102 protein-coding genes and 3 tRNA genes (1 of these 105 running past the window's edge) are annotated in these 115,343 nt (G+C 33.8%); 51 read left to right on the top strand and 54 right to left on the bottom strand.

The genetic code is table 11. The features are described from left to right. A protein-coding gene (locus ACNQGO_RS08025; RefSeq protein WP_417984938.1) for a DUF1761 domain-containing protein crosses the window boundary here: on the top strand, positions 1-29 show its 3' portion. It extends 454 nt beyond the left edge of the window; 29 of the gene's 483 nt are visible here — the last part of the coding sequence; the start codon falls outside the window, past its left edge; its stop codon occupies positions 27-29. A gap of 52 nt (positions 30-81) precedes the next feature. On the opposite strand, the gene ACNQGO_RS08020 is transcribed toward ACNQGO_RS08025, so the two are convergent. After that, positions 82-357 carry a 4a-hydroxytetrahydrobiopterin dehydratase gene (locus tag ACNQGO_RS08020; protein WP_417946639.1) on the bottom strand — a complete coding sequence of 92 codons (276 nt, stop codon included), beginning with the start codon at positions 355-357 and terminating at the stop codon, positions 82-84. A 97-nt stretch (positions 358-454) separates the two neighbouring features. Between ACNQGO_RS08020 and ACNQGO_RS08015 the strand changes: the two genes are divergently transcribed. Beyond that, positions 455-1,603, top strand: coding sequence for an 8-amino-7-oxononanoate synthase (locus ACNQGO_RS08015; protein ID WP_417984937.1), 1,149 nt, complete (start codon positions 455-457; stop codon positions 1,601-1,603). On the opposite strand, the gene ACNQGO_RS08010 is transcribed toward ACNQGO_RS08015, so the two are convergent. Then, positions 1,596-2,486, bottom strand: coding sequence for a diacylglycerol/lipid kinase family protein (locus ACNQGO_RS08010; RefSeq protein WP_417984936.1), 891 nt, complete (start codon positions 2,484-2,486; stop codon positions 1,596-1,598). The genes ACNQGO_RS08015 and ACNQGO_RS08010 overlap by 8 nt on opposite strands. A 64-nt stretch (positions 2,487-2,550) precedes the next feature. On the opposite strand from ACNQGO_RS08010, the gene ACNQGO_RS08005 reads away from it, so the two are divergent. Beyond that, complete coding sequence (locus ACNQGO_RS08005) at positions 2,551-3,516, top strand: App1 family protein (RefSeq protein ID WP_417984935.1); 966 nt, start codon at positions 2,551-2,553, stop codon at positions 3,514-3,516. Between the two features lie 165 nt (positions 3,517-3,681). Here the strand turns inward: ACNQGO_RS08005 and ACNQGO_RS08000 are convergent, their stop codons facing one another. Continuing rightward, on the bottom strand, positions 3,682-5,589 hold the full coding sequence (locus tag ACNQGO_RS08000; protein ID WP_309756159.1) for an ABC transporter ATP-binding protein: 1,908 nt from the start codon (positions 5,587-5,589) through the stop codon (positions 3,682-3,684). A gap of 84 nt (positions 5,590-5,673) precedes the next feature. On the opposite strand from ACNQGO_RS08000, the gene ACNQGO_RS07995 reads away from it, so the two are divergent. Next, positions 5,674-6,051: a DUF983 domain-containing protein gene (locus tag ACNQGO_RS07995; protein WP_417984934.1), complete on the top strand. Its 378-nt coding sequence runs from the start codon at positions 5,674-5,676 to the stop codon at positions 6,049-6,051. Between the two features lie 2 nt (positions 6,052-6,053). Here the strand turns inward: ACNQGO_RS07995 and ACNQGO_RS07990 are convergent, their stop codons facing one another. The 7 genes from ACNQGO_RS07990 to topA form a co-directional block, all read right to left on the bottom strand. Next, complete coding sequence (locus ACNQGO_RS07990; protein ID WP_417984933.1) at positions 6,054-7,106, bottom strand: NAD(P)/FAD-dependent oxidoreductase; 1,053 nt, start codon at positions 7,104-7,106, stop codon at positions 6,054-6,056. 96 nt (positions 7,107-7,202) lie between these two features. Then, a complete protein-coding gene (porN, locus tag ACNQGO_RS07985; protein ID WP_417970048.1) occupies positions 7,203-8,093 on the bottom strand; it encodes a type IX secretion system ring subunit PorN/GldN in 891 nt (296 codons plus the stop codon). A gap of 52 nt (positions 8,094-8,145) precedes the next feature. Next, on the bottom strand, positions 8,146-9,684 hold the full coding sequence (gene porM / locus ACNQGO_RS07980; protein WP_417984932.1) for a type IX secretion system motor protein PorM/GldM: 1,539 nt from the start codon (positions 9,682-9,684) through the stop codon (positions 8,146-8,148). Between the two features lie 54 nt (positions 9,685-9,738). Continuing rightward, on the bottom strand, positions 9,739-10,389 hold the full coding sequence (gene porL, locus ACNQGO_RS07975) for a type IX secretion system motor protein PorL/GldL (RefSeq protein ID WP_417948013.1): 651 nt from the start codon (positions 10,387-10,389) through the stop codon (positions 9,739-9,741). A 44-nt stretch (positions 10,390-10,433) separates the two neighbouring features. Then, on the bottom strand, positions 10,434-11,840 hold the full coding sequence (gene porK / locus ACNQGO_RS07970) for a T9SS ring complex lipoprotein PorK/GldK (RefSeq protein ID WP_417984931.1): 1,407 nt from the start codon (positions 11,838-11,840) through the stop codon (positions 10,434-10,436). Between the two features lie 260 nt (positions 11,841-12,100). Next, on the bottom strand, positions 12,101-13,252 hold the full coding sequence (locus tag ACNQGO_RS07965) for a formimidoylglutamase (protein ID WP_417984930.1): 1,152 nt from the start codon (positions 13,250-13,252) through the stop codon (positions 12,101-12,103). Positions 13,253-13,334: 82 nt separating this feature from the next. Next, positions 13,335-15,866, bottom strand: coding sequence for a type I DNA topoisomerase (gene topA / locus ACNQGO_RS07960; RefSeq protein ID WP_417984929.1), 2,532 nt, complete (start codon positions 15,864-15,866; stop codon positions 13,335-13,337). 368 nt (positions 15,867-16,234) lie between these two features. Between topA and miaB the strand changes: the two genes are divergently transcribed. The 9 genes from miaB (at position 16,235) to groL (ending at position 23,812) form a co-directional block, all read left to right on the top strand. Further along, on the top strand, positions 16,235-17,680 hold the full coding sequence (miaB, locus tag ACNQGO_RS07955) for a tRNA (N6-isopentenyl adenosine(37)-C2)-methylthiotransferase MiaB (protein WP_417984928.1): 1,446 nt from the start codon (positions 16,235-16,237) through the stop codon (positions 17,678-17,680). 58 nt (positions 17,681-17,738) lie between these two features. Next, the gene (locus tag ACNQGO_RS07950; protein ID WP_417970016.1) at positions 17,739-18,128 is read left to right on the top strand and encodes a GxxExxY protein; all 390 of its coding nucleotides are present in this window, start codon (positions 17,739-17,741) and stop codon (positions 18,126-18,128) included. 49 nt (positions 18,129-18,177) lie between these two features. After that, positions 18,178-19,437: a sigma-54 interaction domain-containing protein gene (locus ACNQGO_RS07945; protein ID WP_417970014.1), complete on the top strand. Its 1,260-nt coding sequence runs from the start codon at positions 18,178-18,180 to the stop codon at positions 19,435-19,437. A 91-nt stretch (positions 19,438-19,528) separates the two neighbouring features. Continuing rightward, the gene (locus ACNQGO_RS07940; RefSeq protein WP_417970046.1) at positions 19,529-20,032 is read left to right on the top strand and encodes an LptE family protein; all 504 of its coding nucleotides are present in this window, start codon (positions 19,529-19,531) and stop codon (positions 20,030-20,032) included. Between the two features lie 50 nt (positions 20,033-20,082). After that, positions 20,083-20,952 carry a tetratricopeptide repeat protein gene (locus tag ACNQGO_RS07935; RefSeq protein ID WP_417984927.1) on the top strand — a complete coding sequence of 290 codons (870 nt, stop codon included), beginning with the start codon at positions 20,083-20,085 and terminating at the stop codon, positions 20,950-20,952. 3 nt (positions 20,953-20,955) lie between these two features. After that, on the top strand, positions 20,956-21,300 hold the full coding sequence (gene secG, locus ACNQGO_RS07930) for a preprotein translocase subunit SecG (protein ID WP_417984926.1): 345 nt from the start codon (positions 20,956-20,958) through the stop codon (positions 21,298-21,300). A gap of 142 nt (positions 21,301-21,442) precedes the next feature. After that, a complete protein-coding gene (locus ACNQGO_RS07925) occupies positions 21,443-21,718 on the top strand; it encodes a co-chaperone GroES (RefSeq protein ID WP_007137725.1) in 276 nt (91 codons plus the stop codon). Between the two features lie 31 nt (positions 21,719-21,749). Further along, entirely contained in the window at positions 21,750-22,109 is a 360-nt protein-coding gene (locus ACNQGO_RS07920) for a four helix bundle protein (protein WP_417984925.1), read from the top strand. Positions 22,110-22,183: 74 nt separating this feature from the next. Next, positions 22,184-23,812 carry a chaperonin GroEL gene (groL, locus tag ACNQGO_RS07915; RefSeq protein WP_417984924.1) on the top strand — a complete coding sequence of 543 codons (1,629 nt, stop codon included), beginning with the start codon at positions 22,184-22,186 and terminating at the stop codon, positions 23,810-23,812. Positions 23,813-23,883: 71 nt separating this feature from the next. Here the strand turns inward: groL and ACNQGO_RS07910 are convergent, their stop codons facing one another. The 6 genes from ACNQGO_RS07910 to xrtF form a co-directional block, all read right to left on the bottom strand. Further along, the gene (locus tag ACNQGO_RS07910) at positions 23,884-24,564 is read right to left on the bottom strand and encodes a DedA family protein (RefSeq protein ID WP_309759995.1); all 681 of its coding nucleotides are present in this window, start codon (positions 24,562-24,564) and stop codon (positions 23,884-23,886) included. Between the two features lie 270 nt (positions 24,565-24,834). After that, complete coding sequence (locus ACNQGO_RS07905; RefSeq protein ID WP_417984923.1) at positions 24,835-25,176, bottom strand: heavy-metal-associated domain-containing protein; 342 nt, start codon at positions 25,174-25,176, stop codon at positions 24,835-24,837. Positions 25,177-25,193: 17 nt separating this feature from the next. Further along, positions 25,194-27,206 carry a TonB-dependent receptor plug domain-containing protein gene (locus ACNQGO_RS07900; RefSeq protein ID WP_417984922.1) on the bottom strand — a complete coding sequence of 671 codons (2,013 nt, stop codon included), beginning with the start codon at positions 27,204-27,206 and terminating at the stop codon, positions 25,194-25,196. A 72-nt stretch (positions 27,207-27,278) separates the two neighbouring features. Beyond that, positions 27,279-27,680 carry an HYC_CC_PP family protein gene (locus ACNQGO_RS07895; RefSeq protein ID WP_417984921.1) on the bottom strand — a complete coding sequence of 134 codons (402 nt, stop codon included), beginning with the start codon at positions 27,678-27,680 and terminating at the stop codon, positions 27,279-27,281. A gap of 154 nt (positions 27,681-27,834) precedes the next feature. After that, a complete protein-coding gene (locus ACNQGO_RS07890; RefSeq protein WP_417984920.1) occupies positions 27,835-28,278 on the bottom strand; it encodes an exosortase F system-associated membrane protein in 444 nt (147 codons plus the stop codon). Then, positions 28,256-28,804, bottom strand: coding sequence for an exosortase family protein XrtF (xrtF, locus tag ACNQGO_RS07885; protein WP_417984919.1), 549 nt, complete (start codon positions 28,802-28,804; stop codon positions 28,256-28,258). The genes ACNQGO_RS07890 and xrtF overlap by 23 nt, the downstream gene beginning before the upstream one ends. Positions 28,805-28,880: 76 nt before the next feature. Between xrtF and ACNQGO_RS07880 the strand changes: the two genes are divergently transcribed. The 10 genes from ACNQGO_RS07880 (at position 28,881) to rpe (ending at position 39,880) form a co-directional block, all read left to right on the top strand. Continuing rightward, positions 28,881-29,336, top strand: coding sequence for a GAF domain-containing protein (locus ACNQGO_RS07880; RefSeq protein WP_417984918.1), 456 nt, complete (start codon positions 28,881-28,883; stop codon positions 29,334-29,336). Positions 29,337-29,369: 33 nt separating this feature from the next. Further along, positions 29,370-30,338, top strand: coding sequence for an energy transducer TonB (locus ACNQGO_RS07875; RefSeq protein ID WP_417984917.1), 969 nt, complete (start codon positions 29,370-29,372; stop codon positions 30,336-30,338). Between the two features lie 134 nt (positions 30,339-30,472). Beyond that, positions 30,473-30,739 carry a 30S ribosomal protein S15 gene (rpsO, locus tag ACNQGO_RS07870; RefSeq protein ID WP_121924099.1) on the top strand — a complete coding sequence of 89 codons (267 nt, stop codon included), beginning with the start codon at positions 30,473-30,475 and terminating at the stop codon, positions 30,737-30,739. 236 nt (positions 30,740-30,975) lie between these two features. Then, a complete protein-coding gene (locus ACNQGO_RS07865) occupies positions 30,976-33,117 on the top strand; it encodes a polyribonucleotide nucleotidyltransferase (protein ID WP_417984916.1) in 2,142 nt (713 codons plus the stop codon). 140 nt (positions 33,118-33,257) lie between these two features. After that, positions 33,258-34,295 carry a Kelch repeat-containing protein gene (locus tag ACNQGO_RS07860; protein WP_417947339.1) on the top strand — a complete coding sequence of 346 codons (1,038 nt, stop codon included), beginning with the start codon at positions 33,258-33,260 and terminating at the stop codon, positions 34,293-34,295. Between the two features lie 256 nt (positions 34,296-34,551). After that, on the top strand, positions 34,552-34,947 hold the full coding sequence (locus ACNQGO_RS07855) for a hypothetical protein (RefSeq protein WP_417947340.1): 396 nt from the start codon (positions 34,552-34,554) through the stop codon (positions 34,945-34,947). 775 nt (positions 34,948-35,722) lie between these two features. After that, positions 35,723-36,274: an RNA polymerase sigma factor gene (locus ACNQGO_RS07850; RefSeq protein WP_417947341.1), complete on the top strand. Its 552-nt coding sequence runs from the start codon at positions 35,723-35,725 to the stop codon at positions 36,272-36,274. After that, entirely contained in the window at positions 36,264-37,754 is a 1,491-nt protein-coding gene (locus ACNQGO_RS07845; protein ID WP_417984915.1) for a hypothetical protein, read from the top strand. The genes ACNQGO_RS07850 and ACNQGO_RS07845 overlap by 11 nt, the downstream gene beginning before the upstream one ends. A 109-nt stretch (positions 37,755-37,863) precedes the next feature. After that, on the top strand, positions 37,864-38,727 hold the full coding sequence (locus ACNQGO_RS07840) for a sigma-70 family RNA polymerase sigma factor (protein WP_007137700.1): 864 nt from the start codon (positions 37,864-37,866) through the stop codon (positions 38,725-38,727). A 490-nt stretch (positions 38,728-39,217) separates the two neighbouring features. Next, on the top strand, positions 39,218-39,880 hold the full coding sequence (gene rpe / locus ACNQGO_RS07835) for a ribulose-phosphate 3-epimerase (RefSeq protein ID WP_417969988.1): 663 nt from the start codon (positions 39,218-39,220) through the stop codon (positions 39,878-39,880). A gap of 36 nt (positions 39,881-39,916) precedes the next feature. Here rpe and ACNQGO_RS07830 read toward each other — a convergent pair whose 3' ends face one another. The 16 genes from ACNQGO_RS07830 to mraZ all read right to left on the bottom strand — a co-directional run bounded on the left by ACNQGO_RS07830 (position 39,917) and on the right by mraZ (position 57,561). Then, positions 39,917-40,717, bottom strand: a complete 801-nt coding sequence (locus ACNQGO_RS07830) for a zinc-dependent peptidase (protein ID WP_417984914.1) — start codon at positions 40,715-40,717, stop codon at positions 39,917-39,919. A gap of 83 nt (positions 40,718-40,800) precedes the next feature. Further along, a tRNA-Arg gene (locus ACNQGO_RS07825) sits at positions 40,801-40,874 on the bottom strand. A 71-nt stretch (positions 40,875-40,945) separates the two neighbouring features. After that, entirely contained in the window at positions 40,946-41,395 is a 450-nt protein-coding gene (locus tag ACNQGO_RS07820) for a GatB/YqeY domain-containing protein (RefSeq protein ID WP_099714450.1), read from the bottom strand. 340 nt (positions 41,396-41,735) lie between these two features. Beyond that, positions 41,736-43,670 carry a cell division protein FtsZ gene (gene ftsZ, locus ACNQGO_RS07815; protein WP_417984913.1) on the bottom strand — a complete coding sequence of 645 codons (1,935 nt, stop codon included), beginning with the start codon at positions 43,668-43,670 and terminating at the stop codon, positions 41,736-41,738. A 96-nt stretch (positions 43,671-43,766) separates the two neighbouring features. Continuing rightward, positions 43,767-45,137, bottom strand: coding sequence for a cell division protein FtsA (gene ftsA, locus ACNQGO_RS07810; protein WP_309754849.1), 1,371 nt, complete (start codon positions 45,135-45,137; stop codon positions 43,767-43,769). 6 nt (positions 45,138-45,143) lie between these two features. Further along, positions 45,144-45,866, bottom strand: coding sequence for a cell division protein FtsQ/DivIB (locus ACNQGO_RS07805; protein WP_417984912.1), 723 nt, complete (start codon positions 45,864-45,866; stop codon positions 45,144-45,146). Further along, positions 45,853-47,202 (bottom strand): UDP-N-acetylmuramate--L-alanine ligase, encoded by a 1,350-nt coding sequence (gene murC, locus ACNQGO_RS07800; protein ID WP_417984911.1) that lies wholly within the window; start codon positions 47,200-47,202, stop codon positions 45,853-45,855. The genes ACNQGO_RS07805 and murC overlap by 14 nt, the downstream gene beginning before the upstream one ends. 37 nt (positions 47,203-47,239) lie before the next feature. Further along, entirely contained in the window at positions 47,240-48,328 is a 1,089-nt protein-coding gene (gene murG / locus ACNQGO_RS07795; RefSeq protein ID WP_417984910.1) for an undecaprenyldiphospho-muramoylpentapeptide beta-N-acetylglucosaminyltransferase, read from the bottom strand. 30 nt (positions 48,329-48,358) lie between these two features. Continuing rightward, entirely contained in the window at positions 48,359-49,651 is a 1,293-nt protein-coding gene (locus ACNQGO_RS07790; RefSeq protein WP_417984909.1) for an FtsW/RodA/SpoVE family cell cycle protein, read from the bottom strand. Between the two features lie 75 nt (positions 49,652-49,726). After that, the gene (gene murD, locus ACNQGO_RS07785) at positions 49,727-51,058 is read right to left on the bottom strand and encodes a UDP-N-acetylmuramoyl-L-alanine--D-glutamate ligase (RefSeq protein ID WP_417984908.1); all 1,332 of its coding nucleotides are present in this window, start codon (positions 51,056-51,058) and stop codon (positions 49,727-49,729) included. Between the two features lies 1 nt (position 51,059). Further along, the gene (mraY, locus tag ACNQGO_RS07780; protein ID WP_417943565.1) at positions 51,060-52,289 is read right to left on the bottom strand and encodes a phospho-N-acetylmuramoyl-pentapeptide-transferase; all 1,230 of its coding nucleotides are present in this window, start codon (positions 52,287-52,289) and stop codon (positions 51,060-51,062) included. Between the two features lie 101 nt (positions 52,290-52,390). After that, entirely contained in the window at positions 52,391-53,854 is a 1,464-nt protein-coding gene (locus ACNQGO_RS07775; RefSeq protein WP_417984907.1) for a UDP-N-acetylmuramoyl-L-alanyl-D-glutamate--2,6-diaminopimelate ligase, read from the bottom strand. Continuing rightward, on the bottom strand, positions 53,851-55,854 hold the full coding sequence (locus ACNQGO_RS07770; protein ID WP_417984906.1) for a penicillin-binding protein: 2,004 nt from the start codon (positions 55,852-55,854) through the stop codon (positions 53,851-53,853). The genes ACNQGO_RS07775 and ACNQGO_RS07770 overlap by 4 nt, the downstream gene beginning before the upstream one ends. Next, a complete protein-coding gene (locus tag ACNQGO_RS07765; protein ID WP_417984905.1) occupies positions 55,845-56,192 on the bottom strand; it encodes an FtsL-like putative cell division protein in 348 nt (115 codons plus the stop codon). The genes ACNQGO_RS07770 and ACNQGO_RS07765 overlap by 10 nt, the downstream gene beginning before the upstream one ends. Positions 56,193-56,204: 12 nt before the next feature. Beyond that, positions 56,205-57,113, bottom strand: a complete 909-nt coding sequence (gene rsmH / locus ACNQGO_RS07760; protein WP_417984904.1) for a 16S rRNA (cytosine(1402)-N(4))-methyltransferase RsmH — start codon at positions 57,111-57,113, stop codon at positions 56,205-56,207. Continuing rightward, positions 57,088-57,561 (bottom strand): division/cell wall cluster transcriptional repressor MraZ, encoded by a 474-nt coding sequence (mraZ, locus tag ACNQGO_RS07755; RefSeq protein WP_417969960.1) that lies wholly within the window; start codon positions 57,559-57,561, stop codon positions 57,088-57,090. Before mraZ ends, rsmH begins: the two co-directional genes overlap by 26 nt. A 380-nt stretch (positions 57,562-57,941) precedes the next feature. Between mraZ and ACNQGO_RS07750 the strand changes: the two genes are divergently transcribed. Continuing rightward, the gene (locus ACNQGO_RS07750) at positions 57,942-58,715 is read left to right on the top strand and encodes an alpha/beta fold hydrolase (RefSeq protein ID WP_309760388.1); all 774 of its coding nucleotides are present in this window, start codon (positions 57,942-57,944) and stop codon (positions 58,713-58,715) included. A gap of 34 nt (positions 58,716-58,749) precedes the next feature. Then, positions 58,750-59,370, top strand: a complete 621-nt coding sequence (gene yihA, locus ACNQGO_RS07745) for a ribosome biogenesis GTP-binding protein YihA/YsxC (RefSeq protein WP_417969958.1) — start codon at positions 58,750-58,752, stop codon at positions 59,368-59,370. 77 nt (positions 59,371-59,447) lie between these two features. On the opposite strand, the gene gldC is transcribed toward yihA, so the two are convergent. Both gldC and gldB read right to left on the bottom strand, forming a co-directional pair. Next, positions 59,448-59,783, bottom strand: coding sequence for a gliding motility protein GldC (gene gldC / locus ACNQGO_RS07740; RefSeq protein ID WP_417943556.1), 336 nt, complete (start codon positions 59,781-59,783; stop codon positions 59,448-59,450). Next, complete coding sequence (gldB, locus tag ACNQGO_RS07735) at positions 59,783-60,739, bottom strand: gliding motility lipoprotein GldB (protein WP_417984903.1); 957 nt, start codon at positions 60,737-60,739, stop codon at positions 59,783-59,785. The genes gldC and gldB overlap by 1 nt, the downstream gene beginning before the upstream one ends. Positions 60,740-60,838: 99 nt before the next feature. On the opposite strand from gldB, the gene nadE reads away from it, so the two are divergent. Beyond that, positions 60,839-61,636 (top strand): NAD(+) synthase, encoded by a 798-nt coding sequence (nadE, locus tag ACNQGO_RS07730; RefSeq protein WP_417984902.1) that lies wholly within the window; start codon positions 60,839-60,841, stop codon positions 61,634-61,636. 97 nt (positions 61,637-61,733) lie between these two features. Further along, a complete protein-coding gene (locus ACNQGO_RS07725; RefSeq protein ID WP_309758036.1) occupies positions 61,734-62,363 on the top strand; it encodes a LuxR C-terminal-related transcriptional regulator in 630 nt (209 codons plus the stop codon). On the opposite strand, the gene dnaG is transcribed toward ACNQGO_RS07725, so the two are convergent. The 5 genes from dnaG to ACNQGO_RS07700 all read right to left on the bottom strand — a co-directional run bounded on the left by dnaG (position 62,360) and on the right by ACNQGO_RS07700 (position 68,522). Beyond that, complete coding sequence (gene dnaG / locus ACNQGO_RS07720; RefSeq protein WP_417984901.1) at positions 62,360-64,345, bottom strand: DNA primase; 1,986 nt, start codon at positions 64,343-64,345, stop codon at positions 62,360-62,362. The genes ACNQGO_RS07725 and dnaG overlap by 4 nt on opposite strands. Positions 64,346-64,458: 113 nt before the next feature. Next, entirely contained in the window at positions 64,459-66,051 is a 1,593-nt protein-coding gene (locus ACNQGO_RS07715) for a hypothetical protein (protein ID WP_417984900.1), read from the bottom strand. Positions 66,052-66,085: 34 nt separating this feature from the next. Next, a complete protein-coding gene (locus ACNQGO_RS07710) occupies positions 66,086-66,850 on the bottom strand; it encodes a hypothetical protein (protein ID WP_417984899.1) in 765 nt (254 codons plus the stop codon). Next, positions 66,837-67,397, bottom strand: coding sequence for an RNA polymerase sigma factor (locus ACNQGO_RS07705; protein ID WP_417984898.1), 561 nt, complete (start codon positions 67,395-67,397; stop codon positions 66,837-66,839). The genes ACNQGO_RS07710 and ACNQGO_RS07705 overlap by 14 nt, the downstream gene beginning before the upstream one ends. Before the next feature lie 147 nt (positions 67,398-67,544). Then, positions 67,545-68,522 (bottom strand): polyprenyl synthetase family protein, encoded by a 978-nt coding sequence (locus ACNQGO_RS07700; RefSeq protein ID WP_417984897.1) that lies wholly within the window; start codon positions 68,520-68,522, stop codon positions 67,545-67,547. A 225-nt stretch (positions 68,523-68,747) separates the two neighbouring features. Between ACNQGO_RS07700 and ACNQGO_RS07695 the strand changes: the two genes are divergently transcribed. Further along, positions 68,748-69,632, top strand: a complete 885-nt coding sequence (locus ACNQGO_RS07695) for a hypothetical protein (RefSeq protein ID WP_417984896.1) — start codon at positions 68,748-68,750, stop codon at positions 69,630-69,632. Positions 69,633-69,685: 53 nt separating this feature from the next. Here the strand turns inward: ACNQGO_RS07695 and rlmN are convergent, their stop codons facing one another. After that, entirely contained in the window at positions 69,686-70,729 is a 1,044-nt protein-coding gene (gene rlmN / locus ACNQGO_RS07690) for a dual-specificity RNA methyltransferase RlmN (RefSeq protein ID WP_417984895.1), read from the bottom strand. 80 nt (positions 70,730-70,809) lie between these two features. Between rlmN and ACNQGO_RS07685 the strand changes: the two genes are divergently transcribed. Next, positions 70,810-71,451, top strand: coding sequence for an O-methyltransferase (locus ACNQGO_RS07685; RefSeq protein ID WP_417984894.1), 642 nt, complete (start codon positions 70,810-70,812; stop codon positions 71,449-71,451). A gap of 126 nt (positions 71,452-71,577) precedes the next feature. Here ACNQGO_RS07685 and ACNQGO_RS07680 read toward each other — a convergent pair whose 3' ends face one another. The 8 genes from ACNQGO_RS07680 to ACNQGO_RS07645 form a co-directional block, all read right to left on the bottom strand. Further along, the gene (locus ACNQGO_RS07680) at positions 71,578-72,147 is read right to left on the bottom strand and encodes a phosphatase PAP2 family protein (protein ID WP_417948287.1); all 570 of its coding nucleotides are present in this window, start codon (positions 72,145-72,147) and stop codon (positions 71,578-71,580) included. Beyond that, positions 72,147-72,548 carry a Sec-independent protein translocase subunit TatA/TatB gene (locus tag ACNQGO_RS07675; protein ID WP_417984943.1) on the bottom strand — a complete coding sequence of 134 codons (402 nt, stop codon included), beginning with the start codon at positions 72,546-72,548 and terminating at the stop codon, positions 72,147-72,149. Before ACNQGO_RS07675 ends, ACNQGO_RS07680 begins: the two co-directional genes overlap by 1 nt. A 107-nt stretch (positions 72,549-72,655) precedes the next feature. Further along, positions 72,656-74,899 carry a M1 family metallopeptidase gene (locus ACNQGO_RS07670; RefSeq protein WP_417984893.1) on the bottom strand — a complete coding sequence of 748 codons (2,244 nt, stop codon included), beginning with the start codon at positions 74,897-74,899 and terminating at the stop codon, positions 72,656-72,658. A 59-nt stretch (positions 74,900-74,958) separates the two neighbouring features. After that, positions 74,959-75,465: a DUF6702 family protein gene (locus ACNQGO_RS07665; RefSeq protein WP_417984892.1), complete on the bottom strand. Its 507-nt coding sequence runs from the start codon at positions 75,463-75,465 to the stop codon at positions 74,959-74,961. Positions 75,466-75,538: 73 nt separating this feature from the next. Next, positions 75,539-76,294 carry a hypothetical protein gene (locus ACNQGO_RS07660; RefSeq protein ID WP_417984891.1) on the bottom strand — a complete coding sequence of 252 codons (756 nt, stop codon included), beginning with the start codon at positions 76,292-76,294 and terminating at the stop codon, positions 75,539-75,541. Between the two features lie 11 nt (positions 76,295-76,305). Beyond that, positions 76,306-77,085: a hypothetical protein gene (locus ACNQGO_RS07655; RefSeq protein ID WP_417984890.1), complete on the bottom strand. Its 780-nt coding sequence runs from the start codon at positions 77,083-77,085 to the stop codon at positions 76,306-76,308. Then, positions 77,072-77,764 (bottom strand): hypothetical protein, encoded by a 693-nt coding sequence (locus ACNQGO_RS07650; RefSeq protein WP_417984889.1) that lies wholly within the window; start codon positions 77,762-77,764, stop codon positions 77,072-77,074. The genes ACNQGO_RS07655 and ACNQGO_RS07650 overlap by 14 nt, the downstream gene beginning before the upstream one ends. A gap of 25 nt (positions 77,765-77,789) precedes the next feature. Beyond that, complete coding sequence (locus tag ACNQGO_RS07645) at positions 77,790-78,545, bottom strand: hypothetical protein (RefSeq protein WP_417984888.1); 756 nt, start codon at positions 78,543-78,545, stop codon at positions 77,790-77,792. Between the two features lie 149 nt (positions 78,546-78,694). Between ACNQGO_RS07645 and pepE the strand changes: the two genes are divergently transcribed. Then, positions 78,695-79,402, top strand: coding sequence for a dipeptidase PepE (pepE, locus tag ACNQGO_RS07640; RefSeq protein WP_417984887.1), 708 nt, complete (start codon positions 78,695-78,697; stop codon positions 79,400-79,402). A gap of 159 nt (positions 79,403-79,561) precedes the next feature. Here the strand turns inward: pepE and ACNQGO_RS07635 are convergent. From ACNQGO_RS07635 to ACNQGO_RS07625, 3 genes are all read right to left on the bottom strand, one after another. Beyond that, positions 79,562-79,634, bottom strand: a tRNA-Gly gene (locus ACNQGO_RS07635). Between the two features lie 33 nt (positions 79,635-79,667). Continuing rightward, positions 79,668-79,740: transfer RNA gene (locus ACNQGO_RS07630), tRNA-Gly, on the bottom strand. 285 nt (positions 79,741-80,025) lie between these two features. Further along, the gene (locus ACNQGO_RS07625; protein ID WP_417984886.1) at positions 80,026-80,748 is read right to left on the bottom strand and encodes a murein L,D-transpeptidase catalytic domain family protein; all 723 of its coding nucleotides are present in this window, start codon (positions 80,746-80,748) and stop codon (positions 80,026-80,028) included. A gap of 189 nt (positions 80,749-80,937) precedes the next feature. Between ACNQGO_RS07625 and ACNQGO_RS07620 the strand changes: the two genes are divergently transcribed. The 14 genes from ACNQGO_RS07620 to ACNQGO_RS07555 all read left to right on the top strand — a co-directional run bounded on the left by ACNQGO_RS07620 (position 80,938) and on the right by ACNQGO_RS07555 (position 100,711). Continuing rightward, positions 80,938-83,334: a DUF5916 domain-containing protein gene (locus ACNQGO_RS07620; RefSeq protein WP_417984885.1), complete on the top strand. Its 2,397-nt coding sequence runs from the start codon at positions 80,938-80,940 to the stop codon at positions 83,332-83,334. 130 nt (positions 83,335-83,464) lie between these two features. After that, on the top strand, positions 83,465-85,882 hold the full coding sequence (locus ACNQGO_RS07615) for a DUF5916 domain-containing protein (RefSeq protein WP_417984884.1): 2,418 nt from the start codon (positions 83,465-83,467) through the stop codon (positions 85,880-85,882). A gap of 140 nt (positions 85,883-86,022) precedes the next feature. Beyond that, positions 86,023-87,540, top strand: coding sequence for a 2,3-bisphosphoglycerate-independent phosphoglycerate mutase (gene gpmI, locus ACNQGO_RS07610; RefSeq protein ID WP_417984883.1), 1,518 nt, complete (start codon positions 86,023-86,025; stop codon positions 87,538-87,540). Between the two features lie 348 nt (positions 87,541-87,888). Continuing rightward, on the top strand, positions 87,889-88,656 hold the full coding sequence (locus ACNQGO_RS07605) for a carbonic anhydrase (protein ID WP_417984882.1): 768 nt from the start codon (positions 87,889-87,891) through the stop codon (positions 88,654-88,656). Between the two features lie 5 nt (positions 88,657-88,661). Continuing rightward, positions 88,662-89,432: a DUF2490 domain-containing protein gene (locus ACNQGO_RS07600; protein ID WP_417984881.1), complete on the top strand. Its 771-nt coding sequence runs from the start codon at positions 88,662-88,664 to the stop codon at positions 89,430-89,432. Positions 89,433-89,744: 312 nt separating this feature from the next. Beyond that, positions 89,745-90,377, top strand: a complete 633-nt coding sequence (locus ACNQGO_RS07595) for a leucine-rich repeat domain-containing protein (RefSeq protein WP_417984880.1) — start codon at positions 89,745-89,747, stop codon at positions 90,375-90,377. A 54-nt stretch (positions 90,378-90,431) separates the two neighbouring features. Then, the gene (locus ACNQGO_RS07590) at positions 90,432-91,103 is read left to right on the top strand and encodes a TetR/AcrR family transcriptional regulator (RefSeq protein ID WP_417984879.1); all 672 of its coding nucleotides are present in this window, start codon (positions 90,432-90,434) and stop codon (positions 91,101-91,103) included. A gap of 6 nt (positions 91,104-91,109) precedes the next feature. Beyond that, on the top strand, positions 91,110-92,777 hold the full coding sequence (locus ACNQGO_RS07585; RefSeq protein ID WP_417984878.1) for a peptidase domain-containing ABC transporter: 1,668 nt from the start codon (positions 91,110-91,112) through the stop codon (positions 92,775-92,777). A 2-nt stretch (positions 92,778-92,779) separates the two neighbouring features. Next, positions 92,780-94,126, top strand: coding sequence for an HlyD family secretion protein (locus ACNQGO_RS07580; protein ID WP_417984877.1), 1,347 nt, complete (start codon positions 92,780-92,782; stop codon positions 94,124-94,126). Continuing rightward, the gene (locus tag ACNQGO_RS07575) at positions 94,126-95,514 is read left to right on the top strand and encodes a TolC family protein (RefSeq protein ID WP_417984876.1); all 1,389 of its coding nucleotides are present in this window, start codon (positions 94,126-94,128) and stop codon (positions 95,512-95,514) included. Before ACNQGO_RS07580 ends, ACNQGO_RS07575 begins: the two co-directional genes overlap by 1 nt. Positions 95,515-95,557: 43 nt before the next feature. Beyond that, positions 95,558-96,376 carry a type I methionyl aminopeptidase gene (gene map, locus ACNQGO_RS07570; protein WP_417984875.1) on the top strand — a complete coding sequence of 273 codons (819 nt, stop codon included), beginning with the start codon at positions 95,558-95,560 and terminating at the stop codon, positions 96,374-96,376. A gap of 86 nt (positions 96,377-96,462) precedes the next feature. Beyond that, on the top strand, positions 96,463-96,882 hold the full coding sequence (locus ACNQGO_RS07565) for a GxxExxY protein (RefSeq protein WP_417984874.1): 420 nt from the start codon (positions 96,463-96,465) through the stop codon (positions 96,880-96,882). Positions 96,883-96,929: 47 nt separating this feature from the next. Next, positions 96,930-97,694: a class I SAM-dependent methyltransferase gene (locus ACNQGO_RS07560; RefSeq protein WP_417984873.1), complete on the top strand. Its 765-nt coding sequence runs from the start codon at positions 96,930-96,932 to the stop codon at positions 97,692-97,694. A gap of 110 nt (positions 97,695-97,804) precedes the next feature. Continuing rightward, the gene (locus ACNQGO_RS07555) at positions 97,805-100,711 is read left to right on the top strand and encodes a DEAD/DEAH box helicase (protein WP_417984872.1); all 2,907 of its coding nucleotides are present in this window, start codon (positions 97,805-97,807) and stop codon (positions 100,709-100,711) included. Between the two features lie 53 nt (positions 100,712-100,764). On the opposite strand, the gene ACNQGO_RS07550 is transcribed toward ACNQGO_RS07555, so the two are convergent. Then, a complete protein-coding gene (locus tag ACNQGO_RS07550; protein ID WP_417984871.1) occupies positions 100,765-103,575 on the bottom strand; it encodes a M16 family metallopeptidase in 2,811 nt (936 codons plus the stop codon). 167 nt (positions 103,576-103,742) lie between these two features. On the opposite strand from ACNQGO_RS07550, the gene ACNQGO_RS07545 reads away from it, so the two are divergent. The 3 genes from ACNQGO_RS07545 (at position 103,743) to pruA (ending at position 107,390) form a co-directional block, all read left to right on the top strand. After that, positions 103,743-105,008, top strand: a complete 1,266-nt coding sequence (locus ACNQGO_RS07545) for a type IX secretion system plug protein (RefSeq protein ID WP_417984870.1) — start codon at positions 103,743-103,745, stop codon at positions 105,006-105,008. A gap of 81 nt (positions 105,009-105,089) precedes the next feature. Then, entirely contained in the window at positions 105,090-105,476 is a 387-nt protein-coding gene (apaG, locus tag ACNQGO_RS07540; RefSeq protein ID WP_417969892.1) for a Co2+/Mg2+ efflux protein ApaG, read from the top strand. Between the two features lie 285 nt (positions 105,477-105,761). Then, positions 105,762-107,390, top strand: a complete 1,629-nt coding sequence (pruA, locus tag ACNQGO_RS07535; RefSeq protein WP_417984869.1) for an L-glutamate gamma-semialdehyde dehydrogenase — start codon at positions 105,762-105,764, stop codon at positions 107,388-107,390. Positions 107,391-107,519: 129 nt separating this feature from the next. On the opposite strand, the gene ACNQGO_RS07530 is transcribed toward pruA, so the two are convergent. Further along, positions 107,520-109,922: a TonB-dependent receptor domain-containing protein gene (locus ACNQGO_RS07530; protein ID WP_417984868.1), complete on the bottom strand. Its 2,403-nt coding sequence runs from the start codon at positions 109,920-109,922 to the stop codon at positions 107,520-107,522. A 251-nt stretch (positions 109,923-110,173) separates the two neighbouring features. Between ACNQGO_RS07530 and ACNQGO_RS07525 the strand changes: the two genes are divergently transcribed. Both ACNQGO_RS07525 and ACNQGO_RS07520 read left to right on the top strand, forming a co-directional pair. Continuing rightward, positions 110,174-111,187: a sensor histidine kinase gene (locus ACNQGO_RS07525; RefSeq protein WP_417969886.1), complete on the top strand. Its 1,014-nt coding sequence runs from the start codon at positions 110,174-110,176 to the stop codon at positions 111,185-111,187. 8 nt (positions 111,188-111,195) lie between these two features. Continuing rightward, positions 111,196-111,894: a LytR/AlgR family response regulator transcription factor gene (locus ACNQGO_RS07520; RefSeq protein ID WP_417947912.1), complete on the top strand. Its 699-nt coding sequence runs from the start codon at positions 111,196-111,198 to the stop codon at positions 111,892-111,894. A 119-nt stretch (positions 111,895-112,013) separates the two neighbouring features. Here ACNQGO_RS07520 and rsmG read toward each other — a convergent pair whose 3' ends face one another. Beyond that, positions 112,014-112,643, bottom strand: a complete 630-nt coding sequence (gene rsmG / locus ACNQGO_RS07515; RefSeq protein ID WP_417947913.1) for a 16S rRNA (guanine(527)-N(7))-methyltransferase RsmG — start codon at positions 112,641-112,643, stop codon at positions 112,014-112,016. A gap of 105 nt (positions 112,644-112,748) precedes the next feature. On the opposite strand from rsmG, the gene ACNQGO_RS07510 reads away from it, so the two are divergent. Together ACNQGO_RS07510 and ACNQGO_RS07505 are read left to right on the top strand one after the other, a co-directional pair. Then, positions 112,749-113,846 (top strand): fatty acid desaturase family protein, encoded by a 1,098-nt coding sequence (locus tag ACNQGO_RS07510; protein WP_417969884.1) that lies wholly within the window; start codon positions 112,749-112,751, stop codon positions 113,844-113,846. 86 nt (positions 113,847-113,932) lie between these two features. Beyond that, positions 113,933-115,120, top strand: a complete 1,188-nt coding sequence (locus ACNQGO_RS07505) for a pyridoxal phosphate-dependent aminotransferase (RefSeq protein WP_417969882.1) — start codon at positions 113,933-113,935, stop codon at positions 115,118-115,120. The last annotated feature ends 223 nt before the right edge of the window (positions 115,121-115,343 follow it).

The raw sequence follows: 115,343 nt of genomic DNA, 5'->3' as shown, positions 1-115,343 counted from the left end.
TGGGAGGAATAATTTGCGCTTGGCAATAAACAATCCATATAAAAAAGTTCGTCTTGTACTTTAGCGAGACGAACTTTTTTATTAAATTTCTTCGATCGCTTTAGCTAAATCCAAATCCTTATCGGTAACTCCTTTTGCATCATGCGTTGTCAACGTAATGGTTACTTTATTGTACACATTAAATAATTCTGGGTGGTGGTTTCTTTTTTCTGCCATAACGCCTACTTGCACTATAAAACCTAATGCTTGCGTAAAATCTGAGAAAACAAACTTTTTCTCAATTCCATTCGCGGTAAATTCCCAACCTTTTAATCCTTTTAACTCGGGTTGAATCGTCTCTTCTGAATAGGTTTTCATGATTTACTTTTTTAATTGGTTTAAAGTTAGTTAATTTTATACTATTGCCGAATACTTTAACTTTATTAACTAATTTTGAAAAAAATTATTCTTCGATTTGAACACTGATTATTCTTTTAAAATTTATAATTCTACTGCACAACTTCCTTCAAATTGGAATGACTTAACAGTTTCTACTATTTTTTTATCCAAAAAATATTTAGAGATTCTAGAGAAGTCAGCACCAGAGAATATGATCTGCCATTTTATAGGATTGTTCAATCATGAAACTTTAGTTGGCGTAGCACTATCGCAATTTTTAGATTTAAATAAAATGGAATCTTTTGGCAATCGTGATCAGTGTATCAAAACTACAATTCGGAATTTAGTTTTTAAAAAATTTGGTTCTCGTGTTCTTGTCATTGGTAATAATATGTTGACTGGTCAAAATTCTTTTGCCATTGCTGAATCTGTCAATAAAAAAGAAGTAATGCAAACTTTAGTCAATGCAACGAAAGCATTGAAAAAAAAGTTTCAATCCGAAGGAAAAAAAGTGCATATCACCACTTATAAAGATTTTTGTAAAGAGGAAATCAAAAATTTTAACATCCCAGAATTCAAAAATGAGTATCAGTTTTCGACACAACCTAATATGGTTTTTGCAATTAATGAAAATTGGAAGTCAGAACAAGATTACATCGATTCCCTTTCAAAAAAATACCGAGATCAGTACAAAAGAACTCGAAAAAAAGCTGCTGGTATTGAAAAAAGAAAATTGCATTTGCAAGAAATAATAGCTTTAGAGGATACTATTTATGATTTGTATCTTCATGTTGCTAAAAACGCTCCTTTTAATACTTTTTTCTTGCCTAAAAACCACTTTAGAACTTTCAAAGAAATTTTTAAAGACAAATTTCTTTTTTATGGTTATTTTGTTGACGAGAAATTAATTGGTTTCAATACTTTAATAAAAAATGGGTCCGTCATGGACACTTATTTTCTGGGTTATGATGATAGTATTCAACGCGAAAAAATGTTGTATTTAAATATGCTTTATGACATGATTGCATACTCAATCAATAAAGGATATAAAGAAATTGTATTTGCTCGCACAGCACTGGAAATCAAAAGTTCTGTTGGCGCAAAACCAATTCAAATGTATGGGTATATAGGACATACCAATCCAGTAGTTAATGTTTTTATGCCGAAAATATTTCGTTATCTAGAGCCTGAAACGCCATGGCAAGAGCGCAATCCATTTAAATAACACCACTGTTTGTATTTGAAATAGCAACCTTTAATTGTTTGGGTAGAATTTCAATGTTTAAATTGGTTTCACTGCCGCAATATTCCCCATCGATTTGAAAACTAACAGGAACATTTGTTGAAACTGTTGCTTTATCTGTAGAAATTATCTCGACATCTACCGAATCTAATGGCATATTTCCTGAAATAATTTTTCCAAGTACAACCAGATCTAAATTTTTCAATATAACCAGTTCAAACTTTCCGTCATCCATAGCGCCATTTGGATTGATGGTAACACCAGTTCCATACTTTTGAGAATTTGCTATAACAATCATTCTGGCAGTACATTCGATAGTTTTAAAATCGCCTGTTATTGTTGCAGTAAAAGGATCGTCTAAATCTATCAAAGTAGTAAATGTTTGTATTGCATAACCCAGTTTACCCCGAATAGTACTATTTTCATAGTTTTTAATCATTTCTGCATTGACTCCTAAATCACTTAAATGAATGCTTTTTTTTCCGTTGATTGCAATCATGTCGATTTCCATGTAATCATTATGAAAAACGATTTCTAAATTTTCTTCTATTGTAGTTGGTAAATTTAAGTCTACAGCCAAACCATTAGCCGAACCTGCTGGTAAAATACCAATGATTACATCGTAATTTTCCATGGCCTCAGCAACCATTTTTATAGTTCCATCGCCACCAGCCACAATAATTCTTTCCGGATGGTAGGTTTCATAGAGTACTTGTATGTTCTCCAAATCTGAAGCTCCGGAAGTATTGAAAATAATAAGATTTAAATTTACATTAGCCGCAAAAAGTGTTACTGCCTCTATTAACTCTGATTTATCCACATCTCCAGAAATTGGATTTACCACCAATATGATATTCTTTTTCAAAATTTTACTTCATTTATTGGTTAAAAACAATTACTTTCATATCTATTCAAAAGTAATACATTAAATGAAACCAATTTTAAAATTATATCGCGGTTATGCTAATGAACAAGAATTAATTGTTATGGGGCATGTGTTTAAACCCACTACAATTGAAGAATATAATTTTCAGAAAAAGAATCTCAAAAATGCGACCTCAGTAATTAAAATGTTTCAAATAAAAACACAGGCAAATGCCGATGTATATTTGGATCACAATAATGTTAAAATTCACACTAAAACGCTTAACGATGGTTATTTTAAATTCTGCGTTCCATTAGATCAATATACAACTTACGGTTGGATTGATTACGAAGTGAGTATTACGTACAATAATGAGAGTATAACAACCCGAGACAGCTACATTAGGCCGCATAAAGGAAATTTAGGAATCATATCGGATATTGATGATACTTTCTTAGTTTCGCACACATTGAATCCTCTAAAAAAATTATATGTTTTATTGTTTAAAAACATCAATAAGAGAAAAATATACGAAGATGTTGTTACTCATTATCAAGCTTTAAGCACCGCAGGAAGGGAAAACAAAGAGGAATTTAATGCTTTTTTCTATGTATCTAGCAGCGAATGGAACCTGTATCGTTTTATAACAAAATTTACTGAAATTCATAAATTACCCAAGGCCGTTTTATTATTGAAAGATATTAAAACAAGTTTGACTGATTTTTTCTTGACTGGCAGAGGAAACCACAATCATAAATTTGAAAAAATAAAACACATTTTAGAGTTTTACCCTAACCTTGAATATGTATTATTGGGAGATGATTCTCAGCACGATCCTTATTTATACGAGGCAATTTGCAAAATTTTTCCAGTTACAGTTAAAGCAGTTTATATAAGACAAACTGGAACTAGCAAAAAAGAAAAAGTCATTTCGGTTTTAAATAATTTAGAAACTCTTAAGGTATCTGTATGCTATTTTAAAAATAGTAGTGAAGCCATTGCGCATTCTAAAGCGATGGGAATAATTTAATAAAATTTTTGTGTTGCCATTGTTTTTTAGCCCAGATTGAAGTGAAAATCCTTTCTAGAAAAAAACTATTTTTTACTGATTTTGTAGAGCGACCGCAGGAAGCTCCTACAATGTCTTGTAAAAAAAGATTTTTTCTAAAAAGATTGAAACGTAAAGCTGGATTGGCTACAAATTATCAATTTCTTCTTGAACAACCTCCCAATCTAACAATAGCTTGTCTAACTCCGTTTTTTTCTTGTTGTAGGCTGTGAAAAACTTAGCGTCTTCGATGTGCTTGTCATAATTAGAAGCGAGCATTTTATCGTCTTGCTGAATGTCTTTTTCTAATTGTTTGATTTGGCTCTCTACTTTGCTCAATTTATTCTGTAATGCTTTCCCCTTTTTTTGATCTTCGTAAGAAGCTTTGTTGCTCTCTTTAGGCACTGCTGCTTTTTCGGCATCTTTTTTCTCGACTTCACGCATGTTTTCCATATTGCGTTGTTCCAAGAAATAGTTAATATCGCCCAAATATTCTTTTATTTTTTGGTCTTTGAATTCGTACACTAAATTTGACATTCCTTGTAAGAAATCTCTATCGTGAGAAACCAGCAACAAAGTTCCACCAAATTTTTGTAGTGCTGCTTTTAGAACATTCTTAGATTTGATATCCAAGTGATTTGTAGGCTCATCCATCAATAAAACGTTAATGGGCTGCAACAACAACTTACACAATGCCAAACGGTTTCTTTCGCCTCCAGAAAGGACTTTTACCTTTTTCTCCACATCATCCCCACGAAATAGAAATGAACCAAGCATATCGCGCACTTTCATTCGGTTCGTATCCGCAGCGGCATCCTCCATGGTTTGCAACAAAGTGATTTCGCCATCTAAGTATTCAGCTTGATTCTGGGCAAAATATCCTAATTGAACGTTATGCCCTAACTTGATATTTCCTTTGTATTCAAATTCATCAACGATTGCTTTGATGAAAGTCGATTTTCCTTGTCCGTTTTGTCCCACGAAAGCAATTTTACTTCCACGTTCTACTAACAAGTTGATATCTTTCAAAATCGTCTTATCGCCGTAGCTTTTAGTTACGTTTTCGGCTTCAATTACCACTCTTCCGGGCTCCTTAGAAACTGGAAAAGTAATATTCATAACCGAGTTGTCATCTTCATCTACTTCAATACGTTCTACTTTATCTAATTTTTTAATTAAAGACTGGGCCATAGACGCTTTGGAAGCTTTGGCACGAAATTTCTCAATTAACTTTTCTGTTTCTTCAATTTTTTTGGCTTGATTTTTTTGTGTTGCCAACTGTTTCTCCCGAATTTCATGACGTAATTCTAAATATTGAGAATACGGTTTGTTGAAATCATATGCTTTACCAAGGGAAATTTCGATAGTTCTGTTGGTCACATTATCCAAAAACATTTTATCGTGAGAAACAATAACCACCACACCAGGATAATTACGAAGAAAACTCTCTAACCAAATGATACTTTCAATATCCAAGTGATTCGTTGGCTCATCGAGCAACAAAACATCATTTGCTTGTAATAATAATTTAGCTAATTCGATACGCATTCTCCATCCACCAGAGAAAGTCTCGGTTTGATTGTCAAATACATCCCTTTTAAAACCTAAACCCAATAAAATTTTCTCTGTATCACCTACATAATTATAACCACCTAATAATTCAAAACGATGCGTGTAATCAGATAAATCTTCGATGATTTGACTGTATTCATCACTTTCGTAATCTGTTCTTGTAACTAACAAGTGATTGATTTCTTCCAGCTTTTTCTCGACAATTTTAATCTCGGTAAAAGCTTCATACGCCTCTTCCAAAACGGTTCTTCCCTGCTCAAAATCGATATCCTGGCGCAAGAATCCCATACGAAGATCTTTCTCTTGAGAAATAACACCTGAATCAGGAGCAAAATCTTTGGCTAACATTTTTAGCATGGTCGATTTCCCAGCTCCGTTCTTTCCAACAAGACCTACGCGGTCTCCAGCACCCAAACGAAAGGTAACTTCCTCAAATAAATAGGTACCACCAAAAGAAACCGATAAATTGTGTATATTAAGCATGTATTGTTATTTTATTCCTTTTGAAATTGTAATTTTGTAACTTACTGTATAGGTATTAAAAAGGAAAAATTAAATTTTTTGCAAATGTTAAAAAAAGGATCCAAATTATATAGCATTTTAACAGGAACTTGTCCAAAATGTCAGAATGAAAGTATGTATTTGGATAAAAATCCGTTACATCTCAACAAAATATTGAAAATGCATGATAATTGTAGTCATTGTGGTTTAAAGTATCAAATTGAGCCTTCCTTTTTTTATGGCGCAATGTATGTGAGTTATGGCATAAATGTGGCAGTTGGAATAGCGGCTTTTATCATTTCATTTCTAATCTTTGGCTACAGCCTAAAAGTGGCTTTTATTACTATAATTGTCACGCTTATTCTCTTGTTCCCATTTGTTTTGCGTTGGTCTAGAAATATTTACATCAACATGTTTGTTTCCTATGACCCAAATACAAAATAACTCTATAGTTTTTCTTTGGGCAAAAATCTTTTAATGTCAATTTCAGTATTTAACGGAACTTGATATTCAATATTCTCATATAATGCTTTAGCCATTGCAGGTCCTAGCATAACGCCTCTAGTTCCTAAGCCATTCAAAATATGTACAGAATTATATTTTTGATGAGTTCCCACCAATGGTCTTCTATCTTTAACAGTAGGCCGAACACCAGCAAAATGCTGAACAATTTCAAAATCACACGTGATGATTTCTTTAATTCTATCTATTAATTCGGTTTTACCTTCCTCAGTAGGTAAATCCGTTTTATCTTTCCAATTATAAGTTGCGCCTACCTTAAAACAATTATTTCCTAATGGTAAAATAAAAACACTCGTATTAACAATTACATCTAGGTCCAAACCAGCTGCTTTTATGATAAAAAGCTCTCCTTTTGTACCATCTAAAGGCAATTGATTAAAATAAAAATTAGCATGTAAACCAAAACCTTCCGCAAAAACGATGTGTCTTGCATGAATATCTTTATACTGAATACCATCAGCATTAATCTGCAATTCATCATAATCAAAGGTTTCATTTAAAAACCAATTATTGTTTTTCAAATACGCTCTATATTCTTTCAGAAGTAAGGCTGTATCCACATAGCCCGTTTGTAAAACTTTCCCATATCCGTACGGCGAATCAATTCCAGGATATTGTTTGGCGATTAAGTCCAGAGACAAAAAAGGAGCTAATGCCTTTTTATCAGAAGCAGCAAACCAATTATTTTGTTCTTCAATCGAAAAAAATTTTCTCAAAATTGGACTTTTGAAATCAAATTTAGTTTTTAGTTTTTCTTCTAGCAAAGTATAAAAATCATTCATCAACAACAATTGCTCTTGCGCTTGCCAAACCTCACTAAATCGCTTTAAAATAACAGGATTATACAAACCTCCAGCAATTTTTGAGGAAGTCTGAGAATCATCGTCTACTACAAAAATAGACTTACCGTTACCCAATACAATTTCAGCAAAGGAAATTCCTGCTAAACCAGAACCAACAATTAAATAATCTATCATTAAAAATAATTTTTAAAATAGCTACAAAGAAAACACTTTAAACAAAAAAACTCTCACCAATACGGTGAGAGTTTTAATAATTTTATAAAACTAAAATTAATAATTCCACATATCTTGTTCGAAATTACGAATTTTCTCTTTGACTCTTTCTGACTCTAAAAGTTGATTTTGAGCATTATCTTTCATGTATTCTTCAATAGTTCTATCGCCGTATACATTCTCCTCTTTATAGATAACAGCATTGAATCGCCTAGAATTTAGAATTTGATCAAATGAAACTGGCATCGCTGAATTCTTATCATTAAATGCTTTAGCCTCATGCAATACTTCACGAGCAGCTGGGAAAAACACCCAGAACAACTCAATATAATCTTTTTCTTCGCTATTCATTGTGTAAACATCAGGAGTGACCGGACAAATACCTAATAAACGATACTTCAATTCACTTTGACGCTTATCAAAATACCAATATCCTTTGATTTTGTATTGCGTTACGTCTTGTGCAGACAAATCTTGTCTCAAGATATACTCATCAGAAATCTTGTTTCCAGCATTAATTTGCTCTCTACCTGCATCCGTAGTGTCAATACGAGTCAATGAAGTCTGAATATCTTGAGTAGACTTTTTGGTGTTAAAATAACTATCAGTATACACTTCAGTAATTTTACCATTTTTCATTGCTCTAGTAAGCACATCGTACAACGATCTTCTGTCAGAGCCAATGTTAGCAGTATCAATAGGAAAATACAACGCAAAATTAATTTTTTCACTTAAATCAATAATTTCCCATGTTGTCTTACCCATTAAAACATCTCTATCGTGAACATAACCATATGCTAACGGTTTATCGTTGTCAGAAATGAGTTGGGCTGCTGTCTTAAGTCCAATTTGGTCTGGAGTTTTTGCATTAAGCAAATTAGACTGTCCAAACGAAGCAAAACTACCCGTAATAGTGACAATTGCGATTAAAAAATTTCTTACATTCATCATGGTATCATAATAAGTTATTGAAGTAGGTAAAATATTAACGTACTTTTATTTATTGTATTTCAAAAATAACTGGAGCAGTTCTCGGTAATAAATAACTACCAGCACCTACCAATTTAGTTTTTATTTCAGAAATGGTAACTTGATCACCTCTTCCAGCTTTAGATAATGCAGCCTTACATTGTGCATTTAATCTGTTTCCTTGAACTACTACTGTAGCTTGTCCAGTAACTTTAAGATTAAATCCGATAACATTTAAGCCAACTTCAAAATCAAAATCCTCCAGTTTGGCACCAATAGTTGCTATTTCAAGATTTGATTTAGGACCTTTAACAACTCCTGTTTCACCTCTAATAGTTCCTGTAGGACCTGGAATACCTTTGATTCTAAACACTTTTTTATCGGAAGCAACCTTTCCATCAGCCATTTTACCAGAAACATTAATTACTACTTCGTTTCCACTTTGAGGACTCATACTAAATTTTCCATTTCCAACTTTTGTCAAACCTGGAGCGGATGCATTAACATCTTTATCAGCAATTCCTGCAAATGATATAGAGATTGGATTCACAACGCCTCTATACACCACATTCATTTTATCCGCAGATATAGTAGCAGAGTTCGGTCTTGGAACAACCACATATTTACCTTCAAACTTTAATGGAACTGTTTTACCATCTTCAACAAAAGTAAATTGTCCGCCTATAGTTTGTTCTCCTACACCACCAGCAGTCAAAGCTATAACAGCTTGACCATTAACAATTTTCCCTGGTCCTGAAAATGAAGTTGGTTTCGTATTTTCATCATAACGCCCCAAAACAACTTTACCTTTTACAGCTTCACCTTGAAAATAGGCATTTTTATCTAACACAACAATAGCTTGGTAATTGCTGTAAGAAGCAGCAGCTACAGCCGCCTTTCCTAAAGCGATACTGTACACATCAGACTCTGCTTTGTTGATATCATTTTGCCAAGTAGATAATTTTGCTACCGATGCAATTGCTGGAAATCCTTTGAAGTGGTAAGACAAATACTTGTCTTTTAAACCTTCAGAATTTTTCACATCCGAAACGTCAAATTTACTCTCAACTTCACTTATAATTGAAGCATACTTTTTATCAGTTCCAAGAGCAGTCTTCATGTCTGCTTTATATTGAGTAATGGCTGCTATAATTTCGTTTCCTTTTTTACCGTAACCTTCTCCAGTAAACCAATCGTCAATATTGTCACCTTTATCCATGTCTTCGTAAGGAAGTTTACCAGTTTCTGGATTCACAACAAAACCTTTACTTGCTTGCTCTTTTAAAGATGCTATATAATTAAAGAAATTATCAGTGATTACTTTAACTTTATGAGCTGTTTGAGCAGCTATTGCAAATTCTCCTTTGGCTTCTGCTGCTTTAGTATCTAAAGCCACAAGCATTTGATCATTGCTTTGTTTTGAATTTACATTTGAACTTTCAAATTTTTCATTCATTAATCCAAAACCCGAAATTACCTCTTTTGAAACATTCATTGCCAACATAGCGATAAAAACCAGATACATCAGGTTAATCATCTTCTGTCTAGGGGTTAGTTTTCCTCCTGCCATATTTTCTACTAATTAGTTTGTTAATTATTTTATAGTTCGAAACTAATTACTTGATTATCCTTTGTTATTCATTGCAGAAAGCATACCACCATATACATTGTTCAAGGAAGCGATGTTTGCAGTCATAGATTGCATTTGTTCTTTTAATTTTCCTGCGTTTTCAGCAATTTCTTTATTTGCTTCAGCATTTCTCGAAGCACTTTCTAATTGTACTTTATATAAACTATTCAAAGACTCCATTTGTGCAGCTGCCATAGATAATTCTTCGCTATATTTTTTGGTAGCTGAAATCGAATCAACTGTAGGTGAAATTGCTTTTGCAGCTCCTTCGAAATTTTTTATACTGTTTCCTAAACTTGACATTAATTCGCTATCAATTTTAGCATCTTTTAACATAGCATCTAATTTCTGAGACAACATACCTTGTGAATCTGCTGGAGTTTCCACTTTAGCTTTCTTAGTTCCATCAGATTTACCATTAGCTAGTTCAGGATAAACTAATGTCCAATCTAATTCATCATCAACTGGTTCAAAAGCAGAAAGCGCAAAAATAAAAGCCTCGGTTAACAATCCAATAGAAAGCATAACTGTTCCTGTTAGTGGACCCAATTCGAAGTGTATTATTTTAAAAAGAGCTCCAACAATAACAATTGCTGCTCCCATACCGTATGCAAAATTCATTGCTTTTTTTCCAAGTAATGCCATAATCTTAATTTTTATTAATGTAGGTTTATTATTAAAGTGGTTTATTATTTTTTCTTCTTATTGTTACCAGTAGTTTGTAATCCCATATAATCTTGTACGGTTCTAAAACCAATATAGCTTCTAGCAGAGTCAGCATATTCATGATCACGTGTACTCACCTGTAAAAAATAAGCAACATCTTTCCATGATCCGCCACGAACTACTTTTCTTTGATTTTTATAATCCTGTACATTTGGATTCATTGATGAAACGTATTCATAAGCGTTTGGATCATACGATGAGTTAGTCCATTCAGCAACATTCCCTGCCATATTATACAAGTTATAACCATTTGGCTCATACGATTTTGCTTCTACGGTATACAACGCATCGTCAGCTGCATAATCACCTCTGTTAGGTTTAAAGTTAGCCAAAAAGCACCCTCTATCGTTTTTAGTATACGGACCACCCCAAGGATATGTTGCAGATTCTAAACCACCTCTTGCTGAATATTCCCATTCTGCTTCGGTTGGTAATCTGAAAACATTTACAAAGTCACGCCCCTTCTTTTTTGATTTGATATATGAATTTTTTTTCAAAGTTCTCCATTGACAAAAAGCCTGTGCTTGTGTCCACTTTACACCTACCACTGGATAATCGCCATATGCCTTATGCCAAAAATAATCATTGTGCATAGGCTCATTATAAGAATAAGCGTAATCCTTGATCCAAACAGTAGTGTCAGGATACACTTTCACCTCTTCTGTTTTAATAAAATCTTTACGATTTGATCCCTTAGATTTAGCAGCAGCTTGAATATCCATCCAGGAATATCGGAATTTCAATTTATTCACATCAATTGTTCTTAAGCCATTGTAAGACGCTTCTATAGGCAAATACATTGAATCCATCACTTCCGCGTAAGCAGCATCAGGATATTTTTTAGTATCTTTTATAAGTTTTACTTTTTTGTTTAGTTTTCTACCAGCATATTGATCATCGGCAGTTCCTACACTGTAATAATTGTCATACATGTATTTGTCATACGCGGTCATTTTTTCAGGATCAGAATCGTTGAATGCAAAATCAGCGATACTTCCAGCATTTTTACCTTTTGCTTTCGGATCCGTGGCTGCTTGTCCACTCTCATCAGCTAATATTGCCAAACGTACTCTAATTGTAGAATCTTTAACCCATTCTACAAATTCTCGGTACTCACTATTGGTGATTTCAGTTTCATCCATATAAAACGAACGAACAGTAACCGTTTTTGTTGGAGCATCTTCTACATTTGCTAAATCACTATCTGACTTACCCAAAATAAAGGACCCGCCTGGAACTAACGCCATCCCATAAGGCTTTTCTGGATGCCATTTCCCGCCATTAATACCAACTAATTCTCCCTTGTCGCCTGATTTACCACAGCCAATTAAAACGGCTATAAGTGATGTATATGCAATGAACTTCTTCATATAAATTTGGTTATCTATTCATTATTTTTAAGTGTGTAAACCTATTTATTATTTATTAAAAAAACAATATTTTTTGGAATGAAATTATTTTGAATTCAAAAATAATGTTAATTAAAATACAAAAAAAATATTTGACCGACAAAATGACAAAATAATCGCTAAAAAACATAAAAAGTAAATGTTTATATATTTTATACAATTTAGCTTATAAAACTTTATCATCTTTAAAGAATTTATATGAATGGTATTATAAATAAAAGCTACAAAGTGTTTTTTCGTTGTGCTTTCCACCATCTTTCTGGCAACTCTTGATTACATGCCATTAAATATTCTTCATAGGAACATGGTAATAACGTATTTCTTTTCAATTTATTACTACCATTCGAAATAAATGGAATTTCTATCCACCAACGGTCTGTTTTATCACTTTTATAAAAAATTAGCTCTTCATCCTCTAGTGGAACAATATATTTCAAGTAATTTTCCTTACTACCAAAAGGATATTCATTAGAACGATAATGAAACCCTTCTATAAAATACCAAATGATCTGAGCAATAAGAACAGATTCCTGTACCGAGTTGTTATGATTAAATACACCAAACGAAGATACTTTATCGCTTATCCCTGCATACCGCGAAAGCGAACAAATTTCTTTACCACTAAAACCATTCGGTGCAAACGAATTAAAATTACCAGAATCCGAAGATTTAACCGAATTCAAATCGATACTCACAAGATCAGCATCTCTAAATACAGGCTCCGAAATAGAAATTGTATTGGAAACCTCACCCAACCTGTAGGCATCAAAAAATAATTTCTCAATCAAATCTATTTCTTCCTGCGAGTTAAAATACGTTTGATACCCAATATTGCAATAATTGAAAAGATTATTAGGCTCCTCTACAATTATTTTTGTCAAGTAGGAAGATGCTGAAACTTCCTCTTCCTCTTTACCAAAATCAAACTTATTATCTATAGCAACTAAATTTACCATTTGTTCTAAATCATCGTACGCTCTATAAATAGCGTACGTTAAATCTTGAGAACCACCAATTACAATCGGGATAATTTTTTTCTTAATGAGACTTGCAACAACTTTCTTTACAGCAAAATAGGTGTCTTCAGCAGAATTACCTGCTAGGATATCTCCTAAATCAGCAATCGATGCGTCCCAATTTCCGGGAAACAAACTATACAATTCTTTTCTAAAAGGCAGCAAATCAACATCTGACAAAGCTTTATTGTCTCCTCTATTTTCTAATACACCAATGAAAGCAATTGTAATTTTGTTTAAATCTGGAAATTGCTTTTCTGTATGCAATACTATTTTACGCCCTAATTGCTGAGAGGTCAATCCATCAATATAATGAAGGATTTCATCGTCTACGGGTTTTAGAAAATCAAATTCCATTTTTACTTCTTTTTTACCTCTCGCTTACCAATTTTAAGATCTCTAAAAAAAGGAGGTCGAGCTGTTACAATTTATGATTCTCTTATTTCTTTTTGGCCACTACTTTTTTTACTGGAGCTTTCTTCGCTGCAGCTTTCTTTGCAGGTGTTTTTTTAGCAACTACTTTTTTAGCAGGCGTTTTCTTAGCGATCATTTCCTGAACTTCGTCCAACGTTAATTTAGTAGCATCAACATCTTTGCTTAACTCGATTTTAATTTTTCCTTTGGTTATAACCGAACGACCCCAACGGGCTTTTTCAACTAAAATCCCTTCCTCTTCCCAATTATGTAAGACCTTATCAATATTCTTTTGCAATTTATCCTCTATCAATGCTTCGATATCGCTTTGAGACAAATTATCAAAATTATATTTTTTACTTACATTAATAAAAGTACCATTCCATTTAATAAAAGGACCAAAACGACCAGTTCCTTTCTGCACTCCTTCGCCCTTGTAAACAGCTATCGGCGCATCAGCGAGTGCTTTTTCATCTATTAATTCTTTTGCTCTATCAAAATCTACATCTAGTGGATTTTCGCCTTTTGGTAAAGAAACGAATGCAGCTCCATGGCGAATATAAGGTCCATAACGCCCATTACTTACCTCAACTTCTTCGTCTTTGTAATTCCCAAGATTTTTGGGTAATAAAAATAGATTCAAAGTTTCTTCTAAAGTAATGTTTCCTATGTTCTGATCATTCATTAAACTAGCAAACTTTTTTTCCTCATCATCAGCAGCTCCGATTTGTGCCATTGGGCCAAATTTTCCTAAACGTACCGAAACCGGTTTTCCAGTTTTAGGATCTGTCCCCAAGATTCTCTCCCCACTTTCCCGTTCTGCATTGGCTTCAACATCCTTTACATTTGGGTGAAATTGATCGTAGAATTCCTGCATCATTTTTGACCAAACTAGATTCCCCTCTGCAATTTCATCAAAATCCTGTTCTACTTTTGCTGTAAAATTGTAGTCTAAAATATTTCCGAAATTCTTTACCAAGAAATCCGTTACAATCGTTCCAATATCGGTAGGAACTAATTTCCCCTTATCAGAACCGGTATTTTCTTTCAATAACTTCTCCCCTACTTTTCCGGATTGCAAAATCAATTGCGTGTAATTGCGCTCTTGTCCATCTAAATTTCCTTTCTCAACATAATTTCTGTTGATAATGGTAGAAATTGTTGGCGCATAAGTAGAAGGACGACCGATGCCCAATTCTTCTAATTTTTTTACCAAAGAAGCTTCAGTATATCTTGCAGCAGCACGAGAATATCTCTCTGTCGCAGTAATGTAATTATTTTGTAATTTTTCGTTAACTTTCATTGCAGGCAACATTCCTTCTTGTTCTTCTTCATCGTCATCATGACCCTCCAAATACACTTTCAAGAAACCTTCAAAAAGCAATACTTCTCCAGATGCCGTGAAAATCTCGTCGTGATTATTTGCTTGAATTTTTACGTTAGTACGTTCTAATTGCGCATCACTCATTTGCGAAGCCAACGTTCTTTTCCAAATCAAATCATACAAACGCGCTTGGTCTCTGTCGATATCTACTGTATGACGGGACATATCCGTGGGACGAATCGCCTCGTGTGCTTCTTGTGCGCCTTTACTTTTATTGACAAATGTTCGTGGTTTAGAGAACTCTTTTCCGTAGGACTTTATAATTTCAGCCTGAGCAGCTTCCATAGCATCTTTTGATAAGTTCACACTATCCGTTCTCATATACGTGATAAGTCCGGCTTCGTATAAACGCTGTGCGAGCTGCATGGTAATTCCAACAGGCAAATACAATTTTCTCGCTGCTTCTTGTTGCAAAGTAGAAGTTGTAAATGGACCAGTTGGTGATTTTTTGGTAGGCTTGGTTTCTAAATCGGCTACCTTATATGTAGAACCTATATTTTTATTTAAAAAATCTTCAGCTTCTTTTTTTGTATTGAAATTTTTAGGAAGTTTAGCTTTGAATGACTTTCCAGCTTCGTTAGTAAACTCTGCCACCACAGAATATGTTGCAACAGCTTTAAAGTTCTGAATTTCTCTTTCACGCTCCACAATCAAACGAACGGAAACAGATTGTACCCGTCCTGCTGAAAGTCCGCCTTTGATTTTTCTCCAAAGTACAGGCGATAATTCATAACCAACCAATCGATCTAAAACACGTCGCGCTTGTTGTGCATTGACCAAATTATAATCAATTTCACGTGGATTATCAATCGCTTTTAAAATTGCTGTTTTAGTTATTTCATGAAAAACAATTCGTTTGGTTTTAGCTGGATTTAAATTTAATTCTTCGGATAAATGCCAAGAAATAGCTTCTCCCTCGCGATCCTCATCACTTGCTAACCAAACCATTTCCGCTTTTTTTGCTAAACCTTTTAATTTGGTAACCAAAGCTTTTTTATCGGCTGAAACTTCATATTTAGGTTTGAAACCATTTTCTACATCTACACCAATTTCTTTGGATGGCAAGTCGGCAATGTGCCCGTAACTAGACTCCACTTGAAAATCACTTCCTAGAAATTTCTCGATTGTTTTTGCCTTTGCAGGGGACTCAACTATAACTAAATTCTTTGCCATTGCTCTATTTTTCTGGGACAAAAGTATCTATTTTTTTTAAATATTGAGATTTTGAATTCAATTATAAAACTATTACGCTTCGATTTATAAAGAAATTATTCGGTCGAGGGAAGTTTTTTTAGCCCCGATTACTTCACAATACATTTATTCTAGTTGGAGTTCAGTGAATTTCATTTACAGTGAAAATCCTTTTTTATTTGCTTTTTCGGCAAATAAAAAAATTGCAACGAAAAGCGGGACACTAGCGAATCGTACTGACGAAGTAAATAGCTCCCTAGAAAAAATGCCTTAAAATAGTGTTAATTCTTAATCTGACATCTTGTCATATTTATTTGAATTGCGTTATCTTTGTCCTTTGAAAATACATAATGGAAAAGATCATTGAAGAAAGCAAACAAGGTGAGAGCCTTGTTCTAGAGAATAAACCTGAGAATACTAAAAAGCTCTTTATCGAGAGTTACGGCTGCGCGATGAACTTTTCGGATAGCGAAATTGTAGCCTCCATTTTATCAAATGGTGGTTATAATACCACTCAAATTTTAGAAGAAGCCGATTTGGTTTTAGTAAATACGTGTTCCATTCGCGATAAAGCAGAACAAACCATACGCAAACGTTTAGAAAAATACAATGCGGTAAAACGTATTAATCCCAAGATGAAAGTGGGCGTTTTGGGTTGTATGGCAGAACGTTTGAAAGACAAATTCCTAGAAGAAGAAAAAATAGTAGACCTTGTTGTAGGGCCCGATGCCTACAAAGATTTACCAAACCTTTTGCAAGAAGTCGAAGAAGGGCGCGATGCGATTAACGTGATTTTGTCTAAAGACGAAACCTATGGTGACATTTCTCCAGTTCGATTAATGAGTAATGGCATTACAGCTTTGGTTTCAATCACGCGTGGTTGTGACAATATGTGTACGTTTTGCGTGGTGCCTTTTACACGCGGACGCGAACGCAGCCGTGAACCGCAAAGTATCATGACCGAAATTCAGGATTTGTGGGACAAAGGTTTTAAGGAAATTACGCTTTTAGGACAAAACGTGGATAGTTTTCTTTGGTATGGCGGCGGATTGAAAAAAGATTTTGAAAATGCATCCGAAATGCAAAAAGCAACAGCTGTAGATTTTGATCAATTACTTGAAATGGTTGCGGTTGGTTTCCCCAAAATGCGCATCCGATTCTCGACTTCAAACCCACAAGACATGCACGAAAGTGTTTTACATGTAATTGCGAAACACCCTAATATATGCAAACATATTCACTTACCTGTTCAATCGGGAAGTAATAGAATTCTAAAAGAAATGAACCGTTTGCATTCGCGCGAGGAGTACATGACTTTGATTGATAAAATTAGAACTATTATTCCAAATTGCTCTATTTCGCAAGATATGATTACCAGTTTCCCTACAGAAACAGAGGAAGACCATCAAGATACGTTGAGTTTAATGGAATATGTGAAATATAATTTTGGTTATATGTATTCGTACTCAGAACGTCCTGGAACATTGGCAGGAAGAAAAATGGATGATGACGTGCCTGAAGAAACCAAAGCAAGAAGATTGCAGGAAATTGTCGATTTACAACAAAAACATGCTTGGTTTCGTAGTGAAGAATTCATTGGACAAACGGTAGAAGTTTTGGTAGAAAAAGTTTCAAAAAAATCAACTGAGGAATTTTCAGGAAGAAATTCGCAAAGTATTACGGTGGTTTTTCCAAAGGAGAATTATAAAATTGGCGATTTTGTAAATGTGAGAATCACTTCTTGTACCAGCGGAACTTTAAAAGGAGAAGCCTTTGGTTTTAGCAAAATGAATTGATTTTTTTCACCACAAATTTCGCAAATTTTCGCAAATTAATTAAACTAAAACATCCAGCATGACTGATTCTAATGAATATTATTATAAAAAAAACGAAAACTACGAAATAGTTGGTCTTTGTATGGAAGTACATAGAATACTCGGACCTGGCTTACTTGAAATCGTTTATAAAGATGCTTTAGAAATTGAATTCAAAAACCATAATATTCCTTACAAAAGAGAAAAAGAGTATAATGTGGAATACAAAGGAATTATTTTGCCTCATAAATTTTATGCCGACTTTGTGGTCTATAACGATATTATTTTAGAAGTGAAATCAATTAAAGAAATCAGTAATGATCATCTTGCACAGACATTAAATTATATGAAATTAGCCGACACCCCCATTGGAATAATAGCAAATTTTCAAAACAAATCGTTAGTTCACAAAAGATTAATAAATACCTAAAATTATAAATTTGCGATAATTTGTGTAATTTGTGGTTGAGAAAAAAAATATGGAATCAGTTCAAAACATAAAACAACGATTTGAGATTATCGGGAATGACCCGAAGCTTAATCGTGCGATAGAAAAAGCCATTCAGGTTGCTCCTACTGACATTACTGTATTGGTAGCTGGAGAAAGCGGAGTTGGAAAAGAGAATATTCCCAGAATTATTCATTCCCTTTCACATAGAAAACATGGGAAGTACATTGCTGTAAACTGTGGAGCCATTCCAGAAGGCACGATTGACAGTGAACTCTTCGGACATGAAAAAGGCGCTTTTACTGGAGCAACAGGCACTCGTGAAGGTTATTTTGAAGTGGCTAACGGCGGAACAATTTTTCTAGATGAAGTGGGCGAATTACCCTTAACCACGCAAGTGCGCTTATTACGAGTTCTTGAAAATGGCGAATTTATAAAAGTAGGTTCTTCACAGGTTCAAAAAACTGACGTTCGCATTGTAGCGGCAACCAATGTTAATTTATTCGATGCTATAGAAAAAGGAAAATTCCGTGAGGACTTATATTATCGCTTGAGTACTGTGGATATTACTTTACCTCCTTTGCGGGATCGAAAAGAAGATATTCATTTGTTATTCAGGAAATTTGTTGCTGATTTTGCGCATAAATATAAAATGCCTCCATTGAAACTGGATGAAAATGCGATTGAGCTGCTGCAAAAATTCCGTTGGAGCGGAAATATTAGACAATTGCGTAATGTAGCCGAGCAAATCTCTGTTTTAGAAACGAATCGTGACATAACTACAACTACACTTCAGTCTTACTTACCTGAGCAAGGCAGCAACCTTCCGTCAGTCATTAAAGACAAGAAAAGTAAAAATGATTTCTCAACAGAGAGAGAAATTTTATACAAAGTACTTTTTGACATGAAAAGTGATTTGAATGATCTAAAAAAATTAACGCTGGAATTAATTCAAAACGGAAGCTCGAAAGTGCAAGAGACCAATCAAAATTTGATAAAAAAAATATATGGTTCCAAAGAAAACGATAGCGAGATCGATTTTGAGGAAGAACCTGGTTCATCGTTAATCTCAACAAAACAGAATAATGAAGAGCGTTATCAAGAACATGAGGATAATTATCTTTTTGCAGAAACAATCGAAGAAGAAGAAACGTTGCGTTTAGAACAAAAAGAGATCGAAATGATTAAAAAATCATTAGAAAAAAACAAGGGTAAACGAAAAGCTGCCGCAGATGAATTGGGTATTTCTGAACGAACCTTGTATCGCAAAATCAAACAATTCGATTTGTAGCCTTTTCAAAAAAATAGCAAGAGGCTTAAACACAAAATGAATATCTTTGACAAAAGTAGTAGCACGTTGGAGAAGTAAATTAAAACAGAAAATGAAACGTATAAAATTTATTCTTTTTTCCATAATTATATTTGGTATAAACAGTTGTTCTGTATACAATTTTACAGGGACAGGCAAAATTGACGCTGACACATTTCAAGTTGGTTTTTTTCAGAATAATGCTGAGCTAATTGAACCCGGAATCGACAGAACATTTACATTAGAACTCCAAGATTTAATTCAAAACCAAACTAATTTAAACTTAGTCAAAAATGGTGCAGATTTAACATATGAAGGTGAGATTGTGGATTATAGAATAAGTCCAATGACAGCAACTGCTGATCAACAAGCAGCTCAAAATCGTTTGACTATTCGGGTTAATGTTCGTTTTACAAATAAGAAAAAAGAAACAGATGATTTTGAAAAACCATTTACCTTTTTCTACGATTATCCTGCAGAGCAACAATTGACGGGCGCTACTTTGAATAGTGCTTTGAAAGATATTTTTGAGAGAATAACGCAAGATATTTTTAATGAGTCGCTTGCAAAATGGTAAATAAAATATTGATTCGTTTAATAAAATAACAAATTAACGAATAACTAAAAATGCTAATAGCTTTTATGAATGTAACTGATTATACCTATTTGATTAATAAACCTGATGCTACTCAAGAAAAGCAAACGGAGGCTTTGGAAAAAGTACTCGATGAGTTTCCTTATTTTCAAAGTGCCAGAGCCATACAATTAAAAGGGCTTTACAACCAAAACAGCTACAAATACAACGAAGCATTAAAAACTACTGCTGCATATAGTACCGATAGAAGTGTTCTATTTGAATTCATTACTTCTGATACGTTTACTTCTATTCAAAAGGGACTATATGATAAAAAAGCATTAGAAATACTCGATATACAAGTAGTAGATAGCGAGATTATTGCAACTGAAGTTAAACAGGAAACAAAAATCAACGCAATAGAACGTTCAATACTTACCTCGATAAAAGAGGCTACTCCAATACAAGTCGATGAGCAAACTAAATCCACGGAAGAGAAATTGTCCATTGGTCAGCCGTTAGACTTCTCTAAAAGTGAACAACATTCTTTTCAGGAATGGCTTCAACTCTCGAAAAAACAACCTATTCAAAGAGAAAAAGAAATCCAAACTCCTTCAGAATACCCTTTACATGATGACGATAAAAGAAAGAAATTAAAACTGATCGATAAATTCATTCAAGCAAGTCCAAAGATCTCTCCAATTAAGCATGGCGTTGCCTCCACTATTACTTTTGAATCACATGCGACAGACACTTCGTTCTTGATGACAGAGACATTAGCAAGAGTGTATTTAGAACAAAAAAAATATCAAAAAGCGATTCAAGCATATGAAATATTAATTTTGAAATATCCAGAAAAAAGTAGTTTCTTTGCAGACCGCATATCGGATATTAAGATTTTACACAATAATAATAACAATTAAACAATGAGCACATTTTCAATTTTTTTAGTTTTAATAACTATAGTTTGTTTTCTATTAATCGTGGTTATCATGGTTCAAAATCCTAAAGGTGGTGGATTATCCTCTACTATAGGCGGATCTCAAATGTTAGGTGGGGTACAAAAAACAACAGACTTTTTAGATAAAAGTACTTGGACATTAGCTACTATATTAATAGCACTTATTTTACTTTCTAGCTTTAGCTTTACAGGAACATTAAGTGATACTGATTCTAAAATCATTGAAAACACAGGAAGTGCAGCACCAGCTACAAACGCGCCTGCTACTCCTGCTACAAACACACCTGCAGCCGCAAATCCAACAAAATAAATTATTACAATATATTCTAAAATGCCAGCCTGTCAAAGCTGGCATTTTTTATAAGAAATTATGTCAGTTTGATTAGGATGGCATAATTTCTGAAATAAATATAATTGTAATAAAAATAAATACTAAAAAAAAATATAAAATCATGGCTTTAAACATTAAACCACTTTCAGACAGAGTTCTAATCGAACCTGTTGCTGCAGAGACAAAAACTGCTTCAGGGATTTTTATTCCAGATACAGCAAAAGAAAAACCACAAAAAGGAACTGTCGTTGCTGTTGGAAACGGAACAAAAGAACACACAATGACTGTGAAAATTGGCGATTCTGTTCTTTACGGAAAATATGCTGGTACTGAATTAAAACTGGAAGGAAAAGATTATTTGATCATGCGTGAAGACGATATTTTAGCAATAATATAGCTTTAAGCTATAGGCAATACGCTTTAAGCAAATGAGAGACTTCAAAAAATATGAGGTTTGGCAACAAAGTCACGCTTTTACATTGGAAATCTATAAAATCACTTCTGTTTTTTCTAAAGAAGAATTATATGGTTTAACTAGTCAAATTCGTAGAGCATCTTCATCAATTCCAACAAACATTAGTGAAGGATGTGGCAGAAACAGTGACAAAGAGTTTAATCAATTTCTTAATATTGCTTTAGGCTCGGCTTGTGAAACAGAATATTTACTGATTCTTTCAAAAGATCTAAAATATATTGACATCGAATTATTTGGACATCTTGAAAAAGAGGTTAATATTATAAAAAGTAAAATCTACAATTTAAAAAAGGCATTAAGCGATAAGCTTTAAACAAAAAAATAAAAAAAATAACTGCAGGTTGGCTAGGCATATTGCCTAAAGCCTTCTGCCTAAAGCTAAAAATAATGGCAAAAGATATAAAATTTGATATTGAAGCACGTGACGGATTAAAACGTGGTGTTGATGCATTAGCAAATGCAGTAAAAGTAACTCTTGGACCAAAAGGTCGTAATGTAATTATTGGAAAAGCTTTTGGCGGACCAAACGTTACTAAAGATGGTGTAACAGTTGCAAAAGAAATAGAATTGAAAGATCCATTGGAAAACATGGGTGCTCAAATGGTAAAAGAAGTAGCTTCTAAAACTAATGATTTAGCTGGAGACGGAACTACAACTGCAACTGTTTTGGCGCAAGCTATCGTAAAAGAAGGTTTGAAAAACGTTGCGGCAGGAGCAAATCCAATGGATTTGAAACGAGGTATTGACAAAGCGGTTGAAGCTATTGTAGCTGACTTAGCAAAACAAGCAAAAGTAGTAGGAAGTGATTCTGAAAAAATCAAACAAATTGCTTCAATTTCTGCTAACAATGACGAAGTAATTGGTGAGTTAATCGCTACGGCTTTCGCCAAAGTTGGAAAAGAAGGTGTAATTACAGTTGAAGAAGCAAAAGGAACAGATACTTATGTTGATGTCGTAGAAGGAATGCAGTTTGATAGAGGATATCTTTCTCCTTATTTTGTGACTAATTCAGAAAAAATGGAGGTAGAATTGGAGAATCCTTACATCCTTTTATATGACAAAAAAGTTTCTTCCTTAAAAGAATTATTACCAGTTCTAGAACCAATAGCTCAATCTGGAAAACCATTATTAATTATTGCTGAAGATGTTGATGGTGAAGCATTATCTACATTGGTGGTAAACAAATTGCGTGGAGCCTTGAAAATTGCTGCTGTAAAAGCACCAGGTTTTGGAGACAGAAGAAAAGCTATGTTAGAAGATATTGCTATCTTGACTGGAGGAACTGTAATTTCAGAAGAGAGAGGGTACACTTTAGAGAATACCACGATCGAAATGTTAGGTACTTCTAAAAAAGTAACTATTGATAAAGACAATACTACTATTGTGAGTGGTGCTGGTGAAGCGGACATGATTAAAAATCGTGTGAACCAAATTAAAGGTCAAATGGAAGCGACTACTTCTGATTATGACAAAGAAAAATTGCAAGAGCGTTTGGCTAAATTAGCTGGTGGTGTTGCTGTACTTTACGTTGGTGCTGCTTCTGAAGTAGAAATGAAAGAGAAAAAAGACAGAGTTGATGATGCACTTCACGCTACTCGTGCTGCAGTCGAAGAAGGAATTGTTGCTGGTGGTGGTGTTGCACTTTTAAGAGCTAAAAATGCACTTAGTGCTATTAAAGCTGACAATGCTGATGAAGCAACAGGAATTCAAATTGTATCTCGTGCGGTAGAGTCTCCATTGAGAACTATTGTTGAAAATGCAGGCCTTGAAGGTTCTGTAGTTGTTGCTAAAGTTACTGAAGGTTCAGGCGATTTTGGATACAATGCCAAAACAGACGAGTATGTTGACATGCTAGCAGCGGGTATCATTGATCCTAAAAAAGTTACTCGTGTAGCATTAGAAAACGCAGCTTCGGTTGCTGGAATGATATTGACAACTGAATGTGCTTTGATTGATATTAAAGAAGATAATGGCGGCGGAAACCCAATGGGTGGTGGTATGCCAGGAATGATGTAATTCCATTTTCTTTTAGTCCTAAAAAAACCGTCTCAATTATTGAGACGGTTTTTTTACGCTTTGAATTTATTCTATTCTTGAACCTTAGATCTTTTACTAAACTTGTAAATTACTGGTAAAACTGTTATGGCGACAAGTGCAATAACAATAAGTTCGATATGTTCTTTTAAATCGATTTGATAATTTTCTAGTAAAAAGCCATACAAATAATGCCCTGCGAAAATCAGTGTGAATGACCAAATAAAGGAACTCAAGATATTGTAAAACATAAACTTCTGTTTATCCATAGAAACGATTCCAGCAACTATAGGGGCAAATGTTCGAAATATTGGAAGAAAACGAGCGAAAATAATGGCTTTACCACCATATTTTTCGAAGAAATCTTTGGACTGAACCAAATATTTTCTTTTGAACCAAAAACTATCTTGCTTGTTGTACAAATAATAGCCACTTTTTGAACCAAACCAATAACCAACAACATTACCTAAAATACCTGATAATGCTACAAATGTTGCTAAAAGAGCGACATTAATAAAATCATTTTCGATGAATAAAATATTTTCAATTAAATCTCTATTGTAGATTCCTGCCAAAAACAACAAACTATCACCTGGCAAAAAGAAACCTGCAAAAAGACCAGTTTCGGCAAAGACAATAAATAAAACTATATAAATTCCCAATTTAATTCCATTAATATCAAAATGAATATAAAAAAGTGGGTCAATCAAATTCTTCCAATCAAAATCGCTCATTCTAGGGGGTTTTATGCTACAATTATTCGTTCGTGAAAGTACGGATAATATATCTTAACCACAATTTATGAAACTATTTTAAAGTTTTATTAACTATTTAAATGAACTATAATAACGCTACATTTTTTAAAGTCTAAAATTACTACTCACAAAAAATTAATAGCACTATATACTATTAAGTACCTTTCACTTTCCTCTAAGGGTAGAGACGCTAAAAAATCGCTACAAAACACCCATAAAAAACCAAAGCTTTCACTTTGGTTTACCACATTATTTCCGATCATATTGACAGCAGGAATGCAAACCATCATAAACCTCCTTAGATGCTTTAAATTCGCCAGTGTCGTGACCTACAGCAGCAATTGCTTTTTGAATTGTTGTTACATCTGTTTTCTGCTCATTTACAATTAAATAAAGCGTACCACAGTCCATGTGCCAATCTGAAGACTTTACTCCTGAAACACTCAATGCCGCTTTTTCGATCCTTTTTTTACACATTTCACAGTTTCCACTTACATGAAATTCAATCTTTGCATTTTTATTTTTTACTTCTTGTGCACTGCTTGTAAATACAGCAAATAACAATAAAACTCCAACTATAATATTTTTCATCCTTTATTTTTTTAAGATTATTTAATTTTAAATCGCAAACCCGTGTAATACATTTGTCCAAAAACTGGACCATAAACTATTGACGCATCAAAAGTAGGTCCAAATGGGTTTTCATTGCCCAGTATAACATTTTCTTGTTTGTAATTTCCAATATTTTCTCCGCCAATGTATATTTCAAAAGTGTCAGAAAAAATTCTTGTAACTTGAGCGTTCATCACAGAAAATGACGGAGAAAATTCAGGTAACCTGTCTACTTCTGGATTGGTTGTAGTAGTAGGCAATTGCTGTTTTCCTAGCCAATTCAACGTGTAATCAAACTTCCATTGTTTTCCCTTATCTAAAACAGGAGTTTCATATCCTAAATTCCCAAAGAAACGATGTTTTGCCTGCAACGGCCTTTGATAGGTTCCTGACAAATAATCAGTTTGAATATCATAGAATTTATAGGCTGTTCGCAAATTAAAACGCTTTTTCAACTCATAATTAAATTCTACTTGCAAACTATTCGCATACGAATTCCCTTTTAAATTATAAAACAAAACCTGTTGCGGACTTTGTAGCACATCAACAACAGCTTGATTTTGAAAATCGGTTCTGTAGAAATCAAAACCAACATCAGCACTTTTGTCAAAAAGTAAAAAACCCTGCATAAAACTCAACCCGTAATTCCATGCAATTTCAGGATTTAAACCGTATATTTTACCTTTGGTATCTAAAAAATCAAAGGTTCTTGAACTTGCTAAAAGCTGTTGATTTTCGGCAAAAACATTAGCGCTTCGTTTCCCTCTTCCTGCCGAAAATCGCAAAACTCCTTTCTCCCAGGGATTGTATCGCACATGTAATCTTGGCGTAGCAAAAATCCCCAAACGATTATGATTGTCTATTCTACCGCCAAGAACTATGCTAAAATCATCCGTGTTATCATAGGTATATTCAAAAAAAGCACCCACCGAGTTATCAATTCTGATGTAATCATTCACATTGACAAATTCCCCGTATTTATCATAGGTAAAGTTCAAACCCGTTGAGAACTTATTCTTCGTATTATTGATAATCGAATTAAAAATTAGGTTTGAGTAGTAACTTTTTTGTTTAATATTATATTGGTTTAAACCAAAATACGACTTTTGATCATGACTATTGAAAGCATTCTGAAAACCAATACTCTGATAGGGCATATCCGGAAAAACATATCCTACTTTAGTGGAAACATCCACACGTTCAGTATTGATTTCGGAACCCCAATAATTAGTTGTTCCCTTATCTTTATCTGGGTCAAAATTTAATTCTCCCGTTTGTTTTTGATCATTCATATACCGGAAATTGATAAAACTTACCCATCCTTTTTCGGCATTGGTATATTGCCAACGGTTTAGAACATTAATTTGTTTGGCCAACGGATTATCGAGAAAACCATCGTCGTTCATATCATTTTTTGAAACTCTTGTGTTTCCATGCAGGAACAAACTACTACTCCACTTCTCAGAAATCTTTTTGTTGAAATGAGTATTTAATTCAAAACGAGAATCTGTCGCACCGTAGAAATTCAAAAAAAATGGAATATCACTGATTGGCTTTATTAATTCAGTATTAATTTGTCCCGAAATACTTTCGTACCCATTGACAACACTTCCAGCACCTTTGGTAATTTGGATGCTTTCTACCCAAGTTCCCGGGGTAAAGGACAATCCGTAGGCTTGAGAAGCACCACGTACCGAAGGAATATTCTCCTCGGTAATCATTAGATAAGGGCTCGTTAATCCTAGCATTTTTATTTGTTTCGTTCCCGTCAATGCGTCCGAAAAATTGACATCAATTGAAGGATTGGTTTCGAAACTTTCTGCCAGATTACAACAAGCAGCTTTGAGCAATTCTTTACTTGTGAGAGTAGTCGTATTTGCCGTAAGGCTATATGATTTTTTTAAACTTTTACGGTCATTCTGCACTTTAATCTCTTGCAAAGTATCTTGCGAAAACGAAATTAAACTACAAAACATAAACAATAAAAGTATTGAAATTTGTTTTTTCATTATTGATTTTTAATGTTTTAAAAAATATAAAACCACAAAAAATGTGATTTAACTTTTGCAGAAACATTGAAACTACGCGTAGAAAATATATTGGTGGTATAAATTAAAAAAAGGAGGCGCATTTGCATCGCAGTAATACGAAGTAGATGAGTCTTTTTTAAAATTTGAAACAAATGAAAACACGGAAGGATTCCATTCATTCGTTAGAAATATAAAACCCAAATGAAAAGAGACTATTTTTTGAATTAAATCATCTGTTTTCTTTTGAAATTTAACCTCTTTATCTTTGCAACAATGTGATTTTTTTTCAACAACTCCACAACAATCTTTTTCTAAACTCTGATCCTGAGCAGGAGTTTTCAGCGTAACCGAAGTAATATCGTTACCGCAATAACGAATATTAAATGCGAATCCCATATTAGAAAACAATATGAAAAATGCGAGAAAAATGCAGATCTGTTTGGTTTGTTTCACGTTGTAAAATTAGCAATTAATACCTTAAAAAAAATAATTTTTATAAAAATTCACAATCTTAAAATTGCATGGAATGAATGCTTTACTATTTAAAATTTAGAAAAAAGTACCGTCCAAAACAATTTAATTTGGCTTATTCTAAAGAAAAAAGGAGTCAATTTTTTTGTTTTTGATAATAAAATCCGGGAATAAATAATAAAACAAAAATAGGCTGAATCATGAATCTACGAACATAGAATAAAAGCAAATTATTGTGTCCTTTATCTAGATTGATAATACAAAAAAAAGCAACTATTAAAATCAAGAAGAAAAAATAATAAAGTATGAAGGCAAATTTGACCATCGTTACATCTTTGAAAAGGACATAAATAATTCCCAGTGAAATAGTTGTATTCAATGTATAACGGAAAAATAGACTTGAAAATAATTGGGTTGAATCAAAATATGGTAACCTTAACATCGTAAAATCTTTTTTGAAAAAATCAAGAAAAGGATCATAGAACAACTGATTTTCAAAAGCGCGAACAAGCACTAATAATACAACCAAAAAAAGAAATTGCACGAACCTCAGTTTGTTATTTAGTACCTTTTGAAGCATATCTTGAAAATTTACGAACCCAAATTAACCACAAAATAAAAACTACACCATAAATATACAAAGGGAACAGAACTCCGTGCAGAAATGGCTCTTGTTTTGGGAAATAAAAAATAAGCGCACTCAGAGCTGCTATTCTCATTACATTCAAAACATAAATAAGAAGGCTTCCGCCAAAGATAAAAAACAGTGTCGTTTTTAATTTTCCAGAAAAAGCAATTACAAATGAGATGAATAATATAATTACGCTAGTTGCATTACAACCTTCTACGATTCTCGCAACATATTTTTGATTGAAAAATAGTTTAATGTAAGGGTGCGAATCACTTTCCACTATTGAGGAACCTTCATCGAAGAGTAGCAATAGTTGTACTGTATTTTCACTAACTAATCTGGTAATACCATCAACTTTATTCTCTTCAAGACTATTAAGATACTGCTGATAGCAAACAGTCAGGATAATATACGTTAAAAAAAAGGATGCCAAAAAAAGCAAAAAGGGTTTGTAGAGAATAAAATATTTTTTCAAGATCTATTTTTTAACAAATTTATGCAATTTTTGAAACTGGCTTTAAATACTTTTGCATAAATAAAAATTTAAAAATATGACATTTCAAGAATTACAACCAAAAGTAACCGAAATCACATTAAATACAACACTTTCAAGAGACGAAAAACTACTCTCTATTTGTCAGCTATTAAGCAACTCTATTGACTATTACAATTGGGTTGGATTTTATTTTGCAAATCACGATACCAAAACATTGCACTTAGGGCCTTATGTAGGTGCTGAAACCGATCATACCGTTATCCCTTTTGGAAAAGGAATTTGCGGACAAGTAGCAGTTTCTAATGAAAACTTTGTAGTTCCCGACGTTGCAGCTCAAGACAACTATATCGCGTGTAGTTTTACCGTGAAATCAGAAATTGTTGTCCCATTATTTGTAGACGGTAAAAATATTGGTCAAATAGACATTGACAGCCACGTCTTAGATCCTTTTACTGCTGAAGACGAACGATTTTTAGAGTTTGTTTGTGCAGAAATATCAAAATTGTATTAAACTGACTGACAAAATTAGTACAAGCATCCTACTATGAAATATCACTTTATTAATTTGCTCCTTTTATTTATTTTAACACCTTCATTTGGCCAAGAAAATAAAGACGCAGCATTCTATATTGATTCCTTAGGCACTATTAGCGAAGAAGTTAATTACAAATTCATAAGAACCGTAAAGGAATACTATGTAGAAAAAAAAGAGTACCAATTTTCAGAGTATTACAAATCTGGTCAAGTAGCATTAACAGGGACCACAAAAGATAGAGACAGAATACGATTGGATGGTACTGCAGTGACATTTTACGAGAATGGTACCAAAAAACAGATTTCGAATTATAATGATTCCCATTTAGAAGGAAAACAATTTCAATGGTACGACAATGGAGTTTTACAATTTGAGAAGGACATTACTTTTGATAAAATCAAAAACGAAAGTGTTGAAAAACTGCTCCAGTATTGGGATTCCAACAATTCCCATCAAATTATAGATGGCAATGGAATGTACGATGCATTAATTGAAAATGACAGTGAAGGCATTGAACACAAGAATTCCGTTTATGAAAAAGGTGAAATCAAGAATGGATATAAACATGGCGTTTGGACCGGAAATTCATCCCATCCAAAAATTACATTTCAAGAGGAGTACGAAAATAGTAAATTGATAACAGGCACTAGTACTGATGACAATAATATTCAATATACATACACTGAAGTTAGACAAAAACCAACTCCTAAAACGGGTATTAATGATTTTTATAAATACGTAGGTAGAAACTTTAAAACACCGCATATACAAGGTCTAAGTGGCAAAATATATTTAACGTTTATTGTAGATCTAGAAGGAAAATTAATAGAAACTAAGATAATTCGTGATATAGGATTTGGAACCGGTGCAGAAGCGCTACGAATTATAAAGGAGGCCAAAAATTGGATTCCCGGTAAAATAAGAGGAATTCCTATTCGATTTTTTTATGCATTGCCCATAACGGTTAAGGTGCCTTAGTATTAAACACCTGAATATAAAGTTTTTAAAAACTTTTGAAAGTTTAATTTTAGTTTTAAAAAATAAATAGTACTTTTGCACTCGTCTTATAATAGATATAAGACATACATAAAAATCATTAAACAAATATTGGAATGTATTTAACTAAAGAGATTAAAGAAGAAATCTTCGCTAAACACGGAGAAAAAACAAACACTGGAAAATCCGAAGCTCAAATTGCTTTGTTCACTTACAGAATTAGCCATTTGACTGAGCACTTGAAAAAAAATCGTCATGATTATAACACAGAGCGCTCATTAGTATTGCTAGTAGGTAAAAGAAGATCTTTGTTGGATTATTTGAAGAAAACAGAAATCAACAGATACCGTGAAATTATCAAAGTATTGAATATCAGAAAATAATCAATAGAAAAGAGGTGCGAAAGTGCCTCTTTTTTTATTTTATAATTTACAGTCAAATGATTTTATTGCAGTCCTGACACAAAAGGGATTAGAATCGAGGCTACACCGAAAAGTCATCATAATTTTGTGATGATGAATAAAAAAAGTTTGGTTTTTCATTGGGTTTTAGGCATTAACTACGCAAAACAACAACTACAACACAACTAGAACCCATGTTTAACTAATAAATTAAATTTATGATTCCACAATTATTTGTAGAAAGTATCGATTTAGGTGATGGCAGAAACATCACAATCGAGACAGGTCGTCTAGCCAAACAAGCAGATGGATCTGTAGTAGTAAGAATAGGGAAAACTGTTATTTTAGGAACAGTAGTATCCTCAAGAAAAGCAAGTCCAGGTATCGACTTTTTGCCGCTTACGGTAGATTATCGTGAAAAATTTGCAGCGGCAGGACGTTTTCCTGGTGGTTTTTTCAAAAGAGAAGCGCGACCAAGTGACAACGAAGTACTAACCATGCGTTTAGTAGACCGTGTATTGCGTCCACTTTTTCCATCAGATTACCATGCTGAAGTTCAAGTGATGATTCAATTAATGTCTTATGATGAAGATGTAATGCCAGACGCATTAGCAGGTTTAGCAGCATCAGCAGCATTAGCTTTATCTGACATTCCTTTTGAAACTTTAATTTCTGAAGCTAGAGTTGGAAGAATTGATGGTAAATTCATTATCAATCCAAGTCGTGCACAATTAGCATTATCTGATATAGATATGATGATTGGAGCTTCTATGGATTCAATTGCGATGGTAGAAGGAGAGATGAAAGAGATCTCAGAAGCAGAAATGCTTGAAGCCATTAAATTTGCACACGAACACATCAAAAACCAAATCTCAGCTCAATTGCGTTTGCAAGCTGCTTTTGGTAAAAAAGAGGTTCGTACTTACGAAGGTGAAAGAGAAGACGAAGCTATTTATGCAAAAGTAAAAGCGGCAGCTTACGATAAAATTTATGCCATTGCAAGCAAAGGTTCAGCAAAACAAGAACGTACAGCAGCATTTGAAGAGGTAAAAGAAGAGGTAAAAGCTTTATTTACTGAAGAAGAATTAGCAGAAAACGGAGATTTAGTTTCTAAATACTTCAAGAAAACAAACAAAGAAGCAGTTCGTAACGTAACCCTAGATTTAGGAACTCGTTTAGACGGAAGAAAAACTACAGAAATCAGACCAATCTGGTGTGAAGTAGATTATTTACCATCTGTACACGGATCAGCATTGTTTACACGTGGAGAAACTCAAGCATTGGCAACGGCAACTTTAGGAACATCTAGAGAAGCAAACCAAATTGACTCTCCATCAGAACAAGGTGAAGAAAAATTCTACTTACATTATAACTTCCCTCCTTTCTCAACTGGTGAAGCTCGTCCTTTAAGAGGTACTTCAAGAAGAGAAGTAGGTCACGGAAACTTAGCGCAAAGAGCATTAAAGAACATGATTCCTGCTGATTGTCCTTATACAATTCGTGTGGTATCTGAAGTATTAGAATCGAATGGCTCGTCTTCTATGGCAACCGTTTGTGCTGGAACATTATCATTAATGGATGCTGGTATTCAAATGATTCGTCCCGTTTCTGGAATTGCAATGGGATTAATTACTGATGGTGACCGTTTTGCTGTATTGTCTGATATTCTTGGTGATGAAGATCATTTAGGAGACATGGACTTTAAAGTAACTGGAACTTCTGTAGGTATTACAGCTTGTCAAATGGATATCAAAATTGATGGATTGAAATACGAGATTATGGAGGCAGCATTAGCGCAAGCTCGTGATGGACGTTTGCATATCCTTGGAAAATTAATCGAAACTCTTGCTGCTCCAAAAGAAGATGTTAAAGCATACGCTCCAAAAATCATAACAAGAAGAATTCCTAATGCATTCATTGGTGCCTTAATCGGACCTGGTGGAAAAGTAATTCAAGAATTACAAAAAGCTACTGGAACAACGATTGTTATCAATGAAGATCCAACTACAGAAGAAGGAGTAATCGAAATTTTAGGAACTGATCCTGCTGGAATCGAAGCAGTATTGGCTAAAATTAAATCGATCACTTTCAAGCCTCAAATGAATGAGTCATATGATGTGAAAGTTATCAAAATGCTAGATTTTGGTGCAGTAGTTGAATACCTAGATGCGCCAGGAAATGAAGTTTTACTTCACGTATCGGAACTAGCATGGGAACGTACAGAAAATGTTGCTGATGTAGTTAATATGGGAGATACTTTCCAAATTAAATACCTAGGAATGGATCCTAAAACTCGTAAAGAGAAAGTATCTAGAAAAGCACTTTTGCCAAGACCTCCACGTGAGGAAAGAAAAGAGTAATCAGATCTTAGTTTACTAAAGGTTTATTTATAGAAAATCCCGTTCGCCAAGGCGAACGGGATTTTTGGTTTAATTTAAAATTTTAACGCAACCTTTTTAAATATATTTTACTATTAAATATAAACCTCAAAATAGTTGTTATGAAAACAATCAAAAACATTATAGTACTGGTGTTCGTTGGATTATTATTTTTGTCTTGCAATAAGAATGAAGAAGTAATTGAACTAGTTGAGACAAAATCAGTATTTGCTGGTAAATTAGCTTTCGAAAAAATTAAAGATATTCCAGAAAATCAATTTGAAGATCAAATGCCAGGCTTTAAAACGAACACCTCAAATAATAGCTTGTATTTAAGCTGTCGAGATAAATTTAAGCCAATAACTGAAACTGTCTATAAACTGAATGTAATCGATTTAAACTTAACAACTGGAAACTTCATTGTCAGTGATTTTGCAACAAAGAGAATTCATATTTATAATGATAAATTGTTCGTTTTTGGTGGTGAAAAATTTAATAAATATGATTTGAATTTAAACGAAGAGATAGTAGGCACTCATTATGGGTCATTTGTGACTAATAAATCCTTTTCACGTTTTGGAAGTTGTATTTTAAATGAAAACGCATACATTGTTGGAGGTTTCCTTGGAGGCGAGACTACAAGCGACATCAACTATGATAAAAAAATTTGGAAACATAACTTAAATTTAAACACTTTTGTTCTGGTGGCTAATATGCCAAAAAACAGATACGGAGGAAGTTCAGAAATAGTGAATAATAAAATTTATTCCTTTTTTGGGTATGAACAAATTCAAGATGGAAATACAAATGGAACGATCCAAATGCATAACGATTTGATTATCTATGACATAAGCACCAATAGTTTTCAAACTATCGAACTGACAAAAAATGTAAGAATATCATTTACAGCAAAGTATGAAAATTATATTTTTGTGGCAGGAAATAAAACAGCTGGGGCTGCCTCCACACTAATCAATGGAAGTTTTTTTGGCTATTATAATACAACTACCAATACCATGACCGAAATTCCAGTTACGGTGAGCGATAACAGCTATTCGTTTCCATATTTTTGTGAAATCGAAATCATGAATGGCAAAATTTATGCATTGGTAAAAAATTCGTTTAATTCATTTTCTATTCAAGTAGCCAATCTTAATTAGTACCATATTTGGATTTAGAAAAGCTCATAGAATAATCTATCATGCAAAACAGACAAGCACGTGAAGAAAATAAAATTGCGCCAAAATGGGATTAACAATGTAGTCTTGATAAACGCCGTGAAAGCAATTCACTTTCACACAATACTAAAACCGCAGTTCAATTAAGTAAATTAGGATTTTTGGATTTATTTAAAATTTTGACGCAACCTTTTTAAATATATTTTACTATTAGATATAAACCTCAAAAAATATAATTATGGAAAATTTTAGAAAAATATGTATGTTTAGTTTTGCTCTAATAAGTATTTATTCTTGTTCTACAGATAATTCTACTGATGAAAATACTTTTTTAAAAAGCTATGTTGACAATCAATGTCCGAGTCCAAAAAATGTAGGGACTTGCTGCGGAACTAGTGGAAGATTTAAAGTTATTCCAAACGAAAATTATACTTATTCAGTATCTACAACAGTTAAAAATCCTATCATCACATGGGAAGTTAAAAGCGGTTTGATTACTCTAATCTCTTCAAATGGATCATCTGCTGTTTTCAAATTTGATTCAAATTTTACAAGTGGACGTATTAGCTCAAGAGCAGTAAATTCAGATACAACTGAACTATGCGAGAGCATTTTAGAAATTTCAAAATTTTAACAAAATAAACCGAATGAAAAATTTTAATACAATAATCGTATTTGAGTTATTTCTAATCATTTTTGGGCTTAATAGTTTTGTCGATATTGATAATATATAGCTCGACACTATTTCTAAAGATTTGATAAACACAGACTCAAAATTATTTTAACTTATTTCAAAAGCAACTAAATACGGAGATAGTCCTTCGGCAAATATTGTTTGTTTGGATTATATTTATCCCTTTAAAGTTATAATTTACAATACAAATCGCAATAGTATTGGAAATAAAATTCTAATTAGAGAATAGCCATTTAGTGATTTTTATGGAAATTTAAATTCCAACCAATCCATTAGTATTAGTGCTGCAATACATGCAACTTTGGCTGATGGAAGTGTTTTTTTTTTAGTAATCAACTATCCTGAAGTAAAGCTAGCAATTGACAGATGCGCTTAAGAATACATTATCAATTTACAACGAATAGAATAATTTAACTATAGTTTAATTTCTAAAAAAGCACTATTTTTCGAACTAAATATTAACAAAGATTGTTTTTTTACCATCCAAAGATGAATTGAAGTTGGTTTATGAAAAAATACATTTGCAAAGTTTAGGCGACTTTTAAAATTAAAGTAGTGGACTATTAGTCAAATAGATGCAAATACTGTGCAAATTATCGGTTTTAAAACTGTAACTATTACGCCTCAAAATAAAATTTCTGCATCTAATAACATAAAAGCAAGGGCTAAAAGATATTTTAAATTAAAGAAGACCCTTTTCTAAATATTCATTTTATTGTCAACAGAAAATCTCATAAAATCGTGCATCGAGCAAAATAGAGTAGCACAAGAAGAGTTATACCACTTGTATAAAAAAACTCTTTTTGTGCTTAGCCTTAAATATTGTGCTAATGAAACCGAAGCAGAGGATAATTTACATGATACCTTTATCGAAATTTTTATTAATATCAAAAATTATAAAGGCAAAGGTACATTTGAAGGTTGGATGAAACGAATAGCTATAAATAAAGCTATAAATAGATACAAACAGACGTTTAAATGGATTCCTATTGAAGACAAACATAATCAGGAAACAACAGTTGATGAAAATGATATTGATTTTAACTTAGATACAATTTTGAGATTTATTCAAGAATTACCGCACCAGTATCGGTTAGTTTTTAGTCTGTACGAACTTGATAATTATTCGCATAATGAAATTGCTGAAATTCTATCGATTTCAGCCAATACGTCAAAATCGAACTTACATCGCGCTAAATTAATATTGAAAGAAAAGATTAAGTTAACACAGTGGAATGCAAAATACTCATTACCATATGGAGAATAAAAAAGACATAGGGACTATATTTAGAGAACAACTTAATCACTTGGACAAAACTCCGAACGATGATGGATGGAATATTATTCAGTCAGCATTAGATCGAAAGAAAAAAAGAAAAGTTGCTTATTTTTGGTTCATAATTGTTTTAGTGTTTTCTACTGGAATACTATCCTCATGGTTGATTTTCCCCACTTCATTTCAAACAAATAAACTTTTCAATTTTAAAGAAAAGGAGATTGTTATTAAAAAATACAACACTAGTAGTTCCAAAAAAAGAATTGAAGAAACTGATACTATCAATTCACTATCACAAAAAACTTTTTTAAAGTCTGATCAAAATTTAAGTGGAAAAAGCGACACAAATAATATACTATCTGATAATTTATTTTTTCACAAGTATTATTCAAATTCTGCTAGAAAATCTAGTTCATCTATTTACAAAAAAAGTGCAACTACTGAAAAAAATTTAAAAATTGAAAAAACTAAATCAATACAGATAAATGAGGTAAGAAATAAATATTTGAGAAGCTCCCATCAATCCAATAATAAAACATCTTATTATAAGAAAAATAAATTTTCGTTACATACATACTATCTCCCCATTTCAGACACAAGTAATATTGATAAAGCTTCGGCCTCAACCTCATTGTACCCTACAAAAAGTACAACTGATTTTTTAATGGATACGGCGAATATTACCTCAAAAAGTCTCAATATCAAAAATGATAAAACAAATAATCAGGACAGTATACTGAAGAAAAAAATAGCTACAATAGTTTCCAAGAATGATACTATTTCTAAAATTACACATGAAAGTAAATTATATAGCATCTATATTTATAGCTCGCCAACATCTAACATATTTTCTAGTAAAAATTCAACGCTTGATAGTCGCTTAAATACAAATTCAAAAAAATCTAAAATAATTATTAATTACGGTTCATACGTCAATTATCAAGCAACTGAAAATTTAAGTATTCGCTTTGGATTTGGAAGAAATAAATCTGCTACTATCACAGAAAAAGCTTTGATAAACACTCCAAATTACTCCAATATTGAATATAAAAATGGTTTTTCAAATACATACATTTTTAACCAATCGAACAATTCTGAGTTTATGAAAATCGTTCAAGAAATTTCATATTCAGAGATTCCAATAGAGATAAAATATAATATTATTAAACGTAAAATAGGACTAAATGCAATTATAGGATTAAACTACCTGTTTTTAAGTAATAACGAAGTTTCTGTAGCAACAGAAAGTGGCTATTTTGCCAAAATAGGAAAAACTTCACAACTCCTAAGTAAAACTTTTGGAACAAATATTGGTATTGGCATAGATTATAAAATTTCTCCAAGAATTAAAATTAATATTGAGCCGATGTTGAAATACCAACTCAATAGCAAGAATAATCTTGAGTCCAGCAAAGCTATAGATTTAAATATTTTAACAGGATTAGAAATTTCTCTTTTTAGTCAAAAATAATTTTCTTGAAGCATAAAAAGTAATTTGCGTTAAAAATATTTTTTTTGTAACTTTTTTGAAACCTAATACGTATAACCATTTGTATACATAAAATTGAGGAGACAAAAACATGAGACAACTTAAAATCACCAAGCAGGTAACGAATCGTGAAACTGCATCATTAGACAAATATTTACAAGAAATTGGAAAAGTTGACCTTATAACTGCTGACGAAGAGGTAGAGTTAGCGCAAAAGATTAAAGCTGGTGACCAAAAAGCATTAGAAAAATTAACAAAAGCCAATTTACGTTTCGTAGTTTCGGTGGCTAAACAATATCAAAATCAAGGATTGACCCTTCCCGATTTAATTAATGAAGGGAATTTAGGATTGATAAAAGCAGCACAACGTTTTGATGAAACACGTGGTTTCAAATTCATCTCGTATGCGGTATGGTGGATTCGTCAATCTATATTACAAGCATTGGCAGAACAATCTCGTATCGTTCGTTTGCCTTTGAACAAAATTGGTTCTATCAATAAAATCAACAAAATGTATGCTTTATTAGAGCAATCTAACGAGCGCCCACCATCTGCTGAGGAAATTGCAAAAGAACTTGACATGACCGTAAATGACGTAAAAGAGTCTATGAAAAACTCTGGACGTCACTTATCAATGGATGCGCCTCTTGTAGAAGGAGAAGATTCTAACCTTTATGACGTTTTACGTTCAGGTGAATCTCCTAATCCAGACAGAGAATTAATTCACGAATCATTGCGTACTGAAATCGAACGTTCATTAGAAACATTGACTCCACGAGAGGCTGATGTAGTTCGTTTATATTTTGGTCTTGGCGATCAACACCCAATGACATTAGAGGAAATCGGAGAAACTTTCGACCTAACTCGTGAGCGTGTGCGTCAAATCAAGGAAAAAGCAATCCGTAGATTAAAACACACTTCAAGAAGCAAAATACTAAAAACGTATTTAGGATAATACAGTCAAATGCTATAAAGTCAAAAATCATATCGTCCAACAACAGTATGATTTTTGACTTTCGGCTTTCGACTAATAAGTAACGACGGTCTGATTAACTGTTCGTTTTTTGATTGATGATTGAAACTCCGGCTGATTACCGGAGTTTTGCTTTTTTCAGCAAAACCTTGGTTAGTTCAAGCTTCTCTCGCAGGTTTAGCTACTCGCTGTTCGACTGTCAGTCTCGAGTCCTGAGTTTTATTTTTATAATCGGAATTCACTATTCACTATTATGGCGTAACCCTACGTAAAAACTTCGGGTCAGGCTATCGGCTTTATCTCTCCGTTACGCTGCGAGGATACCGCCTTTATCCTTTACGCAAATCCAGTGGCCAATGACGAATTGAATCTATAAAAAACTTTCTCCAATTGCTGCAAAAAAACTACTTTTGCACAAACTACACAAACTGTAGAGATGCACTGCAGTGCATCTCTACGTAACAACTACACAATGAAGAATACACTTATCGCACCATCTGTGCTTGCTGCCGATTTTGGAAATCTGCAACGCGACATCGAAATGATCAACAACAGTGAAGCCGATTGGTTTCATATTGACATCATGGATGGCGTTTTCGTACCAAACATTTCTTATGGTATGCCAGTTCTGGAAGCCATTAACCGCCATGCAAAAAAAACAATTGACGTTCACTTGATGATTGTCGATCCAGACCGTTACATAAAAACTTTTGCCGAGTTAGGCGCAAATATTCTGAGCGTACATTATGAAGCGTGCACGCATCTTCACAGAACGCTACAAGCCATCAAAGCAGAAGGAATGAAAGCTGGGGTCGCTATCAATCCACATACAAATATTGACTTACTAGAAGACGTAATTAATGATATTGACTTGGTTTGTATCATGAGTGTTAATCCAGGTTTTGGAGGACAATCATTCATCGAAAACACGTACGCGAAAGTTGAAAAACTAAAAGCATTAATACTTAAAAAAGGAGCTACCACACTTATTGAAGTAGACGGCGGTGTAACTAGTAAAAATGCAAAACAATTAGTCGAAGCTGGAGCAGATGTTCTCGTAGCTGGAAGTTTTGTTTTTAAAGCAGAAAACCCAACACAAACGATACTTGATTTAAAGAAGCTAACAAACTTATAATAAAAAATGGTGCTTGAGCACCATTTTTTGTTTTTATTATCTTTCTTGAAAATTAATCATTCTTGAAACGTGAGTATAAAGCTCTGGATGTAGGTTTCTAAAAATCTGTGGGGTTTCATAAAAATGCTCCAACACCACCGATATAAACTCAAATTGATTTTCATATGCATACTCCCTAAAATACTCTTTTTCAGTTAATTCATTATTTAAAAAAGGATCGCTATAATATTGTATGACTTCATTAAATTCATCAAAAAATATTATTGCACTTGGATCATTACTTCGTAAACAATGAAAATGCAATACATGCGAAAACTCGTGTAAGCCCAAATTAATATTATCATTTGATGCCGTATGTCCTAGCAAAAAATCTTCCCAGGAAAAAGCAATGACTTTCATTCTAGGATTAAATTCGCCTTTATGATACGCTTCATTCACAGTAGAATAGTAGCTAGAAGGATAAATTATTATTTTATCGAATAAAGTAATCAAGTACTTCCTCATGCCAAAAGTTAGCATCACGTAAGTACCGGCAATCAACATTTGCATTTGTTCTGAAATTTCAATTTCCTTTCCTATGAACTCATAATGCATTAGAAAATCTTTAACTCGGTGTTCGAAATACGTTTTCCGTTTTGGAGAAAGTCTATTGTAAAAATGAAAATCATCAGCTAAAATTTGGCGCTCGCTTGGTCTTAATTTCTTAGTAAAAGGGTAGCAGTGCACATACAGTGGTTTATTAAAAAGAAACACATACGTTGGTTCAAGCACTCTGAAAATAAGAAGTACAAGAAAAAATGCTCCAAAAAGCACAAAGAAAAAAATTTGAAATACCATTTTACAGTACCGCTTTAAAATAAAAATGCTCCAAAATAATCTCAAGGGAACTTGATTTTTTGAAGCATTTTTAATTGTTTTTGTGACCGCGACAGGGTTCGAACCTGCAACCCTCAGAGTCGAAATCTGATATTCTATCCAGTTGAACTACGCAGCCATTTGATTTTAGATTTTTGATTAACGATTTTAGATTTGTGAATTATTATCGTTAAGCTTGAATCATAAAATTTATGTCAATAATTTTTTAACTATTGTAGAAATGGTTTTTCCTTCAGCTGTTCCTCCTAATTGTGCGGCTGCTAAACCCATTACTTTCCCCATTGATGCAATTCCTGACGCACCTGTTTCTGCAATAATTTTAGCAATTACAGCTTCAACTTCTGCTTCACTTAATTGCGCTGGCAAGAATTTTTCGATTACTGCAATTTGTGCTAATTCTGGTTCAGCTAAATCAAGACGGTTTTGTTCAGTAAAAATTCTAGCGCTTTCCTTGCGCGTTTTTACTAATCTTTGAAGCAATTTAACCTCGTCATCTTCCGTTATTTCTTCTTTTGATCCTGTTGCTGTTTGTGCTAATAGGATTTCAGATTTAATAGCTCTCAAAGCTTCTAGTGCAACGGTATCTTTGGCTCTCATGGCGGTTTTCATTTCGTCCATGATTTGTACTGATAAACTCATATTCTTTTTTGTTAATTTGGTTAATCGATTGTTGAATGAATCGATTGTTGAAAAGCTAATTGTGAAAATGATTCCTATTTTCTGCCCCAGATGGTAGTGGAAAGCCTTTTGAGAGGAACTATATTTTTTATTGAACTAGAAAAGCGACTAAAAGAAGCTCTTTCTTGTTCCTATAAAAAAATAGTTGCGATAAAAAGCTTGAAACGACAGCTGGACTAAGGCCCGACAAAATTAAAGAAATTTACTGTAATTAACAATAAATTGCCTTGTTGCTCGAAACAAAAAAAATAACCCGAAAATGCTATAGATTTTCGGGCTACCTCATTTTGGTTTGAGTTAGTTAATCTACGTTGTCATGTAAATACGAGTTGTTTGAACGCAACTGTAAATCGTTGTTGCTGTCTGTTCCTACAGAAATTCTCGAATTTGTATTATTAGATTGATTGTTTGAAATGTCTATTCCCAATCTTTTGTAAGCTGGTTCTTTTTCATATTCATCAATTTTAGAAACATTATTATGAAACTTATAATTGAATTCTTTTAATTTTTTTCTTCTTTCATCAGCCCTCATTCGTAATGATTCCTCGATTGTCATTTCCATAGGAGAAATAGCCTCGAAGTCAACCGCTGTATTTACAGCTGTGTCCACTTGTTTCATTGTGATATTCAACTCAGCTGGCACAACAATTTCTGGAGTTTTAGCAACTGGCTTCGCCATGAAATCTGGTTCTGGATCCATGTATTCTTCAAGAGAATATTTGATAATTCCATTTTCAGTCAACTCTGTCACTGGAACAAATTGAACGGCTTCATTTACTTTGATGTCGCGAGTTTCATTTGTCAACTCAAACATTATCTTATTATCTTCAACTTGCGCAACTGGTTCCGCTTTGAAGAGTGGTAAGTCAAAAGAAAAAGTAGTTTGCTCTTGTCTTTCGATAATTTTTGGCTGAACTGCTTTTACTTCGGCTACTGGAGATGAAATTGTAAAATCGATATCAGTAATAGGAGAAACTATCTCGAATGTCACGTCTAAATTTTTAATAAACTCAGACATTACTATTAATTCTTCTTTATTAATAGTAGGAGACGTTACCACTGGTTCAGTAGCAACAACGGTATCTTCTAATAAATCAAAAACTATTCTTTCGTTTGAATTTGAAGCTGGAGATTCTGTATTTAAATCAAAAGCTGCAACCGTTTTACTACTTAGATTATGAACGCTTCTTTGCTCATCTTCTAAGGTGTGTATGATTTTTTTTGGTTCTGTATTTACAATTTCGTTCTGTTGTTCAATATCAAAACCGGTAGCAATAATGGTTACTGCAATAGCATCACCTAGTGATTCGTCTTCACCAACCCCCATGATAATATTGGCATTATGCCCTGCTTCAGCTTGAATATGATCATTGATTTCTCCAATTTCGTCAATTGTAATTTCATTGGTTCCAGAAACGATAAGCAACAATACGTTTTTGGCACCAGTAATTTTATTATCATTTAACAACGGAGAATCTAAAGCAGCAACGATAGCTTCCTTGGCCCTATTTTCACCAGAAGAAACAGATGATCCCATAATAGCAGTTCCGCTATTATACAATACGGTTTTAGCATCTCTTAAATCGATATTTTGAGTGTAATGATGCGTGATTACTTCAGCAATTCCTCGTGAGGCTGTTGCCAGAACTTCATCTGCTTTTGAAAATCCTGCTTTAAAACCAAGATTCCCGTATACTTCTCTTAATTTATTATTATTGATAACAATTAAAGAGTCGACTTGTTTGCGTAATTTTTCAATTCCAATTAACGCTTGTTCTTGACGCACTTTCCCTTCAAATAAGAAAGGTAATGTCACTATCCCAACTGTAAGAATATCTCTTTCTTTGGCCAATTGTGCGATTACCGGTGCAGCTCCAGTTCCTGTTCCTCCGCCCATTCCGGCAGTGATAAATACCATTTTAGTATTTCTATCCAACATTTTTTCAATCTCGGAAATACTCTCAATAGCAGATTGCTGTCCTACATCTGGATTTGCTCCAGCACCAAGTCCTTCTGTCAAATGCACTCCCAACTGAATTTTGTTAGGCACGGAACTACTTTGTAAAGCTTGAGAGTCTGTGTTGCACACGATAAAATCTACGCCTTTAATTCCTTGCTTGAACATGTGGTTTATTGCATTACTTCCGCCTCCACCTACACCAATAACTTTTATTACATTTGATTGGTTCTTTGGTAAATCAAATGAAATACTTCCAAATTCTGAGTTGCTCATCATTTTATTTGGTTTTTGATATTTATTATTATTTTTGATTTTATTTCTTTTTACTTGGGGCAAAAAGGAAAAAAAACAATATTCTTTATTATTTCTAAATTACTCTGCATTATCTAAGAAATCCTTAATCTTGTCTACATAACGATCAAAGAAATTTCTTTGTATCCTGTTTACAGTAGAGTTGTGTTTCTCATTTGGATTCTGATCCTCTTCTTCCTCTTTTTCAATAACTGGATTTTGCACAACTGCTTGTCTATATACAGGAGCTTTAGGTTGTTCAACAGCATCTACTCGAATGGCACTATGCGTTTTATTTTCAATGCTTTTCATCACCAATCCAACTGCTGTTGCATACAAAGGACTTGAAATTTCCTCGTCTGAATTTCCGGCTAAATGTTCGTTTGGATATCCTATTCTTGTATCCATTCCAGTAATATATTCTACTAACTGCTTGATGTGTTTTAATTGAGCACCTCCACCAGTAAGTACAATTCCAGCTATAAGTTTTTTGCGAGGATCTTCGTGTCCGTATGCTTTCACTTCTGTAAAAACTTGGTCAATAATTTCCACCACTCTTGCATGGATAATTTTAGAAAGGTTTTTCAAGGAAATCTCTTTTGGCTCTCTCCCTCTTAATCCTGGAATAGAAACAATTTCGTTGTCTTTATTTTCTCCTGGCCAAGCTGATCCAAATTTAACTTTCAACAATTCGGCTTGTTTCTCTATTATGGAGCAACCCTCTTTGATATCATCTGTGATTACATTTCCTCCAAAAGGAATTACCGCTGTATGACGAATAATACCATCTTTAAAAATGGCTAAATCTGTCGTACCACCACCGATATCAATCAATGCAACACCAGCTTCTTTTTCTTCCTGACTCAAAACAGCATCCGCCGAAGCTAATGGTTCTAATGTCAAACCAGATAATTCAATTCCTGAACTTTGAATACATCTGCCTACATTCCTTATCGATGAAGCTTGCCCTACAACAACATGAAAACTGGACTCTAATCTTCCGCCGTACATTCCTATTGGCTCTTTGATTTCAGATTGTCCGTCAATTTTAAATTCTTGTGGTAAGACGTGTATAATTTCTTCGCCAGGCAACATCGCCAATTTATTTACTTGATCAATCAAAAGCTGTATGTCATTCCCGCCAATAACCTCTTCGGGATTGTTTCTACTGATATAATCGGTGTGTTGAATACTGCGGATGTGTTGTCCCGCAATTCCAACCACAACATCTTTTATTTTATAGCCAGAGTTATTTTCGGCCTCTTGAATCGCTTGTTGAATAGATTGTATGGTTTGAGTTATGTTATTAACAACACCTCTTGCCACGCCTAAACTTTTGGATTTGCCTACACCTAAAATTTCTAATTTCCCGTACTCATTCTTCTTGCCTATCATGGCAACTATTTTAGTTGTCCCAATATCTAGACCTACTGCAATATTCTCTTTTTCCATTATCTATTATTTAGTACAAACTACTTGTTCCGTAAATCGGAGGTCAATTTTTTTATATTTATATAACGAACTATCTAAAACTGCTTTTTGAAAAAAAGCTTTGTAATTCTTTAATTTACACTCCACATTGATCATTCTACCAAAATCAATTTGGTAATCAAAATTTCTATTGAGCATTTTTAAGCTTCCGTTAGGCATAATTTGGATTCCGATAATGTTTTTTTTTAAAAACGCATCGTCATAAATTAAGCGTAACAAATCAGATAAATCTTCGTTATTTTTTTTATTAATTCCCCCCGAAACAAGTGGAACTCTAGCTGTAAAATTACTTGATAACGACATTTTATTTCCTTCATAATCAATATAAAAGGAACTGTTATTATCAAAAACTCTAGCAATAGGAGTCTTTTGTTTTACCACTGCTTTTAACACACCGTCAACACTCACAAATACATCTGATTTTTCAATCATATCTTGTGCGTTGAGCGTTTTTTCTAGTGTATTCAAATCTAGATTAACTTTTTGAATGCTAGATGCGTCTTTTTTATTTTCTATCAACAATTTATTAACCGTTTCTTGTTTTACAAAAAGAGCGTCATTTCCTTCAAAAAAAACAATAGATTTAGTCAATTTTCTATTTTCATTTCGATTTGACGTAAATGAAAATAAAAAAATCACCAACACAAACATCAGTAATAATCGAATATTTGTCCAATTAAATAGTTTCATTTATCGCTTTTTTAATTGCTGGTACTAATTCTCCAATATCGCCTGCTCCTATTGTAACAATTATTGTTGCATCACTTTCTAAAATACGTGCAATTAAATCGTTTTTAGCTACCAATTTTTTATTGGTGTTTATCATTTTACCCATCAACCATTGTGAGCTTATTCCTTCCATAGGCAATTCACGTGCAGGATAAATATCCAATAGAATAATTTCATCAAAGGCCGATAAACTTTTGGCAAAATCATCAGCAAAATCTCTCGTTCTACTAAACAAATGAGGCTGGAAAATGGCCAAGACTTTTTGATTTGGATACAACTCTCGAACTGCTTGATGCACCGCATTAATTTCTGTTGGGTGATGTGCATAATCATCAATATACACCTTGACATCCGTTTTAATCTGATACGAAAATCTTCTTTTGATTCCCTTAAATGATGCAATGGCTTTTGCAATAGCATCGGTTGGGGTTCCGAATAACTTTGCCATTGCGATAGCCATTAAAGCATTCATTAAATTATGTCTTCCCGGCAAACCAAAATGCAAATCTTGGATTACTTCGGAGGGCGTTTGTACATCAAAAACATAGCTACCATTTCCAATTCTAACATTAAAAGCCTTGAAAACTGCATCTTCATTAACGGCACAGGTTACGCCTTCTAGCGGTAATTCTTTTGTTATAAAAAGATTGCTTTTGTCTTCAATTTTAGATGCAAATTCAACAAAAGATTCCTCGATCGCTTCACTGGTTCCATAAATATCCAAATGATCAGCATCCATAGAAGTGATACACGCAATATTGGGATGCAAATGCAAAAATGAACGGTCAAATTCATCTGCTTCAACAACAGTTACCGTTTTTCCGCATCCTATTAAATTTGAATTATAATTCTCAACAATTCCACCAATAAAAGCGGTAACATCTGCTCCACTCTCAAGTAAAATATGTCCTAAAATACCTGAAGTAGTCGTTTTACCATGCGTTCCGGCAACTGCAAAACAAAAAGTATCTTTGGTAATTATTCCTAAAACCTCCGCTCTCTTTTTTACTTGAAAGTCTCTTTCTAGAAAATAATTCCACTCTGAATGTGTCTTCGGAACCGCCGGTGTAACAATAACCAACGTATTTTCTAAGTAAAAATCTTTTGGAATAGCATGTATATCATCTTCAAAATGAATTGAAATACCACTTTCAATCAATTCATTTGTAAGAACAGATGGCGTTTTATCGTACCCAGAAACCTTCTTCCCCAGATTCTTGAAATAACGAGCCAAATTACTCATCCCAATCCCTCCGATTCCGATAAAATAGACGTTATGTATTTGATTTAAGTTCATTTTATTTTAAGTCTTTGGTATATTATCGTTTTTATTTCTATCTAATTAGCTTTACAATTTCATCAACAATCTGTTTTGTTGCTTCTGGCAAAGCCAATGCTCTTATATTTTCACTCAGATGATTTTGTTTTCTCTGATCTTTTAGTAAGTCTTCAAAAACAAGGCCGAATTGCACATCAAGTTCAGATTCCTTTAACATTAACGCTCCTTTTTTATCGACTATGGCTTTCGCATTTTTAGTTTGATGATCTTCTGCAACATTTGGAGAAGGAATAAAAATTACTGGTTTGCCCACAATACACAACTCTGAAACAGACGAAGCACCAGCGCGAGAAATAACAACATCTGCCGCTGCATACACTAAATCCATTCTTTCAATAAAAGCGACTACTTGAACATGTGTAGAATTGTATTTTTTGTAGTCTTCTAAATACAACTTTCCGCATTGCCAAATCACCTGAACATTTTGAGAAAGCATATTTGCCAACTCTTTTTCGATTAATTGATTTACTCTTCTTGCTCCAAGACTGCCTCCAAGAATCAATACTGTTTTTTTATTTGAATCTAAATTAAAGTGCTGAATCGCTTCTTCTCTTTTGCTTTCGATATCGATTAAATCTTGTCGAACTGGATTTCCAGTTAGTATCATTTTCTCTTTTGGAAAAAAGCGTTCCAGATTTTCATAAGCCACACAAATTTTATTGGCTTTTTTACTCAATAGTTTATTGGTAATTCCAGGAAAAGAATTTTGCTCCTGAATTACTGTCGGAATTCCTGCAATTGCTGCTACTTGCAATAACGGGCCACTTGCGAAACCTCCTGTTCCAATAACCACATCTGGCTTAAACTGTTTGATTATGGTTCTAGATTTTAATAAGCTTGAAAGCAACTTAACTGGAAATAGCGCATTATCAAATGTCAGTCTGCGCTGTAATCCTGAAATCCAAAGTCCTTTAATTTTGTAACCTGCCTGAGGTACTTTTTGCATTTCCATTTTATCTTGGGCACCTACAAAAAGAAATTCGGCATCAGGAAAACGAGCCTTTAATTCATTTGCGATAGCAATTGCAGGATAGATATGTCCTCCCGTTCCGCCACCACTTAATATGAATTTATACTGTTTCATTTTTTATCAATTTCTAATTTTCTAAACAACTTATTTATTTAAAACCACTTGCATTGGATTAGTAGCTTTATCTTCGATCGAATAGTTACCTACTGTAACTTCTTCCACTTCATCCTCCATAGCCCGATCAATTAATTTTTGAAGCGCTTCTTCTCTTTTGGCTGCGTCTTTTAATTCTTGTACAATTTCTTCATCTTTTTTCGTGACACTAATGATAATTCCAAGTGCAAAACAAGTCATCCATATAGAGCTTCCTCCACTACTGATTAAAGGCAATGTCTGTCCTGTAACAGGTAACAATTCTACTGCAACTGCCATATTTACCATGGCTTGAAATATCATAGGAAAACCCAATCCTACGACTACTAGCTTTCCAAACAGGGAATTAGCTTTATGCGATGCAATTACAAATCGAAACAACAATAATAAATACAACGCCAATACTCCTAAACCGCCAACAAGTCCATATTCTTCAACGATGATGGCAAAAATAAAATCAGAAGAAGATTGTGGTAAAAAGTTTTTTTGAACACTTTTACCTGGACCTAACCCATATATTTTACCCGAAGCAATTGCGATTTTAGCCTTCTCTATTTGATAATCATCTTCATCGGGTTTATCGCTCGTAAAATTGTCAATACGGCTAATCCATGTATCTACACGATTGGGGAAAGCATCTGGAAACGCTTTGGCAATCAAAATAAAAAACGTGAGAAATACAATACCAGATCCTACAACAATTCCAATATACCGCAACGGATATTTCCCAATAAAAACCAACATCAAAACCATTGAAAAAATTAATGCCGTTGTGGAGAAATTTGCGGGAAGAATAAATAGTAACGTAATGAATACAGGCAACCAGAGCTCCCAAATGGAGGACTTAAAAGTAATCGGAACTGTTCTCGTCTTAGATAAATAGCGTGCAACAAAAATAAATAACACCATTGCAGCCAATGTAGAAGTTTGAAATGTAACTCCTATAAATGGAACTTGAATCCAACGACTGGCGTTGGCACCAGCAATTACGGTTCCTTTAATTAAGGTGTAGGCCAATAAAATCCATACAATATAAAGTGCTCCTTTAGAAATAGCTTTAAAATAGTGATAAGGCACTTTATGCACCATGAAAATAATGGTAAAACCAATACAAATATGCACGATGTGTTTCACCAAATAACCTAATGTATTTCCGGTTCCTTGACCAATATAAGCCAGGTTACTACTAGCGCTAAAAACAGGCATAAAGGAAAACAAGGCCAATAAGGCCACAAATGACCAAATCCCTTTATCTCCTTTTAAGTTGCTGACTAGTTGTTTCATTTTTTATTTGTTTAAAGTTTCATTTTGTTTAAAGTTTAAAGTTGCTCAACCTTAAACTTTAAACTTTAAACTTTTCTATAAATTTTTAACCGCTTGTTTAAATTGTTTTCCTCTGTCTTCATAGCTTTCGAATAAATCGAAACTAGCACAAGCCGGTGACAATAATACGGTGTCTCCTTTTTCTGATAATCGTTGTGCCATTTGTACAGCATCGCTCATATTATCAACCTCAATCATCATGTCTACTACATTACCAAATACATCGATGATCTTTTTATTATCCACACCAAGGCAAATAATAGCTTTCACTTTCTCACGAACCAATGACATCAATTCGTTGTAATCATTTCCTTTATCAACACCTCCTACAATCCAAACCGTAGGTGTGTTCATACTGTCTAATGCAAAAAAAGTAGCGTTTACATTTGTTGCTTTAGAATCGTTGATGTATTGTATGTTTTGAATTTTCAATACTTTTTCAAGACGGTGCTCTACACCCTGAAAATTAGATAAACTTTCACGTATTGTAGATTTTCTAATCTGCATCAATTTTGCCACAGAGGTTGCTGCCATTGCGTTTTTCATATTGTGTTTCCCTTCTAAGGCAATGTATTCGGTGTCCATTGTAAATTCTTCTTGATTGATTGAAATTTCCATTTTGTTATTTTTTATATAAGCTCCTTCACTGAATGTTTTTGTCAATGAAAAAGGAATTAATTTGGCTTTTGTTGTATGTGTTTTGAACCATTCTGCAATGGCCTCATCATCGGCATCATAAATAAGGTAATCTTCCTCGTTTTGATTCATCGTTATTCTAAACTTTGCATCAATGTAATTTTCATATTTGTAATCGTATCGATCAAGGTGGTCCGGACTAATATTGGTAATAATAGCAATATGTGGCTTAAAATTCACAACTCCATCAAGTTGAAAACTACTTAGTTCCAGCACATAAAAATCATATTTATTATCTGCAATTTGCCAGGCAAAACTCTTTCCTATATTTCCTCCCAACCCAACATTTAATCCAGCAGATTTTAACACATGATAGGTCAACATGGTCGTTGTTGTCTTCCCATTACTTCCCGTAATTCCTATTATGGTTGCATCCGTAAAAGGCGCTGCAAACTCAATTTCAGATACAACAGTAATTCCTTTATCGTGGAGTTTTTTCACAATAGGAGATTTGTCAGGAATTCCGGGGCTTTTCATAACCACATCTGCATTCAAAATCAAATCCTCAGTATGCTTTTCCTCTTCCCAAGCTATTCCATTAATAATAAGAACCTCTTTATAATTTCCTTTTATCTTTCCGAAATCAGACACAAAAACTTCGTATCCTTTTTTCTTACCCAAAATAGCAGTTCCCACGCCACTTTCTCCTCCACCCAAGATTACTAGTCTCATGTTATCTTAATTTTAAAGTAACAATTGATAAAATGGCCAGCATAATCGCAACAATCCAAAAACGGGTAACAATTTTGCTTTCGTGATAGCCTTTTTTCTGATAATGATGATGCAAAGGCGACATTAGAAATATTCTTCGGCCTTCGCCAAAGCGTTTCTTGGTGTATTTGAAGTAACTTACTTGTAATACCACAGATAAATTTTCGACTAGAAAAATCCCACACAATAAAGGAATCAACATTTCTTTTCGGACAGCAATTGCCAAAACAGCTATAATTCCACCAATAGTCAAACTTCCTGTATCACCCATAAAAACCGATGCTGGATAGGAATTGTACCAAAGGAATCCAATCAATGATCCCACAAAAGCGGCTATAAAAACTGTCATTTCCCCAGAATTAGGGATATACATAATATTCAAATAATTAGAAAAAATTATATTTCCAGAAACGAACGTAAAAATTCCCAGCGCCAACACTGATACCGCCGAAGTTCCTGCAGCCAATCCATCAATACCATCTGTTAAATTGGCGCCATTAGATACCGCAGTAATAATAAAAATAACAACTGGAATAAAAATCAACCAAGCCCATTTTTCATATCCTTCGCCAGTCCACGCTAATAATTCAGCATAATCAAATTCATTATTTTTAAAGAATGGTATGGTAGTGGCCGTAGATTTCTCCTCGGTTAGCGCAGGCTGAATAACGGTTTCAGTTGTTACTTTAAAAATATCTGAAGTAGATGTATCTGTACGTACGGTAACACTTGGACTAAAATAAAGAACGGTACCTACAATTATACCCAGACCGACTTGTCCTACCACTTTGAATATTCCTTTTAGACCGGCTTTATCTTTCTTGAAAATTTTAATATAATCATCTATAAAACCAATTGTCCCCATCCATAGTGTTGTTACAATGAGCAAGACAATATAAATGTTGTGTAATTTTGCGAAAAGAAGAACAGGTACCAAAGTCGCAAATATGATAATCAATCCTCCCATTGTTGGTGTACCCGCTTTTTCATTTTGACCGGCTAAACCAAGTTCTCGAACGGTTTCACCCACTTGCTGTCTTTGCAAAAAACGAATAATTCTTTTACCGTAAATTGTAGACAACAACAAAGAAAAAAGCAATGCTAATGCTGATCTAAAAGTAATGTACTGGAAAACACCTGTTCCAGGAACATCTAATATTTTGTCTAAATATTCAAATAAATAGTATAGCATATATCTTGGTTTATTTGGTTAATTGTTGATTTATTATTTGTTACTTCTTAAATTGATAATTGACTATTTTTAAATAAATATCTCAATTGTCTATTTATTTTTTATTTTCCTATTTGCTCTAAAATTCCCCTTACAGTTTCCATATCATCAAAATGATGACGAACGCCATTAATTTCTTGATACGTTTCATGGCCTTTACCCGCAATTAATATAATATCATTGGGCTGAGCCAATTGAACCGCAGTTTTTATGGCTTGTTTTCTATCCGTTATGGTCAACATTTTTTTATAATTCTGAGGGGCAACGCCTAATTCCATTTCGGCAATAATCGCTTCTGGGTCTTCATTTCTTGGATTATCGGATGTGAAGATTGCTTTATCACTCAAATCAGATGCTATGCCAGCCATAATTGGCCGCTTCGTTTTATCTCTATTTCCTCCACAACCCACAACCGAAATTAATTGTTCGTTTTTTGTACGAATGTCATTAATTGTTTTGAGTACATTTTCTAAGGCATCCGGTGTATGTGCATAATCCACAATCGCTGTAATATTTGAAGCAGAAACAATAAATTGAAAACGTCCTGAAACACTTTCTAAATCGGATAACAATCGAAGTACTTCCAAACTATCCATTCCAAGTTCAACCGCAGCACCATAAATTGCTAATAAATTATACGCATTAAATGTTCCTATCAGCTTCACCCAAACTTCATTTCCGTTTATTTTCAACAATAAACCTGACAATTGATTTTCAAGAATTTGTGCTTTATAATCCGCATACGATTTTAAGGCATAAGTCAATTTTTTTGCCACTGTATTCTGCAACATCACTTGCCCATTTTTATCATCAATATTAGATAATGTAAAGGCCGTTTTCGGCAAATTATCGAAAAACGATTTTTTTACATCTCTATATTCTGCAAACGTGGGGTGATAATCTAAATGATCGTGAGACAAATTGGTAAAAATACCGCCAACAAAATGCAATGCTTCCGTTCTTTTTTGGTGAATTCCATGAGAACTCACTTCCATAAAACAGTATTCAACTCCGTTTTCTACCATTTCATTCAAATACTGATTTATCGTAATTGAATCTGGAGTTGTGTGCGTCGCTTTATATTCAACAGTATCTACCATTATTTTCACGGTAGACAGTAATCCTACTTTAAAACCAGCTTTTTTAAATAACTGATATAATAAAGAAGCGATAGTCGTTTTACCATTTGTTCCTGTAATTCCAACTAATTTTAAGTTTTGTGATGGATCACCATAATAATTGGCAGCCATAAATGCCAAGGCTGAATTCGTATCTCTTACCTGAACATAGGTAACTCCTTTAGCAATATTTTCTGGAAATGTGTCGCATATAACGGCAACTGCACCTTGCAAGATTGCTTTTTCTATAAAGTCATGACCATCGCTAATTGTTCCACGGATAGCCACAAAAACATCATTTGATTCGATTTTTCTAGAATCAAAATTCATTTTGTTAACTGCTACATCTGTCGAACCTTGCACCGCTTCGATAGCTACTTTGTATAATATGTCTTTTAATGTACTCATGATAACTCCAATAAAATCGTTGCATTTTTATCTAAATTCTGCCCTGCTTGCACCGATTGTTTTTTAACTTTTCCAACTCCAATCACTTTCACTTTTAAACCTAAATTGCCTAATAAAGCCACGGCATCCATTCCTGACATTCCTTTAAGATTGGGGACAAACCTTTGCTTTTTCTGAGATTTGCTATAGTAGGATTCATAATTATCTTCTTGTTTTGCAATCTTTTTATTCAAATTTTTAATTTCATTTGTTGAAGGCGCATCGGTAAATATTTTTTGTGCAATTCTCTTGAAAACCGGACCCGCAACATCTGCACCATAATAGTTATTGAGCGCTGTACTTGGTTTATGCACAACAACTATACACGAATATTTAGGTTCTTCAGCAGGAAAGTAACCCACAAAAGAAGAGGCGTAATATTTTCCAACTCCACCAGCTTTTCCGTAATTCACCGCCGCTGTTCCTGTTTTTCCGGCCATAGAAAAATCCTTAGAATATAGTTTCGAAGCCGTTCCTTTTTTTACTACGTTGGCTAAAACCGCTTTTAACTTTAAAATAGTCTCGGGAGAGCAAACTCTAGGATTCAAGACTTCCTTTTCATATTTTTTGATCGTTTTATTCCATTCTTTTATTTCAGAAACAAACTGCGGCTTAACCATTTCGCCATTATTTGCCACCGCATTATAAAAAGCCAACGTTTGCATAGGTGTAATCGAAACTCCATAACCAAAAGCCATCCAAGGAAGCGAAATTTTTGACCAGTGCTTATCACTTGGCTGCGGAATATAGGGTCTTCCCTCTCCTTTAATAGAAAGTCCGAGTGGTTTGTTTAATCCAAAATTATTAAGGTGATTAACAAAAGTTGAAGGTTCGTTTTTGTACGCATTGTACACGGCTTGCACCAAAACGGTATTCGAAGACACTTCAAAACCACGCCCTAACGAGATTTTACCATATCCACCTTCATGCGAGTCCCTTACCTTGCGTCCGAAATACGTTATTTCTCCACCTTTACTGTCGAAAACGGAGCTTGTATCTGCTTTTCTATCTTCAAAGAGCGCCATTAGATCCGCCAATTTATAAGTAGAACCTGGCTCATGCGATTCAGCTACTGCATAATTTGTGGTTTCATAATATGTACCATCATTTGCTCTTCCTAAATTCGAAATTGCTTTTACATGACCCGTTTTAGTCTCCATAACCACCACGCAACCATGATCCGCTTCATACAATTCTAACTGTTTTAGTAGTGCATGATGTGCAATATCCTGAATATAAACATCAATTGTAGATATAACATCATACCCATCTTGAGGATCAATTTCATTAACATCGCGAATGGGTTTCCACTGTCCTTTTGCTATTTTTTGTTTTAATATTTTACCGTCTTTACCATTTAAATAGTTTCGAAAAGCCCACTCAATACCTTTTCCATCATACGATTGTCCTTTTGAAGTTCGCTCGTAACCCACAGTGCGTTCTGCAATTTTTCCAATTGGATGCTCTCTTACCGTTTCTTGTTGAATGATAATTCCACCTTTATAGGCTCCTAATTTAAATAATGGAAAACCTTTAATTTTAAAATATTGGGTATAACTCAATTTGCGAGCAATCAAATAATATCGATTTTTATTGGCTCTCGCTTTTCGCAGTTCGTTTTCAAAGAAATTAGAAGATTTCCCTAAAACAGTTGCTAATGAATCTGATAGCGACTTGACATTTTTTTCGAATGTCTCTGCTTTTGGAGCGACCGCATCAAAACGTATTTCATAATTAGGAATAGAAGTAGCCAAAAGACTGCCATCAGCAGAATATATATTTCCTTTATTGGCGGGAATCACAAAATTCTTAACCGTTCTTTCCTTGGCTAATTTTCTGTAATAATCGCCCTCAACCCACTGGATATTGGTCAATTTTACAGCAATCGCAATAGCCATCAAAAAGATAGCGCATGCAACCAGATAAATTCTGTACGATATGTATTTATCTTCTACTGCCATAATTTTTTGAAAAAGCTTTTCTCTTCTTCTTTTTTAACTTTTATCTTAACAGGAGGAACTGTTGATGGAAAAATTTCTTTTTCTATCATTTTTTGAGAAACAGTAGACTCCATTTTTAATTTCATTAGTTCAGAACGTTTATCAACAAACTCTGATCGCAGTTCTTTAACCTGATTAGAAAGCTCCACTATTTCAATACTTTTTTGCTCAAATCGCTGCGTATTTGCAATCATAATTATAGCCAACATGATAATAAATACAATAAAACGCCAGTTTTTTAGCGCATTGTCGTTAACTAGAAACCGTGCTTTTAAAAGGCTGTATACTCCGTTTTTCATTTATGTAACAAATTATATCTTCTCAGCAATTCTTAATTTGGCACTTCTTGCTCTATTGTTCTCTTTGATCTCAGCATTATCTGGGACAATCAATTTTCCAACCGTTTTAAATGGCACTGAAAAATTACCAAAAAAATCACGTTCAGGCTCTCCTTCAAACATTCCGTTTTTCATGAATCTTTTCACCAATCGATCTTCTAGTGAATGGTAGGATATTACACTTAACCTGCCACCTGGATTCAATACTTCTAAGGATTGCTCAACAAACTCTTTCAACACATCCATTTCTTGATTTACTTCAATACGGATCGCTTGATAAATTTGTGCCAATATTTTATTCCGAACTCTTTCTGGTAAATATCTCGCTAAAACCTCTTTCAATTCATCTGTGGTTTTGATCGGTTGTTCCTCTCTCGCCTCTATAATTGTTCTTGCCAAAGCAGGTGCATTTTTCAATTCACCATAATCCAAGAACACTCTTTTTAAATTAACATCATCATATTCATTGACTACTCGATAGGCATTGAAATCATTTTTCTGACTCATTCTCATATCCAACTCCGCATCAAAGCGAGTAGAAAAACCTCTTTCGGGTACATCGAATTGATGCGATGAAACTCCTAAATCTGCCAAGATACCATCTACACTTTTCACCCCATAAAAACGCAAAAACCGTTTTATAAAACGGAAATTCTCATTGATAAGTGTAAATCTTTCATCAGGCAAGGCATTCGCCAAAGCGTCTTCATCCTGATCGAAAGCAAATAGCTTTCCGTTTGGCCCGAGTCTTTTCAGAATTTCTTTTGAATGTCCTCCGCCACCAAAAGTTACATCTACATAAATGCCGTCTGGCTTAATATTTAAACCATCTACCGATGCCAGTAGCAAAACTGGATTATGATATTCCATTGTCGTCGTCATTTATATTTCCCATTACTTCCTCTGCTAAATCTGCAAAATCAACATCCTCGCCGTCTATTGATTTTTCGTATAAATCTTTATCCCAAATTTCAATAATATTCACTGCCGATGAAAACACGACCTCTTTAGCAATACTCGCAAAAATCACTAAATCTTTCGGCACCAATAATCTGCCTAAAGCATCAATCTCAACCACTTTAACTCCTGCGGTAAACCTGCGGATAAAGTCATTGTTTTTCTTCACGAACCGATTCAGTTTATTGATTTTTTGCATCATCAAATCCCACTCTTTCATAGGATACAACTCTAGACATGGCTGAAAAACGGAACGCTTCAAAACAAAACCGTTTTGAAGTGACGTAGCCAACTGCTTTTTTAAAGGAGCTGGTAACAGCAACCTTCCTTTAGCATCGACTTTACATTCATATGTTCCAATTATTGCATCCACACAAAAAGTATTAAATGATGTAGAGCAAAAATATAAAAAATATTACCACTATTTACCACTATCTACCACTTTGTTGATAAGTTTAACCACTTTTGATAAAAAACCCCTAATTTTTGGACAATCAGATCATTAGCTCGATTTTATTTCTTTGTGAGAATGATAATTATATAAAAAAAAGACACTACAACATAACAAATTATAGATTAAAAAAGCTATGAATAAATGTCGGAAAATCCAAAAGAAGAACTCAAATATGAAAATAAAACCATTTGATTTTTTATATGAATCAGTATATTTTGTAATTAAAAATTGTTGTAAAAATTCTTTTTTATATATTAAATCCTATATTTGTCAAAATTGAAAATCCGCATTCAAAAAAAATGGACAAACACTACAAAACAGAAGGAAGATATAGCTATTACGAAGCTGGCGAAGGAACACCAATTGTCATTTTACACGGGCTAATGGGCGGACTTAGCAACTTTGATGCGGTTGCCAATTACTTCTCTACAAAAGGATATAAAATAATCATTCCCGATTTGCCAATATACACGCAAAACATTTTAAAAACGAATGTGAAAAGTTTTGCAAAATATGTTAAAGATTTTATCACATTTAAGGGTTTAGACAGAGTTATATTACTAGGAAATTCATTAGGCGGACACATTGCTTTGTACCATACTAAGATGTATCCAGAAAAAGTAGCGGGCTTAGTTATTACAGGAAGCTCAGGGCTATACGAAAGTGCCATGGGCGACAGTTACCCAAAAAGAGGTGATTATGAATACATCAAGAAGAAAGCTGAAGATGTATTTTATGATCCAAAAGTAGCTACTAAAGAACTTATTGATGAAGTATACGAATCTGTAAATGATCGAATAAAATTGATAAAAACACTAACAATTGCCAAAAGTGCCATTCGTCATAATATGGCAAAAGATTTACCAAAAATGCATGTGCAAACCTGTATTATTTGGGGAAAGAACGATAAAGTTACACCACCTGATGTTGCAGAAGAATTCAATAAATTATTACCTAATTCTACCTTATATTGGATCGATAAATGTGGCCATGCCGCAATGATGGAGCATCCTGAAGAATTCAATCGTTTGCTAGAAGACTGGTTAACTCATACACACTTATCCCTACACTAGCTCTAGAAATAGGATAATTTTACACCTTGAAGAAATGAAAATTAATACTGCCGAATTTGTTATCAGCAACTCTGATGTAACGAAGTGTCCTAAGGACTTTATGCCAGAATACGCTTTTATTGGTCGATCAAATGTTGGTAAATCTTCCTTGATCAACATGTTAACCAACCATAAAAAGTTAGCTAAAACCTCAGGAAGACCGGGAAAAACTCAATTAATCAATCATTTTTTAATAAACAGCAATTGGTTCTTAGTCGATTTACCTGGTTATGGTTACGCTAAAGTTTCTAAAAAAACCAAATCAATTTTTCAAGAATTTATTACTGATTATTTTGAAACAAGAGAGCAATTGGTTTGTGCTTTTGTTTTGATCGATATCCGTCATGAAGCTCAAACGATTGACATTGAATTCATGTCGTATATGGGCGAAAGTGAAATTCCTTTTTGTATCGTTTTCACCAAAGCGGACAAAATAAGTAAAGTAAAAATTGATTCTCATATTGCTGCGTATAAAAAACAAATGTTTGCCAACAATTGGGCCGAAATGCCGCATTACTTTGTAACGTCAGCAACTGAATCTACTGGAAAAGAAGAATTATTGAGTTATATTGACGAAGTAAATCAAGAGGTTTTTAAGAATAATAGTCAGTTTTAAAAAACTCCATTTTATACTAAAAAAAATCCCCAAAACATCAATCAGTTTTGGGGATTTTTTTTAGTTGCAAGTCCGCTTTATTTGGTCAACTCCAATTTTTCAGCAAAATAATCGCAGAAATCTTTCATGGTGTCAGCCATTTTTTCGTCATCTGTCGCACGTTTGAAAGTTTCAGACATGGCCACCAAAGTTTGGTGAAAAAATATTTTCATTTCGTCAACTGGCATATCCTTCGTCCATAAATCAATGCGCATGCTCTCTTTTACCTTGCTGTCCCAGATAGACAACATAATTGCTTTGGCCTCTTCTTGCTCTACTCCGCCATCTTTTGCAGACCACATTAATTTTTCTGGAACACGGTTTTCGTCTAATTCAATTAGAAACTTAATTTCTGATGTATTTTTATTTGACATTACTTTTTAGGTTTGTATTTTGATTTTATAAATATTTCTTTGGCATTGGTTTTCATTAGGTTTTCTAATGGCATATCATTATTTTGCACAAACGAACGTACCATTTGCCACCCAATCCAAGCACCTACCTGACCCGGTGATTCATTATCAATTTCCAAATAAAATTTAGAAAAAGGAGCAGGATTTATAAACCTGGCAATCAACTTCTGATCGTTGCTGTACAACATTTCTTTTTCTATAAAATAACGCCACATATAACTTTCATTCTCTTGACACCAAGCAATTTGTTTTGGAGAATACCCCATTTTTTCAGCATCTGTATAGTCTGGCAAAAGCAAGTCTTTGAGATACAATTGCTTACCATGATAAATCATTTGACTCAATAGATCTTTCTCAACAACTGTGGGAATTTTAAGTCCCGCAAAACTGGAAACAATATCTGGAGCGATTTGTCTTTGCTCAAAATTTTGTTTTAAATAATTTGGAAACTGATAAAATTTATGATTTTTTCCCAAATACAATTCTAGTGAAATAACAACTAAACTATCCGCATAAATGGCCTTACTTTTATAATCCATTTCAGAGATTATAGTTATTACTTTTGGGGTTTTTGTTTTTGGAAAATAATATTTAATGTGTTTAAAAAGTGTTTCAACTTCTTTTTTAACAGAATCGAAATTGCCATACTTCTTTTGAACTTCAACATACAACTCCCTCCATAAAGGATCTTGCATTTTACTCAACCACACACTATCCTCTATTCCATCAGGAAAAAAATAAGGGAATTCCTTTTTTACTTTTACTAAATCCTCTGGTTGGGTTTCAAAAAATATTTTATCGAATCGGGTTACATTTAAATCCAAGGGAATGGCTGTGACTTCATTTTCAACTTTACTTTTTTTATCGCAGGATAAAACAAAGAGAAAAATGACTACAAGAAACAGATATTTTTTCATATATATTTTTTAAATTTGTGTCTCAAGAGTGTAAGGTCACCAAGTTCCAACAAATTGCTTTTGCAAATATACATTCCTGATTTTTAAAACGTAATTATTATGACTAAAAAAAGTACATTACAGATTGAAAAAGCGAATGATCATATTGTAAACTGGTTGAAAACTTACGCAGAAAATGCAAAAGTAAACGGTTTTGTGATTGGGATTTCGGGAGGAGTAGATTCTGCTGTTACCTCAACATTGTGTGCACAAACAGGACTGCAAGTATTATGTGTAGAAATGCCCATACACCAAGCACAAAGTCATGTAACCCGGGGACGTGAGCATATACAACAATTAAAAAATAGATTTCCTAATGTTAGTAGTATCGAAGCTGATCTAAGCTCCGTTTTTGACACCTTTACAACTGTAGTTCCAGAAATTGAAGATACAGCCAAACTTAATTTAGCACTTGCTAATACACGTGCACGATTGCGCATGACTACTTTGTATTATTTTGCGGGAATTCATGGCCTGCTAGTCGCTGGAACTGGAAACAAAGTCGAAGACTTTGGAGTAGGGTTTTATACTAAATATGGTGATGGCGGAGTAGATTTAAGTCCAATTGCCGATTTAATGAAGTCAGAAGTCTTTCTTTTAGGAAGTTATTTAAAAGTTCCAGAATCTATCTTGACTGCATCACCAACTGATGGTTTATTTGGTGACGACAGAACAGATGAAGATCAACTAGGAGCGACATATAACGAACTGGAATGGGCAATGACTCAAGATGAAGCAGGACAAACTGCAGCTTCTTTTTCAGGAAGAGATAAAGATGTATTTGAAATTTACAAGCGATTGAACAATGCAAATAGACATAAAATGAACACAATTCCCGTTTGTTTTGTGACAAAATGATAAAAAAATCACATTTTATATTGATTTACAATTAATTACAGAATTTATTTATTAATTTTACAATTCCAATTACAATTAATTCTAAAAATTTAAAATCATGATTAAAGTATGTATAGCCGATAATTATCCTGTTGTGCATTTTGGAGCAAAATCTTATTTTAAAGATAATGCTGAAATATCAATAGTTGCCAATGTTGGTAATTTTTTGATGGTACGGGATATACTTTTAACTAAAGAGATCGATGTCTTAGTTATCGATTTGGAACTGGAAGGTCTTTCCAGTATTTTTGAGGTCAAAGCACTCTTGAAAAATTTTCCAAAAACTAAAATTATCATTTTTAGTGGTCTTTCCGAACAAATTTATGCTCCAAATGCTATTAAAGCTGGTGTTTCAGGATTCATCCACAAAAAAGAGAAACTAGAAACTTTAGGTATTTCTATTATCAAAGTCCACCAAGGAAAGATAATTATGAATGAAACCGTAAAGAAAAATCTTGCTCTAATCGCCAAACAAAGCAAGAGCGAACGTTTGTATCGAAAGCTTTCTAACCGTGAAGTAGAAGTTTTGCGTTATTTAAGTGACGGAAAGAAAAATCATGAAATAGCTGATATTCTGAAACTAAACGAAAAAACAATTAGTACGTATAAATTACGATTACTAACCAAACTAAATGTTACCAACTTGGTAGATTTAGTAAATAAAGCGAAAACTTTAGAGATCGTTTAGTACCGCGACATAACTCTCCCTAATTTTTTTGAAAAAGAATGGATCAATAAATTATAGTCCATCACCATTGATAAAGGCTCTGTATTATCTGAATTACCTTCAGATGATAGAGAGCTTTTTAATTCCTCAATTATTTTACCTACCAAATACCATCTTAGTGTTAAAATGGTCTCCGATACATTTTGACTGATCGTATCATTTTTAGATTTTGGAAAAATATTTTGTCCCTCCCAATTGTGCAAAATAACACGTTCGTCTTCCATTAAAATATCTGTAACTTCTTGCGCAAATTCTACTTGTAAATGCATAAGATATTGCTCTAAACTAAACGATTCATTTTGATGGTAGTAATTAATCAAGTTATTAAATATATCTCGAAATAAGGGATTTGCTAATTCTACCTCATCTTCCTGCAAACTTAAATAGATTCTTTGGTACACTTTATATTCCCGTTTTTCAACAACAGTTTCAATTTCACCTTCGGCGTTTGTTCTCAAAAAAACATCTTCAAACTCTTCATTCTTATTGCCATACAACAATAAAATTTCTATGATTTTTCGTTCCAAACGATACAGTATGTCTACTTTTTCGACATCAATAGGATTCTCATTTTTTACAACTTCAAATGGTTTTTGACCCGAAGCATCTGGATTTTTTTGTTTTTTTGCAACCTCAACACTATCTTTCTGAATCAATTGCGCTAAAGTACTCACAAGCACTTGCTCTGAAATATCCATGATTCGGGAACATTCCTGAATGTAAATTTCGCGTTGAATACGATCTGGAATTTTAGAAATACTAACAACCATATCCCGAATCAAATCGGCTTTTTTTATGGGATCATTCTTGGCTTCATTCATTAAAAGCGATGCTTTGAATTGAATGAAATCCTTGGCATTGTTTTCTAGATACAACACTAAATCCTCATAAGATGTTTTTTTGGCAAAACTGTCTGGATCTTCTCCGTCAGGAAACGTACAAACTTTAACGTTCATTCCTTCTTCCAGAATTAAATCGATTCCTCGAATGGAAGCACGTAAACCGGCTGCATCACCGTCAAAAAGAACGGTAATGTTTTTTGTCAATCTATTTATTAAACGAATTTGGTCTGGCGTCAAAGCTGTCCCTGAGGAAGCGACAACATTTTCAATTCCAGATTGGTTGAACTGAATTACATCTGTATACCCTTCGACTAAATAGCAATTGTTTAATTTTGCGATGGCCTGTTTGGCCTGAAAAATACCATACAACACCTTACTTTTATGATACAATTCGCTCTCTGGTGAATTGAGGTATTTGGCTGCTTTTTTATCATTGGTTAGAATCCTACCGCCAAAACCAAGTACTCTTCCAGACATACTTTGTATAGGGAACATCACACGCCCTTTAAACCTATCAAAAGGTCTGTCTTCTCTAGGAATTGTGAGTCCTGTACTTTCCAGAAATTCTAATTTATAGCCTTTACCTAATGCTTCCTTGGTAAAAGCATCCCAAGCTTCAGGAGAATAACCCAATCCAAATTTCTTTATGGTATCATTGGTAAAACCTCTTTCTTTGAAATAAGAGTATCCAATCGCTTTCCCTTCTTCCGAGTTTAAAAGTGTATTATGGAAATAGGTTTTTGCAAATTCAGAGACCAAATACATACTTTCCCGAACATCAGTATTGGCTTTTTCTTCATCTGTTTGCTGTGTTTCTTCGATTTCGATATTATACTTTTTGGCTAAATACCGAATGGCTTCCGGATACGTGAATTTTTCATGTTCCATCAAAAAAGCTACCGAATTCCCACCTTTTCCAGAACTAAAATCTTTCCAAATTCCTTTAGCAGGAGACACCATAAACGATGGTGAACGCTCCTCAGAAAACGGACTTAATCCTTTGAAATTGCTTCCTGCACGTTTCAAATTTACGAAATCACCTATTACCTCCTCAACACGAGCAGTTTCGAAAACAGTATCTATTGTGGCTTTTGAAATCAAATTAATATGGGCTATAGTTGGAAAAGGTCAAAGTTACAAAGTTTTTAAAGATATAAACCCTTTCAGAGTTTGAAACTCTAAAAGGGTTCTAAAAAAACTAACTAAAACAATTGCTAATTAAAATCAAAACGTACTCCTAAAGAAACATTGTTTTGTTTCACAATATTATCTTTGAACAGTGGATTTAAGTTATATTTCAAGTATAAGCTAGTTGCTTTATAACCAATGTATGTACTCAAACCATATATAAAATTACTAGTATTGAAATCTCCTCTCGTTATTACTCTAGACTTGTAGGAATCACTATCGTAATTGATGTATTGCTTCGATTTTAAATTGACACCTACAAATCCTCCTACTCCAAAACGGAAACTGTCGTGCGTTTTATAATAGGTTTTCCCATCTCTATCTTGTGTTTTTGTAAAATCAAATTCAAGATGCGCCGGAAATACCAAATTGACATTTTTGAATCGAGAATCTTCTTGCTGTAAAGCATTTACCTCTAAATTTGTTTGATTTCCATTTACTACAAAATTTCTATTATCAGTGGCTCGCAAATTATTATACATTAATGACAAACCATATTTAGCATGCAGCAAATTACTTTTTTCTAAAATTCTAGTTTTATAAGTTACACCCAATTCATAAAAATGCGAACCTAAATACCTAAAATCAGATTTTTCAACAGAACCATCTGTAACAACGTTATTCAAACCAGCTGCAAATACGAGTTGAGAAGTTGTTCTTTTGGATTGGCGTTCTTCCTTATCTTCCTGACCACTATAAACTTTCATAGAAGTGACATTAATCTCTGTTTTGGAACCAATAGAATTTGGATTATTTCCTAACACAATGGTCCTACCTTTACTTCGTAAATCCTTCGCATCTTCTACTTTTCCATCTACTTTATCTTGTACTAATTGCCCCAATTTTTCTTGCTCTAAAGCTACTTTGGTATCAATAGCAGTTGCATGCTCTTGTGCCTTTTTCAATTTAAGAGCTTCAGCTTGTTCTTTAGAAATAATTCCTTTTTCTAGATCCTTTTCTATTAACTGTATGTCATCCTTTAAAGCGTCTTTTTCTTTCGCGACTATCGTTTTAATCTCATTGCTAATTGCTTTGGCTCGTGTTTCAAAAGCCAAGATCTTATGATCTCTCCCTTTATTTGGCCCAGTTTCAGCAATACTATCGTCAACTATTTCTAATGCCACATCTTTAAGCCAAATTTGACCTGTTCCATCTAACAAAACGCCATAAGAAATTGATGTCGCTTCTAATGGCACAAATAAAACAATCTCATATTTTGTCCACTCAGTTGTTCCTTTCACTGGCTTTTTATGCATATTATCAAATGCCAAAACAGCTTCACTGTAATAATCAACCCGCATCCAAAGACCAGCCCATGACTTTACATTTTCACTTTTTACATACGCAGTCATTTTGACTGTTTTTCCTAAAAATGCATCCGGTTGTATTGTTTTCATTATAGTTCCAAAACCATTTATTTTATTTTGAATTGATTTAATTTTGTAAACCGTTTGGTTGTTTTTTTCAGCACCTGAATCTGATCCCATTTCATAACTATTTGCTTTTGAACCTCTATAATGCCAGTCCGAACTGTTTTTTATAGCGTCTACTCCTTGAGCGTTTACTTTACATATTAAAGAAAGCAACACAATTGTTGTGATTAAGATAATTTTTTGCATGATTTTCGTTTTTTGATTGATGATTGATTTTTGTTTATTCTTCGTAATTCCTATTTGCTAAAACTGTTTTTATTGTTTTAATATTTTTGTTTAACCTATTAAGAGCTGATTCTCTAAATGATTGATTTAATTCTGTTTCTACATTTTGTAGTAAAAGGTTTGGGCTAACCGCAATTATTGTTGTTGTTTTATTGGCTGACTTATCCATACTTTGTGATTCCAATTTTGTATTCGTAACTTCTGCTAATAATTTTTCTGCTGAAACATATTTGGACATACTCGTTGACTGATTATTATCTTCTAGAGCGGAATTAACAATGATCGTTTTTCGATTTGAATGATTTTTTATTGAAACCGCTACTACTTGATTTTGATTTGAATTAGAACTAACTATATCCGATTTTTGTTTTAAAATTGGATTTTTGATACTTCCCTGATTTGTTTTAGATACGACTGCGACGGCTTCTTCCGATTCTGTTTGAAGTTTTACATTAGTATCAGAAACTACAGTCGATTTTAGCGCTGCGTCATTTTGAATAACAACATCCTTTTTTTGATTGATAATTTCACTGCTATTTTGATTGAAATACACTGTTCCTAGCAATACAAACCCGACAAAACTTGCCGCAACATACATCCATGGAAATTTAACTTTTGGTTTTTGCTTCGCCTGTTCGGTATTGCTTGGGTCAGCAACTGTAAGCATCGCATCTAGTTTATTCCAAGCCATTTCTGAAGGCTGAATTTCCCGAGCATTTAATTGCTTCCTGAACTGTTTCTCTAATTTATTCGGTTCCATTGCTGTAATTTTTTAACTTGTTAATCTGTCCCTGCAACATTTTTCGAGCATGTGACAATTGCGACTTAGAGGTTCCTTCAGTAATCCCTAACATGCTGGCAATTTCTTGATGTTTGTAGCCTTCGATCGCATATAAATTAAACACCATTTTGTAGCCATCGGGTAAATTATCTATCAAAAACTGAATATCTGCTGTGGAAAATTGACTTTCAATATTGTTGAAACTTTCTTCAACATAGTTTTCCTCTTCACTATATTTCAGTTTTTTGTCTACTCGAATAAAGGAAATACATTCGTTTACCATAATTCTTCTAATCCATCCTTCAAAACTTCCTTTGTGCTGAAAATTTTTCAAATTGGTAAACATTTTCATAAAAGCAGTAATCATGATATCTTCGGCCTGATGAATGTCTTTTATGTATTGTCGGCAAACGCTTAACATTTTTGGCGCAAATTGCGTGTAAATTTTCTGCTGCGCATGCCGATTGTTTTCGACAGCCAACTGAATTAATTCGTGCTCTTGCTGATGTAAGTTGATTACTTTCAAAATTTTTATAAAGTGTTTCTATAAGTATAGACGATTGACAATGCAAAAAGGTTGCATGTTAAAAATAAAAAAATTGATTTTAAAATTAAAAAAACCAACAAGTCAATAAAATTGGTAGTTAACGAGAGAAAATTATTTTAAAAAAAGTTATTTTTTTCTTTCAATGACATAATTTACCATCAAAATCAGCGCGTCTTTAAACTCCGAGTCTTTATAATTATCCAGCAATACAAGTGCTTCTTGCTGAAATTGCACCATTTTTTGTTCTGCATAAAGCAATCCGTTATTGTTTTTTACAAAAGCAATAACTTCTTTGACGCGTTTTTTATCTTTATTATGGTTTTTAATAGAATTGATAAGCCATGTTTTCTCTTTTGAAGTACACGTATTCAAAACATAAATAAGAGGCAGAGTCATTTTTTGTTCTTTGATGTCAATTCCAGTTGGTTTACCAATGGCATCTTCTGAATAATCGAATAAATCGTCTTTGATCTGAAAAGCCATTCCTATAAGTTCGCCAAATTTGCGCATGTTTTCTACCTGAATTACATCTTCAATGACAGATTGTGCGCCAAGTGCACAACAAGCAGCAATAAGTGTAGCAGTCTTTTTTCGAATGATTTCGTAATAAACGTCTTCTGTAATATCGAGTCTTCGTGCTTTTTCAATTTGGAGTAATTCGCCTTCACTCATTTCGCGAACAGCGACAGAAATAATTCGGAGTAAATCAAAATCGCCATGATCAATAGAGAGCAATAATCCTTTAGACAACAAATAATCACCAACCAGAACGGCAATTTTATTTTTCCAAAGTGCATTGATAGAGAAAAAACCTCTGCGACGGTTGCTATCATCCACCACATCATCATGAACTAATGTAGCCGTATGAATCAATTCAATTACGCACGCACCACGATAGGTTCGTTCATTTACTATACCTGATGAAACCATTTTTGAAGTTAAGAAAACAAACATGGGACGCATTTGTTTTCCTTTTCGATTTACGATGTAGTATGTTATTCTATTTAACAAAGCCACTTGTGAAGTCATTGATTCATAGAACTTTTTTTCAAAAAGTTCCATCTCATCAAAAATGGGCTGTTTTATTTGTGAAGTGACATTCATTTGCCTTTCAAAGATACAATTTTGAAACAAAAAAACTGTAAGGAAATATAAGTAAGTATTTAATTTAAGAAGCATCTTACTGTACTTTAAAACAATCACAAATTACGATTGCTAATACCACTGCTATTTAACCTTTATTTTGTAATTTTATATGTTATTTTAACATAACTATTAAACCTTTTACCCAAAAATGGATCTAAATACACTAACCTAAAACCCCTTATTATGAAAACAAAATTTTTAGCACTCAGTATGGCTTTGAGCTTTCTAGCTTTTACAAGTTGTACTAACGAGGCAGAACCAGCTGCAGCAGAAGCAGCCGTAACTACCAATGACGTTGCTGCCTCACAAAAAATGGATAACGCCATCGATGACGTTGTTGTCCTGGTAGACAATCAATATGAAATAACTGAAGGAACTTCAGCCGGAAGATTACAAGCGGGTTATTTCTCGATTTTACCAACCTGTGCAACCGTTAGCGATTTGGGATCTACGTCAACAGTAAGGAAAATAACGATCACTTTTGGTAATCCAAACACACCGACTTGTTTGTTTAGAGGGAATCTACTAAAAGGGCAAATTATCTTGACACGTACATTAGGAACAACTTTTCCTAAAATGATGACTGTAACTTTTAATAACTTTTATATTAATGAAAATAAACTAGAGGGAACATCCACTTGGAAAAGAGAAATGATTGGTACGGGAACTGATCTGCATCCAAAAAACACTTTTACCATGAACGCAATGACATGGACTTCAACCGAGGGGATTTACACTAGAAATGGAGAAAGAATACGAGAAATGACTGCCGGATTTGCTACTCGCTCATCTCCTACTGATGACATATTTTCTACTTACGGTTCGTTTACTACCACACATCCAAATGGATCCAATTACACTTGGCTAGTAGAAAAAGGAACTGCATTAATCCATAAAACAGCTTGCAGCTTACAAACCGCTCCTATGCCTTTTCCAGTATCTGGAAAATTAAAAATAAGTAAGGACTCGCACTATGCAATTATTGAATATGGCAGCGGCGAATGTGATAATCTCGCTATGTTAGCAATTGATGGCGGAACGGCAAAACCAATAATTTTAGGAAATTAATTTTTGATTAGATCTAAAACTAAAAATGGAGTTCAAAATTGAACTCCATTTTTTTATGCTTCTTTATTGGCTAATTGCCCACAAGCAGCATCAATATCTTTACCTCGACTTCGCCTTACTTTGACCACAATTCCGCTTGCTTCTAATGCTTTAATATAAGCGTTTATTGCTTCCTCAGAAGCTTGTTGAAATTCTCCATCATCAATTGGATTATACTCTATCAAATTTACTTTGCAAGGAACGTATTTACAAAACTTCACAAGCGCATCAATTGATACCTTATTATCATTAATATCTTTCCAAACTACATATTCGTAGGAGATTTTGCTTTTGGTTTTTCTATACCAATATTCTAAAGATTCACGCAAATCCACCAAAGGAAAATTGGCGCTAAACGGCATGATCCTGGAACGGATTTCATCAATTGCTGAGTGCAGAGAGACTGCCAATTTGAATTTTACGTCGTCATCTGCCAATTTTTTAATCATTTTAGGAACACCAGATGTAGAAACCATGATCCGTTTTGGAGACATACCTAAACCTTCTGGCGATGTTATCATTTCAATCGCTTTAAGTACATTATTATAGTTCATTAAGGGTTCTCCCATTCCCATAAAAACGATATTTGAAAGTGGGTGATTGTAATATAAACGACTTTCTTTGTCGATAGCGATTACTTGGTCATAAATTTCTGCTGGCTCCAGATTTCTCATTCTTTTTAATCGCGCTGTAGCGCAAAAATTACAATCTAAACTACAGCCTACTTGACTGGAAACACAGGCAGTTGTTCTGGTATTCGTAGGGATCAAAACCGATTCAACCACCAGACCATCATGCAATCGAACCGCGTTTTTCACCGTACCATCTTCAGAACGCTGCATCGTATCGACTTTGATGTGGTTAATCACAAAATTACTTTCCAGCATTACACGTGTTTGCTTGGAAACATTAGTCATGTCCTCAAAACTATGCGCACCTTTGCTCCACAACCATTCGTATACTTGATTCCCACGAAAAGATTTGTCTCCGTTAACAATAAAAAAGTCTCGTAATTGTTCTTTTGATAAGGATCGTATGTCTTTTTTCTCGATTTCCATGATGCAAAGTTAGTAAGTATTTTGAGGTTTTCGTTATTTGTGAATTTGGTTATTTGTAATTTTGTGAAAAATTTAAAATAATGCATTTCATTTCGCAAGAACTAGAAAATTATATCGAGCAGCATTCTGAAAAAGAACCAGCTTTACTCGCTGCGCTAAATAAAGAAACCTATCAAAAAATTCTTTTGCCGAGAATGTTAAGTGGCCATTTTCAGGGACGTGTCTTGAGTATGTTATCAAAATTGATTCGGCCTATAAACATTCTCGAAATTGGCACGTATACTGGCTATTCTGCTTTGTGCTTGTGCGAAGGGATGCAGAAAAACGGCTCACTTCATACGATTGATATCAAAGAAGAATTAGTAGATTTTCAGCGCAAGCATTTTGACAAATCGCCTTGGGGAACCCAAATTTTTCAACATTTAGGGGAAGCAGTCCAAATAATTCCAACACTTGATCTAAAATTTGATTTGGTTTTTATTGATGCCGATAAAGAAAATTATCTAAACTATTTTGAGCTGATTATACCAAAAATGAATCAAGGTGGAATCATATTATCTGACAATGTATTGTGGAGTGGAAAGGTTTTAGAGCAATTACAACCCAATGATTTAAGTACCAAAATATTATTGGAATACAATGAGTTGTTAGCTAATGATCCTAGAGTAGAAACTGTTTTACTACCTATTCGCGATGGTTTGACGGTGAGTCGCGTGTTGTAGTTACAAACTAAACCGCTATTGAAAACTATAACTTAGCCCGGATGGAAATGAAAATCCCACGCTTTTTTGCGTGGATTGTAATGTACAGCCGGAAATAGCTCCAAATAAAACCCAACATGCAATCTCTTAATTTTTGATAGGAAAGTACTTTTCTTGTGCCATTTTGTAAGCTTTGAACATCAAGAAACCTAAGGTAAATCCAAACAAATAGCCTGTAAGTATATCTACAGGATAGTGCAATCCGAGATAAATCCTGCTGTAGGCAAAGATTAGCGGCCAAAGGAACAAAAATCCAAAAAATTTGATTTTGTCCTTGAAGTTGAAATACACAAATGTGGCAACTGCCATTGAATTAGCGGCATGTCCAGAGAAAAAACTGAATGAGTGGCTAATTTTAACAATGCGGATAAAAGAATTAATTTCAGGATTATTACAAGGACGCAATCTTTGAAATCCATTTTTGAATAGATTTGTAGTTTGATCCGTGATTGTTACTAAAACAGCTATGAATAAAAGTAAATACAAAGTTTGTTTAGCACCTAATTTTGTATAAATAACATACAAAAGAAGTAAAAAAAGTGGAATCCAGTTGCTTTGTTTGGTGATGAACAACCAGAGTCCATCATAGGTTTCAGATCCTAATCCATTCAAAAAAACAAATAATTTTGTATCTAAAGACAGTATTCTTTCTAACATTACATCTGACGTTTTATAGGTCCTGTAACTTCTTCAATAATTTCTTTAGTGGTTTCGATTGGCGTGTTTGTGTCGTCAAGTAAGTTAACTTTTGCTTTATTGATTTCAGAAGTTATATTTCCAGTAATATCAGTAAATTGGTTAGTATCGCCTAATAAATTTTCTTTAGCTTTATTAATTTCCGAAGTAATATTTCCCGTTAAATCGCTTAATGAATTTGAATCAAATCCATTTGCCTCGGCACCTTTTTGAATTTCACTCTTAATGTCATTCGTAGCATTTTTTAATTGCGCTATAGCTTTCCCCATAGTTCGTGCTATTTCAGGAACTTTATCTGACCCAAAAAGCATAAGCACTATAAACATGATAAAAATTAATTCGCCTCCTCCTATGCCAAACATATTATTTTTTTTTAGTGTTACAAATATACCAAATTTAGCATCTTTGAATTTTAATTTTTTCATAAAAAAAAGACTCTTTTCAGAGTCTTTTTAAATGTTGTTTGTGCTTAGTCAAATTTTGATTTCACTTCCTCTTTAGGCCAAGCGTTATTGGTTACATCAATATCCGCTGTTTCTAGTTTTGGATCTACAAGAATTTTTTTAATCGCTTTTTCTGTAGCATAGACTTTCTTTGCAGTATCATTATTTTTTCTCCAAATTTGGGCTGGATATTTAAAGGTCTCTTTGGTATCATCTTCGTAAGTCAATTCAACAATAATTGGCATTAACATTCCTCCTGGCTTGTTGAACTCTACTTCATAGAAATACTTTGGAGATTTTAACATCGCTTTTTCATCAGCAGAGAAGTTTTTGCTAACGTATTCTGAAAGTAAATTTACATCTGCAATTGCTAATGCTTTCTTATCTTTAGCAGGTAATTCTTCACTTGTTCCTGGAACTAAATAAACGAAAGGTCCTTTTTCTTGTCCAAAACGTCCTCTTCGAACTACCGCATCTTTTAACTCTTTGGTTGCAGTTTCAGATACAAAATATTGTTTTACTTCCTTCACTCCGATATCTACAAAATCTGTAGAATAAAACCATCCTCTAAAAAACCAATCTAAATCTACTGCCGAGGCATCTTCCATAGTTCTAAAAAAGTCTTCTGGTGTAGGATGTTTAAATTTCCATCGGTTGGCATATACTTTAAAAGCATGGTCAAACAATTCTCTTCCCATAATTGTTTCTCTCAGGATATTCAATCCTGTTGCAGGCTTCCCGTACGCATTAGCTCCAAATTGAACTATTGTTTCGGAGTTTGACATAATTGGCTCCAAAAATTTTTGATCTCCGCTCATGTAAGGAACAATTTTACTTGCTGGTCCGCGACTAGACGGGAAGTTTGTTCCCATTTCTTGTTCGGCCATGTATTGCATAAAGGTATTTAATCCTTCATCCATCCAAGACCACTGACGTTCATCAGAATTGACAATCATTGGAAAGAAATTGTGTCCTACTTCGTGAATTACTACACCGATCATTCCATTTTTTGTACGCTCGCTAGTAACTCCTTTTTCATCAGGACGACCATAATTCCAGCATATCATCGGATATTCCATTCCTTGATCTTCTGCTGATACTGATACCGCTTTTGGATAAGGATAATCAAAAGTATGAGCTGAATAACTTTTCAAAGTATGCGCCACTGTTCTAGTAGAAGTTTCCCCCCAAAGTGGATTACTTTCTTTTGGATACACTGAAATCGCCATAACCGTTTTGTTGTTCAATTGTACTGCCATAGCATCTAGAATGAATTTTCTAGAAGTAGCAATACCAAAATCTCTCACGTTTTTAGCGCTAAATTTCCATGTTTTTTTCTTTTCTGAAAATCCCTTTTCACTTGCTTCCGCTTCTGCTTGTGTAACAATTACAACAGGCTTGTCAAATGATTTTTGAGCCAGTTCGTATCTTTTTACTTGTTCTGCGGTAAACACTTCGCTTCTGTTCATAAGCTCTCCTGTAGCTTCCATCACGTGATCAGCAGGCACAGTAATGTTTACATCAAAATTCCCGAAAGGCAATGTAAATTCTCCTGTTCCCCAGAACTGCATGTTTTGCCAGCCTTCAACATCATTATAAACTGCCATTCTTGGATAAAACTGTGCAATTACATATAATTTATTTCCTTCTTTTTCGAACAATTCGTAGCCTGAACGACCACCATCTTGTCTGTAATTATTAATATTATACCACCAATTGATAGAGAAAGTGAATTTATCACCTGGCTTCATTGGAGAGGCTAAATTGATGCGCATCATGGTTTGATTGATGGAATAGGACAAAGAATTTCCTTTTACATCCTTTACGAACTCAATATTAAAACCGCGCTCTTGTTCTTGTTTTAAAAACTTATTTGCAAAATTTCCAGCAGGAAAAACCTGTTCTATTCTTTGGCTTTCCGCCAAAGGTGTCTGAGACGTTTTAGCAGCTTGATTTTGGTCTAACTGAACCCACAAATACTCTAAAGTATCTGGCGAATTGTTATAGTAAGTAATGGTTTCAGACCCACTTAATTTCGATTTTTTATCATCAAGCTCTACATTGATCTTGTAATCTGCTTGTTGCTGATAATAAGCTGGACCTGGCGCTCCAGAAGCCGTACGAAACATGTTAGGCGTAGCTAACAAATCATACATTTGACTAAACTTATTGGTGTCGTATTTTCCTGTTTGTTTAGGTGCAACAGGTGCCGTTTTCTCTTGGGCGAATAACATTGCTGGAAGAAGTAATAATAAGGTAAATTTTTTCATAGGTTGAATCTGGTTTTTCAGTGTGTGAAAATAATAATTAAAAATACATTTATCTTAATTTATTCATATTTTAACATTCCTTTTGATGTTGATTCTGTAAAAAGTATGGTGTTTTTGATCCCACTTACGTTAAAATGCATAATATTTTGCTGTTCTGAATTTCCTTCTATAATAACGGTGTTGAATATTTCAATTGCATTAATTTTAGGAATTTCCTTAATACTTAAATAACAAATGAGCACGTCTCCTTCCATTTCTTTGCTTAATAACGTCATGGTCTTGGACTGTCCGTTGATTTTAATGCTGAATTTTTCGGCTAAATACTTCTTTAATAATGTGAGATCTTCATCTGTTTCTTTTTCAGAACCTAAATTAACTTTTTTAGTATATTTTTTTCCAATGGCAGCATTCAAATCATCTACAAAAATACGAGCCGTAATTTGCACCATTTTCTTTTGCGGAGCATAATTAACTTGGTACAAGGCTACATAAAATTTATGCACGGCAAAGGAAGTTGTAGTTAAAAATAATAACCCAAAAAAAGTAATTAAAATTGTTTTTTTCATGTAGAGATTCTATTTGTTTTTTATCGAAACATGGCAGCTTCAATCTTATTTGTATTCTGGAAACAATGCAATTTCATTTTTCAAAAGTAGTAATTCTTTTAAACTCCTCGTTCTTGGTGATTAGAAAATCAATTAGTAGAAATTCGTCTTCTTGTTTTAAAAGCGTTTTTGACTTTGGATCATTCTCACAATACTCCAGAAACAATCCAATTTCCTCGTTTTTTAACTGCAAAGTAGTGGTAAAAAAATACTTGTCAATTCCTTTTCCAACCGTTTCTGAAAAATCAATAGTAGGATTCAAATCACTTTTTTTAGCCGAATCTTTGGTGAATAATTTAGATACCATTTTGTAAATCTTTACAAAATCCATTCCATTTTTTATGCTACCGTCAGATGGCATCGTCCTATTTATAGGAGAAGACTTTACATCATCAATAAATTGCACGTCAACAATACTTTGCGTGTTCCCAGTTATTGGTTTTATTTCGGCTTTACGTTTTACAATAACTTCTTTCAACACTGTAGTTTGTGTTTCCAAAGCAATTACAAATAGCGGTTTTGCGAAATCCTTATCTTGAATTACTATTTTTTTTGACTTAAAAGAGGCACTAGAAACCAGCAATGTGTCTTTGGCTTTGGCCAAAATATCAAAAAAACCTTGACTGCTTATAAAAGTTCTGGTTTTTGAATTTAAATTAATAACATAGCCGTTGTCTACCATCGTTGATTCATTTGTAAATTGACCGTGTAATGGTTTTCTATTTTCATTTTGACCAAAAGAAACTTGGCAGATGAAAATCAAAAAAAAGATTTTTAATATCGTCTTCATTTTATATTTTTTTATTTGTTGCGATCTATTTGACTTTCACTTTTCAATAAATTATTATAGTCTTGTGCCAAGCCCACCAAATAAAAAGTAATTTTTTCTTGATCCTTTGACTCTAAGATTTTTACAAAAAATTCATTTTCGACAAGATAATATTTAAATCCACTTACATATTCCGCAGGCAACCCTAATTGCGTCGTAAAATAATCATGCTCATACCATTCAGAAATCATTTTAATGTACTTCTCTTTTTTTTCTACGAAAACTAATTTTTTGAGACGCTTAGTTCGCCCATTAATTTTATTGATAATCGGGTCAAGAGGCATTACCCCGCCCAATAATCCTAATAACATAATTGGTTTAAAATCTCCTGCAGTGCGCAATCGCCTTTCTGCAACGGTATATTTCTTAGGTTCCTTAGCAACAATTCTTTCTGAAACGGCATTTATTGTATTTGAATTAATAATAACTGCTTTAAGCGGAGTGGCTTTGCTTTTCATTTCTACATGTACCAAACCCAACATAAAGTCTTCTTGCTTGATTACCCGTTTTGTGGTTTCTACATTCACGGCAGTGAAAACTAGCACATCATTTATTCGGACCATAATTACAAATTCTCCATCTTGATTTGTGGTGGTAGATTTATCAGTGCTTAAGTTTAGAATACTTACTCCACTTGCATGGGTAGCATCGACTCTTATTGTACCGCGAAGCATTCTCTCAGCAGGAGTTTGACCAATAGAAATTTGGTAGACCAAACACAATACTAGTAAAAGACTACTATTTATTTTCACCCGCAATAATTTCGTTATAATTTTCAGCTAGTTTGACTATTAAAAATTGAATCAGCGTCTTGTTTTTAGCTCGCAAAGCATTAGCAAAGGCTACATCATCAATACAATAATATTGAAATCCTCGTATATAATCCTGTGGAATCTTAAGAGTTTCAAGATAGAACTTGTCTTCAAAAAGATCATCAATTCGATCCAAAAGCTGCAATTTCTTTTCGACAATGATTTCTTTTTTCAGCATTGCTTTTCGGCCAGAAATAGTATTTAACAACCCATCAATCCCGCCGCCAGAGGTTGCAGTGTATAATTTTCTCTCGGCTGGCGTATACTTTTTTTGGCCGTACGGAATAATTCCAAGACTTTCCGCCGTGATTGTAGATTCGTTCACAAAGACTTCGTTCAACAAGATACTTTTAGGAATCATGTTAATTGTTATACTATCTAGTAAAAAATCTTCTTGATTAATTCTTCTGCGAAGTCCCTCTAGATGAACCGCTGTAAAAACTAAAACATCACCTTCCTTTGCCGCTATGGTAAAGAAACCCTTGCTGTCCGAAAAGACAGTTTTATCTGTGGTTACATTTTCAATTGTAATGCGATCGACCGCCAGCGAATCGGCACTGATTTTTCCGCGTAGTTCGCGAATGTTACCCGTTTGAGCAAAACAAATTTGAACTAACAAAAAGAGTAGTATCTGTAAGGTATATTTAATTTTCACTAGCGATTATCTCTTTATATTTTAAAGCCAATTCTCCTATTAAAAAAGTGGTCATTGTCTTATTCTTAGTTTTTAAAACAGCCACTAAAAACTCGTTTTCAATACTATAATATTGAAATCCCTTGACATACTCCGCAGGAATTTTCAATTTATTAACAAAATAATCTGGCGTAAACCAATTCTCTAATTGTCGCAAATAGGATTCTTTCTTTTCAACTTCGAGTTCTTTTTTAAGCATTTTTGTTCGTCCCGAAATCCAATTCAAAAGTGGATCGGCAGAAACAGATCCTCCCATCATACTGCCCACATTAGCCGAAGCATTGAGATCAGTTGCAGTATATAATTTTCTTTCTGCTGGAGTATATGTTTTTTGCCCCTTTGGAATTATCCCCATAGAGACCGCGTTGATATCATTTTTGACAACAACTTCTTTCAATTCATTCACTTTGAGCGCCATCTGTACAGTAAGTATTTCTTTTTCAAAATCCTTTTGAGTTAGGCCAATCTTAACCTCTTTAAATTGCCCTTCGGCGAAGCATAAACTGTCTCCAACTCTAGCCAGTATAGAAAAATTTCCCAATTTATCTGAAACTACCGCTTGCTGACTTTTTAAATTCAATACGGTAATTCCCTCCAAAGCTGAGAATTCAAAAGTAGTTCTTCCTTTCAATTTTACACGAAAAGACTCTTGAGCTAGACCATTCGCAACTACAAATGCCAAAAAAAAGTAAACAATTCTAATCATCCATTTTTGCAATTCGTTACTAACCGTTCGTAAAAGTATCTTAATGCATTCCAAATTAAGTACTAATAGCTTGATAAAAAAATGTTAATTAAAAATACGAGAATAAGTACAGTGATTTTATACCTTTAACGCAAATTATGCACTTAAAAATGAAAAACATACTCATCGCAAGTACCTCTACGCTTGCTAATCAAAATTATCTAGACTATTTATTACCTGAATTAAAAATTCATTTTCGAAACTGTTCTACCATTCTTTTTATCCCTTATGCAAGACCAGGCGGCATATCACACGACGAATATACTGCTATGGTTAGCTTGGCTTTCGCCAAAATAAATAAAAAGGTAATCGGAATTCATCAGTTTGAAGAGGCACCACAAGCCTTGAAAAAAGCTGAAGGCATTTTTACTGGAGGTGGAAACACATTTGTTTTAGTTTCTCAATTATATAAAACCAACGCAATGGAAACGCTCTCTGAAGTAGTGAAAAACGGAACTCCCTATTTGGGAACTAGCGCCGGAAGTAATATTTGTGGACTAACCATGCAAACTACAAATGACATGCCGATTGTTTTTCCGCCAAGTTTTAAAACGTTAGGATTAATTCCATTTAATCTAAACCCACATTATTTAGATCCCGATATCAATTCTAAACACATGGGAGAAACCAGAGAAACCAGAATACAAGAATATCATGCTTATAATTCGGTACCTGTCTTAGGACTAAGAGAAGGAAGTTGGCTGGATGTAAAAGGCGAAACCATTACTTTGAAAGGAGATTTAACCGCGCGTTTGTTCCGACAAAACCAAACACCTGAAGAAATCGAAAGTGGAATTGATTTACATTTTTTGAAATAATCTAAAAAATAGCTCACAAAAAAGCCGAAACGTAATGTTTCGGCTTTATAATGGGTAATAAGAGACGTCCTATTGTATCATAGCAATTACAGGTACCCAACTTTGGCACTCGCAAAAACTTAAAATAAAAAAGCCTTAAACAAAAGTTTAAGGCTTTAGAGCGAAAGACGAGGCTCGAACTCGCGACAACCAGCTTGGAAGGCTGGAGCTCTACCAACTGAGCTACTTTCGCATTACAATAAAAAAAATCTCGAATGAGACCTAGAGCGAAAGACGAGGCTCGAACTCGCGACAACCAGCTTGGAAGGCTGGAGCTCTACCAACTGAGCTACTTTCGCATTACAACAGTGCAAATATACTTAATAAGTTTCCTTTGATGCAAGCTTTTTTTTTAAAAAGAAAAAAATTGCGGTGCTTAACATCGCTCTATTGTGAAGATTTAAATCCTAAATAATTTAATATGAAAATATTATACCATTCCAATCAAATCAAAAATATTTTAAAAAAAATTAAAAACGACTCAAAATACTTGATTAAAAACCATTTTATTGCATAATTGGCATTTATAAACTTATTAACCCGTTAAAAAAACCAACCTCTTGATATCTATTTTGTTTATTACGCTAAGAAATTGATTGCGCTCTAAATTTAGAAACTCTGGAAGGATGATAAATAAAGAAACACGATTTGTTTTTTATGACACTAATAATCTCTTTAGACAACTCAACGGGAACAGCAGGACAGCCTTGGCTTCTTCCTAATCTATTGTTGTTTCTAATAAATGAATTCGACACATAATCTGCAGCATGCATCACCACGCCTCTTGCACGTGCATTGTCATTCACTCCCTTTTCTAGTCCATCTAATTTTAGAGACATTCCATGTTTGCCATTATAAATTTCGCCTGTGGCATAAAAGCCCAAACTACTTTTATAGGACTCTGCAGCATTTGAAAAATTAGAAGCAAACTCATCTCCAGTGTTTCTGCCATGTGCAACAAGTGAATGAAATAATATATCGCCTGTAGCAAGATTAATAACCCAGAGTCTTTTGGAATTAGACGACAAGCTAAAATCAACTAAAGTTAAAATATCTTTCTTAATCAATCCTTTGTCTTTTAAAGAATAATATCCTTTTAAAGCTTCTGAAAAACTTTCTAGTTTTGGCAAATCAAATTTATCTGAATGTAAAGAGCTATATGCTACACTTATTTTACCCTCTACACTTGTTTTAAGTGTTTTGGTATAAACGATAGGTTTAGGATTTGTAGGCTCAATTAAATTTGTTTTATTGAAAGAAAAAGTAAGCAGAAAAAACAGAACAGCAGGAAATAAGTTATAAATCATTGATTTTCTTTAGGTTATTAGTGAAATTCGGGATTGCAAACCTACGGATAATAGTATTGAAAAAACCATAATTATGAAAACTTTAATTTTAATTTGACAAATTAAATTAAAAAAACACCTAAAGACCGATGCCAAAATCTTATTATGTACTACTTTTATTATCTATTACAAATACCTTAAACCAAATTCATGCCAAAGCTTATTTATCTTTCATTATTTTTCTTATTGTCTTGCTGTATCAATTCGTTTGGTCAAAAAAAAACACTTCAAGCTCAACTCAGTTCTTCCACAATCCGCATCGACGGGAAAATAAATGAAGACATATGGAAAACAGCGTCAATAGCGACTGATTTTGTGATGTTTGAACCAGATAATGGGAAACCCATGCCCAACGATAAAAAAACCGAGGTTAAAATAGTGTACGACAACAATGCCATTTACATCTCGGCATTGCTGTATGACAACGAACCAGATAAAATTCAAAAAGAAATAACCAATAGAGATGTTTTTGGAGTATCAGATCACTTTTCGGTTTACATCAATGGGTTTAATGATGGCCAACAAGACTTTCGTTTTTTTGTAAGTGCTGCTGGAGTGCAAATGGATTGTTTAGCCACGGAGGATTATGAAGATTTTAGTTGGGATGCCATTTGGGATAGTGAAGTTGCACTTACAGATTTTGGCTGGGTAGTTGAAATGAAAATCCCATATGCGGCTTTACGATTTTCAAAAGCCGAGAAACAAACTTGGGGATTAAACTTTATGCGGGAGATTAAACGCAATGTTCAAAAATATACTTGGAACCGGATTGATACTAAAATTGGAGCGGTGATTCCGCAGGCTGGTATTCTTGAAGGAATTGAAAATATACAAACCCCAACCCGACTTTTTATAATTCCATACACTTCAGCCTATTATCAAGAGAGCGATATTGGCTCTGACCGAACTTTTAAGGCGGGACTAGACATCAAATACGGCCTTAACGACTCCTTTACTTTAGATGCTATTTTAGTACCTGATTTTGGACAAACAAAATTTGACAATGCCATTTTAAATCTCTTGCCTTTTGAACAAAGATTTGAGGAAAACAGACCTTTTTTTACAGAAGGGACTGATTTATTCAGTAAAGGCGGACTATTTTACTCCCGACGAATTGGTGGTGCTCCTACTAACGAGCCTGTAACCGAATTAAACGAAGAAATTACGGATTATCCAGGTACCGTTGATTTATTGAATGCCGTAAAAATATCTGGACGTACCGAGAAAGGCCTAGGTATTGGATTTTTGAACGCTGTTACAGAAAAAACTAAAGCTACTATCTTAAATAATGATACAGGAGAAGTAAGAAAAGAGGTAATTGAACCGCTAACTAACTATAACATGTTGGTTCTTGATCAACGTTTTAATCAAAACTCATCAGTAACTTTTGTTAATGCAAATACTACTCGGAACGGAAATTTTAGAGACGCCAATGTTTCGGCGTTGTTGTTTGACTTAAATACAAAAGCGAACACTTATAATTTATATGGCAACTTTAAATACAATGCTATCAATACTGTTGAAGATTACAATGGTTTTAAAACTGAAATAGGACTTGAAAAAACCAGTGGAAAGTATAGGTATGGATTTTCGGGAAAATATGTTTCTAAAAACTATGATTTAAATGATTTAGGAATCAGCTTTTATTCTAATTATCACAATGCGTATGGACACGCGAGTTACCGAATAGTGAATCCTACCAAAGTTTTCAATACATTTAGAATAAATGAATACATCAATTTTGAATGGGATAACACCACAAAAAAACTACAAACAGGAGCTTTTGGCACAGAGCTTCGCGCGACAACCTTGAAAAATGATGCTATGGAATTGATATTTGAACTTTCACCACTCCCAACTTTTGATTTTTATGAACCTCGTGAATTTGGTCGATATGTTTTCATTCCTGAAAGAATTATTACCGTAGTAAATTTTTCCACCAATGATAATAATCCTTTCACGATAGTGGTGCAGCCCACATTTACAGCTTTTAATGAAAAAGGCAGAAACTCATATGGTTTTTATTTAGGTCCAAAATACCGTTTCAACGATAAGTTCTCCTTGGCTTATTCAACAGAATACACTAAAATCAATAATGATCGAGGTTGGGTTGGCTTTGATGATGCTTCTGAAATAATATTTGCAGAACGCAACCGAGAAATTTTGCAAAATGATCTAACTGGAAAATATTCCTTAAACAACAAAATGACTCTCAACCTAACCGCTAGGTATTACTGGTCTTATTCTAAAAACCATGAATTCTTTACTTTGCAAAATAGCGGATATCTATCTCCAAACACAACTTACGCAAAAAACAAAGACCGAAATTTCAATTCCTGGAACTTCGATTTATCCTATTCTTGGTGGTTTGCTCCAGGAAGTGAGATATCTGTTTTATATCGTAATTATGGGTTGGAACGAGCCAACATAGTTGAAAAAGAGCTATCCAGAAATCTAAAAAATATTTTTAACAGTGACCTTACCTCGGTACTTTCTGTGAGTGTACGTTATTTTATAGATTACAACACCATAAAAAATAAATTCTAATTTTCCTGCTTAAACTGTAACATTCACTTAAAAAGGAAGTCTATTAAGGCAAACTATGCAGTGAAATGGTGTTTTACCCATGAAACTATTTTGGTTTTACATATAGCATCAATCACCAATCAATCGTTTCATGAAAAATCTATTCATTCTTTGCGCACTCTTTTTTTCCCTATTTGGCTACAGCCAAAAAAAAACTTTGCAGACCAAATTCATTACAGAAAAAATAGAAATTGACGGAAAGTTAGACGAAAGCATTTGGAAGTCAGCAGCTATCGCCTCTGATTTTATAACATTTGAACCTGATAACGGCAAGCCAATTCCAGAAAATAGAAAAACCGAAGTTAAAGTACTTTATGACAATGATGCGATTTACATAGGTGCTTTGCTACGCGATGAAAATCCCGAAAAAATATTAAAAGAGATTACACAACGAGATAATTTTGGGACATCAGATCTTTTTGGAGTATTCATTAATGGGTTTAACGATGGTCAGCAAGACTTTCAATTTTTTGTAAACGCAGCAGATGGTCAGGCAGATTGCATTACTACAGACACAAATGGAGAAGATTATTCCTGGGATGCGGTCTGGAAAAGTAAAGCCATAATCACAGCTGAAGGTTGGGTGGTTGAGATGCGAATCCCTTATGCGGCATTGCGTTTTTCAGCAGAAAGCAAACAAACATGGGGACTTAATTTTTTCAGAGAAATAAGACGCGACCGTTTTAAATATACTTGGAATTTCATTGACTCTAAACTAGGAACTTTTACCCAACAAACTGGAATTCTTCAAGGTATTGAAAATATAAAACCACCTACCCGACTTTTTCTTTTACCTTATTCTTCTTTTTATGTCAATGCAAATGCACAACAAAAAACATACGGAACACTCAAAGGCGGATTGGATTTAAAGTATGGAATAAACGACGCTTTTACGCTGGATATGATTCTAATTCCTGATTTTGGGCAAACCAAATACGATGATCAAATCCTGAATTTAGGTCCATTCGAACAACAATTTAATGAAAACAGACCTTTTTTTACAGAAGGAACTGATTTGTTTAGCAAAGGAAACTTAGTTTATTCCAGAAGAATCGGTGGAAATCCAAGTAAATATCCAACGGTACAAACCAACGAGGAAATTATAGATAATCCTGCAAGCGTAAACTTGATCAACGCTTTCAAAATATCTGGAAGAACAAAAAACGGTTTGGGAGTGGGAATCTTGAATGCGGTTACCGAAAAAACCAGTGCAACCATCCAAAATAAAATTACAAAAGATACCAGAAACGAGCTTGTAGAACCCTTGGCAAATTACAATGTTTTAGTGCTCGATCAGCGCTTTCGCAAAAATTCCTCCATTTCATTTGTAAATACGAATGTAACGCGAAACGGAAATTTTAGAGATGGAAATGTCACAGCATTAGTTTGGGATTTGAATACCAAGAAAAACACCTATAATATTGCTGGCGATTTTAAATACAGTTATATCAACGCAATTGAAGATAAAAAAGGGATTAATTCTCAACTGAATTTTTCAGAAACCAGTGGGAAATATCGTTATGGAATTGGCGCTGATATCATGACCAAAGACTTTGACAACAACGATTTAGGAATTAACTTCGAAACAAATTATTACAGTTTGTATGGAAATGCAAGTTACAGAATCTTAAATCCTACCAAGTATTTCAACTCCTTTAGCGCACGAATCAATGGTTATTCTCAATTTCAAAAAGAAACAGGAAAGATACAATCGAACAATATCAATTTTCAAATAAATTCTAACAACAAAAAAAATCATTATTTTGGTGTAGGTTTCGATGCAAATGTGGTAGAAGCTTATGACTATTACGAGCCTAGAGCGGCGAATAGATTTGTTATTAGGCCGACAAAAATTGGAGGATTCATCTACGTTTCGACCAATTACAACAATCCTTTTGCTTTTGATTTTAACCCATCTTATGCGGTTTTTAACGAGGCTGGACGAAATTCCTACGGTTTTTCAGTTGGTCCAAGATACCGTTTTAGCGATAAATTATCATTAAGTTATAACTTCAATTTTTTTAGACAAAACAATAATAAAGGATACATTGACAGTATCAATGAAGATATGAATGCGGCAACGCCCAATACGATTATTTTTGCAAATAGAAATGTCATCACCTACTCTAATACACTCTCTGGCAAATATGCACTCAACAGCCAGATGACCTTTAATATTGCGTTACGTCATTACTGGTCGTATGCCGAAAATAAAAATTCGTTGTCCCTAGAACAAAACGGAAGGCTAGCTGATTTTGCAGGTTATGACGTAAATAAAAACTCGAGTTTTTATTCTTGGAATGCAGATTTGTCTTATACTTGGTGGTTTGCGCCTGGCAGTCAAGTTTCTGTTTTATATCGAAATAATGCAGGTGCCTTCGAGAGAAATATTAATAAAGATTTTAGGGATAATGTTACTAATTTACTGACCAATGAAACCTTAAGTCACGTTTTCTCTATCAGTGTGCGCTATTTTATTGATTATAATCAGGTCAAAAATAAATTCTAAATGCATTAATTTTAAAAAAAATATCCTTACATAACACAATTATCATTTTTTGTTAGACATACACTTTTAATGTATAATAGTGTTTTCTATTGATTCGAACTTTTTTAGAAATACTTTATCTTTGTTTAAAACATACGGTAATGAACAAAAAAGTAATTCTAATGATTTTAGACGGTTGGGGGAAATCTCCTGATCCTGCGGTTTCAGCGATTGATAATGCTAATGTCCCATTTATAAATAGTTTATATCGCAATTTTCCAAGTGCACAACTACGAACGGATGGGTTAAATGTGGGTTTGCCTGATGGCCAAATGGGGAACAGTGAAGTTGGACATATGAATCTTGGCGCTGGCCGAATTGTGTATCAAGATTTAGCTAAAATTAACCTTGCAGTAGCGCACGACACTTTAGCCAAAGAACAAGTTTTAGTAGATGCTTTTACGTATGCCAAAATAAACAACAAAAAAGTACATTTTTTAGGTTTAGTTTCTGATGGCGGTGTACACTCCCATACCTCCCATTTGCGCGGATTGATTGATGCTACCCAACAATATGGCTTGCAAAAAGTTTTTGTTCACGCTTTTACGGATGGTCGTGACGTAGATCCTAAATCAGGCAAACATTACATTCAAGATTTACAAGATTATATCGCAAACACTACCGTAAAACTCGCTTCGATTGTGGGACGTTATTACGCAATGGATCGAGACAGACGCTGGGAACGAATAAAACTCGCTTATGATTTATTAGTCAATGGAATAGGAACTCATACTACAAATGCCGTTGCTTCCATCGAAGAAAGTTATGAAGTAAATGTAACCGACGAATTTATTCACCCAACAGTGATGGTCGATGAAAATAATATACCACTAGCACAAATTGAAGAAGATGATGTAGTTATTTTCTTTAACTTCAGAACCGATCGAGGACGAGAATTAACGGAAGTTTTAACGCAAATGGATTGTCATGAGCAAAATATGCACAAACTCAATTTGTATTATGTCACGCTTACCAATTATGACGAAACGTACCAAAATATAAAGGTCGTTTACAATAAAGATAATATTACGGAAACGCTAGGTGAAGTCCTGGAGAAAGCGGGCAAAAAGCAAATCCGTATTGCGGAGACAGAGAAATATCCGCATGTTACTTTTTTCTTTTCTGGAGGTAGAGAGCAGCCATTTATTGGCGAAAGCCGCATCTTGAAAAATTCTCCAAAAGTGGCCACTTATGATCTACAACCACAAATGAGCGCCTTTGAATTGACAGAATCCCTTGTGCCAGAGTTAGAGAAAGAAGAAGTAGATTTTGTTTGTCTCAACTTTGCCAACGGCGATATGGTGGGCCATACAGGAATTATGAGTGCAGCAATACAAGCGTGTGAAGCTGTTGATCAATGTGTAGAAAAGGTGATTACAACCGCACTAGCCCATAATTATACAACACTAGTAATTGCAGATCATGGAAATTGTGAAACGATGATTAATCCTGATGGCAGTCCAAATACAGCGCACACGACAAATCCAGTTCCAATAATTCTGGTAGACAAAGACATACGATTGATCCATGATGGTGTATTAGGTGATATTGCTCCAACTATTTTAGAACTATTAGGGGTTGAAAAACCTGAGGTAATGACTTGTCATTCATTATTATGAAAAAGTTTATCATTGCGTTATTAATTATCTCACTATCAAGTTGTTCCTCATTAGGAACAGGCAAGAATGGTAGCCCTGGTGAGAATGGTTCAAAGGGAATAGGAACCGAGAATGGAAAAAATGGAGCGCCTGGTAAAAATGGTGACCGTTAAACAAATGAAAAATAATTAAAAACTAAAGAGTTGTCAAAAGTATTTTTGATCAGCTCTTTTTTTATGAATTAGACTCTCACAATTAAAAGCTTATTTCGCATTAACATAAGTTAAAGTTTCGCAATTAATAGTATTACTATTATTTTAGAGTATATTTGTATCAACTAAAAAAGTTTAACTCTAATAAATTACGATTATGAAAAAGATAATTCTATTTTTAATGTGCGTATGTGTTGGTTTTTCATCCTTTTCACAAGAAAAGAAAAACAAAAAGAACCCAGTTATAAAAGCTGAAATTGATTCTCCACAATGGAGAAAGGAACATTATGTTGTCAATAGAGATTCTGCTTATGCAGATCCAAGAATAGCGTTAAAGAAACTAATGGGTGGAAACAAGCGTTTTATTGAAGGAAAAACAATCAAACCAAGGCAAGACATGAACACCATCAAAAGCCTTGAAAACGGTCAAGAACCTTTTGCAACAATTGTAGGCTGTTCAGACTCTAGAGTTCCTAATGAAATGATTTTCGATCAAGGTTTAGGTGATTTATTTATCATCAGAACAGCAGGGCAAGTATCTGCAGCTGCATCCTATGGCAGTATGGAGTTTGCTGTTTTAAAATTGAAAACAAAACTAATTGTAGTACTCGGACACACAGAATGTGGTGCCGTAGCTGCAGCTGTAGAACGCCCAGAAGATGTGCCTGGTCATATTGTAACCTTAATAAATGAAATTAAACCTGCGGTTGCTAAATGTGCTCATTTACCTGGGAATCCAGTTAATAATGCTGTCCGTCAAAATGTGATTGACCAAGTAAATAATTTACGTGACTTAGATCCTATTTTGCACAAGAAATATAAAAACGGAGAAATTTTAATTGTAGGTGCCGTTTATGACATTCACACTGGAAAAGTCGAATTTTTACAAGAAACGTTACATAATTTACCTCAACTTAAGAAATAATGTAAATGAAGAAAATTGTTTTATCAACACTGCTGCTGCTTGTCTTCAGCAGTGTATTTGCTCAAAGCACAAGGATCCAAGATAACAACCAAATAGGCTGGCTGGGCTATTTTGGAACTTTTAAAATAGCAAAACAATTTAGTATCCACTCAGAATATCAATGGCGAAGAGACAATTACGTCAATGACAAACAACAAGGCCTTTTAAGGGTAGGATTAAATTATCAAGCCAATCCTAAAATACAATTGAGAGCGGGTTACGCATGGATTGAAACCTATCCGTATGGAGATTTCCCAATTAATGGTCTAGGCAAGGATTTTACCGAGCATCGAATTTTTCAAATGGTAACGTTGACCGATAAAATTTCAAAGGTGGAGTTGTCGCATCGCTTTATGCTGGAGCAACGATTTGTAGGTAGATATACAAAACCAGAATTAATTGTTGAAGATGATTACCTTTTTTTAAACCGCTTACGATACATGTTCCGCATTCAGATGCCTTTAAAGGGCAATGAGATTGCAAACAAAACTCCTTATGTAGCTGCATATAATGAGATATTTATTGGTTTTGGTAAAAATGTAAATGAAAATATTTTTGACCAAAATAGAATTGGGTTGCTATTGGGTTATAAATTTAATTCTAATTTAAGAATTGAAGGTGGTTACCTCAATCAAAGGGTACAACTTGGCAGGAAAATCGATCAGCGAAACGTGTTCCAAAACAATAATGGCTTTGTTGTAAATACCGCAATAGGAATTGATTTAACAGCTAAATAAGTCTTACATGTATTATCTTAAATACAGATTAGTTTGCTGTAAATACTTCAATTGAGACAAAATGCAAGCATTTAAATTACAGCTTCTAAATGAAATCAATTAAAAATTGACATCAAAGTAAAATTAGCAAAGCAAATTAATTATATTATTTAATTTTAGATACAAAAGCATACTAAACTGTATGCTTTTTTGTGTGAATTACACCGTGCAATGGTACTATAATTTTCATCTTAAATTATCGTTAAATAACAACAAAATGATAGTATTACTATTAATTATGGTGTACTTTTGTTTGAATTAAAAACCAAAACTATGAAAACATACTTTTTTTCTGCAATTGTACTTTTACTCACATCTAGTTTATGGGGTCAAATACAGTATGACAAAAACAGAGAATTCAATGATCTTAATGATGCTTTAAAAAATCCAGAACTTATCTATCGATTGAATTTAAGCAATCAAAACATAAAACTTGATGGTGTGGATTGGTCTAAATTTATAAACTTAGAATACTTGAGTTTGAAAAATGACCATTTGAAAGAAATTCCAAGTGGTATTACAAAAATAAAAACTTTAAAATCAATTGACTTAAGTGGTAATGACTTTGATATGCTTCCTAGTGATTTCTCAAATCTAAAATTACTTGAAGAAGTACGATTAAACGATGAAAGCAGAATGGACTTACCACAAACACTTAATGTTTTAGCTAAGTTACCAATCCTTAAATCTTTGTATCTAGAAAATGATCACCTCAAAACACTACCAAGTGAATTATTAAAAATAAAAAATCTAGAAAATTTATTTCTTGGAAATAATCAAATTGAGAAAGTTCCAGTTTTAAAAGAATTAGATCATCTCAAATTTTTAGATTTAAAAGACAACAAAATAAAAACCGACTTACAAGACATGAAAAATTTGAATTTTGGATTTACAGTGAATTTCTAACAGGATAAAATTAAAAACAGATACTAAATTCAAATTTGAGATTAAACAAACATTATGGACGCTATTTTACCAAATATTAGTATTACTATTAACGAAAAGTTGTACGTTAAAAATCCCGAAACCTCCACTTTAGGTAAAAAAATAATAGAAAACAGTATCTTACTTATTGATGAAATTGGCTTTGAGAATTTTACCTTCAAGAAATTAGGGGAAAGCATTGGGTCTAATGAAAGCTCTATTTACCGATATTTTGAAAGTAAGCATAAGTTGCTTTTGTACTTGTCCTCGTGGTATTGGGGATGGATGGAATATAAATTAGTTTTTGCTACCAACAACATAGCTAATCCTCTTGAAAAACTAAAAAAAGCAATCGCTATTGTTACCGAAAAAATAGAAGACGATTCTAACACTGCGCATATTAATGAAGCGATATTAAACAAGATCATCATCGCCGAATTCACCAAAACCCTTTTAACTAAAGAAGTTGATGAGGAAAACAAAATAGGTTTATTTTTAGTGTATAAAAAAGTCATTAATCGTATTATCGCAATGATTGAGGCGGTAAATCCAGAGTACCAATTTGCTAAAAGTTTAGCCTCTTCAATTGTAGAAGGAGCCTTGCATCAACATTTTTTGAAAGATCATTTAAAAACAATAACAAATTGTAACGAAACTATTTCACCTACTCATTTTTATATCGATTTAGTGAAAATAATTACCAAATAAAAAAATATGAAAAACACACCTTTAGAACGATTTTATAATTTACTGGCATTAGACCGGAAAGATGTATATCAAATATTTTTCTATGCTATTTTTGCTGGATTAATAAGCTTGTCATTGCCGCTTGGTATTCAAGCCATTATAAATTTTATTCAATCTGGGCGCGTGAGTGCTTCCTGGATTGTGTTGATCGTTTTGGTCGTTTTTGGCGTAGCACTAGTTGGGATTTTGTCGCTAATGCAACTTCGAATTACAGAAAACTTACAACAAAAAATATTCGTACGCTCCTCTTTTGAATTTGCGGCCCGTTTGCCAAAGATAAAAAACGAAGAGCTTTACGACACCTATCCTCCCGAGTTAGCCAATCGTTTTTTTGACACTATAAACATTCAAAAAGGAACTTCGAAGTTATTAATTGACTTCTCAGCAGCTTTGTTGCAAATTATTTTCGGCCTTATTTTGCTTTCTTTATACCATCCTTACTTTATTGTTTTTGGATTCTTACTGTTCTTACTGTTGTTTTTTATTTTTAAGTTTTCATATAAATCTGGTCTAGAAACTAGTTTAAAAGAATCAAAATTTAAGTATAAAGTTGCAGGCTGGTTACAAGAAATGGCACGTAATAATTACAGTTTCAAAAATGACTTGAATTACAATTATGGCTTGCAAAAAAACAACAATCTTGTAGGCGACTATTTAATCTATCGAGAAAAGCATTTTAAAATTATTCAACGACAATTCAGTCAATTAATCATTTTTAAAATCATTATTACAGCAAGTTTACTCTCCATAGGTGGATTTCTTGTACTGTCACAACAAATGAATATCGGACAGTTTGTAGCAGCAGAGATCATTATCTTATTGGTGATAAATTCTGTCGAAAAAATAATTCTCGGTTTAGAGACGTTTTATGATGTGCTTACTTCAATTGAAAAAATAGGGCAAATTACTGATTTAGAGCTAGAAGATGAGATTGACTCTAAAAGTGAGACGTGCTACAACAAAATTACATTGGAAACAGAGGACCTAAGTTTCAAATTCTCTGATTCCTCTAAGGAAATACTCCATGGTTTAACCTTGAAAATAGAACAAGGAGAAAGAATTGCAATTTACGGTGCCAATGGATCTGGAAAAACAACCCTCATTCGCATTTTATCTGGATTGTTGCATCCTACCTCTGGGTCTTTGTACATCAATGATGATACGTTTAGAAAAATAAATTTGAAGCAGTACCACTCGCAAATAGGCAGTATCATTCATGGGGAAACACCTTTTGAAGGTACCTTATTAGAAAACATCACTTTCAATGACCCATCAGTAAGCAGCGAAGATCTTCGATGGGCAATTGATGGCGTAAAACTCAGCTCGTTCATCAAATCATTACCAAAAGGACTTGATACTCGCATTTTTCCCGAAGGAAAACAATTATCCTCGTCTAATGCTCAAAAAGTGCTATTAGCTCGCAGTATCATTCATAAACCTAAAATTCTTTTTTATGAAGATCCTACTGACGTAATGGATGAAGATATTGCAAAAGAAATTATCGATTTTATCACCTCTGATAAACACAAATGGACCATTATTGTGTCGTCAAAAAATCCATATTGGAAAACCAAATGCACCCGAAACATTATCATGGACAATGGCATTATTGCTCATGATTTTAAAAATAATTAGTTATGCTAAACATATCCAATAATAAAATAAAATTACCGTCGCTTGCTCGATTTTCAACTGTAAAAAATTTGGAAAACAGACCGCATTACAAAATCTTAAATAAAATAATCGCTGGAGTTTCCATTGTTGGGATAGTAGCCCTTTTCCTGCCTTGGACGCAAAATATTTCAGGAAGTGGCTCCGTAACGACTTTAAAACCAGATCAAAGACCACAATCTATTCAAAGTGTCATTTCTGGGAGACTAGAAAAATGGTATGTTCAAGAAGGTGACTTTGTTAAAAAAGGAGATACCATCTTGTTTATATCCGAGATAAAAGAGGAATATATGGATCCAAACTTAGTACAAAACACAAAGAATCAGATGGATGCCAAAAAACAATCGCAGCAATCCTATGGTTCAAAAGTAACTACGTTAACAGGACAAATTCAAGCTATAGAAAACGAAAAAGTTTTAAAACTAGAGCAAGCTCAAAACAAGATCAAACAGTCAGTACTAAAAATAAAAAGTGACAGTATTGATTTAGTGGCCGTAAAAACACAATTAAAAATAGCCAATACGCAATTCAATCGATCTGTAGCCTTAAATAAAGAAGGATTGAAACCATTGACTGATATTGAAGAAAAAAGACTCAAATTACAGGAAGTTGAGGCAAAAACTATCACTCAAGAAAACAAATATTTAACGAGCAAAAATGAGTTAATTAATGCAAAAGTCGAAATAAATAGAATTGGCGCAGAGTATGCAGAAAAAGCTTCAAAAGCCAATAGTGATAAGTTTACTGCACTAAGTAGTCAATTTGATACCGATGCGCAAGTTAACAAACTAGCCAATCAATACGCAAATTATAGCATTCGAAACGGCATGTATTATATCAAAGCATCACAAAATGGCTATGTCAATAGAGCTTTACAATCTGGTATAGGAGAAACAATTAAGGAAGGAACACCTATAGCTACGATTATGCCATCAGAGTATGATATTGCTGTAGAAACTTTTGTAAATCCTATTGATTTACCATTGTTAAGCAAAGGCGAAAAAGTCCGCGTTTGGTTTGATGGTTGGCCGACAATCGTATTTTCTGGATGGCCAGATATGTCCTATGGCACTTTTGGTGGAGAAATTGTAGCCATCGAAAATTTCATCAGTGAAAACGGAAAATACCGAGTATTGATTGCACCTGATAAAAATGAAGATAAATGGCCAAAACAACTGAGTATTGGCTCTGGCGCACAAACGATTGCCTTGTTGAACAACGTTCCTGTTTGGTTTGAATTATGGAGAACTTTGAACGGCTTTCCGCCAAATTATTACACGCCAATGACAAAAACTACTAAAGAGAAAAAATAATGAAACACCTATTTTTAGTTTTTTTATTCTGTGGTTTTGCAGTAACGGCACAAAACAGTTCTTCTAAAGAATTTACATACACAGAATTTCTAGGATATGTAAAAAAATACCATCCATTAGTAAAAAATGCCAATTTAGAAATCAATAAAGCACAAGCTAACTTGATGATGGCTCGCGGTAGTTTTGATCCAAAAATTGAAGTCGATTTTAGTAAGAAACAATTCAAAGACACTGAATATTATTCTATCCTAAACAGTAGTTTTAAAATCCCAACTTGGTACGGAATAGAAATTAAGGCTGGATTTGACAACAACGAAGGCGTGTACCTCAATCCCGAAAATACGGTTCCAAACCAAGGCCTTACCTCACTTGGAGTTACAGTTCCGCTGGGACAAGGATTGTTCATCAACCATCGTATGGCCGATGTACGCAAAGCGAAAATGCAAATGCAATTGAGCCAAGCAGAACGAAAACTTCAAGCAATTGCCGTTTTGTATGATGCTTCGATAGCCTATTTTAATTGGAAAAAAAACTACAGCGAAGTGGCGTTATACCAAGAATACAATTCGAATGCACAAATTAGATTTAAAGGAATTCAATCCTTGATTACACAAGGAGATAAACCAGCTATTGACAGCGTTGAGGCAGGAATTATTGTAAAAAACAGAACTTTAAGTTTAGAAGATTCTATGCTTAAATTGGCTAAAGCCAAATTAGAGCTCGCTAATTTTCTTTGGCTAGACAATAACATTCCACTAGAGTTATCAGATGACTTAGTTCCAGAAATACTGCTGGAATTCACCATTCAAGAAACTTTACGAACCAATGATTTATTAAATACGGATTTTACCATAACCAATCATCCAAAAATTAATGCGTTGCAAAGCAAAATCGATATGCTAAACGTAGATAAAAAATTAAAAGCAAATATGCTGTTGCCAAAAATTGATATTGGCTACTCCTATTTAGCAGAACCTAGCTATATTGACAACTACAAATTTCAAGATTATAAAATAGGCTTGGATTTTTATTTTCCATTATTTCTTCGAAAAGAACGCGGAAGCCTGAAATTAGCAAAGTATAAAGTACAGGAATCCGAATTTATCTTGGATCTTGAAAAAGTACAACTAACCAACAAAATCAACGCACAGAAGATAGAAATAACATCGTTACTAAAACAAAAAGAGCTCATTAAAGGCTTGATGCAAGACAATCGCACCATGTTGACTTCTGAAGAACGTTTGTTTAGTTTTGGCGAAAGCTCACTGTTTTTAATAAATACTCGAGAGAATAATTTAGTCAGTGCGCAACTTGCAGGGATTGCTCTTGAAAACCGATTTTATATCTCAAATTCGGAGCTTTTTAAAATAATGGCCAATCCGGAATAAATAATTATAAAATTGTATTTTTGCGAACTGAAAATTCGAAAATATGATTATTGTAAAATCACGTGAAGAAATAGAGTTGATGCGCGAAAGTGCGTTGATCGTATCCAAAACTTTAGGAATGATTGCTTCTGAAATAAAAGAAGGAGTCACTACCCTATACCTTGACAAACTAGCCGAAGCATTTATTCGTGATCATGGCGCAGTGCCCAGTTTCTTGGGATTATACGGCTTTCCAAATTCGCTTTGCATGAGTCCAAACTCGCAAGTGGTGCATGGAATTCCTAACAACAAACCCTTAGAAAGTGGTGATGTAATCTCTGTAGATTGTGGCGCTTTCAAAAACGGATACCATGGTGATCATGCGTATTCTTTCGAGATAGGCGAAGTAGCTCCCGAAACAAAAAAACTATTACAAGTTACCAAAGAATCCTTGTACGCGGGAATTCGTGAACTCCGTCTAGGCAATCGTGTGGAAGATGTGGGTAATGCTATTCAAAAATATACCGAAGCCCACGGTTATGGTGTAGTACGTGAACTTGTAGGTCATGGCTTAGGCCAAAAAATGCACGAAGATCCTGAAATGCCAAATTACGGTAAAAAAGGAAGAGGAAAACTTTTTGTAGAAGGTATGGTGGTTGCCATAGAACCGATGATCAATATGGTAACTAGAAACATCAAACAGCACAAAGACGGTTGGACTATTACAACAGCTGATGGCAAACCATCTGCTCACTTTGAACACGATGTAGCCATTATCGATGGAAAACCAGAAATTTTATCCACTTTTGCTTACGTGTATCAAGCACTAGGAATTGTGAGTAATGAAGAAGATGAGTTTAGAAAAGTACCGTTTGTAATCTAAGTTATTACACAAAGATTCACTGAGAATACCCAGAGGTTCGCAAAGGTTTTAAGTAAAGTTTTATAGCATTTTTAGCCTCAAAGAAAATGGAAAATAAAGATAATGAGTTAAGTGATGATTTAAATGCACTTTCTTATAAAGTAATTGGATTAGCAATTGAAGTACATCGACAATTGGGTCCAGGTCTTTTAGAATCTGCTTACCAAACATGTCTTTTCTATGAACTGCAAAATGCCGGCCTTAAAGTTGAAAAAGAAGTAACACTTCCAATAAAATATAAAGAAATTAAACTTGACCAAGGATATAGAATTGATTTACTTGTTGAGGACAAATTAGTTATCGAACTAAAAACAGTAGAAAGTTATACTGCCGTGCATTTCGCTCAAATATTAACGTATTTAAAACTTGGCAATTATCCTCTAGGATTATTAATGAATTACAATAGTACAATTTTAAAAAACAACATAAAAAGATTTATAAATACGCCTTTAGATTCCAAAAAATAAATTTAGCGAATCTCTGAGCCTTCTTTGTGAATCTCTGCGAAACAAATATGAAAAAACTTTTTAAATTAATACTCAATACCATTCCGCGTCCGCTTTTAATTCGTTTAAGTTATGTCGCGCGACCTATCATTGCTTTTTCATTAAAAGGTGATAAATTTACTGATCCTATTGACGGCAAAAGTTTCAAATCGATGTTGCCGTATGGATATGAAACACAGCGCAACAATGTCCTTTCGCCAAGTACACTTTCTTTAGAGAGACATCGTTTATTGTGGCTATACCTCAACGAACAGACTGATTTTTTTACAGCACCCAAAAAAGTCTTGCATTTTGCTCCAGAACAAGCTTTTTATAAATTATTCCGCAAGCAAAAAAACTTAGATTACACCACTACTGATTTGTTTTCGCCACTTGCGGATGTAAAAGCAGATATTTGTAATTTGCCTTTTGAAGACAATCAATACGATGTGATTTTGTGCAACCACGTTTTGGAACACATTCCAGATGATACCAAAGCCATGCAGGAATTGTACCGCGTATTAAAACCTGGCGGAATGGCAATTTTACAAATTCCGCAAGACTTAAAAAGAGCGACAACATTTGCAGATGATAGCATTACCGACCAAAAAGAACGCGCTAAAATATTTGGACAATACGACCACGTGCGTATTTACGGTCGCGATTATTTCGACAAATTAAGAAGTATCGGGTTTACTGTAGTCGAAGAGGATTACACTAACAAAATCGCTCCTGAATTAGTAGAAAAATACTGTTTGGCCAAAGGTGAAATCATACCAGTTTGTTTTAAATAATTATTGTAAAATATATTCCAACACAGATTCCACAAATTAGCACAAATTTATCTGTGTTAATTTGTGGAATTCGTATTTAAAAAACCTAACAATCAAATATCTTATTGCTTTTGGAACCCAAAAATAATTTCCAGTTTTGCTTTGACCTTACTTTTGAAGCGAAACTCAATTGCTATATTCCTAATTCGTATGTGGTTGGACATTCGGATACCATCACTTATTTAGAAAAAAAAGCAAGTCCAGAAGTCCTTCAAAGCATGGGGATAACGGCTGGGAATTTAGATAGCACTACACAAAAAATACTTTCGCTTTGCGAGGTACTCCAACCTGAGACCTTATTCAAAAAATACCGAACCAAAAGCAAATCGGCCAAAAAAATTGAAGACATCCTAAAAGACGATAAAATAAAATTGGGCATTGAGCAATTTATAAAAATAAGCTTAGCACAATTTTACAACCTCATCGAAGAGCATGATTTTGCACTTTCGCTAAACTTAGGCAAAGAAAAAGATTTTCGCATTAGCCGCATCGGGACTCAAAATCCAGCTTTGGAAACCGAACTGCATTTTGACAAACACGAAAACGGAATTTCCTACACCTTATTTTTAAAGGACGAAGACACTACTTTTTATCCTTCAACTACCGCAATCACATTACTATTAGATGAACCAGGATGGTTGATCGCACATCATAAACTGTATACTATAAAGAACATCAACTCGAAAAAAATTACGCCTTTTTTGACCAAAAAAGTAGTAGAAATTCCCTCGAAATTAGTCCCAGACTATTTTGAAAAATTCATTAAAGACATTGCCAAAAAAGTAGACATAAGCGCCACGGGTTTTGAAGTTATTACTCAAACTGCTGTTCGTTCCTGCAACCTACAATTTGTGCATGATTTTTTTAAAAACACCTACTTTATCAGTCTTTTATTTGATTATGACGGATACGTTTTTGATTCCACTAAAACCAAAAACACGCATTCGGAAATTGATTTAAAAGACTTAGGAAATATAAAACTAATACAATACAAGCGTAGTCAAGCTGAAGATATATTTAATGAATCGTTACAAGCGCTTGGGCTAAGCAAACAAGAAAACCATCTTTTTGGGCTTATACAAAAACCAGAACAAAAGGACGCTTATGCTAGTATTCAATGGATATTAGCCCATCAAAAAAAATTAGAATCATTGGGTTTTTCATTAGAAAATCTAAAAATCGACGGAAAGAAAATTGATAACAGCGAAGTAACCATTGCATTTTCAAACAGCATTCAAAACGATTGGTTTGATATTAAAATGACTGTGATTTCTGATGATTTTGAATTCAATTTCAGTGATTTGATTCCGAATATAAAAAGCCAAAATCGCTTGTTTCTCTTACCCAACGGGAATTATTTTTTGATTCCGATTGAATGGATGAGGCGCTATGCCGCCATGGCTAAACTGGCTAAAATTAACAACGGAACTATGGCAGTTCTCAAAAGTAATTTTGCTGTTTTTGAAGATATCCCGCAATTAAAACAAACCTTGCATGTAAAAGAAACTGTTCAATACCAACCTTCGGCTTTGGTTAAAGCTACGTTGCGACCCTACCAAATAGAGGGTGTACAATGGCTTCTAGAACATTACAACAACGGTTTAGGTGCTTGCTTGGCCGATGACATGGGATTAGGAAAAACATTGCAAACCTTATCTACTCTGGTCGCAGTACAAGAAAAATTAGATTTTGAAAAAGCAGAAAATATCCAACTCGATTTGTTTGGAAACGAAATTCCTGTTGCCAAAGAATACCTAAAAGCCTTGGTTGTACTTCCCTCCTCTTTGGTGTTCAACTGGTATAACGAAGCTAGAAAGTTTACGCCTCATTTTAGGAGAGTTCAATATGTGGGACAAGATCGAAAGCTAATTTCTAAAAAATTAGAAAAATACGATTTGATCTTCACGAGTTATGCGGTGTTAGCAAGAGATCTCTCCATTTTAGAAAAGTACCAATTTCGTTTTTTGATTTTGGACGAAAGTCAATACATCAAAAATAAAAATTCGAAAATTTTTAAGGCTATAAATCAAATAAAAACGACTCATAAAATCTCGTTGAGCGGTACTCCTATCGAAAACTCATTAGACGATTTGTGGTCTCAAATGCAATTTATCAATCCGAATATTTTGGGGAGTTACGCTTTTTTTGCCGAGCATTACAAAATTCCCATTGAGAAAAAACAAGACGAAACTAGTCTGCTGGAGCTAAAAAACCTAGTCAGTCCGTTTATTTTACGTCGGACCAAAGAACAAGTTTTAAAAGACTTACCGGAACTTTCGGAACAAGTTTTCTATTGTGATATGGAACCCGAACAAGAGAAATTATACGAAGAAGAAAAGTCAAAAGCGAGAAATGCACTCTTAAAAACCGATGGTTCTGGCATTGACAAAATCAATATTATCAATACGTTGATGCGTTTGAGACAATTGAGCAATCACCCTAAAATGATTGATAAAAAATCAGAACTTGATTCAGGAAAATATATTGCGGTGACGCGTTATTTGGAAACCTTGGTGCAATCCAATCAAAAAACGATTGTGTTCAGTTCGTTTGTGTCTAACTTGGAATTTTATAAAAAATGGAGCATCGAAAACAAAATTGATTTTTGCGAACTCACTGGCGCAACCCCACAAAATGAACGCGCATATCAAGTGCAAAAATTTCAAGAACAAGAGCGCTCAAAATTGTTTTTCATTTCCTTAAAAGCGGGTGGCGTAGGACTCAATATTACCAAAGCTTCTTATGTTTTGTTTTTGGATCCTTGGTGGAATCCCTTTGCTGAAAAGCAAGGAATTGGCCGCGCGCATCGTATTGGACAGTTGAACAAAGTGAATGTCGTACGATTCATTACCAAGAATACGGTGGAGGAAAAAATCATTCGATTACAAGAAAACAAAAAACTACTTTCGGATGCACTGCTGGATGAAAACCACATCAGCCCGGAAATTGAAGAAAATTTAGATTTTATTTTAGCATAAAAAAACCTGCTACTTCAATGAAATAGCAGGTTTTAGTTTTGAGACTAAAAAAATTATTTTTTCTCTGGCATCAACATTCCAATAACTTTATCTTTAGTAAGGTATTGTTTTGCAATGTTCTGAAGATCCTTCGCAGTAACTGCATTAACCATTTCCTCAAATTTCAATACGTCTTCTGGACTGTTTCCATTAGTGTAAGACCTAGTTAAATTAGACAGCCAATATCTGTTTTCTTTGCTATCTTTTCTAAAATCAGCCAATTCACCTTCCTTGAATTTAGCTACATCTTTTTCATCTGGACCGTTATCAATGATGTTTTGTAATTCTTTCAACGCAGAAGCAGTTAATTTCTCTGCATTGTCCGGTCCGCAAGGGAAACCAATGTTAAAACTGTACGATCCGTTTGGAATTTTATTCATAATGCCTCGCGCAGAAACACCATAAACACCACTTTCATTTTCGCGCAATTGCTCAATTAACTTGATGGTCAAAACCTCGCCTAATGCTTGCATGCTCATCGCATCTTTAGCTGAATATTTAGCATCACCATAGAACATAATGGTCACATTACTTTTAGGATCTGCTCCTTTATTAACCACTTTTTTCAAGTCGCCTTTTAACATGCGGTATCCTAAATCTACCGTTTTCTCTTTTTTATCTGTTGTAGGCAACGACGCTAAATATTTAGCAGCATAGGCCTCAATTGTAGCATCATCTACATTTCCTACGAAGAAAAATTCAAAATCTGCTGCATTTGCAAAACGCTCTTTGTATTTCTCATACGCTAGTTTATAATCTGTATCTGCCCAAGATTTATCAGTTGGCATCACTCCGTTGAATCTTGGATTCTCCTTGTTCAAGTAGGTATAAAACTCCTGTTGAAAATAGTTTTGTGGTGTAGAAGCCATATTCTTAAAAAAACTAGATTGCTTTTGTTTAAAAGCTTCAAAAGCATCGGGATCTAAATTCAAATCCGTAAAATAAGCGTATGTCATCTGAAAAAGATACTCTAAATCCTTTGGTGTTGTAGATCCACGTAAACCTTCTGTAGTGCCACCAATGTAAGGATTCACTCTTGCGATTTTACCCGTCATAAATTTATTGATGTCATTCAATTTTAATCCTGAGAATCCGGCTTCTGCCAAAGCTCCGTTTGCAAACTGAACTTTCTTCATCTCCTCATTCGAATACAAATTAGATCCACCAAGACTTACTGCTTCAAAAAGAACTTCATCGTTTTTAAAATCTGTATTCTTGTACGTCACTTTCACACCATTTGATAAAACAAGTGTTTTAGTCCCAATTTTTGGATTGCTTTCACGACTCACAATGCTACCTGATTTTACTTCATTACGGAGTAAACTAGTGGCAACAGCAACGTCTTCATAGGGTTTTAGTTCATCTGAATTCACTTTTAAAGCATCAAGTACTTCTTGTTCAGTGACTTTTTTCAAACCTGCTTTTTCTGGCCCTGTCAAAATAATAACGCGGTTATCCTCTTTTACATATTCTTTAATTAAACCGTTTACATCTGCTACTGTAATCAAAGGAATGATTTGTTTTAAAGTTTCATACGTCCATTCGATTCCTGGAACCGGTTCCTTCTCTAAGAAATTAGCCTGAAACTCTCCAACAAAATTAATAGAGTTCGTTTTATTTCTGTCGTTATAGCTTTTTTCAGTTGAAGCTAAAAATTCTGATTTTGCACGGTTTAATTCACCTTCTGTAAATCCAAATTTCTTTGCTCTTTCATTTTCAGTTACCAAAACTTTCAACGCCGCAAGCTGCTTATCCTCTTGTGACATCGCCACAGATTGATATCCTTTTTTGGTTCTTGCAAAAGTCCCACCATAATAGGAATAACCATAAGTAAAAGGAGGAGTTGCTGAATTGGTTAACTCATCTAATCGTGAATTTAATAAGGTTGCAAATAATCCTTCAACAAGAGAATTTTTAAAATCTCCCACAGTGGTCATTTGTTTTGGAGCGCCGTAATCTTTATAAAGCAACTGTACTTCCGCACTTGAAGCTTCCTTGTCACTCTCTACCGCTACAAAAGTTTCCTTGTGATTAGGAACATCATACATTTTTCTCGGTTTTTCCTTAGCAGGATTTTTATAAGTAGCAAAATGAGAAATAATTTTCTTCTCCATTTCTACAACATCAATATCTCCTACCACAATAACACTCATTAGATTTGGTCGGTACCAATCTTTGTAAAAATTAACTAACGATTGGTGCTTGAATTTTTCTAGCACTTCTTTTTGACCTATTGGCAAACGCTCTGCATAATGAGAATCATGCATCATTTTAGAAAGATAACGACCCATCATTCTTTTTCCAGCTCCTAAACCTAGTCTGTATTCCTCTAGAACTACGCCTCTTTCTTTATCAATTTCTTCTGGTGTCAAAACAGTATTGAATGCCCAGTCTTCAATAATTTGAAATCCTTTTTCTAATTTTTCAGGATCATCAGATGGAATTGGTAAAAAATAAACCGTTTCGTCAAAACTAGTATACGCATTTAAATGCTGACCAAATTTAACACCAATACTTTGTAAATAGTCAACCAATTGGTTTTTTGGAAAACGTTTGGTTCCATTAAAGCACATGTGCTCCATAAAATGCGCCAATCCTTGTTGGTCATCGGTTTCTAAAATAGAACCTGCGTTTACTACCAACCTAAGATCTACTTTCTTTTCTGGTTTGGCATTTTTCTTGATGTAATAGGTTAAGCCATTTTCAAGCTTGCCTGTTTTTACAGTTGAATCAAAAGGAATTGCTTTTGAATAATCCATTTGCTGTGCAAAAACAGCTAAAGGAAATAGCATTGCACCCAATACTACTTTGTTGATTTGTTTCATAGAATTTGTTTATTTGAATCAAAAATAATACGATTACTCTTAACATTTAAAAATATTATATTTAAATTAACAGAAATTACACACAAATGATATTTCCCTTAGACAATAGATAATCGCATAAAAACGAACAGTATTCGTTATATTTACAACTTCTTAAGTGCTGCAAAATGACAAACCCTTTTCTTAAAATAGTTTTCTTTTTTCTTTGTGGATTCACAATCAATTCTACCCTTGCTCAATCCGAAAAAGAAATCACCGCGCCTTACAACATCAAAACCATTTCTTTCTTGCAAAGTGACCGAAATGTGATTCCAATTTTCAAACTTGGAGAGGGTTTTCAACTCCAGTTTGATGATCTTTTTGGTAATGAAGCCAATTATTATTATGAAATAATTCATTGTGATTACAATTGGGTTGCTACCCAAATTCCAAAAAACGAATATTTGCAAGGATTTGACAATCAAAGAATTCAAGATTACATAAATTCATTCAACACCTTACAAATCTACTCGCACTATAAAGTATCGATTCCCAACCAGTTTACACAGCAATTGCGCATCAGCGGGAATTACATCCTTAAAGTTTTAGATGAAAATAAAGACGTAGTTTTTTCTAGAAAGTTCATTTTATATGAAGATCTAGCGACTGTACCAATGCAAGTCAAGCGCGCGCGGACAGTAAATAGTATCGAAATGAAACACAATATAGAGTTTAGTATAAAATCTAATCAAATTACTTTCCAAAATCCAATGAAAAATGTTCGCGTGGTGCTGCTACAAAATGGACAATTTAATACTGCCATCAAAAATATAGTCCCACAATACACGATTGGGAATGATCTCATGTATAAATACGATCCTGAAACACAATTTTGGGCAGGGAATGAATTTTTATTTTTTGAAAACAAAGACATTCGCTCTGCAGCAAATAATATAGCAAAAATTGACTCAAACACACCTATTTATGGGTCTCACTTGTATACTAATGCCGCGCGAGCCAACTTTCCTTATTCCTTTACCCAAGATGTAAATGGTGATTTTGTTCCTACTAACATAAATAGTACTAATCCTGAAATCGAAGCAGATTATTTATGGGTTTATTTTACCCTTTCGGCTCCAACTTTTAGACTAAAAAAAGATATTTATATTGGCGGAATGTTTAATAATTACAGCATGACCCCAGAATACAAAATGAATTATAATGTACAAAAAGGCATTTATGAAAAAGCTATTTTGGTCAAACAAGGATTTACAAACTACAAATACACCATAGCAGATGAGAGAGGAGTCATAGACCATGAAAATGCAGTCGACGGAAACTTCTATCAAACTGAAAATGAGTACACTGCATTAGTCTATTACAGGGAAAACATAGACCGTTATGATCGCGTAATAGGGAAAGGAAACGCAAACTCTATAAACATCGTCAACTAAAAAAACTTTTTGAGAATTAACCAAAACAAATTCAATTTTTTGTAAATTTGTCAATAATAATTAAAAATTCATACATTTTATATGGTTTCTCAAATAACAAGAGGCATAAAAATATCAGTATTGACTAGTTTTGAAGGTACCTACTTCAAAAACTATAAGATTCATTTTGCCTTTAGTTATGTAATCACAATCGAAAACCACAGTAAAGATTCCGTGCAACTGATTACCCGACACTGGGAAATTTTTGATTCCTTAAACGAAATCGAAATAGTCGATGGCGAAGGAGTAATTGGTAAAAAACCAGTATTAAAACCAGGCGAGCAACACACGTACAGCTCTGGCTGCCTGCTATCATCTCCGTACGGTGCAATGAAAGGATACTTCAATATGGTCAATTTTACTTCTACAAGAAACTTCAAAGTAATCGTTCCCACTTTTAGATTGTGTGCTCCATTTGCGTTGAACTAATTTTATCAATAGGAGCTAATCCTGCTATTCATTTCAAGTTTTTTCTTACTCCTTTATTTTTTTCTAAACAAATAAGGAGCTTCTAGGGTCGCTCTTATTTGTCAAGAAAAAATATAATGAGACCGCAAAAAGCTTTCCATTTCTATCAGGGCTATCACACGAATATTCCTTTTCATCCGTTTTAGTTTAGTTCTAAAAATATCATTTCTTTGAAGAAACCTTTGTACTTTTGTATTTTAGTTACAAAACACAACGCCCATTTTCTAATTTTATAATTTTACAAATATGTTAAAAGGATTTTTTCATGTACCAAAAGCAGTCAACGAGCCCGTAAAAAGCTACGCACTGAACTCTCCAGAAAGAGCAGCTGTCGATGCAGCCTACGCAGCAATGTGGAATTCTAAAATTGACGTTCCGCTATATATTGGAAACGAAGAAGTTAGAACTGGAGATACCAAAACAATGTCAGCACCACACGATCACAAACACATCGTGGGTACGTATCACCAAGCCCAGAAATCGCATATTGAAGACGCGATTGCAACTGCACTTCAAGCTAAAACGGCTTGGGCAAATATGGCCTGGGAACAACGCGCTGGAATTTTTCTAAAAGCAGCGGAGCTATTAGCCGGACCATACCGAGCTAAAATCAATGCAGCAACCATGATTGCCCAATCTAAAACTGTTTATCAAGCAGAGATTGATGCTTCTTGTGAATTAATAGACTTCCTGCGTTTCAACGTACAGTATATGACACAAATCTACAACGAGCAACCAAAGTCTACCTCAGACATGTGGAACCGTGTAGAATATAGACCTCTTGAAGGATTTGTATACGCTATTACTCCTTTCAACTTTACAGCTATTGCAGGAAACTTGCCTACTAGCGCTGCCTTAATGGGGAATGTAGTGGTTTGGAAACCTGCTGCAACGCAAGTGTATTCTGCTAACTTATTGATGCAAATATTTAAGGAAGCAGGATTGCCTAATGGAGTGATCAACATGGTTATGGGAGATTCTGGAATGATTACCGAAACCTTATTGGCTAGTCCAGATTTTGCAGGAGTACACTTCACAGGATCTACAGGCGTTTTTAATGATATTTGGGCAAAAATTGGAACCAACATCAGCAAATACAAAACCTATCCAAGAATTGTTGGAGAAACAGGTGGTAAAGATTTTATTATCGCACATCCATCTGCTAATTCAAAACAAGTCAGTACAGGAATTGCCCGTGGTGCTTTTGAGTATCAAGGTCAAAAATGTAGCGCCGCCTCTCGAGTTTACATCCCACAAAGTTTATGGCCAGCTGTAAAAGCAGAACTAGAAGCTGATTTAAAATCAATGAATATGGGATCTCCGGAGGATATGAGCAACTTTATTACTGCTGTAATCTCTGAAGGTTCTTTTGATAAATTAGCGAAAGCTATTGACCAAGCCAAGAAAGACGCCGATGCGGAAGTAATTATGGGTGGAAATTATGATAAATCAAAAGGGTACTTTATTGAACCAACAGTTATCTTGACCACAAACCCAAAATATACGACTATGGAAACCGAATTATTTGGACCCGTAGTTACTATTTATGTATACGAAGATGCCAAATGGGCGGAGACTTTAGATTTAGTTGACACTACATCAGAATACGCTTTGACAGGTGCGGTTTTTAGCCAAGATCGTTACGCGATTGAAGAAGCAACAGTAAAACTGCAAAATGCTGCTGGTAACTTCTACATCAATGATAAACCAACTGGAGCAATTGTAGGAATGCAACCATTTGGTGGAGCAAGAGGATCAGGAACCAATGATAAAGCAGGATCTATGCAAAACTTATTGCGTTGGACTTCAGCTAGAACCATCAAAGAAACTTTTGTTACGCCGGTTGATTACAGATACCCATTTTTAGGGGAATAGTTTCATAATAGAAAATAAGTAATTTTATAAATATTTAAAAACCCACATGATTACAAAATCGTGTGGGTTTTATTTTTAGAATTTCTCTCAAATTTTGTCATGAATGACAATTTTGCAAGGGTATTAAATTTAATTTCCTGTTCTACTTCTTTCTTCCTGATTCCCTGTTTCTCTCTGTATTCCCCTAATTTTTTTATTCCCAAACTTATAGGAAATAGAAAGTTGAAAAGATTGTCTGTCAAAATAGTATCTGCTTTCTTGATAAATATTATTAACCGTAGAGTTTATATATTGGATTTCGTTTCTGAATATATCATCCCCTTTTAGAGAAATTTTCAAATCTCTATTCAGTAACAGATACTGAATAGCTACAGAAAAAGAACTCATCGATTTATTATTATAAACACCATCAATACCAGGAAAACTATACCAAAAACTTAAATTAAAAAGTAGCGTTTTATTTGAATTTAATATAAAATCATTATTTGTCGACACTCTTGAATTAAAACCTTTTTGTTCCTTCACAGTAGTAGCTAAACTTGACTTAGAAATAGCATAATTCACATCAATTGAATTATTACTTGTCCACCATTTAAATTGATCAAACACATGATTTTCTGCTATTCCAAAGCGTTGTGTGTTGACATAATTCACAATTGTGGATCGAATAATATTTGTATTGGGATCAGGTATTGCAATTGGGCTAAATAAGTTCTCTTCATTACTAAAGTAGAATTTACTTTCTAATTTTTTATAAGTATAAGTGAACTCGGTATTGTCAATAAACGCAGGTTGTAAGAAAGGATTACCTTCCATAGTTTGAAAAATATTAGTATACCAAATATTAGGATTTAAATCACTAAATCTAGGCCTATCAATTCTTTTACTGTAACCAAACGTAAATGTAGAATTATCGTTAGGCACATAGGACAAATATGCTGTTGGGAAAAATTTGTAATAATTATCTTTGACCAATAAATCTGCACTATGTGTAAAGGATTTGGTTTGAGTAGATTCCATTCTTAATCCTAATTGTGATTCCCAATGATCATTAAATTTTTTATTACCAGAAATATAAACTGCTTGGACGTTTTCAGTATATTCAAATTCATTCTGTAGTAAAGGCATATCTGAAACTGGAACATCCACTAGGCCACTATTGAAAGCTAAAATATCATTATTCGTTTTTGAATTTGACACCTTACCCCCAAAATTAAATGTTCCCCATTTTAGAGGATAATCAACGTCTAATTTACCTGATACATTTGTGATGTCTTGATTATTACTATTTATTCCTCCAAAATACTCACTTGAATATGGGTTTTCAATAACAGAAATACCTTTATATTTTCTAGTATCAAAATTATTAAAATTAAAATAATCAAAATTTAAAATGATTTTTTTTCCAATCGTGTCAATTTTGAATTCATTATAAAGATTTGCTGATTTAATGTTTGGAGAGCGCACAGTTTCTCCATTAGATTTTAAACTTCGAATAATATCACCTCTAGTATAATCATAAACAGTCGTATTCGGACTGTCTGTTCCTGTAGGTTTGTTATTGTTAATTAAAAATTGACTCCCAACAGTCCATCTTGATGAAACTTGATAATCAATACCAAATTTTACATTTATTCTACTGTAATCAACTTTAATTGGTGAATTAGAGTGCCATAAGCCATCTGAAAAACAAGAATAATCATCACGATTAATATACTGGGTTCCTTTCTTATAATTTACTAAAGCAGAAATACTTAATCTGTCCTTATTATAATTAAAATTCCCCATTAATGAATCATCACTATATTTTCTTTGAAGATAGGTAGCACCAATTAAGGCATTCCATGAATCTTTCTTACCCTTTTTTAGTATTATGTTTACTAACCCACTATTGCCTGCGGCTTCATATTTTGCAGGAGGATTTGTAATTACTTCAACACTTTTGATAGCATCAGACGGAATTGATTTTAGATAGTTGGTTAAGTCTTCACCTGAAAGCGTCACTATTTTTTCATCAATCATAACGGCTAAAGTACTTTTGCCAATCATAGAAATAATATCATTTTGAACCCTTATTTCTGGTGTCACTTTAAGTGCCTCAAATGCATCGCCTCCAGCGGCATTTATCGAATTTTCAACATTGAAAACCAATCTATCAACTTTTCTCTCTATCAGTTTCTTTCTCCCTCCAACTATAACAGATTCTAATTGGATTACATCAGCAACTGTTAGATTACCCATATCCAAATCTGAATTAAATTCAATACTTCTTGATATGACAATTTTTTTCGCCTGTTGAACTTGTAATTTATACTTGCCAAATTCTGATTCCAATAAAAAATTTCCTTTTTCGTCTGTAAGTTCACTTTTAATAGCTGAGGAATCCAGAGCTATTAATATAATTTCAGCAAAAGGAACGGGATTATTATCTTTTGTGATAACTCTTCCAGTAATTTTCCCAGTAATTTTAACCTGAGCAGACAATGTTAGACTTAATAGCATAAACAACATCAAAAAACATCTTATTTTCATATTTACTTTTTCTGGCTAAAATAGCACAGTCATATTACCATTATTTTAGTCCACAGTCATAAACACCCTATTAGCATTCAAATAAGAGTAATTGAGGAAATCTTGCATTCGTGTGCTTAAAGAATATCTTTAGAAGCGAAATACTATTATTTATCGCAACCAATGAAACATATTTTTAGATTTTACTACCTTGCTCTCAATTAAAATACTATATGATTTTTTTGAAAAACGTTGATCTAAAAAGAGTCCTAATGCACAGTGCGTATTGGTTCTCTTTCTTATTATTATATATTTCAGGTAAACCTGAAAATACCAGTTATTATGATTTTACTTTTATTTATTTCTGGAAAACTTTAGCTCAAGCTACGGCTGGTTACGGATTAATTTATTGGATTATCCCTGAAACACTTAATAAAAATAAGCACTTACTTTTTTTGTTTTTTACTACAAGCTGGATCTATCTGGTTTATGCCATTTTAATGACTTTCAAATATTATTATCTAGAACCAAAATTTCCTAGTTTCTTTAACGATTGGCTTGGACATAAAATGTCTATACCGGAAAGATTAACCTCCTTTAAATTGATATTCAGAGAATTATCTTTTATTACATACCCCATTATTATCTTAGGATTTATAAGCTTTAACCGCAAGCAACAACGACTTTTAAAACTTGAAGAAGAAAAAAAATCAATGGAATTGAAAGTTTTAAAAAATCAACTGAATCCCCATTTTCTTTTCAATACCTTAAATAATTTATACACTTTAACACTTAAAAAAGATGATAAAGCGCCCGAAGTAATTGCTAAATTATCTGAAATTTTAGATTTCGTACTATATCGTTGCAACGAAGATTTTGTTGCAATTGAAAAAGAAATTGCCTTAATTGAAAATTATATTGACTTAGAAAAATTACGCTACAACGAAAACCGATTAGATGTTTTATTTACCAAAGAGATCCAGGAAAACAATAAAATTTCGCCTTTGATTATATTGACTTTTATAGAAAACGCCTTTAAACATGGTGTAATTAATGAAACTGAAAAAGCAACAATCCGATTAAATTTAGAAAGTAAAAAAGAACTAATCATCTTTACGATTGAAAATACAAAACCTCAAAACGATTTTACAGCAATTTCGGATAAATCAAAAATTGGATTAGAAAATGTTCGAAAACAATTGGATTTATTATACCCTAAAAAGCATCAATTAGAAATTGTTGAAAATCAAAATAGGTTCTTAGTAAAACTAACAATGACTGTTTAAAATTTGATATGAAATACAAATGCATTATCGTTGACGACGAACCTTTGGCGAGAGAGCTGATTGCTTCTCATCTAGCACATTTCGAAAATTTCGAATTAATCGATTCTTTCGAAAACGCTCTAAAAGCATATGCTTTTTTGGAAAGTAATGACGTTGATTTGATTTTTTTAGATATCGAAATGCCTTTATTAAAAGGAAATGATTTTTTGAAAAAGCTAAAAAATCCTCCCAAAGTAATTTTCTCAACCGCCTACAGAGAATATGCGTTAGAAGGTTATGAACTTAATGTCGTTGATTACCTACTTAAGCCCATTACTTTTGACCGTTTTTTTGTTTCAATAGAAAAATTTAAGCAATTACAAACTTGCAAAAAAGAGAACAAAAAAGTTATTGAAAAGCATATTTTTGTTTCAAGTGGAATCAAAAACATCAAAATTGTTTTTGATGAAATTTTATATATTGAAAGTCTAAAAGATTACATAACCATTCATCTTGAAAATAAAATATCTTATCATCTTAAATTCAATATTTCTTCTTTTGAAAAACTATTAAATCAAGATTTTGTTCGCATTCATCGCTCCTTTATTATTAACGTTAAAAAATTAAGAGCTTACACAAAGAATGAAATAGAGATTGCTTCCATTGAAATTCCTATTGGTATTAGCTACAAAGAAAATTGGCAGAATTATTTAAGGCTTCAAAAATAAAAACCCACAAGATTCAAAATAATTGAATCTTGTAGGTTTTTATTTTTTATTATTGTGAGGTACTAAGCAGTCGCATAACAAGAGCAACAAATGTGATTGCTTTGTCCCTCGCAATGACTTTATACAGTAAACTTCAACGGCAAGTGCACCACTTTTTTAGTCTCAAAAAATTCATCTTCGAAAAAATCAGCTAAGTTGTACTCAGTAGCTTTTGGGAAATCTTTTAATTCTTCGGTTAAATCGCCTCCTTTTAGGTAGAGGATTCCGTTTTTCAATTCGTGTTTGTTGTTCTTTTTAATCTTGGTTTTCACCCATGAAACAAAATCTGGCATGTTGGTTACGGCCCGACTCACGATAAAATCGAAATCACCTTTCACATTTTCAGCACGCATTTGTTCCGCTTTTACATTTTTTAATTCTAAACCTTCGGCAACAGCCTGAACCACTTTAATTTTCTTGGCAATAATATCAATCAAATAAAAACGCGTTTCAGGAAAAAGAATTGCCAATGGAATACCAGGAAATCCACCGCCTGTTCCTACATCTAAAACATACGTTCCGGGTTCAAAATTTATAATTTTAGCGATTCCCAACGAATGCAGTATATGTTTGGTATACAAAGCGTCAATATCTTTTCTAGAAATAACATTGATTTTTTCATTCCAATCGTGGTACAAAAAATCTAATTTTTGAAACTGTTCTTTCTGAAGGTCAGTTAAATTAGGAAAATACTTTAGAATCTCGTCCATCTATTAATTTTTTAACAAAAGTAATACTTTACAGTTAAAATATTTATCTCAATTTTGTATATCCAAAAATTTATAATAATTACCTTTGAAACTTATACTTATTATATGAATAACACCGCACCAACATTTGCTAAACAAGATAGCTTAAAATTCTTTAGAACTCTCAACTCTCGGGTTAACAGCTACTTCAAAGAAAACAACATTCAGAAAACAGGAAATTGGAGACTATATCTAAAAACGATTATACTCTTTTCGGTTTTTCTTGCACCTTATTTTTTAATTCTTACACTCGGGATGCCGTTTTGGGCACATTTATTACTAACAATTGTCATGGGAATTGGTATGGCAGGAGTGGGAATGAATGTCATGCACGATGGTAATCACGGGTCGTACTCCAATAAATCATGGGTCAACAAATTCATGGGTGGTACTATTTATGTGCTAGCAGGAAATGTATACAACTGGCAAGTGCAACACAATGTTTTACACCACACCTACACCAACATTCCTGGATATGATGAAGATCTAGATGCTGGACGTGTTATCCGTTTTACTAAAGAAGCAAAATGGTATAACTTTCACCGTTTTCAACAATATTATTCTGTATTCTTATATGGCTTATTGACTTTCAACTGGGCTATTACAACCGATTTCAAACAGATGAGAAGCTACTTGAAAAGAAAACTATCGTACGGCGAAGCCAAAAGCCCAAAAACACTTTGGACTACTTTAATTATTACCAAAATAATTTATGTTTCTATCTGGATTGTTTTACCAATTGTTATTGGAATCACTTGGTGGAAAGTGCTTATTGGCTTTTTTGTGATGCATTATACTGCAGGCTTAATATTAAGTATTGTATTTCAATTGGCTCACGTGGTAGAAGAAACCACTAACCCATCTCCGAATGAATTAGGTGAAATGGATAATACTTGGGCGATACACCAATTATTTACTACAACTAATTTCGCACCAAAAAACGCAATTGTAAACTGGTACACAGGAGGATTAAACCACCAAATCGAGCACCATATTTTCCCAAACATCAGTCACGTACATTATGGTAAAATTGCAAAAATCGTAAAAGAAACGGCTCAAGAATGCAACTTGCCGTATTACGAATACAAAACAATGCGAAGCGCGGTAATTGCTCATTTCAAACATTTGAAAGAATTGGGACAAAACCCAGCAATCAGCGCATAATTTCCGTTGTGCATGGCAATTGTAGAGATGCACTGCAGTGCATCTCTACAGAATCAAATAAATAAACTAACTACAACCAACTTAAAATGAATCCATTATCCGATAGAATAAACAATTTATCTACCTCGCAAACATTGGCTATGGCAGCATTAGCCAGAGAATTAAAAGCGCAAGGGAAAGATATCATTAGTTTAAGCTTAGGGGAACCTGACTTCAATACACCCGATTTTATTAAAGAAGCGGCAAAACGGGCTATTGACAAAAATTACAGCACCTATTCTCCAGTAGAAGGCTACCTAGAATTAAAAGAAGCTATTTGTAGAAAATTCAAAAGAGACAATGATTTAGACTACAAACCGTCTCAAATTGTAGTTTCAACGGGAGCAAAACAATCGCTTTATAACATTGCACAAGTCATGTTAAACGATGGTGACGAAGTTATTTTACCAGCACCGTATTGGGTTTCGTATTTCGAAATCGTGAAACTATCCGGTGGAGTTCCTGTAGAAGTTCCTACATCTGTAGATACTGATTTCAAAATCACACCCGAACAATTAGAAGCGGCAATCACACCAAAAACAAAAATGATGTGGTTCAGTTCTCCTTGTAATCCAAGCGGATCTGTGTACAACAGAGAAGAATTAACTGCATTAGCCAAAGTACTAGAAAAATACCCACACGTATATGTTGTTGCTGACGAAATCTACGAGCACATCAATTTCTCAGGGACTTTTTGCAGCATTGCATCTATCCCAGGAATGTTAGAAAGAACAATCACCGTAAACGGAGTTGCTAAAGCTTTCGCCATGACAGGTTGGAGAATTGGGTATATTGGCGCACCAGAATTCATCGCCAAAGCGTGTACAAAAATTCAAGGTCAAGTAACCTCAGGAGCAAATTCTATCGCACAACGCGCTACCATTACAGCAGTAGATGCTGATCCAAGTGTATTAAAACACATGGTTGATGCTTTCCATAGCCGTAGAGATTTAGTAGTAGGATTATTAAAAGAAATTCCAGGTGTAAAAATTAACGTTCCAGAGGGAGCTTTTTACGTATTCCCAGACATTTCTTCTTTCTTCGGAAAAACATTGAAAGGAACCGAAATCAAAAATGCAATGGATTTATCAATGTATCTTTTGTCCGAAGCTAATGTAGCAACAGTAACAGGTGACGCTTTTGGAAATCCTGACTGTATCCGTTTCTCTTACGCAACCAGCGACGAGATCTTGAAAGAAGCATTAAAAAGAATCAAAGATGCTTTGGCACTATAGTCAAATCTCATAAAATCGAAAGTTAGAAAGTCAAAAATCCAACTTACAATACCATCAAAACCTCAAGATATTCTTGGGGTTTTGTTGTTTTTGGGCGTGACCACAAGGGTCGGGCTCATATCTTTGTATCGGATTCAAATATATGAATTAGTTATTTTTGAAATATTAATTGATAACAAAACAAAGTTGCATAATCGTGGTCGGGCTAGATACATTTTAATGA

It is taken from the genome of Flavobacterium frigidum (assembly GCF_048286735.1).
Taxonomy (GTDB): domain Bacteria; phylum Bacteroidota; class Bacteroidia; order Flavobacteriales; family Flavobacteriaceae; genus Flavobacterium.
The sequence above is the reverse complement of the archived record's forward strand: the minus strand, read 5'-3'. Positions and strand labels throughout refer to the sequence as shown.

Excerpts from the sequence above, each read along its gene's own strand:
- ACNQGO_RS07620 (WP_417984885.1), top strand. The coding sequence starts at position 80,938 with ATGCCAAAGCTTATTTATCTTTCATTATTTTTCTTATTGTCTTGCTGT.
- porN (WP_417970048.1), bottom strand. The coding sequence starts at position 8,093 with ATGAATGTAAGAAATTTTTTAATCGCAATTGTCACTATTACGGGTAGT.
- rsmG (WP_417947913.1), bottom strand. The coding sequence starts at position 112,643 with ATGGACGAGATTCTAAAGTATTTTCCTAATTTAACTGACCTTCAGAAA.
- ACNQGO_RS07910 (WP_309759995.1), bottom strand. The coding sequence starts at position 24,564 with ATGAGCGATTTTGATTGGAAGAATTTGATTGACCCACTTTTTTATATT.
- ACNQGO_RS07875 (WP_417984917.1), top strand. The coding sequence starts at position 29,370 with ATGAAATATCACTTTATTAATTTGCTCCTTTTATTTATTTTAACACCT.
- rpsO (WP_121924099.1), top strand. The coding sequence starts at position 30,473 with ATGTATTTAACTAAAGAGATTAAAGAAGAAATCTTCGCTAAACACGGA.
- ACNQGO_RS07890 (WP_417984920.1), bottom strand. The coding sequence starts at position 28,278 with ATGCTTCAAAAGGTACTAAATAACAAACTGAGGTTCGTGCAATTTCTT.
- porK (WP_417984931.1), bottom strand. The coding sequence starts at position 11,840 with ATGAAGAAGTTCATTGCATATACATCACTTATAGCCGTTTTAATTGGC.
- ACNQGO_RS07940 (WP_417970046.1), top strand. The coding sequence starts at position 19,529 with ATGAAACGTATAAAATTTATTCTTTTTTCCATAATTATATTTGGTATA.
- ACNQGO_RS07965 (WP_417984930.1), bottom strand. The coding sequence starts at position 13,252 with ATGGAATTTGATTTTCTAAAACCCGTAGACGATGAAATCCTTCATTAT.
- secG (WP_417984926.1), top strand. The coding sequence starts at position 20,956 with ATGAGCACATTTTCAATTTTTTTAGTTTTAATAACTATAGTTTGTTTT.
- ACNQGO_RS07530 (WP_417984868.1), bottom strand. The coding sequence starts at position 109,922 with ATGAAAATAAGATGTTTTTTGATGTTGTTTATGCTATTAAGTCTAACA.
- ACNQGO_RS07545 (WP_417984870.1), top strand. The coding sequence starts at position 103,743 with ATGACAAACCCTTTTCTTAAAATAGTTTTCTTTTTTCTTTGTGGATTC.
- ACNQGO_RS07505 (WP_417969882.1), top strand. The coding sequence starts at position 113,933 with ATGAATCCATTATCCGATAGAATAAACAATTTATCTACCTCGCAAACA.
- ACNQGO_RS07675 (WP_417984943.1), bottom strand. The coding sequence starts at position 72,548 with ATGTTTGGCATAGGAGGAGGCGAATTAATTTTTATCATGTTTATAGTG.
- ACNQGO_RS08005 (WP_417984935.1), top strand. The coding sequence starts at position 2,551 with ATGAAACCAATTTTAAAATTATATCGCGGTTATGCTAATGAACAAGAA.
- ACNQGO_RS07580 (WP_417984877.1), top strand. The coding sequence starts at position 92,780 with ATGCTAAACATATCCAATAATAAAATAAAATTACCGTCGCTTGCTCGA.
- ACNQGO_RS07750 (WP_309760388.1), top strand. The coding sequence starts at position 57,942 with ATGGACAAACACTACAAAACAGAAGGAAGATATAGCTATTACGAAGCT.
- ACNQGO_RS07560 (WP_417984873.1), top strand. The coding sequence starts at position 96,930 with ATGAAAAAACTTTTTAAATTAATACTCAATACCATTCCGCGTCCGCTT.
- ftsA (WP_309754849.1), bottom strand. The coding sequence starts at position 45,137 with ATGGAAAAAGAGAATATTGCAGTAGGTCTAGATATTGGGACAACTAAA.
- ACNQGO_RS07605 (WP_417984882.1), top strand. The coding sequence starts at position 87,889 with ATGAAAAAGATAATTCTATTTTTAATGTGCGTATGTGTTGGTTTTTCA.
- porL (WP_417948013.1), bottom strand. The coding sequence starts at position 10,389 with ATGGCATTACTTGGAAAAAAAGCAATGAATTTTGCATACGGTATGGGA.
- ACNQGO_RS07790 (WP_417984909.1), bottom strand. The coding sequence starts at position 49,651 with ATGAAACAACTAGTCAGCAACTTAAAAGGAGATAAAGGGATTTGGTCA.
- ACNQGO_RS07575 (WP_417984876.1), top strand. The coding sequence starts at position 94,126 with ATGAAACACCTATTTTTAGTTTTTTTATTCTGTGGTTTTGCAGTAACG.
- ACNQGO_RS07765 (WP_417984905.1), bottom strand. The coding sequence starts at position 56,192 with ATGAAAAACGGAGTATACAGCCTTTTAAAAGCACGGTTTCTAGTTAAC.
- ACNQGO_RS07935 (WP_417984927.1), top strand. The coding sequence starts at position 20,083 with ATGCTAATAGCTTTTATGAATGTAACTGATTATACCTATTTGATTAAT.
- ACNQGO_RS08000 (WP_309756159.1), bottom strand. The coding sequence starts at position 5,589 with ATGCTTAATATACACAATTTATCGGTTTCTTTTGGTGGTACCTATTTA.
- topA (WP_417984929.1), bottom strand. The coding sequence starts at position 15,866 with ATGGCAAAGAATTTAGTTATAGTTGAGTCCCCTGCAAAGGCAAAAACA.
- ACNQGO_RS07860 (WP_417947339.1), top strand. The coding sequence starts at position 33,258 with ATGAAAACAATCAAAAACATTATAGTACTGGTGTTCGTTGGATTATTA.
- gpmI (WP_417984883.1), top strand. The coding sequence starts at position 86,023 with ATGAACAAAAAAGTAATTCTAATGATTTTAGACGGTTGGGGGAAATCT.
- ACNQGO_RS07865 (WP_417984916.1), top strand. The coding sequence starts at position 30,976 with ATGATTCCACAATTATTTGTAGAAAGTATCGATTTAGGTGATGGCAGA.
- ACNQGO_RS07685 (WP_417984894.1), top strand. The coding sequence starts at position 70,810 with ATGCATTTCATTTCGCAAGAACTAGAAAATTATATCGAGCAGCATTCT.
- murD (WP_417984908.1), bottom strand. The coding sequence starts at position 51,058 with ATGAGACTAGTAATCTTGGGTGGAGGAGAAAGTGGCGTGGGAACTGCT.
- ACNQGO_RS07615 (WP_417984884.1), top strand. The coding sequence starts at position 83,465 with ATGAAAAATCTATTCATTCTTTGCGCACTCTTTTTTTCCCTATTTGGC.
- ACNQGO_RS07830 (WP_417984914.1), bottom strand. The coding sequence starts at position 40,717 with ATGGTATTTCAAATTTTTTTCTTTGTGCTTTTTGGAGCATTTTTTCTT.
- ACNQGO_RS07840 (WP_007137700.1), top strand. The coding sequence starts at position 37,864 with ATGAGACAACTTAAAATCACCAAGCAGGTAACGAATCGTGAAACTGCA.
- ACNQGO_RS07900 (WP_417984922.1), bottom strand. The coding sequence starts at position 27,206 with ATGAAAAAACAAATTTCAATACTTTTATTGTTTATGTTTTGTAGTTTA.
- ACNQGO_RS07715 (WP_417984900.1), bottom strand. The coding sequence starts at position 66,051 with ATGCAAAAAATTATCTTAATCACAACAATTGTGTTGCTTTCTTTAATA.
- rpe (WP_417969988.1), top strand. The coding sequence starts at position 39,218 with ATGAAGAATACACTTATCGCACCATCTGTGCTTGCTGCCGATTTTGGA.
- ACNQGO_RS07770 (WP_417984906.1), bottom strand. The coding sequence starts at position 55,854 with ATGGCAGTAGAAGATAAATACATATCGTACAGAATTTATCTGGTTGCA.
- rlmN (WP_417984895.1), bottom strand. The coding sequence starts at position 70,729 with ATGGAAATCGAGAAAAAAGACATACGATCCTTATCAAAAGAACAATTA.
- ACNQGO_RS07600 (WP_417984881.1), top strand. The coding sequence starts at position 88,662 with ATGAAGAAAATTGTTTTATCAACACTGCTGCTGCTTGTCTTCAGCAGT.
- ACNQGO_RS07670 (WP_417984893.1), bottom strand. The coding sequence starts at position 74,899 with ATGAAAAAATTTACCTTATTATTACTTCTTCCAGCAATGTTATTCGCC.
- map (WP_417984875.1), top strand. The coding sequence starts at position 95,558 with ATGATTATTGTAAAATCACGTGAAGAAATAGAGTTGATGCGCGAAAGT.
- ACNQGO_RS07950 (WP_417970016.1), top strand. The coding sequence starts at position 17,739 with ATGACTGATTCTAATGAATATTATTATAAAAAAAACGAAAACTACGAA.
- ACNQGO_RS07805 (WP_417984912.1), bottom strand. The coding sequence starts at position 45,866 with ATGAAACTATTTAATTGGACAAATATTCGATTATTACTGATGTTTGTG.
- ACNQGO_RS07680 (WP_417948287.1), bottom strand. The coding sequence starts at position 72,147 with ATGTTAGAAAGAATACTGTCTTTAGATACAAAATTATTTGTTTTTTTG.
- rsmH (WP_417984904.1), bottom strand. The coding sequence starts at position 57,113 with ATGACGACGACAATGGAATATCATAATCCAGTTTTGCTACTGGCATCG.
- ACNQGO_RS07855 (WP_417947340.1), top strand. The coding sequence starts at position 34,552 with ATGGAAAATTTTAGAAAAATATGTATGTTTAGTTTTGCTCTAATAAGT.
- ACNQGO_RS07665 (WP_417984892.1), bottom strand. The coding sequence starts at position 75,465 with ATGAAAAAAACAATTTTAATTACTTTTTTTGGGTTATTATTTTTAACT.
- ACNQGO_RS07525 (WP_417969886.1), top strand. The coding sequence starts at position 110,174 with ATGCACAGTGCGTATTGGTTCTCTTTCTTATTATTATATATTTCAGGT.
- ACNQGO_RS07645 (WP_417984888.1), bottom strand. The coding sequence starts at position 78,545 with ATGATTAGAATTGTTTACTTTTTTTTGGCATTTGTAGTTGCGAATGGT.
- miaB (WP_417984928.1), top strand. The coding sequence starts at position 16,235 with ATGGAAAAGATCATTGAAGAAAGCAAACAAGGTGAGAGCCTTGTTCTA.
- ACNQGO_RS07710 (WP_417984899.1), bottom strand. The coding sequence starts at position 66,850 with ATGGAACCGAATAAATTAGAGAAACAGTTCAGGAAGCAATTAAATGCT.
- pruA (WP_417984869.1), top strand. The coding sequence starts at position 105,762 with ATGTTAAAAGGATTTTTTCATGTACCAAAAGCAGTCAACGAGCCCGTA.
- ACNQGO_RS07590 (WP_417984879.1), top strand. The coding sequence starts at position 90,432 with ATGGACGCTATTTTACCAAATATTAGTATTACTATTAACGAAAAGTTG.
- ACNQGO_RS07700 (WP_417984897.1), bottom strand. The coding sequence starts at position 68,522 with ATGAATGTCACTTCACAAATAAAACAGCCCATTTTTGATGAGATGGAA.
- ACNQGO_RS07725 (WP_309758036.1), top strand. The coding sequence starts at position 61,734 with ATGATTAAAGTATGTATAGCCGATAATTATCCTGTTGTGCATTTTGGA.
- gldB (WP_417984903.1), bottom strand. The coding sequence starts at position 60,739 with ATGAAAAAATATCTGTTTCTTGTAGTCATTTTTCTCTTTGTTTTATCC.
- apaG (WP_417969892.1), top strand. The coding sequence starts at position 105,090 with ATGGTTTCTCAAATAACAAGAGGCATAAAAATATCAGTATTGACTAGT.
- ACNQGO_RS07880 (WP_417984918.1), top strand. The coding sequence starts at position 28,881 with ATGACATTTCAAGAATTACAACCAAAAGTAACCGAAATCACATTAAAT.
- ACNQGO_RS08020 (WP_417946639.1), bottom strand. The coding sequence starts at position 357 with ATGAAAACCTATTCAGAAGAGACGATTCAACCCGAGTTAAAAGGATTA.
- ACNQGO_RS07995 (WP_417984934.1), top strand. The coding sequence starts at position 5,674 with ATGTTAAAAAAAGGATCCAAATTATATAGCATTTTAACAGGAACTTGT.
- ACNQGO_RS07990 (WP_417984933.1), bottom strand. The coding sequence starts at position 7,106 with ATGATAGATTATTTAATTGTTGGTTCTGGTTTAGCAGGAATTTCCTTT.
- mraY (WP_417943565.1), bottom strand. The coding sequence starts at position 52,289 with ATGCTATACTATTTATTTGAATATTTAGACAAAATATTAGATGTTCCT.
- yihA (WP_417969958.1), top strand. The coding sequence starts at position 58,750 with ATGAAAATTAATACTGCCGAATTTGTTATCAGCAACTCTGATGTAACG.
- gldC (WP_417943556.1), bottom strand. The coding sequence starts at position 59,783 with ATGTCAAATAAAAATACATCAGAAATTAAGTTTCTAATTGAATTAGAC.
- ACNQGO_RS07925 (WP_007137725.1), top strand. The coding sequence starts at position 21,443 with ATGGCTTTAAACATTAAACCACTTTCAGACAGAGTTCTAATCGAACCT.
- ACNQGO_RS07625 (WP_417984886.1), bottom strand. The coding sequence starts at position 80,748 with ATGATTTATAACTTATTTCCTGCTGTTCTGTTTTTTCTGCTTACTTTT.
- ACNQGO_RS07585 (WP_417984878.1), top strand. The coding sequence starts at position 91,110 with ATGAAAAACACACCTTTAGAACGATTTTATAATTTACTGGCATTAGAC.
- ACNQGO_RS07510 (WP_417969884.1), top strand. The coding sequence starts at position 112,749 with ATGAATAACACCGCACCAACATTTGCTAAACAAGATAGCTTAAAATTC.
- ACNQGO_RS07820 (WP_099714450.1), bottom strand. The coding sequence starts at position 41,395 with ATGAGTTTATCAGTACAAATCATGGACGAAATGAAAACCGCCATGAGA.
- groL (WP_417984924.1), top strand. The coding sequence starts at position 22,184 with ATGGCAAAAGATATAAAATTTGATATTGAAGCACGTGACGGATTAAAA.
- ACNQGO_RS07595 (WP_417984880.1), top strand. The coding sequence starts at position 89,745 with ATGAAAACATACTTTTTTTCTGCAATTGTACTTTTACTCACATCTAGT.
- porM (WP_417984932.1), bottom strand. The coding sequence starts at position 9,684 with ATGGCAGGAGGAAAACTAACCCCTAGACAGAAGATGATTAACCTGATG.
- ACNQGO_RS07520 (WP_417947912.1), top strand. The coding sequence starts at position 111,196 with ATGAAATACAAATGCATTATCGTTGACGACGAACCTTTGGCGAGAGAG.
- ACNQGO_RS07695 (WP_417984896.1), top strand. The coding sequence starts at position 68,748 with ATGAAAACAAAATTTTTAGCACTCAGTATGGCTTTGAGCTTTCTAGCT.
- ACNQGO_RS07905 (WP_417984923.1), bottom strand. The coding sequence starts at position 25,176 with ATGAAAAATATTATAGTTGGAGTTTTATTGTTATTTGCTGTATTTACA.
- ACNQGO_RS07550 (WP_417984871.1), bottom strand. The coding sequence starts at position 103,575 with ATGAAACAAATCAACAAAGTAGTATTGGGTGCAATGCTATTTCCTTTA.
- pepE (WP_417984887.1), top strand. The coding sequence starts at position 78,695 with ATGAAAAACATACTCATCGCAAGTACCTCTACGCTTGCTAATCAAAAT.
- ftsZ (WP_417984913.1), bottom strand. The coding sequence starts at position 43,670 with ATGATGAGCAACTCAGAATTTGGAAGTATTTCATTTGATTTACCAAAG.
- ACNQGO_RS07845 (WP_417984915.1), top strand. The coding sequence starts at position 36,264 with ATGGAGAATAAAAAAGACATAGGGACTATATTTAGAGAACAACTTAAT.
- murC (WP_417984911.1), bottom strand. The coding sequence starts at position 47,202 with ATGAACTTAAATCAAATACATAACGTCTATTTTATCGGAATCGGAGGG.
- ACNQGO_RS07775 (WP_417984907.1), bottom strand. The coding sequence starts at position 53,854 with ATGAGTACATTAAAAGACATATTATACAAAGTAGCTATCGAAGCGGTG.
- ACNQGO_RS07945 (WP_417970014.1), top strand. The coding sequence starts at position 18,178 with ATGGAATCAGTTCAAAACATAAAACAACGATTTGAGATTATCGGGAAT.
- ACNQGO_RS07920 (WP_417984925.1), top strand. The coding sequence starts at position 21,750 with ATGAGAGACTTCAAAAAATATGAGGTTTGGCAACAAAGTCACGCTTTT.
- murG (WP_417984910.1), bottom strand. The coding sequence starts at position 48,328 with ATGAAACAGTATAAATTCATATTAAGTGGTGGCGGAACGGGAGGACAT.
- ACNQGO_RS07660 (WP_417984891.1), bottom strand. The coding sequence starts at position 76,294 with ATGAAGACGATATTAAAAATCTTTTTTTTGATTTTCATCTGCCAAGTT.
- ACNQGO_RS07565 (WP_417984874.1), top strand. The coding sequence starts at position 96,463 with ATGGAAAATAAAGATAATGAGTTAAGTGATGATTTAAATGCACTTTCT.
- nadE (WP_417984902.1), top strand. The coding sequence starts at position 60,839 with ATGACTAAAAAAAGTACATTACAGATTGAAAAAGCGAATGATCATATT.